Annotated in this window: 96 protein-coding genes (1 of these 96 running past the window's edge); 23 read left to right on the top strand and 73 right to left on the bottom strand. The window is 70.2% G+C overall.

Translation table 11 applies throughout. The features are described from left to right. Positions 1-740 (top strand): MFS transporter (locus tag BLQ63_RS22855; RefSeq protein ID WP_143015052.1); only part of this gene is annotated, 740 nt, incomplete at its 5' end. Between the two features lie 100 nt (positions 741-840). Here the strand turns inward: BLQ63_RS22855 and BLQ63_RS22850 are convergent. Then, positions 841-1089 (bottom strand): DUF397 domain-containing protein, encoded by a 249-nt coding sequence (locus BLQ63_RS22850; protein ID WP_091039840.1) that lies wholly within the window; start codon positions 1087-1089, stop codon positions 841-843. Continuing rightward, the gene (locus BLQ63_RS22845) at positions 1086-1955 is read right to left on the bottom strand and encodes a helix-turn-helix domain-containing protein (protein WP_177155068.1); all 870 of its coding nucleotides are present in this window, start codon (positions 1953-1955) and stop codon (positions 1086-1088) included. Before BLQ63_RS22845 ends, BLQ63_RS22850 begins: the two co-directional genes overlap by 4 nt. A gap of 226 nt (positions 1956-2181) precedes the next feature. Between BLQ63_RS22845 and BLQ63_RS22840 the strand changes: the two genes are divergently transcribed. Further along, positions 2182-2538 (top strand): hypothetical protein, encoded by a 357-nt coding sequence (locus tag BLQ63_RS22840; protein WP_091039838.1) that lies wholly within the window; start codon positions 2182-2184, stop codon positions 2536-2538. Then, the gene (locus BLQ63_RS22835; RefSeq protein ID WP_091039837.1) at positions 2531-2809 is read left to right on the top strand and encodes a hypothetical protein; all 279 of its coding nucleotides are present in this window, start codon (positions 2531-2533) and stop codon (positions 2807-2809) included. The genes BLQ63_RS22840 and BLQ63_RS22835 overlap by 8 nt, the downstream gene beginning before the upstream one ends. A 102-nt stretch (positions 2810-2911) precedes the next feature. On the opposite strand, the gene BLQ63_RS22830 is transcribed toward BLQ63_RS22835, so the two are convergent. From BLQ63_RS22830 to BLQ63_RS22815, 4 genes are all read right to left on the bottom strand, one after another. Then, positions 2912-3808 carry a carbohydrate ABC transporter permease gene (locus BLQ63_RS22830; RefSeq protein WP_091039836.1) on the bottom strand — a complete coding sequence of 299 codons (897 nt, stop codon included), beginning with the start codon at positions 3806-3808 and terminating at the stop codon, positions 2912-2914. A gap of 7 nt (positions 3809-3815) precedes the next feature. Next, positions 3816-4739: a carbohydrate ABC transporter permease gene (locus tag BLQ63_RS22825; protein WP_091039835.1), complete on the bottom strand. Its 924-nt coding sequence runs from the start codon at positions 4737-4739 to the stop codon at positions 3816-3818. A gap of 44 nt (positions 4740-4783) precedes the next feature. Next, positions 4784-6190 carry an N-acetylglucosamine/diacetylchitobiose ABC transporter substrate-binding protein gene (ngcE, locus tag BLQ63_RS22820; RefSeq protein WP_091039834.1) on the bottom strand — a complete coding sequence of 469 codons (1407 nt, stop codon included), beginning with the start codon at positions 6188-6190 and terminating at the stop codon, positions 4784-4786. A gap of 62 nt (positions 6191-6252) precedes the next feature. After that, positions 6253-7185, bottom strand: coding sequence for a MurR/RpiR family transcriptional regulator (locus BLQ63_RS22815; protein WP_091039833.1), 933 nt, complete (start codon positions 7183-7185; stop codon positions 6253-6255). 137 nt (positions 7186-7322) lie between these two features. On the opposite strand from BLQ63_RS22815, the gene BLQ63_RS22810 reads away from it, so the two are divergent. After that, on the top strand, positions 7323-8276 hold the full coding sequence (locus BLQ63_RS22810) for an N-acetylglucosamine kinase (RefSeq protein ID WP_091039832.1): 954 nt from the start codon (positions 7323-7325) through the stop codon (positions 8274-8276). 318 nt (positions 8277-8594) lie between these two features. Here the strand turns inward: BLQ63_RS22810 and murQ are convergent, their stop codons facing one another. Then, the gene (gene murQ / locus BLQ63_RS22805; RefSeq protein WP_245681062.1) at positions 8595-9530 is read right to left on the bottom strand and encodes an N-acetylmuramic acid 6-phosphate etherase; all 936 of its coding nucleotides are present in this window, start codon (positions 9528-9530) and stop codon (positions 8595-8597) included. A gap of 102 nt (positions 9531-9632) precedes the next feature. On the opposite strand from murQ, the gene BLQ63_RS22800 reads away from it, so the two are divergent. After that, positions 9633-10514 carry a MurR/RpiR family transcriptional regulator gene (locus BLQ63_RS22800; RefSeq protein WP_091039850.1) on the top strand — a complete coding sequence of 294 codons (882 nt, stop codon included), beginning with the start codon at positions 9633-9635 and terminating at the stop codon, positions 10512-10514. Positions 10515-10539: 25 nt separating this feature from the next. On the opposite strand, the gene BLQ63_RS22795 is transcribed toward BLQ63_RS22800, so the two are convergent. From BLQ63_RS22795 to BLQ63_RS22620, 36 genes are all read right to left on the bottom strand, one after another. After that, positions 10540-11220: a peptidoglycan recognition protein family protein gene (locus tag BLQ63_RS22795; RefSeq protein WP_091039830.1), complete on the bottom strand. Its 681-nt coding sequence runs from the start codon at positions 11218-11220 to the stop codon at positions 10540-10542. 68 nt (positions 11221-11288) lie between these two features. Then, positions 11289-12002: a GH25 family lysozyme gene (locus BLQ63_RS22790; RefSeq protein ID WP_290428000.1), complete on the bottom strand. Its 714-nt coding sequence runs from the start codon at positions 12000-12002 to the stop codon at positions 11289-11291. A gap of 209 nt (positions 12003-12211) precedes the next feature. Then, on the bottom strand, positions 12212-14026 hold the full coding sequence (locus tag BLQ63_RS22785) for a glycoside hydrolase family 3 protein (RefSeq protein ID WP_177155067.1): 1815 nt from the start codon (positions 14024-14026) through the stop codon (positions 12212-12214). A gap of 147 nt (positions 14027-14173) precedes the next feature. Then, a complete protein-coding gene (gene rplR, locus BLQ63_RS22780; RefSeq protein ID WP_091039828.1) occupies positions 14174-14569 on the bottom strand; it encodes a 50S ribosomal protein L18 in 396 nt (131 codons plus the stop codon). Next, positions 14569-15108, bottom strand: a complete 540-nt coding sequence (gene rplF / locus BLQ63_RS22775) for a 50S ribosomal protein L6 (protein ID WP_091039827.1) — start codon at positions 15106-15108, stop codon at positions 14569-14571. Before rplF ends, rplR begins: the two co-directional genes overlap by 1 nt. Before the next feature lie 15 nt (positions 15109-15123). Continuing rightward, on the bottom strand, positions 15124-15531 hold the full coding sequence (gene rpsH / locus BLQ63_RS22770) for a 30S ribosomal protein S8 (RefSeq protein ID WP_091039826.1): 408 nt from the start codon (positions 15529-15531) through the stop codon (positions 15124-15126). A gap of 120 nt (positions 15532-15651) precedes the next feature. Further along, positions 15652-15837, bottom strand: a complete 186-nt coding sequence (locus BLQ63_RS22765) for a type Z 30S ribosomal protein S14 (RefSeq protein WP_030155111.1) — start codon at positions 15835-15837, stop codon at positions 15652-15654. Further along, a complete protein-coding gene (gene rplE, locus BLQ63_RS22760; RefSeq protein ID WP_091039825.1) occupies positions 15830-16405 on the bottom strand; it encodes a 50S ribosomal protein L5 in 576 nt (191 codons plus the stop codon). Before rplE ends, BLQ63_RS22765 begins: the two co-directional genes overlap by 8 nt. Continuing rightward, positions 16405-16719, bottom strand: coding sequence for a 50S ribosomal protein L24 (gene rplX, locus BLQ63_RS22755; protein ID WP_091039824.1), 315 nt, complete (start codon positions 16717-16719; stop codon positions 16405-16407). Before rplX ends, rplE begins: the two co-directional genes overlap by 1 nt. A gap of 3 nt (positions 16720-16722) precedes the next feature. Beyond that, the gene (gene rplN, locus BLQ63_RS22750; RefSeq protein ID WP_091039823.1) at positions 16723-17088 is read right to left on the bottom strand and encodes a 50S ribosomal protein L14; all 366 of its coding nucleotides are present in this window, start codon (positions 17086-17088) and stop codon (positions 16723-16725) included. Positions 17089-17100: 12 nt separating this feature from the next. Next, complete coding sequence (gene rpsQ, locus BLQ63_RS22745) at positions 17101-17370, bottom strand: 30S ribosomal protein S17 (protein ID WP_091039822.1); 270 nt, start codon at positions 17368-17370, stop codon at positions 17101-17103. Continuing rightward, complete coding sequence (rpmC, locus tag BLQ63_RS22740; RefSeq protein ID WP_091039821.1) at positions 17367-17600, bottom strand: 50S ribosomal protein L29; 234 nt, start codon at positions 17598-17600, stop codon at positions 17367-17369. Before rpmC ends, rpsQ begins: the two co-directional genes overlap by 4 nt. Positions 17601-17602: 2 nt before the next feature. Next, positions 17603-18028 (bottom strand): 50S ribosomal protein L16, encoded by a 426-nt coding sequence (gene rplP / locus BLQ63_RS22735; RefSeq protein ID WP_030155127.1) that lies wholly within the window; start codon positions 18026-18028, stop codon positions 17603-17605. 5 nt (positions 18029-18033) lie between these two features. Continuing rightward, on the bottom strand, positions 18034-18843 hold the full coding sequence (rpsC, locus tag BLQ63_RS22730; protein ID WP_091039820.1) for a 30S ribosomal protein S3: 810 nt from the start codon (positions 18841-18843) through the stop codon (positions 18034-18036). Next, positions 18843-19307: a 50S ribosomal protein L22 gene (gene rplV, locus BLQ63_RS22725; protein WP_091039819.1), complete on the bottom strand. Its 465-nt coding sequence runs from the start codon at positions 19305-19307 to the stop codon at positions 18843-18845. Before rplV ends, rpsC begins: the two co-directional genes overlap by 1 nt. Before the next feature lie 37 nt (positions 19308-19344). Then, positions 19345-19626 (bottom strand): 30S ribosomal protein S19, encoded by a 282-nt coding sequence (gene rpsS / locus BLQ63_RS22720; RefSeq protein WP_091039818.1) that lies wholly within the window; start codon positions 19624-19626, stop codon positions 19345-19347. 3 nt (positions 19627-19629) lie between these two features. Beyond that, a complete protein-coding gene (gene rplB / locus BLQ63_RS22715) occupies positions 19630-20472 on the bottom strand; it encodes a 50S ribosomal protein L2 (RefSeq protein ID WP_091039817.1) in 843 nt (280 codons plus the stop codon). 10 nt (positions 20473-20482) lie between these two features. Further along, positions 20483-20797 carry a 50S ribosomal protein L23 gene (gene rplW / locus BLQ63_RS22710; protein ID WP_091039816.1) on the bottom strand — a complete coding sequence of 105 codons (315 nt, stop codon included), beginning with the start codon at positions 20795-20797 and terminating at the stop codon, positions 20483-20485. Then, positions 20794-21444, bottom strand: a complete 651-nt coding sequence (rplD, locus tag BLQ63_RS22705; RefSeq protein WP_091039815.1) for a 50S ribosomal protein L4 — start codon at positions 21442-21444, stop codon at positions 20794-20796. The genes rplW and rplD overlap by 4 nt, the downstream gene beginning before the upstream one ends. A gap of 2 nt (positions 21445-21446) precedes the next feature. After that, complete coding sequence (gene rplC / locus BLQ63_RS22700) at positions 21447-22094, bottom strand: 50S ribosomal protein L3 (RefSeq protein WP_091039814.1); 648 nt, start codon at positions 22092-22094, stop codon at positions 21447-21449. A gap of 7 nt (positions 22095-22101) precedes the next feature. Continuing rightward, on the bottom strand, positions 22102-22410 hold the full coding sequence (rpsJ, locus tag BLQ63_RS22695) for a 30S ribosomal protein S10 (protein WP_026922761.1): 309 nt from the start codon (positions 22408-22410) through the stop codon (positions 22102-22104). 451 nt (positions 22411-22861) lie between these two features. Then, positions 22862-24055 (bottom strand): elongation factor Tu, encoded by a 1194-nt coding sequence (gene tuf / locus BLQ63_RS22690; RefSeq protein ID WP_091039813.1) that lies wholly within the window; start codon positions 24053-24055, stop codon positions 22862-22864. A 128-nt stretch (positions 24056-24183) separates the two neighbouring features. Beyond that, positions 24184-26238, bottom strand: a complete 2055-nt coding sequence (gene fusA / locus BLQ63_RS22685) for an elongation factor G (protein ID WP_218125447.1) — start codon at positions 26236-26238, stop codon at positions 24184-24186. 72 nt (positions 26239-26310) lie between these two features. Next, a complete protein-coding gene (rpsG, locus tag BLQ63_RS22680) occupies positions 26311-26781 on the bottom strand; it encodes a 30S ribosomal protein S7 (protein ID WP_030155149.1) in 471 nt (156 codons plus the stop codon). 3 nt (positions 26782-26784) lie between these two features. Then, entirely contained in the window at positions 26785-27156 is a 372-nt protein-coding gene (gene rpsL, locus BLQ63_RS22675) for a 30S ribosomal protein S12 (protein ID WP_091039811.1), read from the bottom strand. A gap of 624 nt (positions 27157-27780) precedes the next feature. Then, complete coding sequence (locus BLQ63_RS22670) at positions 27781-28086, bottom strand: hypothetical protein (RefSeq protein WP_091039810.1); 306 nt, start codon at positions 28084-28086, stop codon at positions 27781-27783. A 431-nt stretch (positions 28087-28517) separates the two neighbouring features. After that, complete coding sequence (locus tag BLQ63_RS22665; protein WP_091039809.1) at positions 28518-32402, bottom strand: DNA-directed RNA polymerase subunit beta'; 3885 nt, start codon at positions 32400-32402, stop codon at positions 28518-28520. A 91-nt stretch (positions 32403-32493) separates the two neighbouring features. Continuing rightward, a complete protein-coding gene (gene rpoB / locus BLQ63_RS22660; protein WP_091039808.1) occupies positions 32494-35925 on the bottom strand; it encodes a DNA-directed RNA polymerase subunit beta in 3432 nt (1143 codons plus the stop codon). A gap of 965 nt (positions 35926-36890) precedes the next feature. Next, positions 36891-38147 (bottom strand): hypothetical protein, encoded by a 1257-nt coding sequence (locus tag BLQ63_RS22655; RefSeq protein ID WP_091039807.1) that lies wholly within the window; start codon positions 38145-38147, stop codon positions 36891-36893. Between the two features lie 187 nt (positions 38148-38334). Beyond that, positions 38335-38712: a 50S ribosomal protein L7/L12 gene (gene rplL / locus BLQ63_RS22650; protein ID WP_091039806.1), complete on the bottom strand. Its 378-nt coding sequence runs from the start codon at positions 38710-38712 to the stop codon at positions 38335-38337. 36 nt (positions 38713-38748) lie between these two features. Next, positions 38749-39285, bottom strand: a complete 537-nt coding sequence (rplJ, locus tag BLQ63_RS22645; RefSeq protein WP_091039805.1) for a 50S ribosomal protein L10 — start codon at positions 39283-39285, stop codon at positions 38749-38751. A 272-nt stretch (positions 39286-39557) separates the two neighbouring features. Further along, the gene (gene rplA, locus BLQ63_RS22640; protein WP_091039804.1) at positions 39558-40253 is read right to left on the bottom strand and encodes a 50S ribosomal protein L1; all 696 of its coding nucleotides are present in this window, start codon (positions 40251-40253) and stop codon (positions 39558-39560) included. A gap of 86 nt (positions 40254-40339) precedes the next feature. After that, positions 40340-40771, bottom strand: coding sequence for a 50S ribosomal protein L11 (gene rplK / locus BLQ63_RS22635; protein ID WP_091039803.1), 432 nt, complete (start codon positions 40769-40771; stop codon positions 40340-40342). 264 nt (positions 40772-41035) lie between these two features. Then, complete coding sequence (gene nusG, locus BLQ63_RS22630; protein ID WP_245681060.1) at positions 41036-41770, bottom strand: transcription termination/antitermination protein NusG; 735 nt, start codon at positions 41768-41770, stop codon at positions 41036-41038. A gap of 260 nt (positions 41771-42030) precedes the next feature. Further along, positions 42031-42312 (bottom strand): preprotein translocase subunit SecE, encoded by a 282-nt coding sequence (gene secE / locus BLQ63_RS22625; protein ID WP_218125437.1) that lies wholly within the window; start codon positions 42310-42312, stop codon positions 42031-42033. 56 nt (positions 42313-42368) lie between these two features. Then, positions 42369-42890, bottom strand: a complete 522-nt coding sequence (locus tag BLQ63_RS22620) for a GbsR/MarR family transcriptional regulator (RefSeq protein ID WP_091039800.1) — start codon at positions 42888-42890, stop codon at positions 42369-42371. Between the two features lie 92 nt (positions 42891-42982). Here BLQ63_RS22620 and BLQ63_RS22615 point away from each other — a divergent pair, with 92 nt between their 5' ends. From BLQ63_RS22615 to BLQ63_RS22600, 5 genes are all read left to right on the top strand, one after another. Continuing rightward, positions 42983-43909, top strand: a complete 927-nt coding sequence (locus BLQ63_RS22615; protein ID WP_091039799.1) for an ABC transporter ATP-binding protein — start codon at positions 42983-42985, stop codon at positions 43907-43909. After that, on the top strand, positions 43906-45546 hold the full coding sequence (locus BLQ63_RS28610) for an ABC transporter permease (protein ID WP_177155066.1): 1641 nt from the start codon (positions 43906-43908) through the stop codon (positions 45544-45546). Before BLQ63_RS22615 ends, BLQ63_RS28610 begins: the two co-directional genes overlap by 4 nt. A gap of 116 nt (positions 45547-45662) precedes the next feature. Next, the gene (locus BLQ63_RS22610; RefSeq protein ID WP_177155065.1) at positions 45663-48752 is read left to right on the top strand and encodes an ATP-dependent DNA helicase; all 3090 of its coding nucleotides are present in this window, start codon (positions 45663-45665) and stop codon (positions 48750-48752) included. Further along, entirely contained in the window at positions 48745-51798 is a 3054-nt protein-coding gene (locus BLQ63_RS22605; RefSeq protein ID WP_091039797.1) for an ATP-dependent helicase, read from the top strand. The genes BLQ63_RS22610 and BLQ63_RS22605 overlap by 8 nt, the downstream gene beginning before the upstream one ends. 141 nt (positions 51799-51939) lie before the next feature. Further along, the gene (locus BLQ63_RS22600) at positions 51940-52419 is read left to right on the top strand and encodes a DUF4878 domain-containing protein (protein WP_091039796.1); all 480 of its coding nucleotides are present in this window, start codon (positions 51940-51942) and stop codon (positions 52417-52419) included. A gap of 108 nt (positions 52420-52527) precedes the next feature. Here BLQ63_RS22600 and BLQ63_RS28065 read toward each other — a convergent pair whose 3' ends face one another. From BLQ63_RS28065 to ileS, 3 genes are all read right to left on the bottom strand, one after another. Further along, positions 52528-52914 carry a type II toxin-antitoxin system death-on-curing family toxin gene (locus tag BLQ63_RS28065; RefSeq protein ID WP_143015051.1) on the bottom strand — a complete coding sequence of 129 codons (387 nt, stop codon included), beginning with the start codon at positions 52912-52914 and terminating at the stop codon, positions 52528-52530. Continuing rightward, on the bottom strand, positions 52914-53114 hold the full coding sequence (locus BLQ63_RS28060) for a ribbon-helix-helix protein, CopG family (RefSeq protein WP_143015050.1): 201 nt from the start codon (positions 53112-53114) through the stop codon (positions 52914-52916). The genes BLQ63_RS28065 and BLQ63_RS28060 overlap by 1 nt, the downstream gene beginning before the upstream one ends. Positions 53115-53229: 115 nt before the next feature. Then, positions 53230-56373, bottom strand: coding sequence for an isoleucine--tRNA ligase (gene ileS / locus BLQ63_RS22590; protein ID WP_091039794.1), 3144 nt, complete (start codon positions 56371-56373; stop codon positions 53230-53232). Positions 56374-56874: 501 nt separating this feature from the next. On the opposite strand from ileS, the gene BLQ63_RS22585 reads away from it, so the two are divergent. Then, complete coding sequence (locus tag BLQ63_RS22585; protein ID WP_091039793.1) at positions 56875-59004, top strand: anthranilate synthase component I; 2130 nt, start codon at positions 56875-56877, stop codon at positions 59002-59004. Positions 59005-59127: 123 nt separating this feature from the next. Here BLQ63_RS22585 and BLQ63_RS22580 read toward each other — a convergent pair whose 3' ends face one another. Continuing rightward, positions 59128-59556 (bottom strand): hypothetical protein, encoded by a 429-nt coding sequence (locus tag BLQ63_RS22580; RefSeq protein ID WP_143015049.1) that lies wholly within the window; start codon positions 59554-59556, stop codon positions 59128-59130. Positions 59557-59819: 263 nt separating this feature from the next. Between BLQ63_RS22580 and BLQ63_RS22575 the strand changes: the two genes are divergently transcribed. Beyond that, positions 59820-60395, top strand: coding sequence for a dihydrofolate reductase family protein (locus BLQ63_RS22575; RefSeq protein WP_091039791.1), 576 nt, complete (start codon positions 59820-59822; stop codon positions 60393-60395). A gap of 344 nt (positions 60396-60739) precedes the next feature. On the opposite strand, the gene BLQ63_RS22570 is transcribed toward BLQ63_RS22575, so the two are convergent. Then, complete coding sequence (locus BLQ63_RS22570) at positions 60740-61291, bottom strand: PepSY domain-containing protein (RefSeq protein WP_091039790.1); 552 nt, start codon at positions 61289-61291, stop codon at positions 60740-60742. Between the two features lie 203 nt (positions 61292-61494). On the opposite strand from BLQ63_RS22570, the gene BLQ63_RS22565 reads away from it, so the two are divergent. The 3 genes from BLQ63_RS22565 (at position 61495) to BLQ63_RS22555 (ending at position 64783) form a co-directional block, all read left to right on the top strand. Further along, the gene (locus BLQ63_RS22565; protein WP_091039789.1) at positions 61495-62172 is read left to right on the top strand and encodes a response regulator transcription factor; all 678 of its coding nucleotides are present in this window, start codon (positions 61495-61497) and stop codon (positions 62170-62172) included. A 28-nt stretch (positions 62173-62200) separates the two neighbouring features. Beyond that, on the top strand, positions 62201-63700 hold the full coding sequence (locus BLQ63_RS22560; protein WP_245681059.1) for a sensor histidine kinase: 1500 nt from the start codon (positions 62201-62203) through the stop codon (positions 63698-63700). A 177-nt stretch (positions 63701-63877) separates the two neighbouring features. Beyond that, positions 63878-64783: a 2-hydroxyacid dehydrogenase gene (locus tag BLQ63_RS22555; protein WP_091039788.1), complete on the top strand. Its 906-nt coding sequence runs from the start codon at positions 63878-63880 to the stop codon at positions 64781-64783. A gap of 215 nt (positions 64784-64998) precedes the next feature. On the opposite strand, the gene BLQ63_RS22550 is transcribed toward BLQ63_RS22555, so the two are convergent. From BLQ63_RS22550 to uraD, 12 genes are all read right to left on the bottom strand, one after another. Continuing rightward, positions 64999-65358, bottom strand: a complete 360-nt coding sequence (locus BLQ63_RS22550) for a tRNA-binding protein (RefSeq protein ID WP_091039787.1) — start codon at positions 65356-65358, stop codon at positions 64999-65001. A gap of 15 nt (positions 65359-65373) precedes the next feature. Continuing rightward, positions 65374-66408 carry an allantoicase gene (alc, locus tag BLQ63_RS22545; protein WP_091039786.1) on the bottom strand — a complete coding sequence of 345 codons (1035 nt, stop codon included), beginning with the start codon at positions 66406-66408 and terminating at the stop codon, positions 65374-65376. After that, on the bottom strand, positions 66405-67757 hold the full coding sequence (allB, locus tag BLQ63_RS22540) for an allantoinase AllB (protein WP_245681058.1): 1353 nt from the start codon (positions 67755-67757) through the stop codon (positions 66405-66407). Before allB ends, alc begins: the two co-directional genes overlap by 4 nt. Positions 67758-67997: 240 nt before the next feature. Continuing rightward, positions 67998-68405 carry an allophanate hydrolase-related protein gene (locus BLQ63_RS22535; RefSeq protein ID WP_091039785.1) on the bottom strand — a complete coding sequence of 136 codons (408 nt, stop codon included), beginning with the start codon at positions 68403-68405 and terminating at the stop codon, positions 67998-68000. Between the two features lie 1043 nt (positions 68406-69448). Then, on the bottom strand, positions 69449-70468 hold the full coding sequence (locus tag BLQ63_RS22530; RefSeq protein ID WP_091039784.1) for an XdhC family protein: 1020 nt from the start codon (positions 70466-70468) through the stop codon (positions 69449-69451). Next, positions 70465-72804, bottom strand: coding sequence for a molybdopterin cofactor-binding domain-containing protein (locus BLQ63_RS22525; protein WP_091039783.1), 2340 nt, complete (start codon positions 72802-72804; stop codon positions 70465-70467). Before BLQ63_RS22525 ends, BLQ63_RS22530 begins: the two co-directional genes overlap by 4 nt. After that, positions 72797-74167, bottom strand: coding sequence for an 8-oxoguanine deaminase (locus BLQ63_RS22520; RefSeq protein WP_091039782.1), 1371 nt, complete (start codon positions 74165-74167; stop codon positions 72797-72799). Before BLQ63_RS22520 ends, BLQ63_RS22525 begins: the two co-directional genes overlap by 8 nt. Further along, positions 74164-74733 (bottom strand): (2Fe-2S)-binding protein, encoded by a 570-nt coding sequence (locus BLQ63_RS22515; protein WP_245681057.1) that lies wholly within the window; start codon positions 74731-74733, stop codon positions 74164-74166. Before BLQ63_RS22515 ends, BLQ63_RS22520 begins: the two co-directional genes overlap by 4 nt. Further along, positions 74730-75611 carry an FAD binding domain-containing protein gene (locus BLQ63_RS22510; protein WP_091039780.1) on the bottom strand — a complete coding sequence of 294 codons (882 nt, stop codon included), beginning with the start codon at positions 75609-75611 and terminating at the stop codon, positions 74730-74732. Before BLQ63_RS22510 ends, BLQ63_RS22515 begins: the two co-directional genes overlap by 4 nt. Then, on the bottom strand, positions 75608-76453 hold the full coding sequence (gene pucL, locus BLQ63_RS22505) for a factor-independent urate hydroxylase (RefSeq protein WP_091039779.1): 846 nt from the start codon (positions 76451-76453) through the stop codon (positions 75608-75610). Before pucL ends, BLQ63_RS22510 begins: the two co-directional genes overlap by 4 nt. After that, positions 76454-76777, bottom strand: a complete 324-nt coding sequence (gene uraH, locus BLQ63_RS22500; protein WP_091039778.1) for a hydroxyisourate hydrolase — start codon at positions 76775-76777, stop codon at positions 76454-76456. Continuing rightward, positions 76774-77307: a 2-oxo-4-hydroxy-4-carboxy-5-ureidoimidazoline decarboxylase gene (gene uraD / locus BLQ63_RS22495; protein WP_091039777.1), complete on the bottom strand. Its 534-nt coding sequence runs from the start codon at positions 77305-77307 to the stop codon at positions 76774-76776. The genes uraH and uraD overlap by 4 nt, the downstream gene beginning before the upstream one ends. Positions 77308-77571: 264 nt before the next feature. Here uraD and BLQ63_RS22490 point away from each other — a divergent pair, with 264 nt between their 5' ends. Both BLQ63_RS22490 and BLQ63_RS22485 read left to right on the top strand, forming a co-directional pair. After that, on the top strand, positions 77572-79077 hold the full coding sequence (locus BLQ63_RS22490; protein ID WP_177155064.1) for a PucR family transcriptional regulator: 1506 nt from the start codon (positions 77572-77574) through the stop codon (positions 79075-79077). A gap of 65 nt (positions 79078-79142) precedes the next feature. After that, positions 79143-79748: a nucleotidyltransferase family protein gene (locus tag BLQ63_RS22485; protein ID WP_091039775.1), complete on the top strand. Its 606-nt coding sequence runs from the start codon at positions 79143-79145 to the stop codon at positions 79746-79748. Between the two features lie 77 nt (positions 79749-79825). Here BLQ63_RS22485 and ndk read toward each other — a convergent pair whose 3' ends face one another. Then, the gene (gene ndk / locus BLQ63_RS22480; RefSeq protein WP_091039774.1) at positions 79826-80233 is read right to left on the bottom strand and encodes a nucleoside-diphosphate kinase; all 408 of its coding nucleotides are present in this window, start codon (positions 80231-80233) and stop codon (positions 79826-79828) included. A gap of 126 nt (positions 80234-80359) precedes the next feature. On the opposite strand from ndk, the gene BLQ63_RS22475 reads away from it, so the two are divergent. Both BLQ63_RS22475 and BLQ63_RS22470 read left to right on the top strand, forming a co-directional pair. Next, complete coding sequence (locus BLQ63_RS22475) at positions 80360-82090, top strand: glyoxalase/bleomycin resistance/dioxygenase family protein (protein ID WP_091039773.1); 1731 nt, start codon at positions 80360-80362, stop codon at positions 82088-82090. A 49-nt stretch (positions 82091-82139) separates the two neighbouring features. Then, positions 82140-83162 carry an SCO2521 family protein gene (locus BLQ63_RS22470; RefSeq protein ID WP_091039772.1) on the top strand — a complete coding sequence of 341 codons (1023 nt, stop codon included), beginning with the start codon at positions 82140-82142 and terminating at the stop codon, positions 83160-83162. A 3-nt stretch (positions 83163-83165) separates the two neighbouring features. Here the strand turns inward: BLQ63_RS22470 and BLQ63_RS22465 are convergent, their stop codons facing one another. Genes BLQ63_RS22465 through BLQ63_RS22455 form a run of 3 tightly spaced genes read right to left on the bottom strand, consistent with a single transcriptional unit; the run spans position 83166 to position 86984 of the window. Beyond that, the gene (locus tag BLQ63_RS22465) at positions 83166-84161 is read right to left on the bottom strand and encodes an SCO2522 family protein (RefSeq protein WP_091039771.1); all 996 of its coding nucleotides are present in this window, start codon (positions 84159-84161) and stop codon (positions 83166-83168) included. A gap of 10 nt (positions 84162-84171) precedes the next feature. Continuing rightward, positions 84172-85116: an SCO2523 family variant P-loop protein gene (locus BLQ63_RS22460; RefSeq protein ID WP_091039770.1), complete on the bottom strand. Its 945-nt coding sequence runs from the start codon at positions 85114-85116 to the stop codon at positions 84172-84174. Positions 85117-85118: 2 nt separating this feature from the next. Then, a complete protein-coding gene (locus BLQ63_RS22455; protein WP_143015048.1) occupies positions 85119-86984 on the bottom strand; it encodes an SCO2524 family protein in 1866 nt (621 codons plus the stop codon). A gap of 207 nt (positions 86985-87191) precedes the next feature. Between BLQ63_RS22455 and BLQ63_RS22450 the strand changes: the two genes are divergently transcribed. Further along, complete coding sequence (locus tag BLQ63_RS22450) at positions 87192-87374, top strand: hypothetical protein (RefSeq protein ID WP_091039768.1); 183 nt, start codon at positions 87192-87194, stop codon at positions 87372-87374. A 10-nt stretch (positions 87375-87384) separates the two neighbouring features. On the opposite strand, the gene BLQ63_RS22445 is transcribed toward BLQ63_RS22450, so the two are convergent. The 6 genes from BLQ63_RS22445 to BLQ63_RS22420 form a co-directional block, all read right to left on the bottom strand. Continuing rightward, on the bottom strand, positions 87385-87906 hold the full coding sequence (locus tag BLQ63_RS22445; protein WP_091039767.1) for a GNAT family N-acetyltransferase: 522 nt from the start codon (positions 87904-87906) through the stop codon (positions 87385-87387). After that, complete coding sequence (locus BLQ63_RS22440) at positions 87903-88322, bottom strand: DUF4233 domain-containing protein (RefSeq protein ID WP_218125436.1); 420 nt, start codon at positions 88320-88322, stop codon at positions 87903-87905. Before BLQ63_RS22440 ends, BLQ63_RS22445 begins: the two co-directional genes overlap by 4 nt. Continuing rightward, positions 88315-89652, bottom strand: coding sequence for a bifunctional folylpolyglutamate synthase/dihydrofolate synthase (locus BLQ63_RS22435; protein ID WP_245681056.1), 1338 nt, complete (start codon positions 89650-89652; stop codon positions 88315-88317). The genes BLQ63_RS22440 and BLQ63_RS22435 overlap by 8 nt, the downstream gene beginning before the upstream one ends. 83 nt (positions 89653-89735) lie before the next feature. Beyond that, the gene (locus tag BLQ63_RS22430; RefSeq protein WP_091039766.1) at positions 89736-92354 is read right to left on the bottom strand and encodes a valine--tRNA ligase; all 2619 of its coding nucleotides are present in this window, start codon (positions 92352-92354) and stop codon (positions 89736-89738) included. Between the two features lie 103 nt (positions 92355-92457). After that, positions 92458-93384 (bottom strand): methylmalonyl Co-A mutase-associated GTPase MeaB, encoded by a 927-nt coding sequence (meaB, locus tag BLQ63_RS22425; protein WP_091039765.1) that lies wholly within the window; start codon positions 93382-93384, stop codon positions 92458-92460. Then, on the bottom strand, positions 93384-94541 hold the full coding sequence (locus tag BLQ63_RS22420) for an acetyl-CoA C-acyltransferase (RefSeq protein WP_091039764.1): 1158 nt from the start codon (positions 94539-94541) through the stop codon (positions 93384-93386). Before BLQ63_RS22420 ends, meaB begins: the two co-directional genes overlap by 1 nt. A 33-nt stretch (positions 94542-94574) precedes the next feature. Here BLQ63_RS22420 and mce point away from each other — a divergent pair, with 33 nt between their 5' ends. From mce to BLQ63_RS22405, 3 genes are all read left to right on the top strand, one after another. Next, on the top strand, positions 94575-95003 hold the full coding sequence (gene mce / locus BLQ63_RS22415; protein ID WP_091039763.1) for a methylmalonyl-CoA epimerase: 429 nt from the start codon (positions 94575-94577) through the stop codon (positions 95001-95003). A 228-nt stretch (positions 95004-95231) separates the two neighbouring features. Beyond that, positions 95232-96431, top strand: coding sequence for a coiled-coil domain-containing protein (locus BLQ63_RS22410; RefSeq protein ID WP_091039762.1), 1200 nt, complete (start codon positions 95232-95234; stop codon positions 96429-96431). A gap of 175 nt (positions 96432-96606) precedes the next feature. Beyond that, positions 96607-98403 carry a DivIVA domain-containing protein gene (locus BLQ63_RS22405; protein WP_177155063.1) on the top strand — a complete coding sequence of 599 codons (1797 nt, stop codon included), beginning with the start codon at positions 96607-96609 and terminating at the stop codon, positions 98401-98403. Positions 98404-98707: 304 nt separating this feature from the next. Here BLQ63_RS22405 and mmsB read toward each other — a convergent pair whose 3' ends face one another. From mmsB to chvE, 3 genes are all read right to left on the bottom strand, one after another. Beyond that, positions 98708-100006 carry a multiple monosaccharide ABC transporter permease gene (mmsB, locus tag BLQ63_RS22400; protein WP_091039760.1) on the bottom strand — a complete coding sequence of 433 codons (1299 nt, stop codon included), beginning with the start codon at positions 100004-100006 and terminating at the stop codon, positions 98708-98710. Beyond that, a complete protein-coding gene (gene mmsA / locus BLQ63_RS22395; protein ID WP_091039759.1) occupies positions 100003-101556 on the bottom strand; it encodes a multiple monosaccharide ABC transporter ATP-binding protein in 1554 nt (517 codons plus the stop codon). The genes mmsB and mmsA overlap by 4 nt, the downstream gene beginning before the upstream one ends. Positions 101557-101657: 101 nt before the next feature. Further along, positions 101658-102526, bottom strand: partial view of a multiple monosaccharide ABC transporter substrate-binding protein gene (chvE, locus tag BLQ63_RS22390; RefSeq protein WP_091039758.1) — the 3' portion only. Its footprint extends 217 nt past the window's final position; 869 of the gene's 1086 nt are visible here — the last part of the coding sequence; its start codon lies off the right edge, out of view; it ends in the stop codon at positions 101658-101660.

Genomic DNA, 102526 nt, shown 5'->3' with positions numbered 1-102526 from the left:
CCGCGCTCAACGCCGTCGCCTTCCTCTTGGCGGGCTTCGCCTTCTGGCGGCTGCGCGGCGACTACACCACCGCCCCGGCCAAGACGGACAAGCCCTCCGGCAGCATCCGCGCCGACATCCGCGAAGGCGCCGCGTGGGCGATGCGCCACCGGGTCGTGCGACTGCTCATCGCCCTCAGCGGCATCGCCAGCGTCGCCTACATGATCCCGTTCTCCTACCTCGTCCTCTACGCACAAAAGGAGCTGGGACTCGACGGGACCGGCTACGGCCTGCTCCTCGCCTTCTCCGCCCTGGGAGGACTGCTGGGCAGCTTCATCGCGACCAGGCTGCGCAAGCGGATCGGCTACGGCTGGTCCATCGTCGCCGCACTCGCCACCGGCGCCGTCTCGTTCGCCGTCATCTCGCTGACGACCGACATCGTCGTCGTGGCGATCGCACTCGCCGTCTACATCGCGCACGCGGTCGTCTGGAACATCATGGCCACCACCGTGCGCCAGCGGGCCACCCCCGACGCGATGATGGGACGGGTCGGCTCCCTGGGCGGTTTCGTCGGCCTGATCGGCCTCGCCCTCGGCGCCGGTGCGGGCGGCCTGCTCGCCTCCGCACTCGGCTACCGGACACCGTTCGCGATCGCCGGCGCGGTCTTCGCCGCCGCCGCTATCCTCTGCCTCGTCTCCATCCGCAGCCTCCACGAATGGGAAGACAACGAAGCACACGCGGCGATGTCGCAGGTGAACTAGCTCCGGGGAGGGCCGGAGCCCAGGCCCGCCACCACGCGGCCCGTTTCGCTGCGCGCCTTGACGTAGGGGCTCACCGCCAGGAGGCCGGATTGTCGGCCGATCAGGCGGTGAAGTCGAACTCGCCGTCTTTGGCCCCGGCGAGGAAGGCATCCCACTCGGCGCGGGTGTAGACGATGACCGAGCCTTGGGGGTGATGGGAGTGGCGCACCGCGACCCGGCCCGAGCCGTCTGCCAGCGCCCCGGCCTCAACACAGCTGCCACCGTTACTGCTGCTGCGCGAGCTGATCTTCCAGTGAACCCCGGCCAGCTCTTGGGGTGAGAGCTCCTGCACGGTGCCGGTGATCTTCACTTGGTCTCCTTCAGGATGGTCTTAATGAGCGCAGCCGACCGCTTCGGGTCGAGCGCAGCCTTACTCACATCCTGCCACGCAAATTCGAACCGATCCACATCCGGTGATTCGACAAAGAGTGCCCCTCCGAGCGTTTCGACGTACGCGACATCCGTGAACTGCTCGGGCATCACGAAGAGCTCGAAACTGCCCAGATGTCCGCTGTGCGGTCCGTGCGCTGTCGGCAGGACTCGGACCTCGATGTTCTTCCGCTCGCCAAGGTCCAGCAGATACTTCAGCTGCTCGTCCATCACCGCAGCCCCGCCGATCGGCCTGTGCAGCACAGGCTCCTCGATCACCATCGTGTACCGGAGGGCTCCGTCGCCGGCGAGGATCGCCTGTCTCCCAAGTCGGAGGTCTACCCATCTCTGGATCTGTTCCTCCCCCGCGCCTTCCTCGGCTTTACGGATCACGGTCTCCGCGTAGGCGCGGGTCTGCAACAAGCCATGGATCACCATGTTCTGGTAGGTGCAGAGTCCATCTGTCCGCGATTCCAGCCAGGGCAGGTCGATAAAGTCCTTGGTGACCTCTTTCTTGTATGGGTCCCACCAGCCCTTGCGCCACACGTCCTCGCACAGTTCGAGCAGAGTCTCGCGGGTCTTCTTGTCCTCGACCCCGTAGTAGGTGAGCAGCGCGTACACATCCGCCCGTCGGATCGGGTAGTCGCCGGTCTCGTAGCGCCCCACCACTGAGCGGTCCCGCTGAAGGAACTCGGCCACTTCCACAGTCGAGATGGCTGCGGCTTCCCGAAGACCGCGGAGGCGCTCGCCAAGCCATCGGGATCGGAGGCTACTTCCGGGGCCTTTGGGCCGTCCGCGTCCTGCCATCGCGCTACCTCCATCACTCGTTCGAGTTTCAGCGCCAACTTTTTTAGACGAAATGTGTTTCGAAGCTTGCGCTAGAACCATGGTTATGTCAATCTACCATTGGGCGTGGCGATAGTCACGGATGAAGTGAGTGAGTGTCGGACTCGCGGCCCAGAGAAACCGGCCGGGGCGGTCAGAAGGTTGGTAGCCAGATCCGCCCCGGCCTTGAAACAACGGAGGTAAATCCGTGTCCAGACCCATTGTCGCGCACACGCCCGACAATCCCAACCGCGAAAGCCGCGGAGGCGACCCACTCGTTCGGGGGACCTTCGCGGACCACCACAGCAGCTTCACCGTCCGGGCCTCCAGCGCGAGCGCGCCGGACTCGTTTCAGGTCTCGATCGCCGGCAACCCGGCCGACCTGGTCCTGATCGTCTCGGGCCTGAACACCGGGCACCTGCACGCCACCTGGGGACGGGAATGGCGGGCCTACGCGCCAGACTGGAAGATGTGGTTCGAGGACTCGGCCTTCAAGGTCTTCTACAACGGCCACGCCCTCGACAACCGTCCCCGGCCCGGGTCGGCGAGGCAGTGCGATGGCTGAACTGCACTCGGACGACGACGGCTGGCTCGGCGACTTCCACCGCGGCCCGGCCGTGTTCTCGGTCCATCGCGTACTCGACGGCGCGTATCCGCTCGCACCGACCCAGTACCGCATCGCATGCAACGACGGTGCGGGTCCGCGCGAGATCTGCCGGTTCCTCGGCGAGGCCGACACGGACCCGGAATGGTTCGGCAGATGGCAGGGCGACGAATGGTGCCCCTGGATCCTCGAACGGGCGAACCGGCTCATCGACGCGCCCGAGCGCGGCTGAATCCTCATCTGCCCTGCGGTCCCCCAGGGCCGCAACGAGAGCGAAGGCCGTCTCCTCGATAGAGGAGGCGGCCTTCTCGTACGGCGAACCGAACTCGGCGCGCTACTTGATGGCGCCGGCGGTCAGGCCGGCCTGGATCTGGCGCTGGAAGATCACGTAGGCGACGAAGATCGGGATCATCGCGAGCACGGTGCCGGCGAACAGGGCGCCCGCGTCGCCTTCGTAGCCCTGGCGCAGTGCGAGGTTGGCCAGGCCCTGGGAGATGACCGCGTCCTCGGGGTTGCGGCCGAGCAGGACCAGCGGCAGCAGGAACTGGTTCCACTGGCCGATGATGTTGAAGATGGTGATCGCGATGAGGCCGGGCTTGGCCATCGGGAGCATCACCTGGAAGAACAGCCGGTAGTGCCCCGCACCGTCCACGATCGCCGCCTCCGCGACCCCCGTTGGCAGCGTTTTGAAGAACGCGGTCAGGAAGAACACGGTGAACGGCAGCGAATAGGCGATGTAGACGAGGATGAGCCCCGCGTACGTGTTCAGCAGCGACACGTTCTGGAGCGTTTTGAACAGCGGGAACAGCGCCAGGAACACCGGGAACATCATCCCGGCTGCGAAGCCGAAGTAGACGATGCGGTTCCCGAAGAACTCGTAGCGGGCCAGCACGTACGCGGCCATGGCGCCCAGGAGCATCGTGCCGCTGACGCTGAAGACCATGACCTGGATGGTGTTGAGGAAGTAGTCGCCGATGTTCCCGTTGGTCCAGGCGTTCGCGTAGTTGTCCCAGTTCAGGGCCGCAGGCAGCCCCAGCGGGTCGGAGGCGATCTCGCGGGAGGTCTTGAACGAGGTCACGACGATCCAGGCCACCGGGATGATGACCATGAGCGCCCACAGCCACAGGAAGCCGTGCGAGAAGACGTTGAAGACGGCGCCTTCGCGCCTCGGTGCGGGGTCCCCGCCGCCGCGGGCGGGCGCGCGCTCGGGGGTGGTGGTCTCGGTTGCCATGTCGCTCCTAGTACTCGATGCGCTCGCGGGGACCGAACCGCAGCGAGACGACCGCCAGGGTCAGTGCGGCGAAGAACAGGACCACGCCGATCGCGGAGGCGAAGGCCTGCTCGCCGTCGTTGAACGCGTATTTCCAGATGACGCCGCCGACCACTTCGCTCGCCGCGTCGGGGCCGCCGCGTTCGGGCGTCATCATGTACACCAGGACGAACACGTCCAGGGCCACGATGGACAGGTAGATCCACGCGGTCTGGACCGAGTCCCACAGCAGCGGCAGCGTGATCTTGAAGAACATCTGGAACCGCCCGGCGCCGTCGATGATCCCCGCCTCGTAGAGGTCGCGCGGGATCGACGCCATCGCCGAGGAGAAGAACACCAGGTAGAACCCAACGGCGCTCCATACCAGGACGCCGATCACCGCCGCGAGCACGAAGCGCTTGTCCGCCAGGAACCCGTTGGCGGGCGCGGGAAGCCCGACCGCGGTGAGCGCCCCGGTGATGAGACCGCCGAAGTTCTCGGGCGCGTACACCTGCTTCCACAGGATGCCGATGATCGCCACCGACAGCACCTGCGGGAAGAAGAAGACGATCTTGTGGAAGCGGGAGCCGCGCACGCCCTCGATGCGGCCCTGGCGGCTGCGGCCGCCGAGGTTGAGCATGAACGCGAAGAACAGGCCCAGCGCGATCGTCACGACCGGGAGCACCACGAGGATGATCCCGGTGTGCTGCAAGGCCGGGATGACGAGCCGGTCGTCCTTGAACAGGTTCGCGTAGTTGTCGAACCCGATGTAGTTGAACGTGTTGGTCGAACCCGACCAGTCGGTGAGGGAGATCTGGAAGGCCTGGGCGAATGGCAGGATCACCAGCCAGGCGTAGAGCCCCACCGGCAGTGCCAGGAAACTCAGGATGAACGGGTACCTGCCGTGCTTCACCGCCCAGGCCCTCCTCTCTTGTCGCGGATCGCGGAACGGTACGGCTAGTCCTCGTGCGTGAACTTCTCGATGGTGTCGTCGGCGGCGACCTCGTCCGCGACGCTCTGCATCCGGTCGAGGAATTCCTGAGCGGTGGTCTCGGCGTTGATGAGCTGGCCCAGCGCCGGCCGCATCTCGTCGTCCATCTTCTTGTACCAGTAGCGGAACTGCGGCTGGAACATGTCCTCCGGGTTCTGCACGAGCGCGTCGGTCATCCTCGCGGTCTCGTTCTCCAGCTCGACGCCCTTGACGATGGTGGCGGCCGAGACGGCGTCGCTGAAGATCTGCGAGCCCTCCTGGGAGAGCATGATCCGCAGGTACTCGTATGCGCCCGCGAGGTTGGTCGCGTTCTTGGGCACCACGAACGGCTCGTCGCCGCCCGCGCTGATCAGGCCCGGCTGAACGCTGCCCTCGAGGTAGGGCACGCCCATCGGGGCGTACTCGAAGCCCTCGGGGGCGATGGCCTTCTGCTCGTTGGGCAGCCAGGAGCCACAGGGCAGGAACGCGGCCTCGTTGTTGTTGAAGGCCGTCTGCGACTGGATGTGGTCGATGCCGGCGCTGCCTGAGAGCAGGTAGCCGGAGTCGCCGAGGTTGCGCAGCGCCTCGGCGGCGGCCACGAGGGACGGGTTGCTCCAGGCGTCGGCCACGAGGTTGTCGATGTCCTTGAGGACCTGCACGCCGCCGTGGCGGCCGGCGAGCATGAGGTACATGTCGTAGAGGTACACCGGGTGCTGGCCCGCGTAGGTCCACGGCGCGATCCCGGCCGCCTGGATGGTCGGGCACAGGGCGATCATCTCGTCCCAGGTCGTCGGCGGGGTCCAGCCCTGGTCGCGGAACAGCTTGGCGTCGTACCAGATCGTCCAGGCGTTGAACACGTAGTTCAGCGCGTAGACCTTGCCGTTGAAAGTGCCGGCCTTGAGGACCCCCTCGCGGAGGGTGTCGCCGACGGTGACCTCGGGATCGTCGTAGGAGGGCGCGTCGAGCAGCGGGGTGAGCTCCGCCAGCTCCCCGTCGCTCACCAGAGAGTCCATCGGGAGCTGGCTCGCGCCGGAGTTGTCGAGCACGTCGGCGGGCTTGCCTTCGGCGAAGCGCGGCTGCTGGGTCTCGCCGATCTGCTGGGTCGCGAGGGACGTGATCTCGGCGTCCGGGAAGGCCTCGTTGTACATCGCCTGGTGGGCGACGGCGTACTCCTGGCCGAAGCCGCCGTCGAAGATGACGACGTCCAGGGGCGCGGAGCCGTCGACGCCGAACGGGTTCTCCGCGTCGTCGCCTACGGTGACCTCGTCGGCCTCGTCGTCGCCGCCGCTGGTCGCGCACGCGCCCAGGGAGGTCGCCGCGAGGCCCGCGGCGGTGGCGCCGAAGAGGTTGCGGCGGGTGAAGATGGCCTGCCGGTCGGCGGGTGTGATGGTCATGGTCGCTCCTTCAAAGGGGGTAACAAAGGTTGGGCGGGACCGAGCTGTCGACGGTATGGGGGTCAGCCCGCTCCGGTCCGCACTTCTCGGGTCGGCCGATGGCCGCCCACGGCTCTGGCCCGGGACTCCAGGGCTTCCCGGGCTTCGGGGAAGCGCCGCTGCGCCACGGCGATGTGGACCAGGTCGGCAACGAGCAGCGCGGAGTGCCGGGACGCCAGGAGGTCCGCGCGGTGGCTCGTGCGGCGGGAGGCCGAGCGCAGGCAGACGTCGGCGACCTCGGCCAGTATCGCCTCGGGGCTGGCGGTGAGCGCCACGGTGAACGCGCCGCGGCTGCTGGCCTCGCTGAGCATCTCTATGGTCTCGGCGGTGGTACCCGAATGCGAGACCGCCAGGGCCACATCGCCCTCGCCGAGGAGCGCGGCGCTGGCGAGGGCGTCGTGGACCTCGGTCCAGACCCAGGCGGCGACGCCGGTGCGGTAGAAGCCCATCTGCAGTTCGCGGGCGACGGTGGCGCTGTTGCCGACGCCGTAGACGTCGACGCGGCGGGCCACCGCGACGCGGGCGGCGACGCGTTCGACGGCGTCGAGGTCGAGGGTGCCGACGGTGTCGCGGAGCATCGCGGCGTCGATGGTGATGAGCTGCTTGAGAACTTGCTCCAGCGGGTCGTCGGGGGCGATCTCCTGCCCGATGTTGACGTCCCATCCGGTCTCGTGCCTGGCAGAGGCCCTTCCGGTCTCGGTGGCGATCGCTACGCGCAGGGCCGCGTAACCGTCGTATCCGAGGTGGCGGCAGAATCGGGTGATGGTTCCCGGGGAGGTACCGGAGAGCTCGGCGAGGTCCATGATCGTGGCCCGCGCGGCGGCTTCGGGGTCGGCCAGCACTTGGTCGGCCACTTTGGACATGGCATCGGACAGTTCGTTCGCGCCGTGGCGGATCCGTTCGAGGACTCCGGCCTCGGCGTTCGCTGCGGGCGCGTCGGTCCTGGTGCGGTCCATGGGCGACCCCTTCGGGAGGTGGATGCAAGAAAAACTATTACCTCTGCCACACTCGTGTCAAGTTTGTGAGAATTATTTTTACTGATTTGCACCCAGGACGGATACTGCCGGTAGCGCAAGGAGCGAGGAACCCCTACATGCACGCACGACTCGCCGTCGGTCTCGACGCCGGCGGCACCAGCAGCCGCGCCGTCCTCATCGACGAGACCGGCGCGGTGCTCGGCACCGGCGCCTCCGGCCCGGCCAACCCGGTCGGCGGCGACCGGGAGATCGCGCTGTCCAACATGGCCCTGGCGTTCCAGCGGGCGCTCGGGGGCATCGACCCGACCGAGGTCGGCGCGGTCTGCGTCGGCACCGCCGGCGCGCTGTCGCTCACCGAGGAGGTGCGCCACCTGTCGGCGGACCTCAAACGGCGCTTCGCGACCGCATGCGAGGTCGAGGTGGTCTCGGACGCGGTCATCGCGTTCGCGGCGGGCTCGTCCGCCACGGACGGCACCGTGGTCGTCTCGGGCACCGGCGCCGTCGCCTTCGCGATCAGGGACCGGACCCCGGCCCTGCGCTCGGACGGGTACGGCTGGCTGTTCGGCGACTCGGGCTCGGGATTCTGGCTCGGGCGCGAAGCGGTGCGGGCCGCGCTGCGCCACATCGACGGCAACGGCCCCGGCGGCCGGCTCGTGGAGGCCATCATCGCCGCGATCGCGCCGGACAAGCGGCGCTCGGGAGCGCTGGTGGCGAAGTGCATGGCGGATCCGCCGGTGCGCTTGGCGCGCTTCGCGGCCCTCGTGTGCGAGGCCGCCGACGGCGGCGACCCGGTGGCCGAATCGATCGTGGCCAGGGCCGTGGGGCACCTCGCGGAGTCCGTGTCGTACGTGGTCGACCGGGAGCTGCCGATCGTGATGGCGGGCAGCCTGCTGACGCGGCCCACGCCCATCGCGGCGCTGCTCCAGGAGCGGTTCCGGCTGGTGTACCCGAAGGCGGGCATCAGCAAGGCGACCGACCCGGCGATCGGCGCGGCCTGGATGGCCGCGAGCGAATTCGTGACCGACCCCGAGGCGAAGGCGAGGCTCCACCGCCAACTCGCCTGGCGCTGAGCACGGACGCACGAGCGGCATAGCGCTCAACCACCCCATTCGCCCCCGAATCACCCCGGCTGTCACACCCCCGAGGCACCCTTGATTCGGGGGCGGTTCACGGCCCGAATGCGCGTCAGCGTGCCCGCATTCCGGCGCACGCCGAACCAGGGGCGTTCCGGCGCGCCGCGAGCCCGGCGCCGTGCCCGCCCGCAATCCGGTACTCCCCGAGCCCGGCGCCGCGGCCGCCCGCCAATGTCGTACCCCGGGGGCACTGTTGATTCGGGGGCGGCTCGCAGCCCCGATCCGCTTCAGCGTGCCCGCAGGCCGCCGCCGGCCCTAGGCCGCGGCCTCCGTCAGCGCCCCCGCGAGCCTTCCCTCGGCGCGGCCCAGCCGCTCCTCGGCCTCCTCCGCGCCGACGCCCAGCTCGAGCATCACCACCGCCGTCTTCACCCGGTTGCCCGAGGCCGCGAGCGCGGCCTCGGCCGCCTCCGGCCCGGCCCCGGTGATCTCCCGGATCATCCGCACCGCGCGCACCGCCAGCTTCGAGTTCGCGACCCGCATGTCCACCATGTAGTTCCGGTAGACCTTCCCGAGCCGCACCATGCTGATCGTCGAGATCATGTTGAGCACGAACTTCTGCGCCGTCCCCGACTTCAACCGCGTCGAGCCGGCCACCACCTCGGGCCCCACCGCGACCTCGATCCGGAACTCGGCCGCCTCCGACAGCACCGTCCCGGTGTTGCACGAGAAGCCCACCGTCAGCGCCCCGCGCCGCCGCGCCTCCTCGACCGCGGCCACCACGAACGGCGTCCGCCCGCTCGCCGCCAGCCCGACCACCGCGTCACCCGGGCCGATCCCCTCGGCCGCCATCGCCGCCGCACCCGCGGCCGCGTCGTCCTCGGTGCCCTCCACCGCGCCGCCCTCGGCGGCCTTGCCGCCCGCCAGGACCGCCTTCACCAGCTCGGGGTCGGTCGAGAACGTCGGCGGGCACTCGGCCGCGTCCATCACCGCCATCCGCCCGGCCGTCCCGGCCCCCACGTACCGCAGCCGCCCGCCCTTGACGAGGCGGTCGGCCACCGCGTCGATCGCGGCCGCGACGTCGGGGAGGACCGCCGCCACCGCGGCGGACACGCTCCCGTCGGCCTCGTTCATGGTCCGGGCCAGGTCCAGGGTCGAGAGGCGCTCGATGCCCGCATAGCGGGGATCGGCCTGTTCGGTTGCCAGCATTGCCAGATGGGCGCGCGCCTGCAGGCGCTCGGTCGACTCACTCACAGTTGCGAGCGTAGCGCAATGAAGTAAAATTTCACCCAGCTGATCCCAGGTGAAGAATCGCGCCGCACCGTGGCGGGGCCGCGCCGGGTGTACGGTGTCGTCATGCCTGCCAGCCGCGCCGACACGCCCAATCTCCTGGTGCTCATCAAGTCCGTCCTGCCTTCGCTCTCCAAGGCCGAGACGAAGGTCGCACAAGAGATCATCCGCGAGCCCGAGGACGCCTCGACCCGCACCATCACCGAACTCGCCCGCGCCGCCGGCACCTCCGAGGCCACCGTCGTGCGCTTCTGCCGCTCGCTCGGACTCACCGGCCACCGCGAGCTGCGCATGCGCGCCGCCCAGGCCGTCATCGGCACCGGCGAGGGACCCGACCGCGAGATCGCCGGCGGCGACATCCCCACCGGCGCCGACATGTCTCGCATCATCGCCACCGTCAGCTACGCCGACGTCGGCGCCATCAAGGACACCGCGAACGCGCTCGACACCGCCGCCTGCGAAGCCGCCGTCAACGCCCTCGCCGCGGCCGGCCGCATCGACGTGTTCGGCGTCGAGGCCTCCGGGATCGTCGCCGCCGACCTCGTGAAGAAGCTCCACCGCATCGGCTGCATGGCCTTCTCCTGGCCCGACGTGCACGCCGCGCTCGTGGCCACCGCGCTGGCGGGCCCCAAGGACGTCGCGGTCGCGATCTCGCATTCGGGCGCGACCACCGAGACCGTCGAGTTCCTCGAATCGGCCCGCGACCGGGAGGCGGTGACCATCGCGATCACGAACCACGCCCGGTCGCCGCTGGCGCAGGCCGCGGACCTCGTGCTGACCACCGCGGCCCGCGAGACGACGTTCCGCTCGGGCGCCACCGTCAGCCGCATCGCGCAGCTCATGGTCGTCGACTGCCTGTTCGTCGGCGTCGCGGCCAAGCAGCGCAAGCGCTCGGCGAAGGCCCTCGCGGCGACGGCCGCGGCGGTCTCGGGCCGCCAGCGGGCCTAGCCGCCGCGCGACCCGCCCGTGCGGCTCACCAGTCGCGTGCCGCGCCGACCTCCTCGCGCAGTCGCGGGAGCATGTCGTGGAAGATCCCCGGGCACAGCGTCGAGCTGAAGTCCATGTGCCCGTAGATCTCCGCCGAGTCGATCCCGTACTGCTCGCATGCGAAGGCGCACAGGGTCACCAGGGACTCCCACTGCGGGCCGGTCGGCTCGGCGCCGTCGTGGTAGGACCCCTCGTTCGAGATCCCGAGCGCCTGCGAGTTCTGCCCCGAGGTGTGGATGCCCTGGATGAAGCGCCCGCCGTCGAGCAGCGCCGCCTTGCTTCCGGTGGTGCCCTCGGTGATCCAGCCGCCGCGGCTGACCACGAAGTTGTAGCCCGAGTCGCGCCAGCCGTTGCCGTCCATGTGCAGGTCCTGCACCCACTGCGCGTGGAAGTGCGCCTGCGCGCGCGAGAAGTCCGCGGTGTTCGCCGAGACCGTGTGGTGCACGATGAGCTTGTTCGGGCTGCCCGTGATGACGGGGTTGGTGCCGTTCGGCGGCCGCGCGCCCCACGCGGCGGTCGAGTCGACGTCGGGTTCGACCGCACTGGTCTCGACCGGGTCGGCGTTCGCGGTCGCGCCGAACGCGGCGGCGCCGGCGGCCCCGAGGAGTCCAGTCGCGCCGGTCCCCAGCAGGATCCGGCGGCGGATGCGGTGGTCGTGGTGGTCCATGCCTGCCTCCAGACGCGGCGGTGCGGGGGCCGGGCCGGTCGGGCCCGGCCCCCGCACCGCCGGCCGTGCTAGGTGTTGTTCGCGAGCGCCAGCAATCGGTCGCGCGCGCCGTTGAAGTAGTTGCGGTCGACGTTCCCGGCGATGCCCGAGACCGATCCGGTCGAGGTGTACTGCCAGCACGTCCAGGTGGTGCTGGACCAGCCCGCCGGCAGGTTCGGGGCCGAGACGCCCCAGTGCGCCACCCACAGGGGACTCTTGGAGGCCATACCCGTCCACGAGCCGGTGCACTGGTTCCACCACGACGCGGTCGTGTAGATGACCGGGTCGCGGCCGGTCCTGGACTTGTACGTGTTGTAGAAGTCCGTGATCCAGTTGCGCATCCCGGTGGTCGACAGGCCGTAGCAGGTCGCCCCCGTGGGCGGGCCCTCGATGTCGAGCGCGCCGGGCAGGGTGAGGTTGTCGGCCGACCAGGCGCCGCCGTTGCTGGCGAAGAAGTTCGCCTGCACCGCGCCGCTGGAGGCGTTCGGCCGGGCGAAGTGGTACGCCCCGCGGATCACCCCGGCCGCGTGGGCGGCCGGGTAGTTGACGTTGAACCGGGGGTCCTTATAGGAGGTTCCCTCGGTGGCCTTGATGTAGGCCCACTGGACGCCGGCGTTGCGCACCGAGGTCCAGTTGATCGAGCCCTGGTAGTGCGAGACGTCGATGCCGGCGACGCGCGTCTGCGCCTGCGCCGGGCTCGCGACCGCGAGCCCGGCCGCAGTGAGGACGGTCGCCGCGATCAGGACGACGGCGGCGCGGAAACCGCGCCGTCCGTCTACACGGGGTCGTTTTCGGTGGATGGGGAAGAGATTCACGCGAGACTCCCTGCTTGTCAGGAGATCAGGGGAATGGGGGTGAGTGCGTGGATTTGCACCCTGACCCCAGTATGGAGACAAACTCCACAGAGAGTCAAGCGTGTGAAAATAATTTTCTACATCGGGCGAGTGAACGGCTACGCGTAGTGGAGCCCGTGGCCCAGTGCGTACGCGACCGCGCCGCCCTCGTCCGGGACGTCGACCGGCAGCGCGCCGCTCGGGTCGACCGCACCCGTGATCACCTTGGCCAGGGCCGAAAGCGAGGCCTTGGAGTAGGAGTACGTCGCCAGGCTCGCGCCCACCGCGCCCAGGTGCGCGGCGTCGTAGGGCGTGCCGACCGCGGCGGCGACCACCGGGACGCCGGTTCCCACGAGCGCGGCGACCAGGTCCGCCTGGGGCGAGCCGGCCTCGACGTTGTAGGTGACGGCCACGACGAGGTCGGCGTCGGCGGCGGCCTCGACGGCGGTCTTGATCGCCTCGGCGTCCGGCTCGTCGCCGGTGACCATCGGGCTCGCTTGGAGCCCTTCGGAGGCGAGGGCGCCGGCCAGCCGGGTGGTCGTGTTCTCGCCCCAGCCGGCGACGAGCGCCGTCCCGGCCGTGAACGGCAGCGCGCCGTCGTTGGCGAGCAGGGTGACCGACCGCTCGGCGATCCCGTCGGCGACGGCGAGGTGATCGGAGGTCCCGACCGCGTCCGCGGCGGCGTCCGCGTCGACCGCCGGTCCGTCCACAATGCCGCGATCGTATTTGAGCCGGAGCAGTCGCACCACCGATTGGTCGATGCGCTCTTCGGTCAACTCCCCCGCCGCGACGGCGGCGAGCACGGCCTCGTACGCGGCCGGGAAGTCCGGCGGCATGAGCAGCAGGTCGACCCCGGCCAGGAGTGCGAGCACCGGCACCCGGTCGTCGCCGAACTCGGTGCGGACCCCCTGCATCTCCAGGGAGTCGGTGACGACGACGCCCTCGAAGCCGAGGCGGTCGCGCAGGAGCCCGGTCAGGATCGGCGCCGACAGCGTCGCGGGCGCGAGCGAGTCGTCCAGGGCGGGGAACTGCAGGTGGGCGGACATGACCATGTCCGCGCCGGCCTCGATCGCCGCCCGGAACGGCGGCGCGTCGATCCGCTCCCACTCCTCCACGGTGTGGGTGATGACCGGCAGGCCCACGTGGCTGTCGGTCCCGGTGTCGCCGTGTCCCGGGAAGTGCTTGGCGGACACCGCCACTCCCCCGGACTGGTAGCCGCCGACCTGGGCGGCGGCGAACTCGGCCACGAGATCGGGGTCCGAGCCGAAGGAACGCACCCCGATGACGGGGTTCGCCGGATCCACATTGACATCGACATCGGGGGCGAAGTTCTGATTGAGCCCCATCGCCCGCAATTCGGCGCCCGCGATTTCCGCGGCCCGCCGCGCGGTGTCGGGGTCCCGTGTCGCGCCCAGCGGCATCGCGCCGGGGAACTGCGTGGCGGGCTCGCCGATCCGCACCACCGAGCCGTACTCCTGGTCCGTCGCGATCAGGAGCGGGACGGCGCCGGACGCCTCCTGGAGGCCGTTCGAGAGCCGCGCGACCTGTGCCGGGTCCCGGAGGCCGTTGGCCCAGTCGAAGTAGATGATCCCGCCGGGACGGCGGGCGGCGACGAACGCGGCCCCGTTGTCGGACCCGAGCCGCTCGCGGTTGGAGGCCACGGCGTCGGCCTGGTCGGTGTCGGCGGTCTCGCCGTGCACGTAGACCATGAACAGCTGGCCGACCTTCTCCTCCAGCGACATCGCGGCCAGGGTCCCGTCGATCCAGCGCTGCCGTTCGCCCACCGGGGCCTCCCCCTCGGACGGTCCCTCGGCGGGCTCCTCGCCGCGCCTGGAGGCCGCCTCGGCGATCACCGCGCCCCCGCCGACCACGGCGAAGGCCCCGGCGACGCTGGAGGCGAGCACGGTCTTGCGTGACAGCTTCGGGGAACGCACCCGCCCATACTCGCCCACGCCCCGCGGCGGTGCAAGGCCGACCCCCGGTGATCCGCACTATTCCCTCGAAAGCCGTAAAGCGCCCGATGGGTAGTAAAAAGCCGGAGAGGAGCGATGCTCCCCTCCGGCTCTCCGTCGTCTAGCGGGCTAGAACTTCAGACCGCTGTCGCGGGCGGTGTCGGCCAGGGCCGCGACGCGGCCGTGGTACTTGACACCGCCGCGGTCGAAGACCACGGCCTCGACGCCGGCGGCCTTGGCGCGCTCGGCGATCAGCTTGCCGACTTCCTTGGCCTTGGCGGTCTTGTCGCCCTCGAAGGCGCGCAGACCCGGCTCCACCGTCGACGCGGCGGCCAGCGTGTGGCCCTGCACGTCGTCGATGACCTGGGCCACGATGTGCTTCGAGGACCGGAAGATCGCCAGGCGCGGCTGCGAGGCCGTGCCCGTGATCTTCTTGCGTCCACGGAAGTGACGCCGGTTCTTGCCGATCCGGCGGCGCTCGGAGACCGACCCGGACGGGCGGCGCTGCTCCAGTTTGCTCGCCATTACTTACCTGCCTTCCCGGCCTTGCGGCGGATGCGCTCGTCGACGTACTTGACGCCCTTGCCCTTGTAGGGCTCCGGCGGACGCAGTCGGCGAATGTTCGCCGCGACCTGGCCGACGAGCTGCTTGTCGATACCCTCGACGTGCAGCAGGGTCGGACGCTCGACGGTGAACGAGATGCCTTCCGGCGCGTCCACCTGGATGGTGTGGGAGAAGCCGAGGCTCATCTCCACGCCCTTGCCCTTGGCCTGCGCCCGGTAACCGGTGCCGTTGATCTCGAGGGACTTCTTGTAGCCCTCCGAGACGCCGACGACCATGTTGTTGACGAGGCTGCGGGCCAGGCCGTGCAGGGCCCGGGACTTGCGCTCGTCGTTGGGACGGGTCACATCGAAGGACCCGTCCTCGTTCTTCTCGATGCCGATCGGCTCGGGCAGCTCAGTGCTGAGCTGGCCCTTGGGGCCCTTCACGGTCACCGTCGCGCCGTCGATCTTGACGTCGACGCCGGAGGGCACCAGAATCGGCTGCTTCCCAATGCGGGACATGCTTATACCCTCCTGCTACCAGATGTAGGCGATGACTTCGCCGCCAACGCCGCGTTTGCGAGCCTGACGGTCCGTCAGCAGGCCCTGGGACGTGGACACGATGGCCACACCCAGGCCGCCGAGGACGCGCGGCAGCTCAGTGGACTTGGCGTAGACCCGCAGGCCCGGCTTCGAGACGCGGCGCAGGCCCGCAAGGGACCTCTCGCGGCGCTCGCCGAACTTCAGGTCGATGACCAGGGTCTTGCCGACTTTGCCTTCCTCGGGCTCCTCGGCGCGCCATGAGGCGATGTAGCCCTCCTGCTTGAGGACCTCCGCGATGGAGGCCTTCATCTTGGAGTGCGGCATCGTCAGCGTGTCGTGGTATGCCTGGTTGGCGTTCCGCAGACGGGTGAGCATGTCCGCGATCGGGTCGGTCATTGTCATTAGCGTTGTTTACCTTTCTCACCCCGGTTCCCCGCCTTATGGAGAGCGGCGGGGCCTGTGGCGATCGGAGCTATGGGCCTTGGGGTCACCCAAGAGACCTGATGGTCCAGGTCTCCCGGATTACCAGGAAGCCTTGTGGACGCCCGGGAGTTCACCCGCGTGGGCCATGTCGCGCACGCAGACGCGGCACAGGCCGAACTTGCGGTAGACGGCCTTGGGCCGGCCGCACTTCTGGCAGCGGGTGTAGGCGCGCACGGCGAACTTCGGCTTCCGCTTGGCCTTCGCGATGAGGGCTTTCTTAGCCATTGTCGTTCTCCTTGAACGGGAAGCCGAGCAGCTTCAGGAACGCCCGGCCTTCGTCGTCGGTCTTCGCGGTGGTCACCAGCGTGATGTCCATACCGCGAACCCGGTCGATCTTGTCCTGGTCGATCTCGGGGAACACGCTCTGCTCGGTCAGACCGAAGGTGTAGTTCCCGTTGCCGTCGAACTGCTGGTCCGAAAGACCCCGGAAGTCGCGGATGCGGGGCAGCGCGATCGCCAGGAGGCGGTCGAGGAACTCCCACATGCGGTCGCCGCGAAGGGTGACCTTCGCGCCGATCGCCTGGCCCTCGCGCAGCTTGAACTGCGCGATCGACTTCTTCGCCAGACGCACGAGCGGCTTCTGGCCTGTGATCGTGGTCAGGTCCGCCAGGGCCCCGTTGATGAGCTTGGAGTCGCGAGCGGCTTCGCCCACACCCATGTTCACCACGATCTTCGTCAGACCGGGGATCTGGTGGATGTTGGCGTACTTGAACTGGTCCTGCAGCTGCGGCCGGATCTCGGAGCGGTAAGTCTCCTTCAGGCGCGGCTGGACCTTTTCTGCAACGTCAGTCATTACAGGTCCTTACCCGTCCGCTTCGAAACGCGGACCTTGCGGCCGTCATCGCCGAACCGGTAGCCCACGCGGGTGGGCTGGTTGTCGGCGTCGAGCACCTGCACGTTGGACACGTGGATCGCGGACTCCTGGACGACGATGCCGCCGGTCCTGGAGCCGCGGGCGGTCTGCCCGGCCTTGGTGTGCTTGGTGATGCGGTTGACGCCCTCGACGAGCACTCGCTCGCGGTCGGGGTACGACTCCAGCACCAGTCCTTCGGCGCCCTTGTCCTTGCCCGCGATGACGCGGACTCGGTCGCCCTTCTTGATCTTCATCTCTTACAGCACCTCCGGTGCGAGGGAGATGATCTTCATGAACTGCTTGTCGCGCAGTTCGCGGGCGACCGGCCCGAAGATACGGGTCCCTCGCGGTTCGCCGTCCTTGACGAGGACGGCGGCGTTCTCGTCGAACTTGATGTACGTGCCGTCGGGACGGCGGGTTTCCTTCACCGTCCGCACGATGACGGCCTTCACGACGTCGCCCTTCTTCACCCCGGCACCCGGGGTTGCATCCTTGACGGAGGCCACGATCGTGTCGCCGATACCGGCATAGCGTCGGCCCGAGCCGCCCAGCACCCGGATGCACAGGATCTCCCGCGCACCGGTGTTGTCAGCGACCTTCAGCCGCGACTCTTGCTGAATCACGTCCCGATCTCCCTACTTGGCCTTCTCAAGGATCTCGACGATGCGCCAACGCTTGGTCTTCGACAGGGGACGGGTCTCCATGATGGAGACGCGGTCACCGATGCCGGCCTCGTTGGCCTCGTCGTGGGCCTTGTACTTCTTGTTGGACTTGACGACCTTGCCGTACAGCGCGTGCTTCTTGCGGTCTTCGACCTCGACGACGGCGGTCTTGTCCATCTTGTCGCCGACGACGAAGCCCTCGAGCACCTTGCGCCGTCCGCGAGTCTGAGTTTCCTCGCTCACTTCTCAACCTCCTCCGGCGCGGCGCTGAGGCCCAGCCGGCGCTCGTTCATCACGGTGTAGATCCGCGCGATCTCCTTGCGGACCAGGCCCAGCTGGTGATTGTTCTCCAGCTGACCCGTGGCATTGCGGATCCGCAGGTTGAACAGCTCTTCCTTCTTCTCCAGCAGCTTCGACTGGAGTTCCTTGTCGCTGAGCTCGCGCAGCTCACCGGTGTCGATACCAGTGGTCATGGCTACTCACCTGCCCCTTCACGAGAGACGATGCGGCACTTCATCGGCAGCTTGTGGATCGCACGCTGCAGTGCCTCGTGGGCCGTCTCCTCGCTCGGGTAAGAGAGCTCGAACATGACCCGGCCCGGCTTGACGTTCGCCACCCAGTACTCGGGCGAACCCTTACCGGAACCCTGACGGGTCTCGGCCGGCTTCTTGGTGATCGCACGGTCCGGGAAGATCGTGATCCAGACCTTGCCGCCACGCTTGATGTGGCGGGTCATGGCGATACGAGCGGACTCGATCTGGCGGTTGGTCACGTAGCTGTGCTCCAGCGCCTGGATGCCGTACTCGCCGAAGGAGACCTTCGTGCCGCGAGTGGCCTTGCCCTTGCGCTTCGGAGCGTGAGGCTTCCGGTAACCGCGCGGCGGTTTCCGTGGCATGAGCATGTCGCTTAGCCCTCCTGCTTCTCAGTGGCGGGCGCGGCGGCAGCGGCCTCGGCAGGCTGAGCGGTGGCGGCGCGGCCACCACGGCCACGACCACCGCGAGCGGCGCCGCCGGCACCGCCGCGGCCACCACGGCCGCCGCGGTCGGGACCGGAGTCGCGACGACGCTGCACCTGCTCGGCCTGCTCCTTGAGCGTGGCCTCACCCTTGTAGATCCACACCTTCACGCCGATGCGGCCGAAGGTCGTGGCGGCCTCGAACAGGCCGTAGTCGATGTTCGCGCGCAGCGTGTGCAGCGGGACCTGGCCCTCGCGGTACTGCTCCGAACGGCTCATCTCGGCGCCGCCGAGGCGGCCCGAGCACTGCACCTTGATGCCCTTCACGGTGGGGTTGCGCATGGCCGACTGAATGGCCTTGCGCATCGCCCGACGGAAGTTCACACGGCTGGACAGCTGCTCCGCGACGCCCTGGGCCACGAGCTGAGCATCGACGTCGGGGTTCTTGACCTCGATGATGTTCAGCTGGACCTGCTTGCCCGTCAGCTTCTCCAGGTTGCCGCGCAGGCGATCGGCCTCGGCGCCTTTACGGCCGATGACGATGCCCGGGCGGGCGGTGTGGATGTCGACGCGGACCCGCTCGCGGGTGCGTTCGATCTCCACCTTGGAGATGCCGGCGCGCTCGAGACCCTTGGTCATGAGCTGGCGGATCTTGACGTCCTCGCCGATGTACTCGGCGTACTCCTTGTCGGCGTACCAACGCGAGGTCCAGTCGGCGCTGATGCCGAGGCGGTACCCGTGCGGGTGGATTTTTTGACCCATTAGGCGGTCTCCTCCTTCTCAGCGTTCTCGGACTTCACGTCGGCCTCGACCGGCTTCGGGGCGGCGGCCTTGGGCCGGCGAACCGAGGGAGAGGCGGACTGCTTGGCCTGGACGGACTCGACCACCACGGTGATGTGGCTGGTGCGCTTGTTGATCCGGTAGGCGCGGCCGTGGGCGCGCGGGCGGTACCTGCGCATCGTCGGGCCTTCGTCGACCTTGATCTCGGACACCAGGAGCGACTCCGGGTCCAGACCGAGGTTGTTCTCGGCGTTCGCCTGAGCCGACGCGATGACCTTGTACACGATCTCGGCCGCGCTGAAAGGCGCGAACTCGAGAGTCGTCAAGGCCTCGTCCACGGGCAGACCACGCACGAGGTCGACGACGCGGCGCGCCTTGCGAGGTGCGACGCGGACGTACCGCGCCGACGCGCGCGCCTTCGGAGCCTCCTGCTCCACTGTTGCCATCGTTCTAATTCCTTCGTTCGTATTCAAAGCCCATGGCCTAGCGGCGCCGGCTCTTGCGGTCGTCCTTGTCGTGCCCGCGGAACGTGCGGGTCGGCGCGAACTCGCCGAGCTTGTGCCCGACCATGTTCTCGGTGACGTAGACCGGAACGTGCTTGCGACCGTCGTGCACGCCGAAGGTCAGCCCGATGAAGTCGGGCGTGATCGTCGAGCGGCGCGACCAGGTCTTGATGACGTTCTTGCTCTTGGTCTCGATCGCCGAGTCCACCTTCTTCTGCAGGTGGTCGTCGACGAACGGGCCCTTCTTGAGGCTGCGAGCCATGGCCTACTTCCCCCGCTTCCGGTTGGCGTTGCGACGACGGACGATGAGCCGGTCGTTCGGGTGGTTCCTCTTCCTGGTGCGACCCTCGGGCTTGCCCTGCGGGTTCACCGGGTGACGACCACCGGAAGTACGGCCCTCGCCACCACCGTGCGGGTGGTCGACCGGGTTCATGACGACACCGCGGACGGTCGGGCGCCAGCCCTTCCAGCGCATGCGGCCGGCCTTGCCCCAGTTGATGTTGCCCTGCTCGGCGTTGCCGACCTCGCCGATGGAGGCGCGGCAGGTCACCTGGACCAGGCGGATCTCACCGGAGGGCATGCGCAGGTGCGCGTACTTGCCTTCACGGGCGAGCAGCTGGATCGAGGCGCCGGCCGAGCGGCCCAGAGCGGCGCCGCCGCCGGGCTTGAGCTCCACCGCGTGGACCGTCGTACCGACCGGGATGTGGCGCAGCTCCAGCGAGTTGCCGGGCTTGATGTCCGCTTCCGGTCCGTTCTCGATCACGTCACCCTGCTTGATGCCCTTGGGGGCCAGGATGTAGCGCTTCTCGCCGTCCGCGTAGTGCAGCAGTGCGATGTTCGCGGTGCGGTTCGGGTCGTACTCGATGTGCGCGACCTTCGCCGGCACGCCGTCCTTGTCGTGGCGACGGAAGTCGATCACGCGGTAGCGGCGCTTGTGGCCGCCGCCGCGGTGTCGGGTCGAGATCTTGCCCGAGTTGTTGCGGCCGCCGGTCTTGGAGATCGGGCGCAGCAGCGACTTCTCGGGGGTCGAACGGGTGATCTCGGCGAAGTCGGAGACGCTGGAGCCGCGACGCCCGGGCGTCGTCGGCTTGTACTTGCGAATAGCCATTCTCTAGCTCCTACGAGATCTGTCCGCCGAAGATCTCACCCAGGCGACCGGGGTCGCCTTCCACGGTGACGATCGCGTGCTTGACACTCTTGCGCTGTCCCCAGCCGGTGCGGGTGCGCTTGCGCTTGCCGTCCCGGTTCAGGGTGTTGACGCTCTTGACGTCCACACCGAAGATCTCCTTGACGGCGATCTTGATGTGGCTCTTGTTGGCGCGCGGGTCGACCTCGAAGGTGTACTTGCCCTCGCCGAGGAGGGTGTAGGTCTTCTCCGAGATGACCGGCTTGATGATGATGTCGCGCGGGTCGGCGACGGTCACTTCGCTCACGCCGCGACCTCCTGCTCAGTCCGGTCAGCGATGAACGCCTCGATGGCGGCCTCGCTGAACACGATGTCCTCGTTGTTGAGCACGTCGTAGGTGTTGACCTGACCCCACTGGAGCAGGTGCACCTCGGGCAGGTTCCGCAGGCTCAGGGCCGCGGTCTGCTCGTCGCGCGTGAGGACCACCAGGACCTTGGAGGCCTCGGTGATCGCGGCCAGAGCGGCCTGCGCGGTCTTCGTCTTGGGCGCGTCGCCCTCGATGAAGGCGTCGATGACGTGCACGTTCTCGCCGCGGGCCCGGTCGGTGAGGGCGCCCGCGAGAGCGGCCGCCTTCATCTTCTTGGGGGTCCGCTCGGCGAAAGAGCGCGGCTGCGGGCCGTGGACGACGCCGCCGCCGTTGAACTGCGGGGCGCGGATCGAGCCCTGGCGGGCGCGGCCGGTGCCCTTCTGGCGGTACGGCTTCTTGCCGCCGCCGCGGACTTCGCCGCGGGTCTTGGTCTTGGCCGAACCCGAGCGGGCGGCGGCCAGCTGCGCCGTGACGACCTGGTGCATGAGCGGGATGTTCGGCTCGACGTCGAAGATCGACGCCGGAAGCGCGATGGTCTTCCCGGTCTCCTCACCAGAGGCGTTCTTCACGTTCACTTCAAGGCTCATAATCAGGCCACCTGCTTTACTGCCGTGCGGATGAGCACCAGGCCGTTCTTCGGGCCGGGGATGGCCCCCACGATGAGCAGCAGCCCGCGCTCGGCGTCGACCGCCTGGATGCGCAGGTTCTGCGTCGTGTGGCGGTTGTGCCCCATGCGGCCGGCCATGCGCATGCCCTTGAACACGCGACCGGGCGTGGCGCAGCCGCCGATGGACCCGGGGGCGCGGTGGACCTTGTGCGCGCCGTGGCTGGCGGGGAGACCGCCGAAGCCGTGGCGCTTCATCACACCGGCGAAGCCCTTGCCCTTGGTGGTGCCGGTGACGTCCACGAGCTGACCGGATTCGAAGATGGTGGCTTCGACGGTCTGGCCGAGGTCGTAGTCGGCGGCGTCCGCGGTGCGCAGCTCGACAAGGTGGCGACGCGGGGCGACGCCGGCCTTCTCGAAGTGGCCCTGGATCGGCTTGGTGACGTTCTTGAGTTTGATGTCGCCGAAGCCCAGTTGGACGGCCGAGTAGCCGTCGACGTCGGGCTTGCGGACCTGGGTGACCACGTTCGGGCCGGCCTGCACCACAGTGACGGGAACGGCGCGGCCGTTCTGGTCCCAAACCTGGGTCATGCCGAGCTTGGTGCCCAGGATTCCCTTGATCTGCCTGTCCATTGGTCCCCTACAGCTTGATCTCGATGTCGACACCGGCCGGGAGGTCAAGGCGCATCAACGAGTCGACCGTCTTCGGGGTCGGGTCGAGGATGTCGATGAGGCGCTTGTGCGTGCGCATCTCGAAGTGCTCGCGCGAGTCCTTGTACTTGTGCGGCGACCGGATGACGCAGAAGCGGTTGATCTCGGTCGGCAACGGCACCGGGCCGGAGATGGCAGCACCGGTACGAGTGACCGTCTCCACGATCTTGCGGGCCGAGGAGTCCACGACCTCGTGGTCGTAGGCCTTCAGCCTGATGCGGATCTTTTGTCCCGCCATGATTCCTAACCTAACGTAAATTGGCTGTTCAGACCGCTCCACGCGGTCGGGCGTGTCGCGAGTTCGAGACTGGCTTGGGCACAGTTGTGCCTTCCCCTTGGTCTCTTTGGCTCGCCCGCCTGCCCGCCATGAAACGGTCCCTCTCAGCACAATCGAGTGCCTACTCGGGCCCGCGGGCCGGGCGTGAGCACCGGCGCATGCCATGAAGGCGCGCCGGAGCGTACGCAACCTGAATATTATGCCTGGTACCCGGTGGACCCAGCAAGCTGGGGTCGGGGAACAGTGGGACAGGTTACGCGTATGCGCTTCTCACCGCGTCTCCCCCGCCCTGGGGCGGGGATCGCCGGTCACGGTGCGACAGGCGTGAGACGCGAGTAGACCGGGGTGGCCCACGCTGCGCGAACTGCGAAGCTCGCAGGTTCGCTCCGGCGGGCCACCCCGGTGTGCGGTCTTACTTGAGGACCTTGGTCACTCGACCGGATCCGACGGTGCGGCCGCCCTCGCGGATCGCGAAGAGGAGACCCTCGTCCATCGCGATCGGCTGGATGAGCTCGACCTTCATGTCGGTGTTGTCGCCCGGCATGACCATCTCGGTGCCCTCGGGGAGGGTCACGACGCCGGTCACGTCGGTCGTCCGGAAGTAGAACTGCGGACGGTAGTTGTTGAAGAACGGCGTGTGGCGCCCGCCCTCGTCCTTGGACAGGATGTAGACCTGCGCCTCGAAGTCGGTGTGCGGGGTCGTGGTGCCGGGCTTGACGGCGACCATGCCGCGCTCGACCTCTTCGCGCTTGGTGCCGCGGAGCAGGAGGCCCACGTTCTCACCGGCGCGCGCGTCGTCGAGGGTCTTGCGGAACATCTCGATCGCGGTGACCTTGGTGCGGATGGCGCCCTCGCGGATGCCGACGATCTCGACTTCCTCGTTGGGGAGCAGCACACCGCGCTCGACGCGGCCGGTGATGACCGTGCCGCGGCCGGTGATGGTGAAGACGTCCTCGATCGGCATGAGGAACGGCTTGTCCATCTCGCGCTCGGGCTCCGGGACGGAGTCGTCGACGGCCTGCATCAGCTCGGCGACGGCGTCGACCCACTTCTGCTCGCCTTCGAGGGCGCCCAGGGCCGAGACCTGAACGACCGGGGCGTCGTCGCCCGGGAAGTTCTGGTCGGACAGCAGCTCGCGGACCTCCATCTCGACGAGCTCGAGGATCTCCTCGTCGTCGACCATGTCGGACTTGTTCAGCGCCACGACGATGTACGGGACACCGACCTGGCGGGCGAGGAGGACGTGCTCGCGGGTCTGCGGCATGGGGCCGTCAGCGGCGGACACGACCAGGATCGCGCCGTCCATCTGGGCCGCGCCGGTGATCATGTTCTTGATGTAGTCGGCGTGGCCGGGGCAGTCGACGTGAGCGTAGTGCCGGGCCTCGGTCTGGTACTCGACGTGGGAGATCGAGATCGTGATGCCGCGCTGCTTCTCTTCCGGCGCGTTGTCGATCTCGTCGAACGGCGTGTACGGGTTGATGTCCGGGTACTTGTCGTGCAGCACCTTGGTGATAGCCGCGGTGAGCGTGGTCTTGCCGTGGTCGACGTGACCGAGCGTCCCGATGTTCACGTGCGGCTTGTTACGCTCGAACTTTTCCTTAGCCACTTCGTCCTCCTGTGGACTGGTTAAATCTGGTTTGACTTATCTGACCTATTGCGTCGCGTTGGAACTCAGCGCCTCTGCTGGCAACAGGTGGTCAGCGCCGGGCACCCAGGCTTGGGCGCCCGAAACGCTTACTCGCCTGTCGCCTTGGCGATGATCTCCTTGGCGACGTTCGCCGGGACTTCGGCGTAGGTGTCGAACTGCATCGAGTAGTTCGCGCGTCCGGCGGTCTTCGACCTGAGGTCGCCGACGTAGCCGAACATCTCGGACAGCGGCACGACGGCCTTGACCGTGCGGTCGTTGCCCCGTTCACCCATCTCCTGGACCATGCCACGACGGGAGTTGATGTCGCCGATCACGTCGCCCATGTTGTCCTCGGGGCAGATGACCTCCACGGACATCATCGGCTCGAGGATCACGGGGCGGGCGCGCTTGGCGGCTTCCTTGAGCGCCATGCGGCCGGCGATCTTGAAGGCCATCTCCGAGGAGTCGACCTCGTGGTACTGACCGTCGATCAGTTCCATCTTGACGCCCACCAGCGGGAACCCCGCGAGGACGCCGTCCTCGAGCGCGCTCTCCGCGCCGGCCTTGACCGACGGGATGTACTCGCGCGGGATGCGGCCGCCGGTGATCTTGTCGTCGAACGCGAAGATCGGGTCCTCGTTCGTCTTCATCTCCAGCGGCTCGAGGTTGACGAGCACGCGCGCGAACTGACCGGAACCGCCGGTCTGCTTCTTGTGCAGGTACTCGACCTTCTCGATCCGCCGGGTGACCGTCTCGCGGTAGGCCACCTGCGGCTTGCCGATGTTGGCCTCGACGTTGAACTCCCGCTTCATGCGGTCGACCAGGATGTCGAGGTGCAGCTCGCCCATGCCCGAGATGATCGTCTGGCCGGAGTCCTCGTCGGTCTTGACCCGGAAGGTCGGGTCCTCTTCGGCGAGGCGCTGGATGGCGGTGGCCAGCTTGTCCTGGTCGGCCTTCGACTTCGGCTCGATGGCCACGTCGATGACCGGCTCGGGGAAGATCATCGATTCGAGGATGACCTGCTGACCGGAGTCGCTCAGCGTGTCACCGGTGGTGGTGGCCTTGAGGCCCTGCACCGCGATGATGTCGCCGGCCTGCGCGTCCGAGCGCTCTTCGCGCTTGTTCGCGTGCATCTGGTAGATCTTGCCGACGCGCTCCTTGCGGCCCTTGGTCGAGTTGACGACCTGGGTGCCGGTGGAGACCGTGCCGGAGTAGATCCGGACGTAGGTGAGACGGCCGAGGTGCTTGTCGGTCTGGATCTTGAAGGCCAGACCGGCGAAGGGCTCCTCGACGTCCGCGTGACGCTGGGCGGGGGTCTCGTTGTCGGTGAGGGTCCCCTCGATCGCCGGCACGTCGAGCGGGCTCGGCAGGTAGTCCACGACCGCGTCGAGCAGGGGCTGAACGCCCTTGTTCTTGAACGCGGTGCCGCAGAGGACCGGGTTGATCTGGTTGGCGATCGTGGCCTTGCGGATCGCGGCCTTCACATCGGCGGACGAGATCTCCTCGCCCTCCAGGAAGCGCTCGGCGAACTCGTCGTCGACGTCCGAAAGGGTTTCCAGGAGCTTCTCGCGGTACTCCGCGGCCTGGTCGGCCAGGTCCGCGGGAATCTCCTCGACCGTGTACTCCTCGCCGAGGCCGGTCTCGCCGCGCCACACCTTGGCGTGCATCTCGACCAGGTCGACGACGCCGATGAAGTCGGCCTCGTTCCCGATCGGGAGCTGGATCACCGCGGTGTTGGAGTTGAGCCGGTCCTGCATCATCTCGACGCAGCGGAAGAAGTTCGCACCGGTGCGGTCGAGCTTGTTGACGAAGCACATGCGCGGAACGTCGTACTTGTTCGCCTGGCGCCACACGTTCTCGGTCTGCGGCTCCACGCCCGCGACACCGTCGTAGACGGCGATGGCGGAGTCGAGGACGCGCAGGGAACGCTCCACCTCGACGGTGAAGTCGACGTGGCCGGGCGTGTCGATGATCTGGATGATGTGGTCGTCCCACTCGCACTTGGTAGCGGCGGAGGTGATGGTGATACCACGCTCCTGCTCCTGCTCCATCCAGTCCATCGTGGCGGCGCCGTCGTGGACCTCACCGATCTTGTGCGACACGCCCGTGTAGTACAGGATGCGCTCGGTGGTGGTGGTCTTGCCGGCGTCGATGTGGGCCATGATGCCGATGTTGCGGAGCTTGGCGAGCGCCGCGTTAGCTTTGTTAGCCACGATCTCTCAGTCTCTCTGCGACTACCAGCGGTAGTGCGCGAATGCCTTGTTGGAATCGGCCATCTTGTGCGTGTCCTCACGCTTCTTGACCGCGGCGCCGAGGCCGTTCGAAGCGTCGAGGATCTCGTTCGTCAGACGCTCGACCATGCTCTTCTCGCGGCGGTCACGGGAGTAGCCGACGAGCCAGCGGAGACCGAGGGTGGTGGCGCGCTGCGGGCGGACGTCGACCGGGACCTGGTAGGTCGCGCCGCCGACGCGGCGGGAGCGGACCTCGAGGGTCGGCTTGACGTTGTCGAGCGCGCGCTTGAGGATGACCACGGGGTCCGAGTCGGCCTTCTTGCGGCAGTTCTCGAGCGCTTCGTAGACGATGCGCTCGGCGAGGCGGCGCTTGCCGTCCTTGAGCACCTTGTTGATCAGCTGGGTGACGAGCACCGAGTTGTAGACCGGGTCGGCGGTAAGCGGCCGGCGCGGCGCGGGACCTTTACGCGGCATGGCTTACTTCTCCTTCTTCGCGCCGTAGCGGCTGCGGGCCTGCTTGCGGTCGCGGACACCCTGGGTGTCGAGCGCGCCGCGGATGATCTTGTAGCGGACACCGGGCAGGTCGCGGACACGACCGCCGCGCACGAGCACGATGGAGTGCTCCTGCAGGTTGTGGCCCACACCGGGGATGTAGGCGGTGACCTCGGTGCCGTTCATGAGCCGCACGCGGGCGACCTTGCGCATGGCCGAGTTCGGCTTCTTGGGCGTGGTCGTGTACACACGGGTGCACACGCCGCGCGCCTGCGGGCTGCCCTTCAGCGCGGGCGTCTTGTTCTTGCTGGTCTTGGCCTTGCGGCCTTTGCGGACCAGCTGCTGGATGGTTGGCACTAAGCCGACCCCCCTCAACTCTCGACGGTTGCGTATTCCTGACTGTCGGCGTCACCTGTTCACCCGCACTCGTGAATCGGGCCGTACAACGGCCCAGCTCAGGAGCTTGAGATCCCGTCCCCCGCGTTCGGGCGTGTCGCGTCTCTCCGGACCCATACCGGCCAAGGCGGCAGACGAGGTCCGCCGTCGAGCAGGTTCAGACGCGTTCGTGAACGAATCCCTCGGGACCGGCTATCAGAGCCGATGTTCACGAAGCCCCCAGTGCGAGGGATGCGTGCCGGTGACGCCGGCCGACGGAACCGGAGTTCCGCTGCCTTGCAGGCACGCAACCTGGCCTGGCTCTCACGGGGACCGAGCTGCCGGAGTTGACAGGGCCACCATGCCGCTCAAAGCGGTGTCCAGGCGCAAGGGAGAAGCCTACCTAGCCTAACGAACAGGGTCAAAGCCGTTTTCGTCCCGCAAGGCATCCGTGTTCAGTGTCACGGAGTACGAGGCGAGGGGCGCCGACCTGTTCATTCGGTGCGGTAGACACACCGTGGCCTATATTAGCTCGCGATATGGGACGCTCCCGCGCGGGGAGGCCGGGAGGAGTCCCTGTTCACCAGCAGTTCCCTGGATCGTCGGTTATGAAACGGCGACGTCGCCGCCGTATGACGGATCACCGGCGGCGCGGGCGATCCCGACGACCCAGACCAGGAGCCCCGCGATGACGACGGCGCCGGCGATTGCCAAAGCGGCCCAAGCGGTCCGGCGGATCGAGGGGAGTCGCGAGGCGCCGAGGAGGAAGCCTTCGGACTCGCGGATGTCGGCCTCGGCCTGGCGGGCGAGCATGAGGGCGATGAGCGCCGGTATGGCGCCGCCCACGAAGGGCGAGAGGGCGACCCCCACGCCGGCGAGCAACCGCGCCGCCACGAGCTTGGTCGACTCCACCGGCTCCGGATCCTCCGGATGCCGAACCCCCTGCTGCACCTGAACCACCGGTCCATCCTATTGGGGTTGACCCGGGCCGATCGGCGGGGGAACATCACCGCGTCACAAAACACCTGAGCGAAGAGGAACTCGGCGATCAGTACCAGGCGGCGATGGAGGAGTGGTACGCCTCCGGGGATGCCGCGCTCTGGGAATCCACGATCGGAGACGGCCTCGAAGACGAACCTCCGTGGGGCGCTGTCGCCGAAGAGCCGAAAGAATGAAAGCGGCGGCGCCGAGCGCCGCCGCCGATCACGGGTTCTCGAAGATGTCGTGAGTGCTGCGGGCCCATCTACGTCGGTGAGGCCCCGAAACGCCGGTGGGCCGGTGGCGCTTTCGCGCCACCGGCCCACCGGTTTCTTCATGCCGTCGGGAATCGGCTGTCTCGATGACTAGAAGGAACCCAGGTCGTAGGAGTCCTCGAGGCTGACCGCCGGGCCGCCGCCGTAGGCGAAGGCGTTCGCGGTGGTGTCCTCGTACCCGCCCAGCGAGTACACGGCCGCCTTCGCCTCCTCGGTCGGCTCGACCGAGACGTTGCGGTACTTGGCGATACCGGTACCGGCCGGGATGAGCTTGCCCAGGATCACGTTCTCCTTCAGACCGACCAGCGAGTCGGACTTGCCGGAGATCGCGGCCTCGGTGAGCACCCGGGTGGTCTCCTGGAACGAAGCCGCGGACAGCCACGACTCGGTCGCCAGGGACGCCTTGGTGATACCCATCAGCTGCGGCCGGCCGGAGGCCGGCTCGCCGCCGTCGGCGAGGATCTTGCGGTTCTGCTCCTCGAACTCCAGGCGGTCGACCAGGGAGCCCGGCAGGAACTCCGAGGTGCCCGAGTCGATGATCGTGACCCGCTTGAGCATCTGGCGCACGATGATCTCGATGTGCTTGTCGTGGATCATCACGCCCTGCGAGCGGTACACGTCCTGGACCTGCTCCACCAGGTGGCGCTGGACCTTCCGCGGACCGAGCACGCGCAGCAGCTCGTGCGGGTCGATGGTGCCCTCGACGAGCTTCTCGCCGACCTCGACGTGCTCGCCGTCGCCGAAGCGCAGGCGCAGACGACGCGGCACCTTCTCGACCACGATCTCCTCGGAACCGTCGTCCGGGGTGATGATGATCTTCCGGCTCTTCTCGGCGTCCTCGATGCGCACGGTGCCGCTCGCTTCCGCGATCGGCGCCTTGCCCTTGGGGACACGCGCCTCGAAGACCTCCTGCACACGCGGCAGACCCTGCGTGATGTCGTCGCCCGCCACACCGCCGGTGTGGAAGGTCCGCATCGTCAGCTGGGTGCCCGGCTCACCGATGGACTGGGCCGCGATGATGCCCACGGCCTCGCCCAGGTCGACCTTCTCGCCCGTGGGCATCGAACGGCCGTAGCAGGCCGCGCAGACGCCCTGGCGGGACTCGCAGGTCAGGACCGAGCGGACCTTCACGTTGGTGACGCCCGCGGCGACGAGCTGCGCGACATGGTCGGAGTTCAACGGCGTGTTGCGCTCCATGATGACCTTGCCGTCGACCTCGACGTCGTCGGCGAGGTTCCGCGCGTCGACGCCGGTCTCGGCGATGTCGGACTCGATGAACCGGCCGTCGACCTCGACGGCGACCTGGAAGTCCAGGGCGCGGTCGGTGCCGCAGTCGTCCTCGCGGATGATCACGTCCTGCGACACGTCCACCAGACGACGGGTCAGGTAACCCGAGTCGGCGGTCCGCAGCGCGGTGTCGGCGAGGCCCTTTCGCGAACCGTGGGTCGAGATGAAGTACTCCAGGACCGTCAGGCCCTCGCGCAGCGAGGACTTGATCGGGCGCGGAATGATCTCGCCCTTCGGGTTCGCCACCAGGCCGCGCATGCCGGCGATCTGACGCAGCTGCAGCATGTTGCCTCGCGCGCCCGAGTTGATCATCTGCCACAGCGGGTTCTCCGGCTGCAGCGTCTCGTTCAGGTCGTCCAGCACCTCGGCCGTGGCCTTGGTCCAGATCTCCGTCAGCTCGCCTCGGCGCTCCTCGGCCGTCATCAGACCGCGGATGTACTGCTTGTCGATCTTGGCGGAGTCCGCCTCGTACTTCTCGAGGATCTCGGCCTTGTGCGCCGGCTCCACGACGTCCTCGATGCCGATGGTGACACCGGACCAGCCGGCCCACTTGAAGCCCGCGGACTTCAGCGCGTCCAGGCAGGCGCCCAGCTGCACCTTCGAGTAGTGCTCGGACAGGTCGTGGATGATGTTCGACAGCTGGCCCTTGCGGACTTCGTAGTTCACGAACTCGAAGTCCGGCGGCAGGCACTCGTTGAAGAACACCCGGCCCAGCGTGGTCTCGACCAGCATCGGCTCGCCCGGAGTCCACTCCTCGGGCGCGACCCAGGGCTCGCCCGGGCCGTTGTTGATCGTCGGCACGCCGTCGAGACGGATCCGGATGGGCGCCTGGAGGTCCAGTTCGCCGCGGTCCTTCGCCATCTGCGCCTCGCCGACGTCCGAGAACGCCCGGCCCTCGCCGACGCGGCCTTCGGAGAGGTGCGTCAGGTAGTACAGGCCGATGATCTGGTCCTGCGTGGGCAGGGCCACCGGCTTGCCGTCCGAGGGCTTGAGGATGTTGTTCGACGCCAGCATCAGGATGCGGGCCTCGGCCTGGGCCTCGGCCGACAGCGGGACGTGCACGGCCATCTGGTCGCCGTCGAAGTCGGCGTTGAAGGCGGTGCACACCAGCGGGTGCAGCTGGATGGCCTTGCCCTCGACCAGCTGGGGCTCGAAGGCCTGGATGCCGAGGCGGTGCAGCGTGGGCGCGCGGTTGAGCAGGACCGGGTGCTCGGAGATGACCTCTTCGAGCACGTCCCACACGACCGGGCGCGCGCGCTCGACCATGCGCTTGGCCGACTTGATGTTCTGCGCGTGGTTCAGGTCCACCAGGCGCTTCATCACGAACGGCTTGAACAGTTCGAGCGCCATCTGCTTGGGCAGACCGCACTGGTGCAGCTTCAGGCGCGGGCCGACCACGATGACCGAACGGCCCGAGTAGTCCACGCGCTTGCCGAGCAGGTTCTGGCGGAACCGGCCCTGCTTGCCCTTGAGCATGTCGGACAGCGACTTGAGCGGACGGTTGCCGGGGCCCGTGACCGGGCGGCCGCGGCGGCCGTTGTCGAACAGCGCGTCGACCGACTCCTGCAGCATCCGCTTCTCGTTCGCGACGATGATCTCGGGCGCGCCGAGGTCCATCAGCCGCTTGAGGCGGTTGTTGCGGTTGATGACCCGGCGGTACAGGTCGTTGAGGTCCGAGGTCGCGAACCGGCCGCCGTCGAGCTGCACCATCGGGCGCAGCTCCGGCGGGATCACCGGCACGCAGTCGAGGACCATGCCCAGCGGCGAGTTGCCGGTGGCCTGGAACGCGGCCACGACCTTCAGGCGCTTGAGCGCGCGCAGCTTCTTCTGGCCCTTGCCGGTCGCGATGGTCTCGCGCAGGCTGATCGCCTCGGCGTCCAGGTCCAGGTTCTGCAGCAGGTTCTTGATGGACTCCGCGCCCATGCCGCCCGAGTAGTACTCGCCGAAGCGCTGCTGGAGCTCCCGGTAGAGCATCTCGTCGCCGATGAGCTGGCGCACGTCGAGCTTGCGGAAGGTGTCCATGACCTCGTCGAGGCGGTCGATCTCGCGCTGCGCCTTGTCGCGGATCTGGCGCATCTCGCGCTCGCCGCCGTCCTTGACCTTGCGGCGGACGTCGGCGCGGGCGCCTTCGGCCTCCAGCTCGGCCAGGTCGGCCTCGAGCTTCGAGGCGCGCTCCTCGATCGCGTGGTCGCGCTGCTGCTCCAAGTGGCGCTTCTCGGCGACGATCTCGTTCTCCAGGGTCGGCAGGTCGCGCTGGCGCGCTTCCACATCGACCGCGGTGACGACGTACGCCGCGAAGTAGATGACCTTCTCCAGGTCCTTCGGCGCCAGGTCCAACAGGTAGCCCAGGCGCGAGGGCACGCCCTTGAAGTACCAGATGTGCGTCACCGGGGCGGCGAGCTCGATGTGGCCCATCCGCTCGCGGCGGACCTTCGAGCGGGTCACCTCGACGCCGCAGCGCTCACAGATGATGCCCTTGAACCGGATGCGCTTGTACTTGCCGCAGTAGCACTCCCAGTCCCGGGTCGGGCCGAAGATCTTCTCGCAGAAGAGGCCGTCCTTCTCGGGCTTGAGGGTCCGGTAGTTGATGGTCTCGGGCTTCTTCACCTCGCCGTGAGACCACTGTCGGATGTCCTCCGCGGTGGCGAGGCCGATCTTCAACTTGTCGAAGAAGTTGACGTCGAGCACTGAACTCTTCTTCCCCTTGTGGTTCTTAAGGATTGGATGAGACGTTGGCGAGGGCGGGTCTTGCCGTGGCTGGACCCGCCCTCACTCGACGTCAGGCGCTTTCGAAGTCCACGCTCGAGGGCTCTTCGTGGGACAGGTCGATCCCCAGCTCCTCGGCCGCGCGGAAGACCTCGTCGTCGCTCTCCGTCATCTGGATGGCCTGCCCGTCTGCGGACAGCACCTCCACGTTGAGGCAGAGCGACTGGAGCTCCTTCAGCAGCACCTTGAACGATTCCGGAATGCCCGGTTCGGGCACGTTCTCGCCCTTGACGATGGCCTCGTAGACCTTCACGCGGCCGACCACGTCGTCGGACTTGATCGTCAGCAGCTCCTGCAGCGCGTAAGCGGCGCCGTAGGCCTGCATGGCCCAGCACTCCATCTCACCGAAGCGCTGGCCGCCGAACTGGGCCTTGCCGCCGAGCGGCTGCTGGGTGATCATCGAGTACGGACCGGTCGAACGCGCGTGGATCTTGTCGTCGACCATGTGGTTGAGCTTCAGGATGTACATGTAGCCGACCGAGATCGGGTCCGGGAACGGCTCGCCCGTACGCCCGTCGAACAGACGCGCCTTGCCCGTGGGGGCGACCATGCGCTCGCCGTCGCGGTTGGGGAGCGTGCTCGCGAGAACGCCCTGGACCTCGTCCGGGTGGGCGCCGTCGAACACCGGCGTGCCGACCTTCGAGTCCGCCGGCGCCTCGTCGGCGCCGATGGCCCGCAGGGCCTGCTGCCAGGCCTCGTCGAAGCCCTCCAACTTCCAGCCGGCCTTCGCCGCCCAGCCCAGGTGGACTTCCAGTACCTGGCCGATGTTCATTCGGCCCGGCACGCCCAGCGGGTTGAGCAGGATGTCGATCGGGGTCCCGTCGGGGAGGAACGGCATGTCCTCCTGCGGCACGACCTTCGAGATGACGCCCTTGTTGCCGTGGCGGCCGGCGAGCTTGTCGCCCACGCCGATCTTGCGCTTCTGCGCGATGTAGACGCGGACCAGCTCGTTGACGCCGGGGCTCAGCTCGTCGCCGTCCTCACGCGCGAACGTGCGGACGCCGATGACCGTGCCGGCCTCGCCGTGCGGGACCTTCAGGGACGTGTCGCGGACCTCGCGGGCCTTCTCGCCGAAGATCGCGCGCAGCAGGCGCTCCTCCGGGGTCAGCTCGGTCTCGCCCTTGGGCGTGACCTTCCCGACGAGGATGTCGCCGTCCTCGACCTCGGCACCGATGCGGATGATCCCGCGGTCGTCCAGGTCGGAGAGCATCTCCTCGCCGACGTTCGGGATGTCGCGGGTGATCTCCTCCGGGCCCAGCTTGGTGTCGCGGGCGTCGACCTCGTGCTCGTCGATGTGGATCGAGGTGAGCACGTCCTCTTCGACCAGGCGCGAGGACAGCACGATCGCGTCCTCGAAGTTCTGGCCCTCCCAGGTCGTGAACGCCACGAGCAGGTTCTTGCCCAGGGCCATCTCGCCCTTGTCCGTGGACGGGCCGTCGGCGATCGGCTGCCCGGCCTCGACGCGCTCGCCCTCGGTGACGAGGGGGATCTGGTTGATGCACGAGCCCGCGTTGGAGCGGCGGAACTTGTGCAGCAGGTAGGTCCGGCGCATGCCGTTGTCCTGCGCGATGGTGATGTAGTCCGCGCTGGAGTCCTCGACGGTGCCGTCGGCCTCGGCCACGACCACGTCGCCGGCGTCGACCGCCGCGCGGAACTCCATGCCCGTGCCCACCAGCGGCGAGTCGGTCTTGATCAGCGGCACGGCCTGGCGCTGCATGTTCGCGCCCATGAGGGCGCGGTTCGCGTCGTCGTGCTCCAGGAACGGCACCAGCGCGGTCGCGACCGAGGTCATCTGGCGCGGCGAGACGTCCATGAAGTCGATCTCGTCGGCGGTGAGGAGCTCGGCCTCGCCGCCGCGACCGCGGGCCAGGACCTGCGCGTCCTGGAACGAGCCGTCGGCGTGCAGCAGCTGGTTCGCCTGCGCGATGGTGAAGCGGTCCTCTTCATCGGCCGTCAGGTACTGGATCTCGTCGGTGACCTTCGAGTCGACGACCTTGCGGTACGGCGTCTCGATGAAGCCGAACGGGTTGACGCGGGCGAAGGTCGACATCGCGCCGATGAGGCCGATGTTCGGGCCTTCGGGCGTCTCGATCGGGCACATGCGGCCGTAGTGCGACGGGTGCACGTCGCGGACGTCCATGGCGGCGCGGTCTCGCGAGAGACCGCCCGGGCCCAGCGCCGACAGGCGGCGGCGGTGGGTCAGACCCGCGATGGGGTTGACCTGGTCCATGAACTGCGACAGCTGCGAGGTGCCGAAGAACTCCTTGATCGCGGCCACCACGGGGCGGATGTTGATCAGGGTCTGCGGCGTGATCGCCTCGACGTCCTGCGTCGTCATGCGCTCGCGCACGACGCGCTCCATGCGCGACAGGCCCACCCGGATCTGGTTCTGGATGAGCTCGCCCACGGTGCGCAGGCGGCGGTTGCCGAAGTGGTCGATGTCGTCGGGGCCGTAACCCGGCTCGGCCGAGTGCAGGCGCAGCATGAACTCGATCGTCGCGGCCAGGTCGTCCTCGGTGAGCACGCCGGTCGAGATCGGCGAGTCCAGGCCGAACTTCTTGTTGACCTTGTACCGGCCGACCTTGGCGAGGTCGTAGCGCTTCTTGTTGAAGAACAGGTTCTCCAGCAGCGACTGCGCGTTGTCCTTCGTCGGCGGCTCGCCCGGGCGGAGCTTGCGGTAGATGTCGAGCAGGGCCTCGTCCTGCGAGTTGATGGTGTCCTTCTCGAGGGTCGCCATCATGAGCTCGGACCAGCCGAAGCGCTCGCGGATGCGGTCGTTGTCCCAGCCGATCGCCTTGAGCAGCACGGTCACGGCCTGGCGGCGCTTGCGGTCCACGCGCACGCCGACGGTCTCGCGCTTGTCGATGTCGAACTCGAGCCAGGCGCCGCGGCCGGGAATGACCTTGGCACTGGTCAGGTCGCGGTCGGAGGTCTTGTCGGGCTCCTTGGAGAAGTACACGCCCGGCGAACGCACCAGCTGCGAGACGACCACGCGCTCGGTGCCGTTGATGATGAAGGTGCCCTTCGGGGTCATCATGGGGAAATCGCCCATGAATACCGTCTGGCTCTTGATCTCGCCGGTGGTGTGGTTGATGAACTCCGCCGTGACGAACAGCGGGGCGCAGTAGGTGAGGTCCTTCTCCCGGCACTCCTCGATGGGGGCCTTGACCTCGTCGAAGCGAGGATTGGAGAAGGACAGGCTCATGGTGCCCGAGAAGTCCTCGATCGGGCTGATCTCGTCGAGGATCTCGTCGAGACCGCTCACGGCGTCCTCGGCCACACGGGCGCGGTAGGCCTCGTTGCCGACGAGCCAGTCGAACGAGTCGGTCTGGAGCGCCAGAAGGTTCGGGACTTCGAGTTTCTCTTCGATCCTGCCGAACGAGATACGGCGAGGAGCGTGCTTGCTCTTGCTGGAGCTGGTCTTGCCAGTGCGGGAAGCTGCCAAGATTCGTCCTTCCGAGGACCTGATTGTTACGACGGCCGGCGCATGCCACATCACCGCACCTATGCGGGATAGACGAGAACAGGCGGAAACGGGCACCGAACTGGACGTGCAAGCCGAGCATGGCGTTGAACGTCGGTCGAAAGCCTGGAATCCCCACCGTCCACGACCCTCACCGCGTCAAGAAGGCGTGAAGGAGGCAGCGCAAATTAGAACCTTAGCCTAGACTCCGGCAGACTGTCAACTTCCCCACGGGGTGGTGGGGTACGTCGTGACGACAATCTCTCCCGCTGCCGAAGTTCCTCCTCGTCATCACTGCTCGAGGCGCCAGGGTGGCGCCCGTCGTGCCTCGGCGGGGCCGGTCGCGGCCCCTGCGCCGCGTCCGAAGCGGCGGGACCTGGCCCGGCGCCTCGTCAACGTAGCGCGCGCCACGTAGTGGCGCTTGAGGAACTAGTTTGCAGGATCAAGTCACACTTCGTCAAGTCAGGCGTCTCATTCGCCCGGATGCGCCCCTTCGCACTCGGCGTCGGAACAGGGGCGGTCGCCGGGCCCGGAGGCGGGCCCGGAAGCAGGCGAACCGCAGCACAGCGGGGCTGCGGAGGGCGCCCGAAGGCGGCGGCCGAGGGCGCGCGCAGCGCCCTGGACGGGGGCGCGGAAGTGTCGGAACGGGCACGGGCCCGGGCGTGTCGCCGGGGCGGTTCAGCGGGTGCGGGGCGCCGCCGCGTCGCCCGCGGCGCCGGCCGGAGCCGGGCCGCAGTGCGGCGCCCCGCCCTCGCTCACTCGGCGGCCCCGGTCCCTCTGGCGAGGTGGCGGGGCTGCCTCGCTTGTACAACGACCAGCGGCCGGATAGGTGACGCCTCCGGCCGCGGCCGGAGGACGGCGCGGGGCCGCTGCGGACGCGGAGCGGCCCGGGCCGCGCCCCATCTGCGCGACCCGGGCCTCTTTTCCCCGATAGAGAGGTGGCTCTGTTAGGCGTCCAGGAGTTCCTGGGCCTTGGAGATGGCTTCGTTCATCTGCTCCTGCCAGGCGTAGACGTCCTCTTCGATGGCGGCGTACGCCTCGACGTGGACCGCTTCGTAGGCCTTCTCGGAGGCGTCGGCGTAGCCGGTCTCCTCGCCGCACTCGGAGAAGTCGACGGCCGTCTGGATCTCGTAGGCCTTCCACTCCTCATACGTGGTTCCGGCGGCCTCGGGGATCGGGGGGATCTCGGCGTCGCTGTCGCCGATCATCATCTCCCGCTCCTCCTCCTCGGCGTTCTGGTAGTAGAGCGCGCCGAAGAACTCCCAGATCGGGAGCGAGTTGTACTCGGTGAACTCCCAGCCCTCGTAGCCGCGCTCGGCGATGCAGTCGGTGAACTCGTACTGCAAGTCGGTCATCTGCTCGGCGTACTTCGCCTCGATGTCCTCCCACATGGTCTCGTCGGCCCAGGCGGGGTTCTCGGGGCGGTAGGACCAGTAGGTGTACGTCTCGGTCTCGCCGTCGTACTCCTCGGTCTCCTCGATGAGCTCGGGCTCGCCGTAGAGGGCCTGGATCATCTCGAGCTGGCAGCCGCCGGGCTTGGGCTCGACCCACTCCTCGTCGTCCCCGACGTCGATCGCGCCTTCTTCACCGCCTTCGACGGCCTCTTCCTCGACGATCTCCTCCTCGGCGTACTCGCCCTCGCCGGCCATCATGTCGGCGTACTCCTGGGCGCTGCCGTAGGACTGCACGGCGTACTCCTCGCCCTGGTAGGCGACGTACCAGGCGTACTGGTCCTCAGGGGAGAGCGCGTCCCACTCGGTGGAGTCGGGCTCCTCCCAGGAGTCGTCCTCCTCCGCGTACTTCTCCTCCTGCGACGTCCAGTAGTCCTCGGAGGCGGGGTCGTCCATGCCGTCGGGGCTGTTGGACCACTGGCCGAAGCCCCACTCGGCGGCCTCCTCGGCGTCGAGCAGGAACTCCTCGTGGGGGTAGTACGAGGTGAGGGAGTCCTGCTCGGGCTCCTCGTACGCCATCATGGCCCAGGGCTCGTGGACGGTGAAGCCCTGCTCCTCGAGGCAATTCTGAACGATGCGGAACTCGGCGGCCATGAGCTCGCCGTCGATGCGGCTGCTCTCGTTGAGCATCTCGACGAGGCGGTCCTCATCGGACTGCTCCTCCTCGCCTCCGATGCCGAGCATCCCGCAGCCGGCGGTCAGTGCGAGCACGGCAACCGCGCCGAGCCCGATCGCGCCTTTCTTTGCGGACATCGTCCATCTCCTCGCATGCTTGGGTGTGTCTATTCGCAAAGACGTGGCGATGGTTCGTTTTCGTTGCAGCCCGGGCGGAATCTTCTGAGAAATCTCCGGGAACGCGACAACCGGGGCCGCACCGCTCGCGCGGTGCGACCCCGGTCGCCGTACAGGGGCTGGGAGGCCCCGGAGAGAGCGGCAGGCGCTACTTGAGGGAGACGCCGGCGCCGGCGCCCTCGAGGGCTTCCTTCGCCTTCTCGGCGTCTTCCTTCTTCGCGCCTTCGAGGACGGCCTTGGGGGCGCTCTCGACGAGCTCCTTGGCTTCCTTCAGGCCGAGGCCGGTGAGGGCCCGAACTTCCTTGATGACCTTGATCTTCGACTCGCCGGCGGAGTCGAGGACGACATCGAAGGTGTCCTTCTCGACAGCGGCCTCGGCGGCGGGGCCGGCGGCGGCGGCGACGGCGACCGGAGCGGCAGCCGTGACGTCGAACTCTTCCTCGAACGCCTTGACGAACTCGGAGACCTCGAGGAGGGTCATCTCCTTGAACGCGTCGAGCAGTTCCGTGGTGGACAGCTTGGCCATGGTGTTTCCTTTCTTTAAAGTCTCGGGCCGGCGGCGTTATTCGCCACTGGCCGCTTTCTTGTCCTGCAGCGCCGCACCGAGCCGGGCCACCTGCGATGCAGGGGCGGCGAGCACGGAAGCGGTCTTCTGCGCGGTGGCCTTCAGCGCGCCGGCCAGCTTGGCCAGCAGCACTTCGCGGGATTCGAGGTCGGCGAGCTTGGAGATCTCATCGACGGAGAGGGGCTTGCCCTCCATGTACCCGCCCTTGATGACCAAGGCTTCGTGCGACTTCGCGAAGGCGCGGAGACCCTTCGCGGCTTCCACCGGGTCGCCTTCGATGAAGGTGATCGCGGTGGGGCCGGTGAACAGGTCGTCAAGGCCGGTGACACCGGCCCTGTTGGCGGCGCGCTTGGCGAGCGTGTTCTTGGCGACGCGGTAACGCGTGCCCTCGCCGAGGGATCGCCGCAGCTCGCGAAGCTCCGCAACCGTGAGGCCGCGGTACTCGGTGAGCACCGTGGCGTTCGCGTTGGAGAACTCTTCGGCGAGTTCGACGATGGCGGTCTGCTTACCCGCCGGATATTCCCTGTCAGCCATATTTCCCTCCTTTCTCGGCTGAGCAATCCTCAACCGTCGCGGAGGCGACAAAAAAGGCGCCCCTGCGGGACGCCTCATCATTGGGACCTGAGGCCGTTGCCGGCCCACACCATGGTCGCTTCGAGTAGTCGCCCTACGTTGGTCCCGGGTGGTTTACAACCGCACGAGGCGGTGACCGAACGGTCTTTGGGTTGTCGGGACAAAGTTATCACGCGGCGACGGCGCAGCCCCGGCGCAGGAGTCTGCACCGGGGCTGCGTCACACTCGAGGCGCTACTTGATCTTGACCGCCTGCGGGTCGACGGGGATGCCCGGACCCATGGTGGTCGAGACGGTGACCTTCTTGATGTACACGCCCTTGGAGCTGGAGGGCTTCAAGCGCTGCACCTCTTCGAGGGCCGCGTTGTAGTTCTCGGCCAGCTGCTCCGCGGAGAAGCTGGTCTTGCCGATCGGCAGGTGCAGGTTGGAGTGCTTGTCGACGCGGAAGGCGATCTTGCCGGCCTTGATCTCCGTGACGGCCTTGGCGACGTCCGGCGTGACGGTGCCGGTCTTCGGGTTCGGCATGAGACCGCGCGGGCCCAGGATGCGCGCGATCCGGCCGATCTTGGCCATCTGGTCGGGCGTCGCGACGGCGGCGTCGAAGTCGAGCCAGCCCTCGGAGATCCGCTTGACGAGCTCGTCGGAGCCGACCTCGTCGGCACCGGCGGCGACGGCGGCCTCGGCCCTGTCGCCCTCGGCGAAGACGATCACGCGGACGGTCTTGCCCGTGCCGTGGGGCAGGGAGACGGTGCCGCGGACCAGCTGGTCGGCCTGGCGCGGGTCGACGCCGAGGCGCAGGGCGACCTCGACGGTGGCGTCGAACGACGTCGGGGAGGTCTCCTTGGCGAGGCCGGTGGCCTCGGCGGGAGCGTAGAGCTGCGTCCTGTCGACCTTCTTGGCGAGGTCGGAGTACTTCTTGCTGCGCTTCATGTTCCATCCTTCGGATGTCGTGGTGAGGGCGGGCGCGCGCCCTTCCACTGGGTTGATGCCGGCGTGCCGGCGGTGACGTTGGGCTGTTACGCCTCGACGGTGATGCCCATGGAGCGGGCGGTGCCCGCGACGATGAGCGACGCGGCGTCGAGGTCGTTGGCGTTGAGGTCGGGGAGCTTCTTCTCCGCGATCTCGCGCACCTGGGCCTGGGTCACCTTGCCGACCTTGACGCGGTGGGGCTCGCCAGAGCCCTTCGCGACACCGGCGGCCTTGAGCAGGAGCTTGGCGGCCGGCGGGGTCTTGAGGATGAACGTGAACGAACGGTCCTCGTACACCGTGATCTCAGCGGGGAGGACTTCGCCGCGCTGGGATTCGGTGGCCGCGTTGTAGGCCTTGCAGAACTCCATGATGTTGACGCCGTGCTGGCCGAGGGCGGGACCCACCGGCGGGGCCGGGGTGGCCTGGCCACCCGCGAGCTCCAGCTTGAACGTCACAACGGCCTTTTTGTTGGGAGCCATCGTGTCCTTCTCTTCCTGGGCTGTGCAGGGATTCCCCCTGCCTTACGTGCTCGCACCTGCGACTGTGCCGCCGGCTCGGCCCGCAGGCTTCGCAACGGCGCTGTCGGCTCAGCTCGCAAGCTTCGCTGAGCTGGTGCGCAACCTCTCCAGGGTACCTGCCGTACGGGCGGTGACCTCGGGCGAGGTGTGTGAGCTGCAACAGACGCCACAGACGCCGGGCAGCACGCGGGCGGTGCCGCACGAAGCGGCACCGCCCGGGACGTCCTAGAGCTTGGAGACCTGGTTGAAGTTGAGCTCCACGGGGGTCTCGCGGCCGAAGATGGAGACGAGGACCTTCAGCTTCTGCTGCTCGGCGTTGATCTCGCTGATCGTGGCCGGCATCGAGGCGAACGCGCCGTCGACGACGGTGACGGACTCGCCCTCGGTGAAGTCGACCTTGATGTCGTCGCCGGAGGAGCCGGAGTCCGAGGCGGACTCGTCCTTGGGCTTCTGCTCGGGCGGGAGCAGCCACTGGATGACCTCGTCGAGCGGGAGCGGGCTGGGCCGGTCGGTGCGGTCGACCACGCCGACGAAGCCGGTCACGCCCGGCGTGTTGCGCACGACCGAGTAGGACTCGGGGGTCATCTCCATGCGGACGAGCACGTAGGAGGGGAAGACCTTGGCCTCGACCTTGGAGCGCTTGCCGTTCTTGATCTCCACCTCGGTGTGGGTGGGGACCTCGATCTGGTAGATGTAGTCCTCCATGTCGAAGGACTGGATCCGGTTCTCCAGGTTCGAGCGCACCCGGTTCTCGAAGCCGGCGTACGAGTGCAGCACGTACCACTCGCCGGGGGCGAAGCGCAGTTTGGCGCGCAGCGCCTCGGCCGGGTCGACTTCGGGCTCGCCCGTCTCGGCGACGTCCTCTTCCTCGATCTCCGGCTCCGCGTCGACGTCCGCGGCCTGCGCCGCGGCGGCCTGCGCCTCGACCTCGTTCTTCAGGGCCTCGTCGAACTCAGACACGCTCAACTCTCATTCCGGCTAAGCCCCGCGACAACGGGGCACTGCGACTGGACTCTCTCGCGGCGAGTGTTCTCTCAGCCGCATCGGTCTCCCGGATGCGGCGATCCCCGCCTGTGAAGTCGCGCGCCGGCGGAACCGGCGCGCGTCATACCAACTAGGGTAGCCGCTCCGGACGGCGGCGCGCCTCAGGCACCGGCGAACCGGCGCAGGTCACGCAATCCGCCCAGCCGCTCAGCGTGCGGGGCGAACCGCGGCAGGGGTCAGGAGTCGGCGCCGAAGGCCCGGCTGACGAGGTCGCCGAAGAGCAGGTCGAGGCCGCCGATGTAGGCCATCACGATGCCCACGAAGACCAGGACCACGATGGAGTAGGTGATGAGCTGGCGCCGGGTCGGGTAGACGACCTTGCGGAGCTGCTCCACGACCTCGCGCAGGAAGCGGCCGAGCTTCTTGAAGGGGTTGCGCTCGGCGGTCTTCTCGCCGCGCTTGCGCGTGGGACGTCCCTTGTCAGCGGTCGCATCGGAGCGGCTGGTGTCGTCGGCCACGTCGGCTTCCTCCAGGGTTCGTCTGATCGGGGCAGTCAGGATTGCAGCATACCGGACTAGCCGGAGGCGTCAGAATCGCGGCGGCGCGCTTCGTACGCGGCGCTGATTTCCGCTCGGCGCTCGTTCCAGTGGTCGTGCATCAGGCGCATCTCCACCTTGGCGAACTCCATGAACGCGGCGGTCTGGATGAGCCGGTCGCGGCCGGGGCCGTCGGGGAGGGCCTCGATGCCGATGACCGCGGTGTCGCGGTAGCGGTCGAGGAAGCCGGACCGGTCGAGCATGATCGAGCCCCAGATGTCGGCGTCGTTGAGGCGGTAGACGTCGGCGCGGGTGGACGCGCGGCGGCCCTTGAAGAGCAGTCCGGCGGCGAGGAGCTCGCGGACGGCCCCGGAGACGGCGGCGAGGCTGATGCCCAGGCCCTCGGCGATGTCGGCGGCGGTGTAGGTGTCGTCGTCGTCCACGAGGATGTAGGTGAACACGCGCGCGGCCATGCGCTGCATCCCGCTGGAGGTGAGGATCGCGGCGAACTGCTCCACGTACTCGAGCAGGGCCTTGCGCTCAGCGCTGTGCTCTTCCATCGTTTCCCTTCGCCGCAACCTGACGGATCTTGATATTATCTTGACGCGACATGACTTTCACAAATTCATGAAAACTATGATAACTTGTGTGCATGAACGCAGTGATCCGCACTGAGGACCTGGTCAAGCGCTTCGGTCACGTGACCGCGCTCGACCATCTCAACCTTGAAGTCTCCCAAGGGGAGACCCACGGCTTCCTCGGCCCCAACGGCGCAGGGAAGTCCACCACCATCCGCGTCCTGCTCGGGATGCTCCGCTCCGACGAGGGCCGCGCCGAGCTCTTCGGCGCCGACCCCTGGAAGCACGCCGCCGAACTGCACCGGCGCCTCGCCTACGTGCCCGGCGACGTCGCCCTCTGGCCCGGCCTGTCCGGCGGGGAGACCATCGACCTCCTCGGACGCCTGCGCGGCGGCATCGACAAGGCCAAGCGCGACGAGCTGCTGGAGCGGTTCGACCTCGACCCGCGCAAGAAGGGCCGCTCGTACTCCAAGGGCAACCGGCAGAAGGTCGCCCTCGTGGCCGCGTTCGCCGCCGACGTGGACCTACTCCTGCTCGACGAGCCGACCTCGGGCCTGGACCCGCTCATGGGCGCGGTCTTCAACGAATGCGTGAAGGAGGCCTCGGCCCAGGGCCGCACGGTGCTCCTGTCGAGCCACATCATGAGCGAGGTCGAAGCGCTCTGCGACCGGGTGAGCATCATCCGCAAGGGCGTCATCGCCGAGTCCGGCTCGCTCGCCGAGATGCGGCACTTCTCGCGCTCGCGCCTGCGCGCCACCCTCAAGAACCCCGTGCGGGGCCTGGAGGACCACGACGGCGTCCACGGCCTCAAGACCGACGGCCTCGACGTCGAATGCGACGTCGACACCGCGGCGCTCGACGACGTGCTCGCCCAGCTGGCCGTCGCCGGCGTCGCCGCCCTCACGTGCGAGCCGCCGTCGCTGGAGCAGATCTTCCTGCGCTTCTACGGCGACGAACTCGCCGCCTCGGGCGTCACCAACGGGGAAGGGAACGGATCATGACCACCGCGGCGGCGGAGATCGAAGACGGCCTGGGCACGCTCGCCGGCACCGGCAAGCTCCTGCGGTTCTACCTGCGCCGGACCCGGATCTTCCTGATCGGCTGGCTCGGCGGCATGTTCGCCTTCAGCGCGCTCATGGCGGTCTCCCTGCCAGAGCTCTACCCCGACGCGGCCGCTCGCGCAGAAGGCGCGGCACTGCTCGACACTCCCGCGATGCGGTTCATGACCGGGCCCTCGCAGTACATCGACGCGTACGGCGAATCGGTCGGCGCGATGTTCGCCCACCAGATACTGATGTGGTCGCTCGCCGTCACCGGCGTCATGTTCATCCTGCTCGTCACCAGGCTCACCCGCGCCGACGAGGAGACCTCCCGCTCGGAGGTGGTCCGCTCCCTGCCGGTCGGACGCCGCGCCGACCTGGCCGCGGCGCTCCTGCTGTCGCTCATCGCCGCCGTGGCCCTGGGCGCCTTGATCACGCTGTCGGTCATGGGGCTCGAGGGCACCGAGTCCAGCCAGGCGGTCCTGTACGGATCGACCTTCACGGCCACCGGCATCAGTTTCGCGGCCATCACCGCGGTGTGCTCCCAGCTCGCCGCCTACAGCTCCACGGCCAACGGCCTGGCGTTCGCCGTCCTCGGCTTCGCCTTCCTCATGGCCGGGGCCGGCTACGCCGAGGGGAGCTGGCTCTCCTGGCTCTCCCCGATCGGCTGGCCCGAGCTGACCTACGTCTACACGCCCGAACAGCGCTGGTGGCCGCTCGTCTTCGCCGCCGCGGTCTCGGCGGCGCTGGCGTGGCTCGCCTTCGCGCTGGTCGCCAAGCGCGACTTCGGCGCGGGGATGCTGACGACCAGGCCCGGCCGCGCCTTCGCGAAACCGGGTCTGCGCTCGGCGACGGCCCTGACCTTCCGCCTCACCAAGGGCATGCTCTGGACGGCGGTCATCAGCATGCTGCTGCTGGGCCTCGCCTACGGATCGGTCATCGGCAGCGCCGACCAGTTCCTGGACAGCATGTCGGAAACGCAGCAGGAAGTATTCACCCGAGGCAGCTCCGCGCCTCCCGAGGACTCGTTCGCGGTCACCGTGACCCAGGTGCAGGCGTACATCGCCCTGATCTTCGCGCTGCTGGTCATCGGCCGCGCCCGCAAGGAGGAGACGGGCGGCCGGGGCGAACTGCTCGGCTCCTCGCCCGTCGCCCGCTCCGGCTGGCCCGGTTCGTACTTCGTTGCCGCGATGGTGAACGGCACGGTCGGTACGCTGGTCGGCGGGCTCACGCTGGCGCTGATCGGGGCCGCCTCCCTGGGCTGGGACACGTTCGGGAAGCTCACGCTCGCCTCACTGAACTACCTGCCCGCCGTATGGGTCGTGATCGCGGCCGCGTTCGCCCTGCTCGGCTGGGTGCCGAGATTCGGCGCACTGCGGTGGCTGCTGTGGCTGTACGTGTTCGTCATCGGCTACTTCGGCTCGATCATCGAGGGCATGCCCGAGTGGGTCGGGAAGGGATCGCCGTTCAAGCACGTCGCCGAATACCCGCTGGAGGACATGGACTGGCCGGCGGTCGCCGCACTGACCGCGGTCGCGGCGGGGCTCGCGATCCTCGGCTACGTCGGCATCCGGCGCAGGGACCTCCACTTCAGCTGACACTCAAGGAAACCAGGCGCCGCCGGTCCGACACCCCGGACCGGCGGCGCCGTCCGTTCGCCTCACCGGGGCGGGATTGTCATACCCCCGTGCTTCGCTGTGATTTCATGGGCACCGTGTCAGACCTCCGGTACGAGTTGATCGATCCGCCCGCCGAGGCGTCCGAGTTCGAACTCGACCCCGCGCAGCGGACGGTGGTCGAACACGCCTCCGGGCCGCTCCTGGTTCGCGGCGGGCCGCAGACCGGGAAGACCGAATCGCTCGTGCGGGCCGCGGGAGCGAAGGTCGCGGCCGGGGCCGACCCCGCCTCGATCCTGGTGTTCGGGCTGCGCCGCCAGGACACCGCCCACCTGCGCTGGCGCCTCAACGCCGCCACCGCCCCCTACTCGGCCGCCGAGATCGGCGTGTTCACCTTCCCCGCCTTCGCGTTCGCGATCCTGCGGTCCGCCGCCGCGGCGCAGGGCCGCGACGAGCCGCGGCTGCTCACCGGCCCCGAGGCCGACGCGCTCATCCGCTCCATGCTCGAAGGCGAGGACTTCGACTGGCCCGAGGGCTTCGACGAGGCGGTGCAGACCTACGCGTTCGCGCAGCAGCTGCGCGACCTCGTCCTGCGCTGCGGGGAGCGCGGACTGAGCGGGCCGGGGCTGGCCTCGCTCGGCGCCGAGCACGACCGGCCCGCGTGGTCGGCCGCCGCCCGCTTCTACGACCGGTACGTGACCACGCTCGCGATCCAGTCGATGTCGAGCGCCCTGTACGACTCCGCCGAGATCGTGCGCGCCGCCGTCGCGGCGCTCCGGCGCGACCCGAGCCTGTTCCCCAGGCCCGCTTGGGTGTTCGTCGACGACCTCCAGGACGCCACGCCGGCGCACCTGGCGCTGCTGGACCTCCTCGCGGGCGGCGGCGGGAACCTCGTCGCGGCCGGGACGCCCGACGCGGCCGTGTTCGGCTACCAGGGCGGCGACCCCGAATCGGTGCGCGACTTCCCCAACCGGTTCCTCACCCCCGGCGGCGCGGAGGCGCCCGTCGTGCAGCTGAACGACACCCACACGGTCGCGCTCGCGCCGCTCGAGGCCACCACCGTCCTGTCGCGGCGGCTGCGCGGCACCGACAAGGACCGCCGGCGCGGCACCGCATCGGAGGAGCCGGGCCGCGCCGACGTCGTGTACCTGCCGTCGCCGACGCGCGAGGCGGTCTACCTCGCCGACATCGCTCGCCGCTCGCACCTGCTCGACGGAATCCCCTACGGCGACATGGCCGTCGTCGTCAAGTCGGCCTCGGCGATCCCGCACCTGCGCCGAGCCATGCAGCACGCGGGCGTGCCCACCAGGCAGGCCGCCGACGACGTGCCGCTGCCCGCCCACCCCACGGTGCGCGACCTCCTGCGGGTGGTCCTGGTCGGGCGCCACCCCGAGCGGCTCGACGAGACCACCGCGGCCGGACTCCTGCACTCCCCGTTCGGCGGCGCCGACCCGTTCGCCGAACGGCGCCTGCGCCAGGAGCTGCGGCGCCTCGCCGTCGCCGCCGACGACTTCTCCCCCGGATCCGACCTGCTCGTGGAGTCGCTCGCCGACCCCGACCGGATCGCGGCGCTCCCCGAGGAGGACTGGGCCGAGCCCGCGCGGCGCCTCGACGCGCTCTTCGCGGCCGCGCGGGAGCCCGGCGGGATCACCGAGACGCTGTGGACGGTCTGGGAGGCTTCCGGCCTCGGCGAGCGTCTGCGGCGCCGCGCCCTGTCCTCGGACCGCCGGGCCCAGCGGGCCGACGCCGAACTCGACGCCGTCATCGCCCTGTTCGACCTCGCCGCCGACTACGAGCTCAAGCAGCCCGGCGCGGGCGCCGACGTCTTCTGCGAGCACGTCCTCCACCAGCAGCTGCCCGGCGACTTCCTCTCGGCCCGAGCCGAACTCGGCGACGCCGTCACCCTCACCACGGCCCACGCCGCCCACGGGCGCCGCTGGGACTTCGTCATCGTCGCCGGGGCCCAGGAAGGGTCCTGGCCCAATCTGCGCCCGCGCGGTTCGCTCCTGGGCGCCGAGGCGCTGGTCGACGTCCTCGACGGCCGCGCCGACGTCGACCAGGTCGCCCAGCTCCTCGACGAGGAGCGGCGGCTCTTCTACAACGCCTGCACGCGCGCCCGCGTGCGGCTCCTGGTCACCGCCGTCGACTCCGACGACGCCCAGCCCAGCCGGTTCTGCGGCGAACTGGGGATCGAGCCGGTCGCCGCGCCCCGGCGCGGCAGGCCGCTGAGCCTCGCGTCGCTCACCGCACGGCTGCGCGAGGCCGTCGTGGACTCCGGGCACCTCGAACGCGACGCGGCCGCGGCCGGCCTGCGGCGGCTCGCCGCCGAGGGCGTGCCCGGGGCCGACCCCGCCCGCTGGTGGGGCCTCGCCGAACTCTCCGACGAGCGCGCGCTGGCCCTCGCGGGCGAGACGATCAGGATCTCGCCGTCCCAAGTGGAGATGACCCAGCAGTGCGGGCTGCGGTGGGTGCTGGAGTCCAACGGCGCCGACGCCGGCGACCTCCTCCCCCGCCATCTCGGCACGCTCCTGCACGCCGCCGCCGAGGCCGTCACGGTCGACCCTTCGGCGGATCCGGCCGAGGTCATGGAGCGCGTCGTCGGCGAGCACTTCGACCGGCTGCCGTTCGAAGCGCCCTGGCACGCCGAGCAGCAGCGCCGCCGCGTCGCGGGCGCGGTCGAGCGGTTCACGGCGTGGCTCAGCGCCAACCGCCGGGAGCTGTTGGGCGCGGAGCGCTCGTTCCGCGTGAAGCTGGAGGTCGGCCCGCCCGGGGTCGAGGTCGTCATGTCCGGCCAGATCGACCGGCTCGAACGCGACGCTGACGGACGGCTGTACGTGGTGGACCTCAAGACCGGGAAGCACGCGCCGAGGGCCGACGAGGCGAAGACGCACGCCCAGTTGGGCGCGTACCAGCTCGCCGTCACCGAGGGGGCCTTCGAGGAGGGCAGCGAGGCGGGCGGCGCCGAACTGGTCTACCCGAACATCGACCGGAAGTCGATCCGCGTCGTCGAGCAGGGTCCGCTCGGCGAGGGCGAGAACCCCGACTGGGCGCGCGAGGCGGTGGCGGACGCGGCCGACCGCATGGCGGGGGCCGAGTTCGAGGCTCGGAGCACCAGCAAGTGCTCGACCTGCAAGGTCAGGCAGTGCTGCCCGATCGCGGACGAGGGACGGCAGGTCACCGATGAGTAGTTTCAGTGCGCACGGGCTGGCCAACCGGCTCGGCGGGAACCGTCCGACGCCGGAGCAGGAGGCGGTGATCGAGGCGGGCCGGGACCCGATGCTCGTCATCGCGGGGGCCGGATCGGGCAAGACCACGACCATGGCCGACCGCGTCGTGTGGCTCATCGCGAACCGCGTCGCCCGCCCCGAGCACATCCTCGGCCTCACCTTCACCCGCAAGGCGGCCGCCGAGCTCGCCTCGCGCGTCCGCGACAAGCTCAGGCGGCTCACCGAGTCGCTCCCGGACCTGTCCGAACTCCACGGCGAACCCACCGTCTCGACCTACAACGCGTACGCGGGCAACCTGGTCGGCGAGCACGGGCTGCGCATCGGCATCGAGCCGGGCACGCGGATCATCACCGACACGGGCCGCTGGCAGATCGCGCGGGACCTGGTGTGCGCGTGGGACGGCGAGATGACCGAGTTCGACGTGGGGATCGACGAGGTCACCAAGCGCGTGCTGCAGCTCGCCGGGCAGCTCGCGGAGCACCTTCGCGAGGGGTCGGAGCTGCGGGCCTTCGGCCGCGACCTGTACGAGGAGCTGGAGGAGCGCACCAACGGCAAGCCGCTGAACGGCGAGTTCCGCGGCCTGGCGTCGCTGCGGCGCAAGTACGACCAGCTGCTGCCGCTGGTCGAGGCGTGGGAGCGGCGCAAGCGCGAGCTGGGGGTCATGGACTTCGCCGACCAGCTGTCGCTCGCGGCGCAGCTGGTCACGGGCGCGCCCGAGATCATCAGCGCCGAGCGCGACCGGTGGCGGGTGGTGCTCCTCGACGAGTACCAGGACACGTCGTTCTCCCAGGTGTCGCTGCTGCGGGACCTGTTCGGCGGCGGGCACCCGGTGACGGCCGTGGGCGACCCGAACCAGTCGATCTACTCGTGGCGCGGCGCCTCGGCCGGGACGCTCCAGCGCTTCCCCGTGGAGTTCCGCGCCGCCGGCGGCGAACCCGCGAAGGTCGCGTACCTGACCAAGTCGTGGCGCAACCGCGAGGCGGTCCTCGACGTCGCGAACGCGGTGTCCGCGCCGCTGCGCGTGGGCAACGTCCCGCCGCTGACGGTGGGCGCGAAGTTCGACGACGAGCACGGGCGCGGGGCCGTCGAGGCGTCGATGCACCTCTCGGCCGCCGACGAGGCGGACTGGATCGCGTCCCGGCTGGTCGCAGTGTGGCGGCCCGGCGAGGAGGAGACCGCGGCGGTCCTCATCCGCAAGCGCCGCCAGATCCCGGCCCTCCACCGGGCGCTGACGAACGCGGGCCTGCCGGTGCAGGTGGTCGGCTCGCTCGGGCTGCTGTACTTCCCGGAGGTGGCCGAGACCGTCGCGATGCTGCGGGCCGCCGCCGATCCCACGAACGGCCCCGCGCTCATGCGCCTCCTCGCCGGGAACCGGTGGCGCATCGGCCCCCGGGACATCGCGGCGCTGTGGGCGCGGGCGCACGAGCTGGCGCCGGACTCGCGCGGCTTCGAACCGGACGCCGGGGTGGAGGCGGAGGCGTCGCTCGCCGACGCGCTGTCCGATCCCGGTCCGGCAGAACGGTATTCGACGCTGGGGCTGCTGCGGTTCGCGCAGCTCCACGAGGAGCTGAGCTGGATTCGCGGCCGCCTGGGGCAGAGCCTGCCCGACGTGGTCGGCGACGTCATCACGCATACGGGCCTGGACGTGGAGGTCATGCTCCACCACGGCGACCTGTCGAACCTGGACGAGTTCACGGATGTGGCCGCGGCCTACGAGAACGACACGGCCGGGGCGAGCATCCCCGGCTTCCTCTCGTACCTCGAGACCGCGGCCGAGCAGGAGCGGGGCCTGACCGTGGAGGGCGCCAACCCGGCCGGGGGCGTCGTGCAGCTGCTCACCGTGCACGCCGCGAAGGGCCTGGAGTGGGACGTCGTCGCCGTGCCGGGGCTGTGCGAGGGGATCCTCCCGAGCACGAACCACGACTCGACCTGGGCCACCGACGCTTCGCGCCTGCCGTACCCGCTGCGCGGCGACGCGGACAACCTGCCGGTCCTGAGCCTGGACGAGGCCCGCATCCCCTCGGAGGTCGCGAAGTCCGTCAAGGAGTTCAAGAAGGAGGACCACCAGGCGAACCTCGGCGAGGAGCGCCGCCTGGCGTACGTGGCGCTGACGCGCGCCCGCCGGGCGCTGCTCGCGAGCGGGTACTGGTGGGACGCCGAGAAGCAGGGCAAGCGGGAGCCGGCGCCGTACCTCCAGGAGGCGGGCAGCGCGGGTGCCGAGACCCCGGTCTGGGCCGACCCGGGGCCGTCCAACCCGCTCGAGGACCAGGCGCGCACGGCGCCGTGGCCGAGCAAGGCGCCCTTGGGCTCCCGACAGGCCGCGTTCGCGGAGGCGGCGGGCCTGGTGCTGGAGGCGGCCGAGCCCGACGAGGGAGGGCCGCAGGCGCGCCAGTGGACCGAGGAGGCCGAGCTGCTGCTGGCCGAGCGCGACGAGCGCGAGTCGGGGGTCGTGCGGCTCCCGAGGCCGGTGCGGCTGTCGACCTCCCAGCTGATGGCGATGCGCGCCGACGAGGAGGCCTTCGCGGCGGCGCGGCGGCGCCCGATGCCGCAGCCGCCGCGGCAGGCGACGCAGCGGGGCACGGAGTTCCACGCGTGGGTGGAGGAGTTCTTCGGGGGCGGCACGCTGTTCGACCCCGTGGACCTGCCCGGCGCGGCCGACGCCGTCGCCGACCAGGCCGACCTGGACCGGCTCAAGGCGGACTTCAGGAACTCCGAGTGGGCCCGGCGCGACATCGCGGCCCAGGAGGTCCCGTTCGTGATCGCCTACGAGGGCATGGTCGTGCGCGGGCGCATCGACGCGATCTTCCACCGTGAGGGCGGCGGCTACGACATCGTCGACTGGAAGACCGGGCGCCCGCCAACGGGCGAGGCGGCCGAGCACGCGGCGCTCCAGCTGAAGGTCTACCGGAAGGCGTGGGCGAGGCTCAAGGGCGTCGACGAGTCCGAAGTCCGCGCGGCCTTCCACTACGTCGGCGCGAACCACACGTGGTGGCCGGGCCTCGATTAGTGTGAACGCCTCGCGGCGTTCGGCATGGTTTGGCCGCCGGTTTGCGCGGCGGCGTTACGGTGATGACCGGCCGGTCCCGTTCCGGCCGCGGGCCCCGCTACCCACGGGGCCGTCACCGGATCCCCCATTTGATTGGAACTCATGCACACTCAGACGAAGCTCCGCGCCGCCCGCCGCGTCACCGTCCTCGCCGGCGGCACGTTCGCCCTCGCCCTGACGCTGGCCGCCTGCGGCGCCGGCAACGACACGCCCGACGGCGCGGTGGAGAACTTCCTCGACAACGGCGCCGAGGACATGGTCAACGCCGTCCTCGAGGGCGACAGCGCGGCGGCGAAGGAAGCCGCGGAGGAGCACCTCTGCGCGGACGACGTGTCCGGTGTCGAGGAGGCGGCCACCATGTTCGAAGGCATGTCCGAGGAGGAGCGCCAGGAGGCGATGGACATGGGCGGCGACTCGCTGTCCATGTTCGAGGACATGTCCTACGAGATCGGCGAGGCCACCGAGGACGGCGACACCGCCTCGGTCGACGTCTCGATCACCGCCGACGGCGAGACCACCGACGAGACCTTCGACCTCGTCAAGGAAGACGACGCCTGGAAGATCTGCGGCACGTTCGCCTAAGCGACGCGAAGCGTAGGGCCCGGCGACCGATGGTCGCCGGGCCCCTCTTGCTCGGCGCGCAGGAGTCGAGCACAGCCGAGGTCCGAGCCGCTGCAGCCTGGGCATCGGTCATTCGGAGAGCAGTGTCTGCCACTGCTCGGCGATGTCGCCGACATCGGACAGGCTGCCGGAGGCGACGGCGATGACCAGGTCGTAAGCCTTGTCCTCGATGACGTCGGGGCCGTCCAGCCGCAAGCCGTTGAGTTCGAGGAATGTCGCTGCGGCCAAGAACCCGAGACGCTTGTTCCCATCGACCAGCGGATGGTTCGCGACGATGGAGTGCAGCAACGCCGCAGCCTTCTCCGGGACCGATTCGTATGCCTCGGTTCCGAACACGTTCGTTCGCGGGCGGGCGGCGGCCGACTCCAGCAATCCGATGTCGCGAATGCCGACGTTCGGTCCTGCGGCCACTGCCGCGAGATCGATCAGTTCCTCGGTCGAGAGGTAGCGCGGCACTATTCGCTCAGTCTCGCCATCAGCCCGGCATGCCGCTTCGCGATGCCCTCTGCCGTCGATCGGACATGACTGCGCTGGCGCCGCTCGATCCACTCTGCGATGGCCAATTCGGCGGCGCTGTTCATCGACAGTCCCGCTTCCGCGGCGGCCTCTTGGAATTTGCGCTCCACCTCGTCGGAGAGCCTGAGTGTCCTTGCCATCTAGCCACCTCGATTCTGGTTGCATCGATGATACCACTTGTGCCACCAAGTCGGCAGCGGTGAAGATACGGGAGAGGGCCCGGCGACCATCGGTCGCCGGGCCCTCTCTTGCTTTCTAGCGCTTCTCGACCGCGGCCTTGACCGTGGTCTCCCCGGCTTCGCCTGCGGTGGCGCCGTCGGGGAGGTCGCCGAAGACCAGGTCCAGGGCGAGGGTCTCGGCCTGGACGAAGTCGCGGTGCGTCTCGATCGCGGCGCGGACCTCGCTCCCCGCGTCCACGGTCGCGGTGACGCGGTCGGTGACGTCCAGGTCGGCGTCCTTGCGGGCTTGCTGAATCACGCGGACCACGTCGCGGGCCAGGCCCTCGGCGGCGAGTTCGGGGGTGACCTCGGTGTCGAGCACCAGCACCCCGCCCTCGTTCGGCAGGGCCTCGGTGTGCTCGGCGTCGACCGCGACCATGGCCAGCTCGTACTCGCCGTCCTGCAGGACCACGCCCCCGGCGGTGACGGTGCCGTCGGTGACGGTCCAGTCGCCGGCCTTGACGGCCTTGATGACCCGCTGCACGTCCTTGCCCAGGCGGGGGCCGAGGGCGCGCGGGACCAGCTTGAGGTCCGACCTGCTGTAGGCCTCCACGTCCGAGTCGAACTCGACGGTCTTGACGTTCAGCTCGTCCTTGAGCAGGTCCGCGAACGGCGCGAGGCGCTCGGCGTGGCCGGTCGCCACGGTGACCTTCGCCAGCGGCAGGCGCACGCGCAGCTTGCGGGCCTTGCGCATGAACAGGCCGACCGACGCGATGTCGCGGATGGTGTCCATGGCCTCGACCAGGGCGTGGTCGGCCAGCAGGTCGTCGGCCGCGGGCCAGTCCGCGAGGTGCACGGAGCGGCCGCCGGTGAGGCCCCGCCAGATGTCCTCGGCGACCATCGGCAGCAGCGGCGCGGCCACCTCGGTGGCGGTCTTCAGCGCCGTCGCGAGCGTGGCGAATCCGGCCTCGTCGCCCTCCCAGAACCGGTCGCGCGAGCGGCGCACGTACCAGTTGGTGAGGCTCTCGAGGTAGGAGCGGAACGCGGCGGTCGCGGCGACCAGGTCGTACTCGTCCATCGCGGCGGTCATGGTGTCGACCAGTTCGCGGGTCTTCGCCAGCAGGTACCTGTCGAGCCGGTGCTCCGAGGCCAGCGCGGTGGCGCGGGCCTGGGCGGGGCTCGCCTCGTAGCCGGCGGCCCCGGCGTAGAGCGTGTAGAAGTACCACACGTTCCACAGCGGGAGCACGATCTGGCGCACGGCGTCGCGGAAGCCGGTCTCGGTGACGGGCATGTCGCCGCCGCGCAGGACCGGGGAGGAGACGAGGAACCAGCGCATGGCGTCGGAGCCGTACTGCTCGTAGGACTCGCGCACGTCCGGGTAGTTCTTGAGCGACTTGGACATCTTCTGGCCGTCGGCGCCCAGGAGCGTGCCGTGGACGAGCGCGGTGCGGAACGCGGGCCGGTCGAACAGGGCGGTCGCGAGGACGTGCAGCAGGTAGAACCAGCCGCGGGTCTGCGCGGTGTACTCGACGATGAAGTCGCCCGGGTAGTGGTGCTCGAACCAGTCGGCGTTCTCGAACGGGTAGTGGACCTGTGCGAACGGCATGGACCCGGATTCGAACCAGCAGTCGAGGACTTCGGGGACGCGGCGCATGACGGACTTCCCGGTGGGGTCGTCCGGGTTGGGACGCACCAGGTTGTCGATGCCGGGCCGGTGGAGGTCGGTGACGGGCACGCCGAAGTCGCGTTCGAGGTCGGCGAGCGAGCCGTAGACGTCGGTGCGCGGGTAGGCGGGGTCGTCCGAGACCCATACGGGGATGGGCGAGCCCCAGAAGCGGTTGCGGCTGATGTTCCAGTCGCGGGCGTTGGCGAGCCACTTGCCGAACTGGCCGTCCTTGATGTGGCCCGGGGTCCAGTCGATCTCCTGGTTGAGTTCGACCATGCGGTCGCGGAACTTCGTGACGGCCACGAACCACGCGGACAGGGCCCGCTGGATGAGCGGGGAGCCGCAGCGCCAGCAGTGCGGGTAGTTGTGGTTGTAGGTGTCGTGGCGCAGGAGCCGCTGGGTGGCCTTGAGGTCGTTGATGATGAGCTTGTTGGCCTCGAAGACGTGGACGCCCGCGTAGGGGGGGACCTCGTCGGTGAACTTGCCGGAGCTGTCGACGGGGACGACCGGTTCGATGTCGGCGGCGTCGGTGACGAGCTTGTCCTCCTCGCCGAAGGCGGGGGCGATGTGGACGACGCCGGTGCCGTCTTCGGTGGTGACGTAGTCGGCGGCGAGGACCTGGTGGGCGTTGGTGCGGCCGGCGAAGAAGTCGAACGGCGGGTTGTAGCGCAGCCCGACGAGGTCGGCGCCCTTATGGCGGGACAGGACCGGCGGGTCCTCGCCGAGTTCGCGGGCGTAGGCGCCGAGGCGGGCCTCGGCGAGGAGGTAGCGGCTGCCTTCGGACTCGACGACGACGTAGTCGACGCCGGGGTGGACGGCGGCGGCGAGGTTGGAGGGCAGGGTCCAGGGCGTGGTGGTCCACACCAGGAGCTTGACGCCTTCGAGTTCGCCCTCAGTGGTGACGTCGAGGCCGACGGTGACGGCCGGGTCCTGGCGGTCCCGGTAGGTGTCGTCCATCTTGGTCTCGGTGGCGGCCAGGGGGGTCTCGCAGCGCCAGCAGTACCACAGGACGCGGTAGCCCTCGTAGATGAGGCCCTTGTCGTGGAGGGTCTTGAAGGCCCACATGACGCTCTCCATGTAGGTGAGGTCGAGGGTCTTGTAGTCGTTCTCGAAGTCGACCCAGCGGGCCTGGCGGGTGACGTAGTCGACCCATTCGCCGGTGAACTGGAGGACGGAGGCCTTCGCGGCGGCGTTGAAGCGGTCGACGCCGTAGGCCTCGATGTCGGCCTTGGACTTGAGGCCGAGCTCCTTCTCGGTGGTGACCTCGGCGGGCATGCCGTGGGTGTCCCAGCCGAAGCGGCGTTCGACGCGGCGCCCGCGCATGGTCTGGTACCGGGGGACGATGTCCTTGACGTAGCCGGTGAGGAGGTGCCCGTAGTGGGGCAGGCCGTTGGCGAAGGGGGGCCCGTCGTAGAAGACGAACTCGTTGGCGCCGTTCTCGCCGGCGTCGCGGGCCTCGATGGAGGCGGCGAACGTGTCGTCCTTGGTCCAGAAGTCGAGCACGCGGCGTTCGACTTCGGGGAGGTTCGGGCTCGCGGGTACGCCGCGGTCGGGGTCGTCCAGTGGATATGCCATGGGCTCGGTGTCTCCTCGTCACACACCTTGCTTCGGTGTGCGAGGACGAGCCGTGCCCCCGGTGTTGGGGGCGGACCCGCGGTACCACCTCGCTTGGCGCACTGGGTGCGCCCGCTCGATTCGGCGGCGTGACGTGCCGCGTCCGTCCGGTTCTAGTGGGGCCCGGGTGGGGCCTTTTCTTCCGGAGGCTCGCCGGTGATGGCCGGGTCGACGCTGTTGTGGACCAGTGTAGCGCCACCGGCGGGGCGGGGCGCGAGTGAATTGCGCGGGGCCCGGTGGGGGCGGTGTCGCGCCGAATACCGGTTCCCGTCCCGCTGGTCGGACATGTAGTATTCGCCCTGTGAGAATCCACGCACGCAACTGGTGGTGGCGTCGCTGAGGCGGCGTCCGGCTTTAGCGTGCAAGCGAAGCAAGCGACCGTCTGGCAGGCGGTCGCTTCGTCGTATCCGGGGTCGGCCGCCTCACGGACGGGACTTGTGACCCAGTGAGGAATGAGGCCCCATGACGATCTTCCGTACCCCGTCGGGCGTGTCGGTGGAACGCACTGTCACCGCGCTCGACTCGAACGACCTGACGGACGTGGTGTCGCAGGTCGAGACGCGCCGCGGCGGCGTGCTCTCCAGCGGCATGGAGTATCCGGGGCGCTATTCGCGCTATCACCTGGCGTACGTGGACCCGTCGCTGGAGGTCGTGGCGCGCGGCCGGTCGGTGACGGTGCGCCAGCTGAACGCGCGCGGCTACCTGCTGGTGGACGTGCTCGCGGACGCGCTGACCGAGGCCGGGGTGGGGGCGGTGACCCGGTGCGACCGCGAGGTGCACGTCGAGGTGCCGACTCCGACGGGACGGGTGCCCGAGGAGCTGCGTTCGAAGCAGCCGACGGCGTTCTCGGCGCTGCGGGTGGTGCTCGACGCGCTGCGGTGCGACGACCCGTACCTGGGCCTGTGGGGGGCGTTCGGGTACGACCTGGCCTACCAGTTCGAGCCGATCCCGTTCGCGAAGGAGCGGCCCGAGGACGCGCGCGACCTGGTGCTGCACCTTGCCGACGAGATCTACGTGGTCGACCGCAAGCGCGAGACCGCGCAGGTGCGCCGGTACGAGTTCACGCTCGGGGACCGGTCCACGAAGGGCCTGTCGCGCGAGACCGAGTCGCTCGGCTACGTTCCGGCCGCTTCGGTGCCCGAGGGGCCGGTGCCGGGCGTGTACGCCGACACGGTGCGCCGCGCCAAGCGCGAGTTCAAGGCCGGCAACCTGTTCGAGGTCGTGCCGGGGCACGAGATGTACGCGGCGTGCGATTCGCCGACCGCGTTCTACGAGCGGCTGCGGACCGCCAACCCCGCGCCGTACGAGTTCCTGTTCAACCTCGGCGACCGCGAGTACCTGGTGGGCGCCTCGCCGGAGATGTTCGTGCGGGTCACGGGCGACCGGGTGGAGACGTGCCCGATCTCGGGGACGATCGCGCGCGGGGACGACCCGATGCACGACGCCTCGCAGATCGCCGCGCTCATCGGCTCCGCGAAGGAGGAGTCGGAGCTGACGATGTGCACCGACGTGGACCGCAACGACAAGGCCCGCGTGTGCGTGCCCGGTTCGGTGAAGGTGCTGGGGCGCCGCCAGATCGAGTTGTACTCGCGGCTGATCCACACGGTGGACCACATCGAGGGGCGGCTGCGGCCGGAGATGGACGCGCTGGACGCGTTCCTGACCCACATGTGGGCGGTGACGGTGACCGGCGCACCGAAGACGTGGGCGATGCGGTTCATCGAGGAGCAGGAGACGACGCCGCGGCGCTGGTACGGCGGGGCGGTGGGCTTCGTCGGCTTCGACGGGTCGATGAACACCGGGCTGACGCTGCGCACGGCGCAGATCAGGGACGGGGTCGCGTGCGTGCGCGCGGGCGCGACGCTGCTGTACGACTCCGACCCGGACGCCGAAGAGGCCGAGACGCACCTGAAGGCGCGGGCGCTGCTGGAGACCGCGGCGGGCGGGATCGGGGCCGCGGCGCCGGTGCCCGAGCCGATCGAGATCGCTGGCGGCCCGGCCGGGGTGGGCCGCAGGGTCCTCCTGGTCGACCACGAGGACTCGTTCGTGAACACCCTCGGCGACTACTTCCGCCAGCACGGCTGCGAGGTGACGACGCTGCGGTTCGGGTTCGACGCGGCCGCGACGCTCGATGAACTGGACCCCGACCTGGTGGTGCTCTCGCCGGGGCCGGGGCGGCCGCAGGACTTCGACACGGCGGGCCTGCTCGACGCGATCAGTGCGAAGGGCCTGCCCGCGTTCGGCGTCTGCCTGGGCCTCCAGGCGATGGTCGAGTACACCGGCGGCGAGCTGTCGCTGCTGGAGGAGCCGAGCCACGGCAAGCCCGGGAACGTGAAGGTGACCGGCGGGGGCCTGTTCGACGGGCTGCCCGACGAGGTGACGGCCGCGCGCTACCACTCGCTGTACGCCACGGCGGACCAGGTCCAGGGCGGCTTCGTGCCGACGGCGGCGATCGACGAGGTGGTCATGGCGATCGAGGCGCCCGCGAAGCGCTGGTTCGGGGTGCAGTTCCACCCCGAGTCGATCCTGACCGCGTCCGGGGCCCACGGGCACCGGATCATCGGGAACGCGCTGCGGCTGACCGCGCGCTGACCCGACCGGCGCCGTCCCGCCGCGGGAGCGGCCCGGGCGCAGACGAACAGAGGGCCGGGAGGCGCTGCGGCGCTTCCCGGCCTCGTCGTCCGCGGCTTGTCGCGTGCCGCCGCGGCGGCACGGCTACGAGGTGAACTCCCAGTCCTGGAGGCAGCCCCAGGCGCCGTGGCCCCAGTTGCCGTTCCAGTAGATCTCGAGCCAGTAGGCGCTGGCGACGCCGCACGCGTCGTATTCACCGCCGTCGACCCGCTCGCAGGAGGCCTGCACCCAGGTGCCGGCCGGGATGATCCCGAGGATCTGCGAGCCGGCCTCGGCCCGGAGCCGGTGGTTGAGGCCGTCGGTGAACCGCGCCCGGCAGGTGCGAGGCTCGGCCGCGGTGTCGGGAGCGGCCGTGTTCTCGATCCGGGACTTCACGGGCGTCGGCGCTTCGATGGGCGCCGCCGTGGCCGAAGTGCTGGCGGTCAGCGAGAGCGCGAACGCGGCTGCCGTGACGCCGATGGCAGTGAAGAGCTTCTTCAATACCATGATCACCCCTTTGGTGAACTTGATCATGATCACGCCTTATGGCGCGCTCTCAACCTAATTACGCAACAGGGTGTTTTCTCGACAAAACGGCTAGTGTCGGGAAGCCGACACGACGGCGTCGGCGCGCCGCCGGATGACGGCCCGCCTCGATCTTCGGGGTCGGCGGGCGGTGCGGTCGGCGGCTCGTCGCGGATTGCGGCAGGGGCCGGGCGGTCGGACTCCGCGGCGAGTCCGGGCCCGGTGCCGGGATTCGGGGACGGGTTGTCGGAGGGCCGTGATTGGGTGTCGGGATGGCGAAAACCGTGTACAACACCGCAACCAGTATCGACGGGTTCATCGCGGACCCCGGCAATTCCCTGGAATGGCTGTTCAGCGTTCCCGGCGGCCATCCGGAGGAGGGCGGGGAGGTCGAGAGCCCGCTGGACGAGTTCGGCCAGTTCCTCGCCGGGGTCGGCGCGATCTGCATGGGCTCGACGACCTACGAGTGGATCCTCGAACACGAGCACGTGGTCGAGCACCCGGAGAAGTGGGAGTACGAGCAGCCGGTCTGGGTCTTCACCAGCCGGGACCTTCCGGTGGTACCCGGTGCCGACATCCGTTTCGTGTCAGGCGATGTCACAACGGTCCACGCCGAGATGGCCGCCGTCGCGGGCGACCGCGACCGGTGGATCCTCGGCGGCGGGGAACTGGTCGGCCAGTTCTTCGACGCGGGCCTCCTCGACGAGGTCGTGCTGTCGCTGGCACCGGTCTTCCTCGGCGGCGGCGCGCCGCTGCTCCCCCGCCGCATCCTCGCCGACCGCCTCGAACTCGCCGAGTCCCACACCAGCGGCCAGTTCACCTGCATCACCTACCGCGTGAAGCGGTAACGGCGGCCGGAGAATCGATCGCCTTGCGCGGCAACCGCGTTCGGCGATCGATCGCCCGAACTGGAACAAGGAAGCCGCCTGGCCCGGAACGAGGAAGCGAGGAGAGGGGCCCTCCCCCTCCCCTCCCCCCACCCCCCCCTCGCGCCCTTGCCATGCCTCGTGACAGCCGGTCTCGTGACAGCCGTCAGCGGGATTCGTACCCGGCGATCGGACTGGGCGACTGCGCTTGTCGCCTGCTCCTGGTGACCGCTTCGCTCGCTCCGACCGCTCGACCGCCTGCGGGGCGGTGGATGCCGGTGGCGTGACCGCCCGGCCCTGGCGGGCCGGGCGGCTACCGGGGCCGACTAGTCGTCGTCACCGTCCTGGTCGTCATCGTCGTCGCGGTCGTTGTCGTCCTGGTCGTCGTCATCGAGGTCGTCGTCCGCGTCATCGGCATCGTTGTCGTCGTCGTCCGCGAAGACGTCGGCGATCGAGCCGTCGAGGGCGTTGACCACGACGTCCCATTCGGCGTTGTCGGCGTCGACCACCTCGACCACCCACACCGGGGCGTCGACCGTGCCCTCGAGGTCGGTGTCGTGGACGTCGCCCGCGACTTCGGCCAGGGCCGCCTCGACGGCCGCGTCCTCGCCGATGGCCTCGGCCGGGAGCGCGAAGTCGTCGGCGTCCGTGTCGTACACGTCGTCCGCGTCCTCCGTGCCGGTCTGGCCGCGGCGGTCGTCGGTGGTGCCGGTGGCGTCCGTGCGGGTCTCGTCGGCGTCGGCCGCGAAGGCGGCCGCGGCGCCGCCGCCGAGGAGCAGGGCACCTGCGGTGCCCGCGATGATGAGGGTGCGGTGGCGGCCGGCGAAGCGGCGGGCCTTGGGGGCCTCGGGCTGCTGGGTGTCGTTCGGAGTGTTCATGTCGCGTCCTTTCGTGCTGGCTGATCGGATGTCCGCAACCTTGCGCCCCCGAACCTGAAGCCAAGCTGAAGTCACCTGAAGTCGGCTTCAGGTTCGGGGGCCGAGAGCGCCGCGTACTCGCGTCTCGCCTGGTCGCGGGCGATACGGGACCCGTCAGGGCGACTTCAGGTTGGCTTCAGGTTCGCTGTGTCAAGCTTCGTGACATGCGTTTGCTGATGGTGGAAGACGAGCAGCGGCTGGCCCAGATGGTCGCCGCAGGGCTGACGGCCGAGGGTTACGCGGTCGACCTCGCCCATGACGGCCGGACCGGTCTGTCGATGGCCCGCACCGGCGGCTACGACGCGATCATCCTCGACATCATGCTCCCGGGCATGAACGGATACCAGGTGTGCGCGACCCTCCGAGAGGAGGGGATCGCGTCGCCCATCCTCATGCTCACCGCCAAAGACGGCGAATACGACGAGGCCGAGGGCCTCGACACCGGCGCCGACGACTTCCTGACCAAGCCGTTCTCGTTCGTGGTCCTCCAGGCGCGCCTGCGCGCGATGATGCGCCGGGGCGGGTCCGCGGCGCCCACGGTGTGGCGGTTCGGCGACCTCACCGTCGACCCGGCCACGCGCTCGTGCCGCCGGGCGGGCGCGCCGGTCGATCTCACCTCCAAGGAGTTCTCGGTGCTGGAATACCTGGCGAGCCGCGCCGGCGAGGTCGTGTCCAAGACCGAGATCCTCCACCACGTGTGGGACTTCGCGTACGACGGCGACGTCAACATCGTGGAGGTCTACATCTCCAACCTGCGCCGCAAGATCGACTCGCCGTACGGCAAGACCTCGATCGCCACCGTGCGCGGCGCGGGCTACCGGTTGGCGGCGAACGGTGGATAAGGTGCGGCGCGAGGCGATGCGCGAATCGTTGAAGCATTCCAGGGGGAAGCGCCTCCTGTGGCAGCCCGAGTCGGTGCGGGCGCGCACTACGGTGGGCGCGACGCTCGTCGTCGCCGTCGCGCTCATCGCGGCCGGGTTCCTGATCGTGGCGCTGCTGCGCGACAACCTCTACGGCCGCGCCGAACTCACCGCCGAGGTCAGCTCCCGCTCCATCGCCGGCCAGCTCGCCTCCGGCACCGCGCCGACGGCGCTGGAACTGCCCGATGACGACGAGCTCACACAGGTCGTGGACGCGAACGGCGATGTCGTCGCCGCCAGCGAGGACCTGGTCGGCCTCGCGGCGCTCGGCGATTTCGCGCCGCAGCCCGCGCCGACGGCGAGCGAGCCGAGCACTGACGACGACCAGGACGATGACGATGACGACGAGCCCGGGGACGACGATGACGACGGCGACACCGATTCGCCCGATGCCGACGACGTGACCGCGGAGGGCGGCTCGGTCGGATCGGACATCGCCTACCGCACGCTGGACGTCCCCGACGAGGATGCGCCCTACCGGTTCGCGGCCATCACCGCCACGGCCCCCGACGGCCGGGTCTACTCGGTCTACACCGGGTCCTCGCTCGAGACGCAGGAGGAGGCGGTCGACAGCGTCGAGGCGACGATGCTCTGGGCGCTGGTGCCGGTGCTTGCGGTCGTCGCGCTCGTGACCTGGCTGGTGACCCGCCGCGCACTGCGCCCGGTGGGGGCGATTCAGAAGGAGCTCATCGAGATCACCGGCGGCGACTTGTCGCGGCGGGTGCCGGTGCCCGCGAGCCGCGATGAGATCCACAGCCTCGCGACGACGACCAACATGACGCTGGCGGCGCTCGACGCCGCGGTGTCGCAGCAGCGCCGATTCGTCGCCGACGCCTCCCATGAGCTGCGCAGCCCGCTGGCGATCCTGCGGACGCAGTTGGAGATCGCCCAGGAGCACCCCGAGCTCTTGGACCTGGAGGCGACGCTGGGCGACGTGATGCGCCTGCAGGACCTCGCCGCCGACCTGCTGCTGCTCGCGCGCCTGGACGCCGGGGAGCGGCCGCGGCACGTCGAGGTGCCGTTCACGGAGCTGGTGCGCGAGGAGGTCGCGCGCCGGGCCGCCTCGGACCGGGTGCCCGTCCGACTCGAGGTTGAGGAGGACCTGTCGGTCATGGGCGTGCGGGGCCATCTGGCCCGGGCCGTGGGCAACCTGCTGACGAACGCGCAGCGGCACGCCACCGGGGCGGTGTCGGTGCGGTTGGAGGTCGAGGACGCGGAGTGGCTGCGCCTCGACGTCGCCGACGACGGCAACGGTGTGCCGCCCGGGCAGCGGCGCCGGATCTTCGACCGGTTCGTGAGGCTCGACGAGTCGCGCAGCCGCGACGAGGGCGGCGCGGGCCTCGGCCTGGCGATCGTGCAGGACGTGGCGCTGGAGCACAAGGGCATGGTCAAGGTCCTCGAAGCGCCCGAGGGCGGGGCGCTGTTCCGGATGGTGCTGCGCCGCAGCTGAAGACGATCGGTCAGGTCGGTGGACGGCCTCGGGCGGGGCCGACTGGAGCCGCGGCCGCATGGGCCTTCCGCGCTCTTGCCGGCCGCTGCGCACGGTCTGGGCCGTGGGCGGTGTGACCCGTTCGCACCCGCTGGTCGGCGTGGAACACCGGCAACATGAGCCTCATACGATGGCCTCATGAAAATCTGGATCGCTCACGAAGCGGGCAGGGCGCTGCTCGGTCCGGTGCCCGACGGCGTCGAGGTCGAGGTCTTCGAAGGCGGGGACTACCCTTCCGACCCCGCCGGAGTCAGCCTCTGGGTCCCGCCGTTCCTGGGTCCGAACCCCGCGCAGACGTTCAAGGACATGCCCGAGCTCAAAGTGGTGCAGCTGCTCAGCGCCGGTGTCGAGCAGTGGATTCCGCACGTTCCCGACGGCGTGCTCCTGTGCAACAACCGCGGCGCCCACACCGAGGCGACCGCCGAATGGGTGCTGGCCGCGACGCTGGCCTCGATCCGCGGATTCGATCGCTTCGCGCGCAAGCAGACCGCGCGGGAATGGGCGCCGACGCGGACGGGGTCGCTCTCGGGGGCGACCGCGCTCATGATCGGCGCGGGCTCGATCGGCGAGGCCATCGCGCGCCGGTTCGAGGCCTCGAACGCGACGGTCCGCAAGATCGCCCGCACGGCCAGGCCGGGCGTCGGGACCCTCGCGGACCTGCCCGACCTGCTGCCCGAGGCGGATGTGGTGGTGCTGATCGTGCCGCTGACCCCCGAGACCGAGGGCCTGGCGGACGCGGCGTTCCTGGCGCGCATGAAGGACGGCGCGCTGCTGGTGAACGCCGCTCGCGGCAAGGTCGCCGACACCGACGCGCTGACGGCGGAGGTCGCCTCCGGGCGGCTGCGGTGCGCGCTCGACGTGACCGAACCCGAGCCGCTCCCGGCCGACCACGAGCTGTGGGGCCTGGAGGGCGCGCTCATCACCCCGCACGTCGGCGGGGCGGTCGAGGGCTTCGCGGAGCGGTGCTATCCCCTGGTGGGCGAGCAGGTCCGCCGGCTCGCGGCGGGTGAGCCGCTCGCGAACGTGGCCGAGAACGGCTACTGACGACCAATGTGAACGGAGGGTCCCGGGCAAAACGGACACCCTGGGACCCCCCATTCAAAACTACGCGCCGGGTGCGACGCGCATTCGCGGCATCGTTCGAACAACAGCGGGTTCCCTTGTGCGCGTTACGGGGCGGAACGGCGGCGAGGCGCCGCCGCAAATCCGGCGAGGCGTGCCGCTGAGACCGCCACGAGGTCATGTGACGTCGGCGCGGTTCAGGCGATTCGCGCACCGATCGGGGCCTCGGCGTCCGGGGCCAACAGGATCACTTCACCCGTGCCCTCGACCGGGACGCCCAGGACCAGGACCTCGGACATGAAGTCGGCGATCTGGCGCGGCGGGAAGTTCGTCACCGCCACCACCGTGCGCCCGACCAGCTCCTCAGGCGAGTACCTGGCGGTGATCTGCGCGCTCGACCGCTTCACCCCGAACTCGCCGAAGTCGATCCAGAGTTTGTACGCGGGATGGCGGGCCTTCGCGAAGACCTCCGCGCGCTCGATGCGACCGGTGCGGATCTCGGTGCGGAAGAAGTCGTCCACGGAGCTCAGCTCCGCCGTCTGCGTCGGTTCGGCCATCCGCGGAGGATACCGCTACCGCGCCTCGAACCGCTCGCGCATCCCGGCCAGCGCCGCCGCGGTGAGGCGGCCGTAGAGGCGCACCCGTGCCATGCCGCCGTCCGGAAAGATGTTGAGCCGCACCGAGACCGCGGGACGGTCGTTGTCGAGGACGAAGCGGTGCGGCGTGTCCGGCACGAGCGCGGTGCGCGGCAGGAGCGTGAAGGTCTCGTCGCCGTCGAACGCCTCGATGGAGGCCCAGCCGGGCGCGTTGTGCTTGAGGTGTGTCGTGTCGAGTTCGGCGACGCGCACGACGCCGCGGCCGGCGAGGCCGATGTCGAGCCATTCGTGTCCGGGTTCGCGGCGGCGGGCGGTCTCCCAGCCGTCGGCCTGGCTGGTCGCGAGCCCGGGCGTGATCGCGCCGACCGGGTTGGAGTAGAAGGCGTTCGAGGCGCCGAGGATGCTGCCGCCGTTGACGAGTGCGGCGAGGTCGAGGGGGAGGTCGGCGAATCCGTCCGGGTCGGGGACGGGCGTGCCGTGGACGCGAAGGCGCGCGACGCCGCCGTCGGGGTGGAGGTTGAGGCGCACGTGCGTGACGCGGCCGGGGAAGTCGACGTCGTAGGCGTTCCTGCTGTCGCCCTTGGCGGTCGAGCGCGGGACGAGCGTGTGCCAGTCGGCGGCTTCGAGGTCGGTGAGGGACGGGTGTCCGTCGAGGCGGCAGGCGTCGACGGAGACCTCCGGCGGGTAGTTCCCGGTGAAGTAGGCGGTGTCGACGACGATGCCGCCGACGCGGCCGGGCGCGCCGAGGCGGACGATCGCCCAGTCGTGGCCCGGTTCCCGCCTGCGGCGGGTCTCCCAGCCGTCGTAGAGCTGCCCTCGGTGTCCGAAGGTGGCGCTCTGGTGGAGGACGGGGTAGGGCCGGATGAGGTGCTCCTTCTCGGCGAAGGATTCGTCGTTGGCGGTGAGGACGGCGCCGCCGAGGGCGCGGGCGGCGAGGTCGGGCAGCGGCCAGTGGCCGTTCGGCTCGGTGGTCTCGGTGTGCGGCTCGGTCGCTTGCGGGGGGACGGTCATCGTGGGCTCCTTCGCAGTTGTCGGCCTCGCGGGGGGCCGTGGACGTCGACGGGTTTGCCGCGCAGCCAGGTGGTGGCGACCGCGCCGCGGAGGCGACGGCCGTCGTAGGGCGTGACGGGGTGGCGGTGGTGGAGGTCGGCGGCGCGGACGGTCCACTCGGCGTCGGGGTCGAAGGCGACGAGGTCGGCGTCGGCGCCGGTTGCGATGCGGCCCTTGCGGTCGAGTCCGGCGAGGTCGGCGGGTCCGCTTGCCATCCACCGGGCGAGGTCGGTGAGGGCGAGCCCTCTGGTGCTCGCCTCGGTCCATGTCACGGGAAGGCCGATCTGGAGTGAGGCGATGCCGCCCCAGGAGGTCGCGAAGTCGCCGGTCTTCATGGTGGCGGGGCTGGGCGAGTGGTCGGAGACGACGATGTCGATGCGTCCGTCGATGAGGCCGGCCCACAGGGCTTCCCGGTTGGCCTCGCCGCGGATGGGCGGGCAGCATTTGAACGCGGTGGCGCCGTCGGGGATCTGCTCGGCGGTCAGCGCGAGGTAGTGGGGGCAGGTCTCGGCGGTGATCCGCACGCCGTCGAGCCGGGCCCGGTGGACGAGGTCGAGGGCGTCGGCGGCGGCCAGGTGGAGGAGGTGGACGCGGGCGCCGGTGGCGCGGGCGGCGGCGATGACCTCGCTGACGGCGCTGGTCTCGGCGGTGGCGGGGCGGGAGGCCAGGAACCGGTCGAAGCTCGGCGCGGTGTCCGGTTCGCGGAGGTGCGCGGGGTCTTCGGCGTGGGCGATGAGGAGTGCGCCGAGGGACGCGACGGTGGCGCAGGCGCGGTGCAGCCCGGCGGTGTCGAGGTGCGGGAACTCGTCGACTCCCGATGGGGCCGTGAAGCATTTGAAGCCGAAGACGCCCGCGTCGTGGAGTCTCTTGAGTTCGGCGTCGTTGCCGGGGATCGCGCCGCCCCAGAAGCCGACGTCGATCCAGGTCCGGCCTTTCGCGGCGGCGCGCTTGGCGGCGAGCGCGCCGGTGTCGACGGTGGGCGGGAGGCTGTTGAGCGGCATGTCGATGATGGTGGTGACGCCGCCGGCGGCGGCGGCTTTGGTGGCGCTGGCGAAGCCTTCCCATTCGGTGCGGCCGGGTTCGTTGATGTGGACGTGGGTGTCGACGAGGCCGGGCAGGAGGGCGAGGTCGCCGAGGTCGGTGGTGCGGCGGGCGGCGATGGGTTCGTCGTAGTCGCCGATGACGGCGATGTGCTCGCCGGCGATCGCGACGGCGGCGGGCCGTTCGCCGTCGGGCAGGACGGTGCGGCGGGAGCGGAGTACCAGGTCGTAGACGACTGGAGCGGAAATGTCGTAGGGGTCGGTCATCATGGTGACTCCAGGTTGCCATCCGATTGCAGCGGAGGGAGGTGGGACGGGCCGAGGGCTCCCGGGCTCCGCAGGGCAGGGGCGGCTGCGGAGGGGTTCACGGCGGCGCTGGTGAGGGCGGCGCTGGGTGCACCGGTGGTCGGACTGGCGAGGGCGGATTTGGATGCATCCGCGGCGGCGGGCGGCTCGTTTCCGCTGGCACGGCCGGACGGGACGGCCGGTGGTGAGGCCGCGGCGACGGCCTCAGTCCGATGCGGTGACATCGGGGCCTGATTTCGCGGCGTTGTAGGCGCGCCAGGAGCCGTGGTCGGTGATGTCGACGAGTTCGGGCAGGTCGGCGCAGTCGTCGCGCAGGCGCATGCCGAGGGCTTCGGTGCCGTCGTCCAGCCCGACGACGCCGAGTTCGAGGTCGGCCGGTTCGGCCGGCAGTAGGGAGGTTCGCAGTACGGCGAGGTCGATGTCGTAGAGCTCGCCTTCGATGGAGGCGCCTTCGCCCTCGGGCGCGGCTTGCAGGGCCGGATGGTCGTCGCCGACGGAGTGGAGCCGGTAGAGCGGGAGGGTCTTGGCGGGGCCGACGAAGGGCGCGCCGCCGATGAGGTGGTGGAGGTTGCCGCCTTTCATGCCGCCTCCGTTGAGGAACATGTGGACCATGTCGGGCTCCTTCACTGTTCGGTCCGCTCCGAGCCGGTGTGGTTCGTATCGGGTGGTCTGCTGGTCGGTTCGGTGGTGCGCTCCGCTGGGAGCCATGCGGCCTGCACGGTCCGCGCCGAGCCGGTGCAGTTCAGGCGTCGCGGTCGGCAGTTCAATCGTTGGTTCCGGTTGACCGGTGCAGTCTGCGGTTGGTGCGGTCGTCGGTTCGTGCCGCCCGGGTCGGTGCGGTTCGTAGCGGATGGTGCGGTCGGTTCGGTGGTGCGTTCCGCCAGGCCCGCGCGGTCCGCTCCGGATCGGTGCGGTTCGGGCATCGCGGTCGGCGATTCGGCCGTTGGTTCCGGTGGGCCGGAGCGGCCCGAGCCGGCTGGTGCAGTTCGGCGGTTCGGTCCGCCCGAGTCGGTGCGGCTCATGTCGGGTGGTGCGGTCGGTTCGGTTCGAGTGTCGCGTCGCCAGGCCGGTCGTTGGTTCCGGTGGGCGGTGCCGCTTGCGGAGGCTGGTGCAGTTGGAGGGTTCGGGCCACCCGGGTCGATACGGCCCCGTAGCAGTCAGCGCCATTCGGGTGTTGCGTCGGCGCTCGGTCGACAGTTCCGGTGGGCCGCTGCGGTCTACGGCTGCTGGTGCGACTCGGCAGTGCGACCTGCCTGGGCCGGTGCGGCTCGTATCGGGTGGTTCGGTCGGCGGTTCGCCAGTTCCTTCCTGTGGACGGGTGCGGCTTGCGGTGGCCGGTGCGGTTCGGGTCGCCCGGCCTGGCCGGTGCGGTTCAGGTGTTGCGGTCGGCCGTTCGGTCGTTGGTCCCGGTGGGCTGATGTGGTCTGCGGCTGCTAATGCGATTCGGCGGTCTCACCTGCCCGGGCAGTGGCTTGTAGCGAGTGGTGCGGTCAGCGGTTCTGGTTCCTTTCGGCGGCTTGCGTGGCTTGCGGTGGCCGGTGCGGTTCGGGCCGCCCGGCCTCGCCGGTGCAGCCTGTCTCGGCGGTGCGGTCGCAGTTCGGTTGCTCCTTTCACATGGGCCGGTGCGGATGTTCGGCGGTGCTGCGGTCTTCAGTTCAGTGGTGAAGGGGGCCTTCGGCTCCGGTGAGGAATCCGGCGGCGGCTCGATTGCGGACGGCGATGATCTCGGCGAGGATCGACAGTGCGGTCTCGTCGGCGTTGCGGCCGTTGAGGTCGAGGCCGATCGGCGAGCGGAGCCTGGCGATCGCGGTGTCGTCCACGCCCGCTTCGTGGAGTCGCGCGAGGCGGTCGCGGTGGGTGGCGCGCGAGCCCATGGCCCCGATGTAGCCCGCCTCGGAGACGAGGGCGCGTTCGAGGAGCGGGAGGTCGAACTTCTCGTCATGGGTCAGGACGCACACGGCGGTCTGCGCGTCGGCGGTGATCTGGTCGAAGTGGCGGTGGGGCCAGTCGACGATCACCTCGTCGGCCTCGGGGAAGCGGATGTCGGTGGCGAAGACGGCGCGCGCGTCGCAGACGGTGACGTGGAAGCCGAGCTGCTTGGCGATCCTGACGACCGGCGCCGCGAAGTCGACCGCGCCGTAGACGAGGAGCCGGGGCGGCGGGGTGTGGACCTCGACGGCGAAGCGTCCGGCTCGGCCTGAAGTCGCCGGCAGCGCGGTCCCGTCGAGGTCGAGGCTCCCCGTGAAGCCGTGGCTCGTGATGGCCACGGCCGCACCGAGGTCCGGGCCCTGGACGGCGCGCACGAGCGAGACCGGTTCCCCGGCGATGATCGCGTCGAGGGCGGCGGCGATGGCGGTGTCGCCGGGATCGACCTTGACGATGAGGACGTCCATGGAGCCGCCGCAGGTGAGCCCGATCGCGAAGGCGTCCTGGTCGGTGTAGCCGAAGGATTCGACCACGGGCGCGCCGTCGTCGAGGACTTCCCGGCAGCGGAGGTAGACGGCCGCTTCGACGCAGCCGCCCGAGACGCCGCCGAGGGCCGCGCCCTCGGCGTCGACGGCGAGCGCGGTGCCGAGCGGGCGCGGTGCGGAGCCGGAGACGCCGACCAGCGAGGCCAGCGCGAAGGGCCGTCCTTCGCTCATCCAGGCGCGGAGCGCTGCGGCGATGTCCCTCATGACGGCCTCCCGGTGGTGAGGTGTTCGGGCCTGACCGGCACGCGGGTGAGCGCCAGTCCGGTGGCGTCGCGGATCGCGGCGACGATCGCGGGGGTGGACGAGAGGGTGGGCGGTTCGCCGGCGCCGCGGAGGCCGTAGGGCGCTTCGGGGTCGGCGTTCTCGACGATGTGCAGGCGCATCGGCGGCATGTCGAGGATGGTGGGGATGAGGTAGTCGGTGAAGGAGGCGTTCTTGACCTCGCCGCGGACGGTGACGAGTTCCTCCATGACGGCGAGGCCGAGGCCTTGGGCGGTGCCGCCGTGGATCTGGCCTTCGAGGGCGTTGGGGTTCATGGCCTTGCCGACGTCTTGGACGCAGGTGAGGTCGACGACTTTGACGAGGCCGAGTTCCACGTCGACGTCGACGGTGGCGCGGTGGACGCACAGTGCGAGCTGGACGTGCGAGTCGCCTTGGCCGGTGATGGCGTCCATGGGTTTGGTGGCGCGGTGGCGGAAGACGCGGGTGGCTTCGATCGGGCCGTCGGCGAGATCGCGGTCGGTCCACAGTGCTCTGGCGGCTTCGGCGGCGGCTTTGACGGCGCCGCCGGTCATGTACGACTGGCGGGAGGCGGAGGAGGATCCGGCCGATCCGACCTTCGTGTCGTTGGGCGCCAGGCGGACGCGGTCGACGCCCAGTTCGGTGCGGACGATCTGGGTCTGGAGGTTCCAGTGGCCCTGCCCCACTTCGGCGGCGGCGGTGTGGATGGTGGCGACCGGTTCGCCGTCTTCGAGTTCGAGGCGGATGCGGGCGGTCGAGTAGTCGTCGAAGCCTTCGGAGTAGCAGACGTTCTTGAGGCCGACGCCGTAGCCGACGCCGCGGCGCACGCCTTCGCCGTGCGTGGTGTTGCCGGTGCCGCCGGGGAGGTCGAGGATGTCGCGCGCGGCGGGGATCGCGGGGACGGGGATCTCCCTGATGCGGTCGATCATGTCGGCGAGCGGCGAGAAGGGGCGGGCGTCGGCGCCGGCCGCGCCCGGGGGTGCGGGGCTCGGGGCGGTGCCCGCCTGGGGAACGGCGTCGGAGCCGACGACGGCGGGTGCGGCTGGCGACGGCGCGTCGATGATCTGGCCGTTGATGAGCCTGGAGCCCTGGGCTACGGCGTTGCGGCGGCGGATCTCCAAGGGGTCGAGGCCGAGCGCCTCGGCAAGGGCGTCCATTTGGGACTCGTAGGCGAAGCAGGTCTGGACGCCGCCGAAGCCGCGCATGGCCCCGCACGGCGGGTTGTTGGTGCGCGCGCCCCAGGCGTCGATGGCGACGTGTTCGACCTCGTAGGGCCCCACGGCGAGTGAGGCGGCGTTGCCGACGACCGCGTCGGTGGTGGAGGCGTAGGCGCCGCCGTCGAGGACGATGTGGGCCTTGACGTAGACCAGGCGCCCGTGCTCGTCGGCGCCGTGCTCGTAGCGCATGCGCGCGGGATGGCGGTGGACGTGGCCGAGGAAGGACTCGGCCCGGTCGTACATCATCTTCACCGGCCGGCCGGTGGCGAGCGCGAGCATCGCCATGTGCGCCTGGACGGACAGGTCCTCGCGGGCGCCGAAAGCGCCGCCGATCCCGGCCATGACCATGTGGATGCGGTCGGGTTCCAGGTCGAGGCAGGGGGCGAGCTGCTCCAGGTCGGAGTGGAGCCACTGGGTGGCGACGTGCAGGCGGACGCCGCCGTCGCCGGTGGGAACGGCCGCACCGGATTCGGGGCCGAGGGGCGCCTGGTCCTGCATGCCGACGGTGTACTCGCGGGCGATGATCACGGCCGCTTCGGCGGTGACGGGTTCGCCGAGGCGGACGGGCTGGTACCGGAAGTGGTTCCCGGCGTCGACGGCGGCCTGCGGGTCGCATTGCGGTTCGCGCACTTCGTAGTCGACGCGGATCGCCTCGGCCGCGAGGCGGGCGGTGTCGAGGGTGTCGGCGGCGATGATCGCGACCGGCTCGCCCTGGTAGCGCACTTCGCCTGCGGCGAGGACGGGCTGGTCGGCGTCGATGAGTCCGTAGTGGAGCTTCCCGGGGACGTCGGCGGCGGTGAGGACCGCGTGGACGCCGGGGAGGGCGAGCGCGGGCGCGGTGTCGACGGCGCGGATTCCGGCGCTGGGGTGCGGGCTGCGGAGGGTGTGGCCCCACAACATGCCGTCGAAGTGGAGGTCGGAGGCGTAGTCGAAGGCGCCGTTGACTTTCGCTTCGGCTTCGGGGCGGGCGGGGCTGGTGCCGACGCCGGCGGCGTGCGGGCGCGGCCCGGCCGGGGCGGCCGGGTGGGTCCCGACCCCGCCGGCTGCCCTGCGCGGCGGGGTCGGAGTCGTGGGCTCAGGCACGGGGGGCCTCCCTGAGGTTCGCGCTCGCGGCGGCGAGGCCGCGGGCGAGCGCCGCGGTGTCGGCGGTGCGCAGTTCGCCGTGTTCGACGACGGGCCGTCCGGCGACGGTGAGCAGCCGCAGCGGGGCGGCGGGGCCGAGGACGAGGGCGGTGACGGGGTCGGCGATCCCGGCGTGGCCGAGGCCGGTGAGGTCCCACAGGGCGATGTCGGCCTGCTTGCCGGCTTCGAGGGACCCGAGGTGGTCGTCGCGTCCGAGGATCGTCGCGCCGCCGATGGTGCCCAGGCGCAGTGCGGTGCGCGCGTCCATGGCGTGCGGGCCGTGGAGCTGGCGGGCGGTGTAGAGCGCTTGGCGCAGTTCCTCGCCGAGGTGCCCGGCCTCCTGGCTGGCGGCGCCGTCGACGCCGAGGCCGACGGGGATGCCGGCGGCGAGCATCGCGGGGACGTCGGCGAGGCCGGTGCCGAGGCGGGCGTTGGAGGAGGGGCAGTGGGCGACGCCGGTGCCGGCGGCGCCGAGGCGGCGCTGGGCGTCGGCGTCGAGGTGGACGGCGTGGGCGAGCCACGTGTCGGGGGCGATCCAGCCGACCTTGTCCATGTACTCGACGGGGTCGCAGCCGTGGACGCGGCGGCAGTAGTCGGCCTCGTCGAGGGTCTCGCACAGGTGGGTGTGGAGGCGGACGCCCTTGTCGCGGGCGAGTGCGGCGGCTTCGCGGAGGAGTTCGGTGGAGACCGAGAACGGGGAGCAGGGGGCGACGGCGATCTGGAGCATCGCGCCCGGGGACCGGTCGTGGTGGCGGTCGACGGCGTCGGCGGTCGCATCGAGTGCGGCGTCGAGGTCTTCGACGATGTGGTCGGGCGGCAGGCCGCCGTCGCTCACGCCGCGGTCCATGGAGCCGCGGGCGAGGTGGAGGCGCAGGCCGATTTGGGCGGCGGCCGCGATCTGGACGTCGACGAGGTCGGCGGCCTGGCCGGCGGGGTAGACGTAGTGGTGGTCGGCGACGGTGGTGGCGCCGGAGAGGGCCAGCCATGCGAGCCCGGCCGTGTTGGCGGCCTGGACGTGCTCGGGCCGCAGGCGCGCCCACACGGGGTAGAGGTCGGTGAGCCATTCGAAGAGGGTGTGGTCGGCGGCGTGGCCGCGGGTGGCCCACTGGTAGAGGTGGTGGTGGGTGTTGACCAGGCCGGGCGTGGCGAGGCACCCGGAGCCGTCGATCCTTTGCGCGCGGTCGGGCAGCGCGCCTTCGGGCGCGGGCCCCGGCCCGACGGCGGTGATGAGGCCGTCCTCGATGATGAGGTGGCCGGAGGCGTGCTCGGTGCCGGCGGCGTCGACGGTGGCGATGGCGGTGTTCTCGATCACGATCGCGTTCACGGCGTGTCCTCCCCGGTTTCGGCGTCGCCACGTGGGAAGGTGGTGACATTTATCCACTGGTTGTGGTGAAGGTGGGAACGGGCGGGTACCCGGGGCACCCCGTCTGACATCGCTTCGGCCGCGACGTGCACCGCCTCGATGATCTTCTCGTAACCCGTGCACCGGCACAGGTTCCCCGCGAGCGCCTCGCGGATCAGCGCGTCGTCGGGGTCGGGTTCGCGGTCGAGCAGGTCCGCGACCGACACGAGCAGCCCCGGCGTGCAGAACCCGCACTGGACCGCCCCGCAGGCGACGAACGCGTCGCGCACCGGCCGCGGCACCGCCCCCACCACCGTCTTCACCTCGCGCCCTTCGCATTGCGCGGTCGCGACCAGGCACGCGCACACCGGCAGCCCGTCGAGCAGGACCGTGCACGACCCGCACTCGCCCTGCTCGCAGGCGTTCTTGGAACCGGTCAGCCCGAGCCGGTCGCGCAGACTCGTCAGCAGGCTCTCCCCGGGCCGGTCGACGTCGGCCGCGATCTCGGCCCCGTCGACGCGCATCCGCACCCGCATTCCCTCGCTCATCGCCCGCTCCCCTCGGTGTGCGCCGCCGCCCACACGCGGCGCAGCGCGCGCGCCGCGCACACCGCCAGCGCGTGGCGCCGGTAGTCGGCGGTGCCGCGGACGTCGTCCATCGGCGAGGCCGCGGCGGCGACGCGGCGGCCGAACTCGGCGGCCAGCGCGTCGTCGAAGCGGCGCGGGTCCGCCCACGGCAGGTCGATCCGCTCGGCCTCCCTCGCGCGCAGCGGCACGGGCCCGGCCGAGCCGATGCCGGTGCCGAGGCGGCGGGCGTCGAGGTCGAGGCTGAGGGCGAACGAGCAGACCGCGATCACCATGGCGTTGCGGGTGCCGACTTTCAGGAACTGCTGCGGCCCTGCGGCTTTGGGCACGGTGACGGCCGTGATGAGTTCCCCGGGTTCGAGGACGCTGCGTTTGGGGCCGGTGAAGAACGCGTCGGCGGCGACGGTGCGGGTCCCGGCGGTGGAGGCGATGGTGATCCGCGCGCCGCACGCGAGCAGCGGCGGGTGCCCGTCGCCGGCGGGCGAGGCGGTGGCGAGGTTGCCGCCGAGCGTGCCGCGGTTGCGGATCTGCGGGGATCCGACGGTGCGGGACGCGGCGGCGAGGCCGGGCAGGACGGTGGCGAGTTCGGCGACGATCCGCGCGTAGGGCACACCGGAGCCGATGCGGATCGCGTCGCCCTCGTCGCTCCAGGCGCGCAGTTCGGCGAGGCCGGTGAGGTCGAGCATCGCCTCGGGGCGGGCGCGGCGGTAGTTGACGGCGACCATGAGGTCGGTGCCGCCCGCGATCGGCACGGCGCCGGGGTGCTCGGCGAGGTGGGCGAGCGCGTCGGCGAGGTCGGCGGGCCGGTGGAAGGCGGGTGCGGTCAAGGCGGGCGTCGTCATGTCGCCTCCCTTCGGACCGTGCCTTCGATGAGTCCGTACGGCAGGTCCCCCGCCTGGAAGACCGTGCCGGGGTTGTCGAGGCCGAACGGCTCGAGGTCGTACAGGTAGTGGTGTCGGTTCGGCATTGACAGCCGCACTTCCCCGACCTCGGGAATCGCTTTCAGTATGCGCTCGCCGACGGCGTAGAGGGTCTGTTGCAGCGACAGGGAGTAGGTGTCGGCGAAGGCCGCGAGGAGTGCTTCGCGGGCGTCGTCGAAGGCGGTGTCGTACGAGGCGGGGGCGGCGGTGTAGGTCCAGGTCGCGGTGACGGCGGTGGCGAGGATGCGGTCGTCGGTCTCGGGCAGGGTCGTGTACTCGTCGGTGCGGAAGCCCCGGAACGCCGAGTCGGTGGTGTTGAGCAGGAGGAGGTCCCGGATGCCGGAGGCGACGGCGGCGGTCTGGCCGTCGTAGTGGACGTCGGCGGTGCGCAGTTCGCCGCCTTCGCCGCGGGTGAAGGAGTGCCGGCCGAGGCGGGTCCAGGCGTGTTCTTCGATGCCGACGCGGGCGTCGGTGATGGCGGGGGTGCGGTCGACGAAGTGGCGGGCGAGGCGTTCGGCGAAGGCTTCGGCGGGGCCGATGCCGTCGCGGGCGAACGCGTACACGGTGTTCTTCTGCGTGTCGGTGGGCAGGACGCCGGTGTTGTCGCCGGTGCGGTGCGTGGCGTCGAGGTCGCCGGAGAGCGCGGTGTGGACGGTGAGGTCGCGGATCTCGTGGCGGGCGCTGTCGCGGCCGACGTGGACGAGGCGCACTCCGGATTTGCCGTAGCTGTTGGGGCCCAAGGTGAAGGGACTGTCGTTCGGCATCTAGCTACCTCGATACGTGGTGTAGGCGAAGGGGCTGAGCAGCAGCGGCACGTGGCAGTGGCCGTCGTCGACGGTGAATGCGACCTCGACTTCGGGGTAGAAGGCGGGGGTGTCGCGGGCGGCGAACCAGGCGCCGGTGTCGAAGCGGAGGCGGTGGGCGCCCGGTTCGGTGGGCCAGGCCGGGACGCGGCCGTCGGCGTCGGTCTCGCCCGAGCGGACTTCCCGCATGCGGCCGTCGGCGTCGGCGCGGAGCAGGGTCAGCCGGACTCCGGCGGCGGGGCGGCCCGTGACGGTGTCGAGGACGTGGGAGGACACGGAGCTCACGGCCGCACCTCGGTTCCGGGGGCGGTGGCGGCGGGTCCGGCGCCGAAGGACTTGTCGAGTCGCAGTGCCGTGATCTTGCGCAGTTCGGCGACGGACGCGGCCGCTTCGGCCCGGTCGTCGCCGGCGAGGCGCCGCCTGGCCTCGGCGAGGATCTCCTCGCCGGTCAGACCGGTCGCGCAGATGAGGAAGACCCGCCCGAACCGGTGCTCGTAGGCCGCGTTGACCTCGGCGAGTTCGGCCCGTACCGCTTCGGCGGAGGCCAGCGCCCGGGACTGCTCGCCGCGCGACCAGTCGGCGCCCTCGGCGGGTCGCGGCTTCCCGATGGGCGGGTGGGCGGCGTGGGCGACGGCCAGTTCGGCGTCGTCGAGTTCGTCGAACGCGGCGAGCGCGGCGGCCTTGAGCGAGGCGACCGTGCCGTAGGGGCGGCCGGTGGCGACCTTCTCGGCCCAGGATTGCGAGGCGCAGCAGGCCGTCAGGACTCGGACGGCGTCGGCGGCGTCCATCGCGTTGAACGCCCTCAGCGTCCACATCGGCGCCTCCCGTTCAGGTCTCGTTCGATCCGGCTCCACCTCACCGTCGCACAACCGCGCCGGTCCCGTAAGTGAAGCCCGAACACGAGGCCCGGGCCTATGGTCGGCCGCTATGAAACCTTCGTTTCCCGGCCGTTAAATGCTGGAGGATCGTCCAAACTCGGCGGGGCGGCGGGGCTATGGTGGCCTTACCTACCGCGTCCCGACCCGCCTGAGAAGGCCGGACCCCTGGGGGCCACCTTGCGACTCCGTTCACTGCTGCAGATGCCCGAGCTGGGATTGACCCTGGTCTCGGGAAAGCACCACCTCGACCGGGAGATCCGCTGGGTCGTGCCCACCGACCTGCACGACCCGCGCCGCTACCTCTCGGGCGGGGAGCTGGTGCTCACCGGGATGATGTGGCGCCGGGCCGAAGCGGACTCGGACGCCTACGTGCGCAACCTGATCAAGGCGGGCGTGACGGCGCTCGGCGCGGGCGACCACCCCGAGTTCCACGCGGTGCCCGCCGACTTGGTGGACGCGTGCGCCCTGCACGACCTGCCGCTGTTCGCCGTGGACGCCGAGGTCGCGTTCGCCGAGATCACCGAGCGGATCGTGCAGCGGTTGTCCGTGGGCCGCTCGGGCGACCTCGCCTCGCTCCTGGACCGGCACCGGCGGCTCATCGCGGCCGACGGGATCGGGCAGATCCTCGAGCTCATCCGCGCCGAGCTGGGCATGGAGTGCCTGGTGCTGTCCCCGAGCGGGCGGGCGCTGCGCGGGGGGCTGGACTTGAGCGACGCCGACCGGTCGGCGGTCGTCGCCCGCGCGCACGCCGCCGAACGGCTCCCGGTGAAGGTGACGCTCGACCGCCACCGCTGCTATTCGGTGTTCGGCATCGGCTCGACCATCCACACCGGCCGCTTCCTGGTCACCGACGACGACCACACGCGGTGGCCGCCGGAGCGCCGCCTCGTCGCCGAGCAGCTCTCGGCGCTGCTCATGCTCGAACTCGACGACCCGGCGCAGCGCCCGGCCCCCGACGTGGAGCTCATCGGCGCGCTGCGCGAGGGCCGCGTCGACGAGCACCTGATGCGCTCGGCCGGGCTCCCGGTCGGCGGCGGGTGCACCGTCATCGCCGCGGTCGGCGAGCCCGCTGCGCTGCGCGAGGTCGTGGTCGCCGAGGCCGTCGCCGGCCCCTTCGACAACCTGCTCCAGCCGCCGGCGGCCGTGTGGGCCACGGTCGGGGACGAGACCGTCGCGATCCTCGCGGGCCCGGCCGGGAGCGCCGACGAGCGGCCCCGCCTGCTGGAGTGGGCGCGGCACTGCGCCGCGGTCCTGTCGGGCGCGAACCCGGGCGGGTCGGGCGCCGTCAGCGTCGGCCTGGCCGATCCGGTCCGCTCCCCCGAGGGCCTGCGCGGCGCCCTGGAACAGGCGCGGCACACCGCCGCGCTCGCGCAGCCGCGCGCCGGCGGCGTCGACATCGCCGAACCCGACCACCTCGTCTCGCACCGGATGCTCCTGGCTGCCGTCCCTCCCGACGTCAGCCGCGCCTTCCGCACCCGCGTGCTCGACCCGCTCCTCGAGTACGACGCCCGGCACCGCTCCGACCTGCTGCCGACCCTGCGGCGGTTCCTCGAATGCGACGGCTCGTGGCGCCAGTGCGCGCTGAGCCTGCACCTCCACGTGAACACCGTCCGCTACCGGATGCGGCGCGTGGAGGAGCTCACCGGGCGCGACCTGCGCAACCCCCTCGACCGGATGGATCTCGCGCTGGCGGTCAGCCTCGACTGAACCGGCGGGCCGAACCAGTGCGACCGAGACCCGCCAGGGGGGCGGGTCCACCGAAGGGGGACGACATGAAGAACACCGCGGGGCTGGTGCTCGCCGCGGGCGCCGGAAGGCGCTTCGGGCAGCCGAAGGCCCTGGTCGAATACGACGGGCGGAGCCTGCTGGACCGCGCCGTCGCCACACTGCGCGACGGCGGCTGCCGCCAGGTCCTGGCGGTCCTGGGCGCCGGGGCCGAGCAGGCCCTGTCGGCGGCGGCGGAGGCGTTCACGCCGGTGCTCAACCGCCGCTGGGGGCAGGGGCTGTCGACATCGCTCAAGGCCGGGCTCGCCGCCGTGCCGGAGCGGTACGACGGGGTCGTGGTGACCCTCGTCGACCTGCCGCGCGTCGAGGCCGAGGCGGTCCGGCGGCTCATCACCGCCGCCGAGGAGGGCGTCGCGATCGCGGTCGCCGTCTACGACGGCGTGCGCGGGCATCCGATGTACTTCGCCCGCGAGCATCTGGGGGCCATCGCCGACACCGCGGTCGGGGACCGGGGCGCGCGCGACTTCCTGGCCGCGAACGCGTCCCTGGTCCGCGAGATCCCCTGCCCGGGCGACCCGCTCGACATCGACACCCCGGCCGACCTGGCCGCGCTCACCCGCCCGGGTGCGCCGAGGCTGGCGGGACTCGCCTGAGCGCCGCCGGCGCGTAGGGTCACGGGCCGCGCACTGCTGCCAACGTCGTCAGCGGTGCGCCCATCGCACCCCGTGGTCTAAGCGGCGAACCAGAGGTCGATCTCGCGCTTGGCCGACTCCTCGGCGTCCGAGGCGTGGATCAGGTTCTGCTGGTTGGACACCGACAGGTCGCCGCGGATCGTCCCCGGCTCGGCCTTGCGCCCGTCCGTGGCACCGGCCAGCTTGCGCACCACCGGGATCGCCTCGTCGCCCGAGACGACCAGGCTCACCAGCGGACCCGACGTCATGAACGTCTTCAAGCCCTCGTAGTACTCCCGGCCGACGTGCTCGGCGTAGTGCGCGTCCGCGAGCGGCGCGTCCATCGTCCGCATCCGCAGCTGCTCGATGACCAGCCCCTTGCGCTCCAGACGGGCCAGGACCTCGCCGACGAGCCCGCGCCGTACGGCGTCGGGTTTGATCAACACGAGCGTGCGCTGCTGGGCCACGGAGAACTCCTCGGAAGAGACTGTCGGATTGTGGCTGTCATCCTAAGCGATGTTGTGTCTGTTGCCTCACCCACGTACGATTCACGTTGCAACCCGGTTCTCCCAGTTGTGGATGAGGTGTCCCCGATGGCACGTGGCAGCCAACCCCCACGGCCGGCCCCCCGGCCTTCCAAGGCGCCCGGCAGAGGCGCCGCGAAAGGCGGGGCCGCCCGAGGCGGCGCGAAGGGCACCGCCGCGAAGGGCGGCGCCAAGACCGGCGGCGCCCGCAAGGCCCAGCCGGCCAAGGCGATGCCCAGGGGGGTGCGCCAGCCCGCGGCCCGGGGGGCCACCGCCGAGCAGCTGCGCCAGCAGCGGCTCATGATGGACCAGCAGCGCCGCCAGCGCGAGGCCCGGTGGTGGGCGATCAACCAGCACGCCATGAAGGACCTGCACTCGCGCCAGCACCACGCCGCGGGCGGCGAGGCGATCGGGACGATCCTCAACGCCGACCGCCGGATGCGATGGCGGACCTCGCGCGCGATCGGTGCCATCACTTTACTGATTCTGGCGTTCTTCTTCACCTCGATGGCGATCGGTGCGCAGAGCATGGGCATCGCCGTGCTCGCGTTCGTGTGCCTCGCCGGCTGCATCGCGTTCTTCACCGTGGAGCATTCGGCGCGGCGCTTCCCGCAGCCGGTCCCGGCCCCGCCGCTCATCGGGCAGCACCGGCTCGAGGACCTCATCGTCGAGGACGACCCGCCTCGGCCCGCCGCCGCGAAGGCCCCGGGCACGATGGAGGCGCTCGACGACCTGTTCGAGCCCGCCCCGCAGCCCGAAGCGGAGACGCGGCCCGGACCCGAGCCGGTCAGGCCAGCGGCTTCGGCTGCGCCCGAGGCGAAAGCGCCCGAGGCGAGCATTCCGGAGCCTGTGGCGACTTCCGAGACTGTCGCGCCCGAAGCCGAGTCGCGTGCGGCCGAGGCCGCGCCCGCCGAGCCTGAGAGGGCCGCGCCGGAGGCGATCGCACCGGAGCCGCCGCGACCGGACGAGGTCCCCGCGACGGTGGCCGCGGAGCAGACGGCGCCGCCGCGCCTCACCGAACCGGTGCGCCCCCTCGGGGACACCGACCCCGAGCCCGAACTGGTGCGGCCGTTCACGGCCGTACCCGAGCGGGTGTGGCCGATCGCCGAGCCCGAAACCGAACCCGAGCACGAAGCCGAACCCGGGTCGGAGCCGCCCGCCGCGTCGTCGGCCGTCGCCGAATCGGCGCCGCGCCCCGCCGACCCCCCGGTCGCCGGGGCGTTCACGCTGCCGACCGAGCAGGTCGGCGGCGACGAGGTGACCGTCGCGCCGAAGACCGACGAGACGCCGCCCGCCAAGGGCCCCATCGCCGAAGCCGTCACCCGGCTCAAGTCGCCGACGCCGCCGCGCCCCCGCGACTCGGCCGAAGGCCGCAGCCTCGCCGAGGACCTGGCCGCGCTGCTCCTGTCGGAGCAGCGGCTCGGAGGCACCGACGTCACCGACGTCGCGGCCACCCTGGTCGTCGCCGACCTCCAGCGGTCCGTCGAGTTCTACACGGACGCACTCGGACTCCAGGTCGCCGACCAGACCGACGAAGCGGCCGTGCTCGACGCCGGGTTCGGGAAGATCCTGCTGTGGGAGCGGCCCGACGCGCCCCCGGGCGAGACCGGCGTCATGCACCTGACCTTCGAGGTCGGCGACATCGACGCGACGTTCGCGGAGATGAACGAGGCCGGCGTCGAGTTCCTGCACCTGCCGCGCACCGCCCTGCTGGGCAAGAACTACCAGATGCGCGCCGCGGCGTTCCGCGACCCGGACGGCCACGGACTGGCCATCACCGAGCACCGGGAGCGCGACTAGCTCGAACGCGCGCCGCAGAGCCTTTGGCCCGAAGAGGGAAGTGACGCCCATGCTGATCGTCGGTGAGATCCACACCGGACTGCTGCCGCACTCGCGCCCGCTCACGCCCGAGGAGGCGAAGGCGGCCCTGTCGCTCGCCGTCGGCGAGACCGTCGTGCAGTGGGCCCGCCCCGTCCCGCACACCTCGTCGGCGACGCTCCTGCACGGCGTCGACTGCCGGCTCCCGCTGGGCCCCAAGCCGGGCAACCGGCACACCGATGGGGAGGCCGCCAACGGCACCGTGAGGGCCGTGGGCACCGTCTGCTCGCGGGCGGTCCTGACCGGCGGGCACCTGCTCCAGGGCTCGTCGTGGACCGCGATTTCGCCCCCGCAGCATCCGCGGCGGATGCCCTGGTCGTACTACCTGGCCCGGCCCGGGACCCTGGAGACGATCGGGAACTTCGAGGCCCGGCGCCTCGCCGAGGGGTTCCTCGTCGCCGAAGGCCGCCGCGACCGCGCCGGGCTCCTGGACGCGGCCGCGATCGCGCGCCACTCCATCACCGACGTGCTCTCCCGGTCCGTGCTCGACCAGCGCCCCCCGATCAAGACCGGCTCGACCCGGCTGCGGTGGGCCGCGATCGCCGACCCCGGCTCGGGCAACGCCGTCGCGTTCCGCCTGGTCGGCACCGACCGGCGGCGCATGAGCATGGTGACCGGGCTGATCGAGCCCGAGCACGTGGCCGCGGCGGCCGAGGACCTGGCCGTCCACGACTGGCTGCTCAGCGCCGTCGCGGCCCGGATCGCGCTGGCGAAGATCGGCGAGGAGCCGCGGCACACGCTGCGGACCTTGCGGCCCGTCGTCGACCACCTGCTGCACCTGTGGTCGGCGGGCGCGCGGACCTCGCGGGACCTGGAGTTCATGTGGGACTCGCTGGAGCGGCGCCCGGGCCTGACCAGCCAGTGGCGGTCCATGACCGAGCGGGTGCGCTCGCAGATCGACTACGGCGCGGCCGACATCGCCGCGCAGATGCTCGACATGATGGAGCAGCGCCAGCGCCAGACCGGCGGCGCCGGCGACCCGTACTACCGGTGAGGCCTAAAGGGGCCCTTGGAAGATGTAGGTGAGCCGGTCGACGAGTTCGGCCGGGAGGGTCATGCCCTCGCGTTCGGCGGACTTGCGGATCGACTCGACCGCGCCCGCGTCGGTGCGGACCGCGCCGCAGATGACGCGGACGGCGTGCTCGACCTCAAGGAAGTCCACCGACAGGACCGAGACGGTGCGGTAGGCGGGGAACGGGAACGCCTTCGCGTTCAGCTGGAGGATCGGCGGCATCGCCCCCCACGTCTCGGGGAAGCGGGCCGACAGGGCCCGGTCGGGGTCGTGGCCGTGCTCGACGGGCACGACCGCCTCGACCGGTTCGGGCACGCCGATGCGCCGTCCCCCGTTGCGCAGCACGCCGAGGCGCAGCAGCTGCCAGACCGCGGCGAGCATCGGGCACGACCAGCGGCGGCCCTCCGCGGTGTCGTTCCACAGTTCGACGTCGAGGAACACCGAGTGCTCGCGCCGGGAGTTCTGGCTCGGCGGCACCCACTGGTCGGCGGCGCCCATCGCGACGCGCTTGGGCTTGGGGCTGGGGACGCCGTTGCACAGCCAGCCCGAGCGCGACACCGGCGGGCGCGAGCCGTTGGTGCCCGGCGGCGGTTCGAACACGATCCGGTCGGCCACGAGACCGGCCAGGTCCAGCGGGCCCAGTTGGGCGCACGCGGACTCGCGGGCGAGGTAGTCGATGCGCAGCCCCGCGTCGGCGGCGGCCTCGGTGACGACGCTGATGAGCTTCTCGGGCGAGGGCAGGCCCTCGTGGAAGTAGTCGTCCACGAGGTAGCAGGTGCTCACGCGGGGCGTGCGGCCGCCGAGGCGCTTGGTCAGGGCCTCGGTGGTGCCGTGGACCCAGGCGGCGGCCGAGGCCATCTCCTCTTTGAGGGTGTCGGGCCGGGCGAGGTCGTCGGCGTACAGGTGCCCGACCTCGATCGACAGGTGGGACATGCCGAAGCGCTCGGTGCGCTGCTTGGCGCTGGTCTCCTCGTAGGTCATGCGATCCACCTCATTCGATGCCGCGGGCGATGGCTTCGAGGCCCGGCACGAACAGCTCCTCGGCGGAGCGCACGGCCAGTTCCGAGAAGGCCTTGACGGTCTCCTGGTTGGCGATGTCGAGCGTGACGGTGTCGGCGTCGGTGATGATCTGCTCGCGCCACTGGAGCACGGGGTCGAGCGGGACCGACCCGAGCAGGTTCATGCGCCCGAGTTTGAGGCGCGCGGCCATCTGGTGCAGGTCGGCGTCGATCTTGCGCAGCCAGCGCACCTGCGTGGGCTTGAGGCCGGACAGGTCGGCCCCGTCGGGGTCGACGACGGCCGTGCGCACGTAGCGGATCGAGGCCAGGAGCTTGCGCTGGTAGTCGTCGCCGAGGCCCTTGCTGGTCTCGACCAGGCCCCGCTCGCCGTAGACGAGCGAGTGGGCGGCGAGCACGTGCTGCTTGGTCCAGCGGTGGTAGACGATCCAGCGCCAGGGCAGGTTCGCGAGCTCGGGCCGGGCGGTGGCGGCCATGACCATCTCGGTGGCGTGCGAGCGGCCCGCGCTCAGGTCGACGATGACGAGGTCGAACTCGCGCGAGAGTTCTTGGAGGAGGTCGACGCAGCGGTCGACGGTGGTCTCGTCGCCGGGGAACTCCGAGCCGTCGGCGTCGCCGGGGCACAGGACGAGGTCGCCCGCGCCGTCGGGCCGGGCCTGGAGTTCGACGCGGTCGCTCTCGGCCCACACCGAGTGGCGCTCGGGCTCGGAGGCGAGGTCCTGGAGGTACTCGTGGATGCCGTTGCCGTAGGTGCCGTGGGAGAGGTCGTCGATGGCGAAGATCGCACCGGCCGTGGGCGAGCCGAAGTCGAAGTCCACATAGCACACGTTGCTGCCCTGGAGAGCGCGGCGGTAGGCCAGGTTGCACGAGGAGACCGAGCGCCCCGTGCCCCCCTTGTCCGAGGTCGCGAACAGCAGCATCGTCACACTCCGGTCTCGGCGTCGCGGCCGGCCGCGATGAGCCGGTCGAGGTCGATGAGGGCCTTGACGCCGAGCGAGAAGGCGGTGCCGGGACGCTCGTCGACGACGTCCTTGGCGTGGCGGATGGTCAGGCCCACCGAGCGGATCTCCTGCGCCAGTGCGGGTCCGGCGTTCGCCGAGCCGCGCAGCAGCTCCTGGTCGTAGATGTGCTCGGCCTCGACGAGGAGTTCGTGCGCGAGGTTCTCCAGGTTTCGCGAGCGGGCCGGCTCGGAGGTCGCGAACTGGGCGGCGAGCACCATCGCCTCGACCACGCGGATGGTGAAGTGCCAGGACGGGTCGCCGAACCAGTGGCGCAGCTCCCCGTAGACCTGCTTGGGCTGGTCCCACAGCCGCGAGGCCTCGCCGTCGCGGATGCGCCTGCGCGCCAGGTGGTCCCACACGAGGTCGGCCACTTCGAGCAGTTCGGCGCGGGACTCGATGGTGACCAGCAGGCCCGCGGCGTGGTAGAGGCGCTTGAGCAGCAGGGGTGCGAAGTCGACCATGTTCCAGACCATGGCCGGCCCCTGGAGCTTCTCGATGCCGGCCAGTTCGGCCTTCACGCCCGGGAAGTGCATCTCGATCGCGCGGTCCTCGGTGAGCGGGCGGCGGGTGATGCGCCCGCGGTTGGCGAGTTCGACCAGGACGTCGCCGAGGCGGATGAGGTCGTCGTCGCCGCCGCGGGAGGCGCCGAAGGTGTCGGTGGCGACCGCGCAGACCAGGAGGCTGTAGTAGTCGTACTCCAGGCCGTCGGTGGTGCGCCAGGGGACGTCTTCGAGCGGCCACTTGGAGCCGCCGCCGAAGGAGGCGACCATGGCCCAGTAGCGGCGGGTGACGTCCATGCGCAGCTGGAGGGACTGGCCGAGGCGCTGCTCCTCCTCGGTGAGGAGGTTGCGGCGCATGACCCTCGGGGAGAACAGGGTCGTGATGGCCTCCAGGGCGACCACGGTGAAGTAGAGGTAGGGGGCGTCCTCGGCGCGGCCCGTGCGCTGCGTGGAGGTGTCGGAGACGTCGAGGATGTCGGGGGCCTGCTCCACCACCGACCAGGACCAGCCGATCTCGAACAGCTTCGTGGGCGCCTCGACGCCGGCGGTGCCGCCCGAGCCCACGGTGATGTTGCGCAGCGAGGCGATGATCTCCTCGGACTCCTCGCGGAAGCGGCGCACGATCTTGCGGTCGGGCTGGCCGTCGACGTTGATGAGGGCGATGAGCTGGCGCCCGAAGTCGTCGTCGGCGTCGAAGGTCGACACCGCGAAGGACCGCAGCAGGCCGGTGATGGCGCCGAGGAGGCGCCGGTGCACGATCTGCTCGATCTGGTCCAGTTCCTCGATGAGGTCCTTGCGGCCCATGCGCTTGACCGTGGGGCTGAAGTCGGCGAGGAACGTCAAGGCCGTGAGGCACAGCGGGATCGCGAGCGCGAAGCCCTCGGTGACGTCGATGGCCCGCTGCTCGGGGCTGGCCTCCTGGGACCGGTCGACGCGGTGCATGTTGGAGCCGCCGGAGTAGACGGGCACGCCCTCGTCGTCGACGTGGCGCTCCATGTAGTCCCCGACCACGCGCATGATCCGGATGGGGATCTCGACGGCGTCGCCGAGCCCGGCGAGCGCGTCGAGCACGGGGTCGCTGGTGGCGTCGGGGTCGGCGTAGCGCAGTTCGGGGAGCTCCTGGGCGGGGAAGAGCAGGCACAGCAGCTGCTGGGCGTCGCCGACGGCGTCGGAGTCGTTGCGCCCGCCCCAGTGCCACACCCTGCGCTTGCCGCCGTCCTCGGCGGGTCGCCAGCTGTAGGCGACCTGCGCCTTCCAGATGTCGAGGAGCTGTTGCCGAGGCTGCATCTTCACAAGGGACCACCGCCGAGCGCTCGCAGGACCGAATCGGACATCTTCACTATGGCATGCCCATGCGACACAGACGGACTCGCAGAACGCGTGTTGTCGGCTACCCGACAGACGGCGAACGTCCGGGAGGGGCCCCTCAAGCGTCCTATGAGTAGGGATGGCGAACCGGGCGAACCGGTCCTCCCGAACGCACGAGGAGTCGACATGGTCGAGCTGTTGCTGGCGGGCGTGATCATCGGCGCCGTGGCGACCGCCGCCGCGGTGACCGGCGTCCGGGACCGGCGCCGCCGCCGGGCCGAGCGCACCGGCCCGCGGGACGCGGCGCCGACCTCCGGCGAGCCGATCCCGAGCGGGTGGACGGCGGGCCGCGACGGCGCCGAGCGCTGACCGCCCCCGTTCAGGCCTTCAGTTCGTAGACGCTGCAAGGAACCTCGTGGCCGGGGACGACGGTCACCCGTTCGAGGGTCATGCCGAGCTTCTCGGCCACGCGGATCGAGGCGGCGTTCTCGCTGTGGATGCACGAGACCACGCGGTCGAGACCGAGCTCCCCGAACGCGAAGCCGAGCACGGCCCGCGCCGCCTCGGGCGCGTAGCCGCGGCCCCACCGGTCGCGCTTGACGCGCCAGCCGAGTTCGGTGGCGGGCAGGATCTCCGGCAGGAACGCGGGGGTCGCCAGCGCGGCCCAGCCGACCAGGGCGCCGGTGTCGCGTTCGCTGACGGCGAAGACGCCCCAGCCGTGCGCGTCCCAGTGCGCCTCCGCTTTCGCGGTGCGCGCTTCGGTCTCCTCCGCGGTGAGCGGGCTGCCGCCGCCGATGTAGCGCATGACCTCGGGGTCGGCGTTGATGGCGGCGAGCGCTTCGGCGTCGGCGGCGGCCAAGGGGCGCAATGCGAGCCGTTCGGTCTCCAGGATCGGGCTCATCGCTTGGGCGGCCTTCCCAGTTGCGCTTTCACGTACCAGCAGTAGGCCCAGACCAGGGCGAAGACGACTCCGGCCGTGCCGAGGGACCAGTGGATCGGCCAGCAGGCGATCACCGCGAGCTGGAGCACCGCGCCTGCGGGCCACACCCAGGGCCGCTTGGACATCCCGGCGAGCAGGACGCATGCGGCCGTGAGGATCACGATCACCGCGGTCGCGGTTCCGCTGTCGTCCAGGATCATCCGCATCGGCACGATCGCCAGCAGCAGCGCCAGCGCCTCGAAGCTCAGCGCCATGGCCGCGAGGGTGCGCGCGGCGCGGTCGGGGTCGCGCAGGCCCGAGCGGGACGGGTCCGGCCCGGTCCAGGGCGCCTCGGCCTCTTCGGGCTCCTCGGGGTGCTCGCGCCCGTGCTCAGCCACGGCGGCCCACCAGGATGCGGCGGGCGTCGGCGACGGTGAAGACCGAGCCGGTGACGAGGACGCCGCCGCCGGACTCGTAGACGTCGTCGGCCTCCTCGGCGAGTTCGATGCCGCGGGCGATCGCGTCGGCCATGTGCGGGATGACGACGACCCGGTCCTCGCCGAAGACCTCGCGGGCGAGCTTCGCGAGCGTCGCCGCGGGCATGGCCCGGTCCGAGGAGGACTTGGTGATGACGATCTCCTCGAGGAGCGGCTCCAGGAGTTCGAGCATGTGCTCGGTCTCCTTGTCCGCGAGCATGCCGACGACGCCGACGAGCTTGCGGAAGTTGAACTCCTCCTCGACGGCCTTGGCCATCGCCTCCATGCCGGCGGGGTTGTGGGCGGCGTCGAGGACGACCGTGGGGGCGGTGCGGACGACTTCCAGGCGGCCCGGGGACGTGAAGTCCGCGAAGGCCGCTCCGACGACTTCGGCGTCGAGCGCCTTCGGCTCGCCGGCGCCGAGGAGGACCTCGACGGCCGCGAGCGCGAGGGCCGCGTTGTGCGCCTGGTATTCGCCGTGCAGCGGCAGGAACAGGTCCTGGTAGCGGGCGGCGCGGGTCTCGATGGTGACGAGCTGGCCGCCGACGGCGACCTCGCGGGCGGTGACCTCGAAGCCGCGGCCCTCGGGCACGAGTTTCGCGCCGACGGCGTTGGCGCGGCGCAGCAGCGGCTCCATCGCCGAGCGCTCCTGCACCGAGGTGACGAGGGTCGAGCCCTCGTGGACGATCCCGGCCTTCATGGTCGCGATCTCGGCGAGGGTCTCGCCGAGCCACTTGGTGTGGTCGATGCCGATGGGCGTGATGACCGCGACCTCGGCGTTGAGCACGTTGGTCGAGTCGGTCTCGCCACCGAGGCCGACCTCGATGACGCCGACGTCGATCGGGGTGTCGGCGAAGGCGCCCATGGCGAGCGCGACGGTCATCTCGAAGTAGGTGAGGGCCTCGGGGGCCTCGCGGTCGACGAGGTCGGCGAGCGGCGCGATCTCGTAGTAGGCGGCCGCGAGCCTCTCGGGCGAGATCGGTTCGCCGTCGATGCACACGCGCTCGGTGACGTCGTTGAGGTGCGGCGAGGTGAACATGCCGGTGCGCAGGCCGTGCCCGCGCAGCAGCCGCTCGATCATGCGGGAGGTCGAGGTCTTGCCGTTGGTGCCGGTGATGTGCACGGACCGGAACGACCGCTGCGGGTCGCCCATCATGTCCAGCAGCTGCTTGATGCGGTCGAGCGTGAAGTCCCAGCGCGAGAAGCCGCGCGCTTCGAGCGCGGCCTCGACTTGGGCGAGTTCGGCGTTCAAGGTGGAGTCCCCCGTCTGGTGCTTGCGAGCCGTGCGTGTGGTCGGCGCGGCGGCCGTCCCCGGGGACGGCCGCCGCGCCTTCCCTAGGCCAGTCGGTCGAGCTGCGCGGTGATGCGCGCGATGTCGGCCTCGGCGGTGGCCTTGCGCGCCTTGATCTTGTCGACCACGGCGTCGGGCGCCTTCGCCAGGAACGCCTCGTTGCCGAGCTTCCCGGTCGTGGTGGCCAGCTCCTTCTCGGCGGCCTTGAGGGCCTTGTCGAGCCGGGCCCGCTCGGCCGCGACGTCGATCGTCCCGGACGTGTCGAGCGCGACGTGGACCTGGTCGGACACGGCCAGTTCCGCGGTCGGGGCGAAGCCCTCCCCTTCGGGGTCGAGTTTCGCGAACGCGCGGATGAGACCCTCGATGTCGCCCAGTCCGGCCGCCTCCAGGCCGGTGATGCGGGCCGCCACCCGCTGGCCGGGGTTGACGCCCTGGTCCGAACGGAAGCGGCGGACTTCGGTCACGAGGTGCTGGAGGGCGCCCACGAGGCGTTCGGCCTCGGCGTCCGACCCGGCCGCGGTCGGCCAGGCGGCCACGGTGAGCGAGTCGCCGCGGTCCTCGCCGCCGGTGAGCGTGAGCCACAGCTCCTCGGTCACGAACGGGATCACCGGGTGGAGCAGGCGCAGCAGCTGGTCGAAGACGTGCCCGATCACGCGGCGCGTGTCGTCCGCCTTCGGGCCGCCTTCGGCGAGCACCGGCTTGGTCAGCTCCAGGTACCAGTCGAACACGTCGTCCCACGCGAAGTGGTAGAGCGCGTCCATGGCCTTGGCGAACTCGTAGGTCTCGAAGTGGCCGTCGACCGCTTCGATCGTGTTCGACAGGCGCGAGAGGATCCACCGGTCGATGAGCGACAGGTCGGCGGGCAGGTCGCCCTCCACCGTCGCGCCGCTCATCAGCGCGAACCGGGTCCCGTTCCACAGCTTGTTGCAGAAGTTCCGCGAGATCTCGGCGAGCTCGATCGAGGCGATCGCGTCCGCGCCGGGGTTCGCGTCGCGCGCGAGCATGAACCGCAGCGCGTCCGCACCGTACTGGTCGACCACCTCGAGCGGGTCGATGCCGTTGCCCGAGGACTTCGACATCTTCTTGCCGTTCTTGTCGCGCAGGAGACCGTGCAGGAACACTTCGCCGAAGGGCGCCTTGCCCATCGCGTAGGTCCCGAACATCATCATCCGGACCACCCAGAAGAAGATGATGTCCCAGCCGGTGACCAGCACCGCCGTCGGATAGAACTTCTCGAGCGCCTTCGTCTCCTCCGGCCAGCCGAACGTCGAGAACGGCCACAGGCCCGAGGAGAACCACGTGTCGAGCACGTCCGGGTCCTGCACGTAGCCTTCCGGAGCGGTCTCGCCCGGGCCCACGCACAGCTCTTCGCCGTTCGGCCCGTACCAGATCGGGATGCGGTGGCCCCACCACAGCTGGCGCGAGATGCACCAGTCCAGGAGGTTGTCCACCCACGAGAAGAACCGCTTCTCCATCTCCGGCGGGTGGATCTTCGTCTCACCCGACCGCACCGCGTCGCCGGCGGCCTTCGCGAGGCGCTCCACCTTGACGAACCACTGCTTCGACAACCGCGGCTCCACCGTGGTGTCGCAGCGCTCGCAGTGCCCGACCGCGTGCATGTACGGGCGCTTCTCGGCCACGATCCGGCCATCGGCCCGCAAAGCGGCCGCGATCGCCGAACGCGCCTCGAACCGGTCCAGGCCCTGGAACGGCCCGTGCGCGGTGATCACGCCGCGCTCGTCCATGATCAGGATGGATTCGAGGCCGTGGCGCTGGCCGATCGCGAAGTCGTTCGGGTCATGCGCCGGCGTCACCTTCACCGCGCCGGTCCCGAACTCGGGATCGACGTGCGCGTCGGCCACGATCGGGATGCGCCGCCCGGTGAAGGGCACCTCCACCGTCGTGCCGAGCAGGTGCCGGTAGCGCTCGTCCTCGGGGTGCACGGCCACGGCCGTGTCGCCCAGCATCGTCTCCAGACGCGTCGTCGCCACCACGATCGAGGCCTCGCCCTCGCCGTAGCGCATCGACACCAGCTCGCCCGCGTCCTCCTGGTGCTCCACCTCGATGTCCGACAGGGCGGTCATGCAGCGCGGGCACCAGTTGATGATGCGCTCGGCGCGGTAGATCATGCCGTCGTCGTACATGCGCTTGAACATCGTCTGCACGGCGCTGGAGAGGCCGTCGTCGAGCGTGAACCGCTCGCGGTCCCAGTCGACGCCGTCGCCGATCTTCTTCATCTGCGAGGTGATGCGCTCGTGGTAGACGTCCTTCCACTCCCACACCTTGTCCACGAACGCGTCGCGGCCCAGGTCGTGGCGGGACAGGCCCTCCTTGTCGGCGAGCTGGCGCTCCACCACGTTCTGCGTCGAGATCCCGGCGTGGTCGGTGCCCGGCAGGAACAGGGCCTCCTTGCCCCTCATGCGCTCGCGGCGCACGAGGGAGTCGATGAGGGTGTGGTCGAGCGCGTGGCCCAGGTGCAGCTGGCCGGTCACGTTCGGCGGCGGGATCACGATCGCGTAAGGGTCGCGGTCCGAGTCGTCGGCAGCCTTGAAGCGACCGTCGGCTACCCACTTCGCGTAACGACGAGCCTCTACCTCTACGGGCGCGTACGTCTTCGGCAAGTGGGCGGCCAGGTCTCGATGTTGCTTCGCTGCGTCTGTCACCGTTCCAGTTTACGGAGCCACCTGCGGCGAAGGCGAAGCGGTTTACGGGGTGTCGGCTCGCTCAAGTTCACGGCTCGCCGGGGCCCCCGGCGAACCGTGCGGGCTACGCGTCGCCGTCGCCGCGGAGCACCCTCTCGGCGGCCGAGGCCACGTCCGTCTCGCCGTTCGCGACCGCCTCCGCCAGCTCCTCGGTCACCCGGTAGCGCTCGCGCAGCGCCGCCTCGACGCGGGCGCGGATCTCCGCGGCCGCCCGCCTCCGGCGCTTGAGGGCGAGGTGGTCGCCCCCGGCGAGCCAGTCGCGGTGCTTGCCGATCGCGGCGACGAGCTCGTCGATCCCCTTCGCCTCGGAGGCGACCGTGGTGCACACGGGCTGTCGCCACTCGCCGGGTTCGCGCCGGACGAGGCTCATCATGGCCTTGAGGTCGCGCACGGTGCCGTCGGCGCCGGGCCGGTCGGCCTTGTTGACCACGTAGACGTCGGCGATCTCCACGACCCCGGCCTTGACGGCCTGGATGCCGTCGCCCATGCCGGGGGCGAGCAGCAGGAGCGTCGTGTCGGCGAGGCTCGCGATCTCGACCTCGGCCTGGCCGACGCCGACGGTCTCGACGATCACCACGTCGAAGCCGAGCCCTTCGAGGAGCCGCACGCCCGCGCCGGTGGTCGCCGCGAGGCCGCCGAGGTGGCCGCGGGTGGCGACCGAGCGGATGTACACGCCCTCGTCGAGGGCGTGGTCGGCCATGCGGACGCGGTCGCCGAGGATCGCGCCGCCCGAGAACGGGCTCGACGGGTCCACGGCGAGCACGGCGACGCGCAGTCCCGCCTCGCGCCAGGCCGCGATGAGCGCGGAGACGAGCGTGGACTTGCCCACGCCGGGCGAGCCGGTGATGCCGACGATGAGCGCGTCGCCGCCCAGGACCCGGCGCGCCACCTCGGGAGCGTCGGGCGTCTGGTTCTCCACGGCGGTCAGGAGTCGGGCGGTGGCCCGGCGGTCGCCCGCCCGGGCCGCCGCCACGATGTCGTGCAGGCCCATCAAGCTCCCTTGAGGATGATCGCGTCGCCCTGTCCGCCGCCGCCGCACAGCCCGGCCGCGCCGAGCTGCCCGGGGGCGAGCTGGCGGGCGAGGGTCTGGGCGAGGCGGGCGCCGGAGGCCCCGATCGGGTGGCCGAGGGCGATCGCGCCGCCGTCGGGGTTGACGGCCTCCAGGCTCACGCCGAGGGTCTCGGCCGAGGCGAGGACGACCGCGGCGAACGCCTCGTTCATCTCCACCACGTCGAGGTCGGACACGGCCAGGCCGGCGAGGCCGAGCGCCTTCGCGATCGCGTTCGCAGGCTGGTCGAGCAGGGAGTTGTCGGGTCCGGCGACGGTGGCGTAGGCGAGGATCTCGGCGGTCCAGGCCCAGCCGTTGGCCTCGGCGAGCGACTTGCGGGTCAGCACCAGCGCGGAGGCGCCGTCGGAGATCTGGGACGCGGTGGCGGCGGTGATGGTGCCGTTCTCGGTGAAGGCCGGGCGCAGCTGCCCGAGCTTCTCGGGGGTCGAGTCGCCCCGCACGCCCTCGTCGGCGTCGATGAGGCCCTTGCGGGTCTCGACCGGGGTGATCTCCTCGGCGAGGCGGTCGGCGGCCTTGGCGGCCCGCTGGTGCGAGTCGGCGGCGAACGCGTCCTGCTGCTCGCGGGTGAGCGAGCGGTCCTTGAGGTGGCGCTCGGTGGACTCGCCCATCGAGATGCCGTCGTAGGCGTCGGTGAGCCCGTCGTGGGCGAGGTGGTCGATCAGGACGGCCTCGCCGTACTTGAAGCCGCGGCGCGAGCCCGGCAGCAGGTGCGGGGCGCGGCTCATGGACTCCATGCCCCCGGCGACGATCACGTCGGCGGCGCCGCCGCGCAGGAGCTGGTCGGCCAGGCCGACGGCGGTCAGCCCGGAGAGGCAGACCTTGTTGACCGACAGCGCGGGGACGCGCATCGGCAGCCCGGCGGCCACGGCGGCCTGGCGGGCGGGGTTCTGGCCGCATCCGGCGGACAGGACCTGCCCGAGGATGACCTGGTCCACGTGTTCGGGGCCGATGCCGGCCCGTTCGATCGCGGCTCGGATCGCGGTCCCGGCCAGGTCGGTGGCGGGGATCTCGGCGAGCGCGCCGTTGAAACGCCCGATGGGTGTCCGGGCGGCGGCGAGGATGACGGTGTTGTCGTTCATGGCGGACCTCCGTTGGTCGATACGCTCGATCGTATGACGTTCACTGAGGGAATCGGATTGCGGCGCATCGATCACGTGGGCATCGCGGTCCCGGACCTGGACGCGGCCCTGGAGTGGTACGAGGGCGCGCTGGGCGGCAGGGCGGTGCACCGCGAGGTCAACGAGGCGCAGGGCGTGGTCGAGGTGATGGTCGCGTGGCCCGAGGGCGGCGCGCAGGTGCAGCTGCTCGCGCCGCTGCACGAGGAGTCGCCGATCGCGCACTTCCTCGGCCGGAGGGGGCCGGGGCTGCAGCAGCTGGCGTTCACCGTCGAGGACGTCGAGGCGGCCGCCGCGGCGCTGCGCGAGCGGGGCGCGCACCTGCTCTATGACGAAGCGCGCCAGGGCACCGCGGGCTCCAAGATCAACTTCGTGCATCCGAGGGACGCGGGGGGCGTCCTGGTGGAGCTGGTCGAACCCGCTTAGGGCCCTTGCGGTCGCGGCTCCCGGCCCGGCGCAGGGCGGCGCCGGGAGTGTCGGATTGGTGACGCCCAACGGGTGACGCGTGAACAAATCGGAAACGACGTCCGATACGAGTTCCGTGTTGTTTCAAGGATTTCGCCCGTTTTGCGGCTAGTGTTACGGGTGATTCGGGGCCCATAAACCCCTGACCTTGCTGTCGACAGATCCGGTTGCGTCTGCAAGTATTGGTCCATGTCGCAGCAGCCCTCCAGCAGTACCTTTTTCGACAACGACCAATCGGTGCCGGAATTCCCCGTGCAGTTGCGGGGTTACGACCGGCACCAGGTGGATGACTTCATCCAGAAGAACCTCGCCAAACTGACCCAGACCGAGCAGCAGCGCACCGAGGCCGAGCAGCGGATGACCGACGCCCAGCGTCGTCTGCGCCAGGCCGAGCAGCGGGTCCAGGGACTCGAGCAGCGCCTCGGCGAGCAGCAGAAGCAGCTCGAGGAGAACACCCGCCCGACGCTCTCCGGGCTCGGCACCCGGGTCGAGCAGATCCTGCGGTTGGCCGAGGAGCAGGCGAACGAGCACCGCGCCGAGGCCAAGCGCGAGACCGAGGGCATCCTCTCGGCCGCCCGCCTGGAGTCGCGCGAGATCACCGACGCCGCCCGCGGCGAGGCCGGCAGCCTGAAGCAGAACGCCGAGCGCGAGGCGAACACCCTCCGCACGCAGGTCGAGCGCGAGGTCGCGGAGCTGCGGACCAACGCCCGCCGCGAATGCGAGACCCTCCGCGCCGACGCCGAGCGCGAGACCAAGCAGCTGCGCACCGCCACCGGCCACGAGGTCGCCGAGCTCAAGGCCTCCGTCGAGCGCGAGGTCGCGACCCTGCGCGCCACCGCCGACCGCGAGATCACCCAGCTCCGCGCCAAGGCCGCCCGCGAGGCCGAGGAGAAGCGCGCCGAGGCCGCGAAGCTCTTCGCCGAGGCGAAGGAGAAGCGCGACAAGGACCTTCAGGCCCTCGACCTCGAACTGGCCGAGCGCAAGGAGAAGTCCGAGCGCGAGGAGTCCGAGCGCCACACCCGCGCCGTCGCCGAGACCCAGAAGCTCGTCTCCGACGCCGAGAACCGCGCCCGCGACGCCGAGGAGCGCGCCAAGTCCGCCGAGACGCGCGCCGAGGAGAAGCGCTCCGAGGCCGACAACTACGCCGAGGAGACCACGACCAAGGCCAAGCGCGACGCGCAGAAGCTCGTCTCCGACGCCAAGTCCGAGGCCCAGCGGCTGCTCTCCGACGCCAACGCGGACGCCGAACGCGTCACGCAGGACGCCGAGTCCAAGGTGGCCGACCTCACCGCGAAGCGCGACCAGGTGCAGGAGACCCTGCGCAACCTCAGCGGACTGGTCAGCGGCGCCCTCGGCGGCGCGCTCGGGCAGCAGTCCGACGAGAAGTAGAAAAACCCGACAACAAGTAAACCTGGCGAATCCGCGTTACCGTCGAAACCTACGACAGTGAAGAATGATCGTAGGCGTAGGTCGACGGTGGAGGAACCACAGCTTCGGCCGCGTCCCGTCACATCCGGCTCCCTTGCCGGCGGTGGCGGGACGCGGCTTACGTGAGGATGAGGGTATGGCGCGTGAAGACAGACTGGATGACTCGGAACTGCTGACCGGCTTCGATGAGGCCGGTCCCATCGACCGCGGGTTCGAGACCGCATTGCGGGGCTATGACAAACGGCAGGTCGACCGTTACCTGCAGCAGATGCAGCTCCAGATGGACACGCTGGCCGGAGAGCGGGCCGAGGCGCTCGCGCAGATCGACCGCCTCGTGGTCCAGATCCAGCAGTTGCAGGCGCAGATCCAGGAGCTGCGACGGCGCAGCGCTGCGGGCGACAACGCGTCGTACCGCCACCTCGGCGTGCGCATCGAGCACATGCTGACCCTCGCCGAGGAGCAGGCCGAGGAGATCAAGGCCAACGCCCACAACCAGACGAAGCACCTGCACCAGCACGCCGACCAGCGGCTGCGCGAGGCCGAGGCGCAGATCGAGCAGGCCCGCAAGGACTTCGAGACCACGTTGAAGGCGCGCCGGGCCGCCGCCGAGAAGGCCGAGGCCGACCGGCGCGCGATCATCGACGCCGAGATCAACAAGCGCGCCCGCGAGGCCCAGTCGATGGTGGACCAGGCCAAGGAGCGGGCCGCGTCGCTCATCGCCGAGGCCGAGCAGGACGCCGAGAACAAGCGGGCCGCCGCTGACGAGCAGACCCGGCAGCTGGTCGCTCACGTCGAGCGCCTGAGGACCGAGGCCCAGCAGCTCAAGGACGACGCGACCGTCGCCGCCGACCAGGCGATCGCCGAGGCCCGCGAGAAGGCCGACCGCATCGCGGCCGAGGCCGACGCCGAGGCCGAGCGCAAGCGCGCCGAGCACGAGGCGGAACTGCGGGACCTGCGCACCGAGGCCGTCGAGAACCTCGAGAAGTTCAAGCAGGAGACCGAGACCTTCGCGCAGACCGTGCGGACCGAGGCCGAGAACGAGTCGACCCGCCTGCGCGCCGAGGCCGCCGACAACGCGACCCTCACGCGCACCGAGGCGGTCGACGAGGCCAAGCGGGTCCGCCAGGACGCCCAGCGCCGCCTGGAGGAGGCCGAGGCCGAGGCCGAGCGGCTCACCGCCGAGACCGCGGCGAAGACCGCGAAGCTGGAGGCGGAGGCCGCCGAGGCCGCCCGTCTGGCGCGCGAGAACGCCGAGGCCGCCGCGATGCGCCTCGCCGAGGAGACCGAGCGCGAGACCCGGCGCCTGCGCGAGGAGGCCGCCGACGCGAGCCGCAAGGAGCGCGAGGGCGCCGAGGTCGCCGCCCGCCGCCTCAACGAGGAGACCGCGGTCGAGACGCAGCGGCTGCGCGAGCAGGCCGCCGCCGAGGCCGAGCGCGTGACCGCCGAGGCGGCCGCCGACGCCGCGAGGCTGCGCGAGAGCGCCGACCGGGCCAAGGTCGACGCCGCGGCCGAGGTCGAGAAGGCCCGCGCCGAGCTGGCCGAGATCGAGGCCGAGCGCCAGAAGCTCCTGGCCGACGCCCAGGCCGAGGCCGAGCGGATCCTGGCCGAGGCGGACCTGAAGGCCGAGGAGATCAGGTCCGACCGCGACCAGTACGTGACCGAGGCCGAGAAGAAGGCCGAGAACGCCAAGCGCCGCGCCGAGGAGCTCTCGAAGTCCGCCAAGCAGACCGCGCGGCGCGACTCCGAGGCGATCCTGGCGACCGCGAGGGCCCAGGCCAAGAAACTGGTCGAGGAGGCCCGCGCGAGCCGCGAGGCGGACGCTGAGGCGCCCGCGCAGGACACCGCGGTGAACAAGCCGGCCGCCGCCCGCAAGCGGACCCAGAGCGGCGGCAAGCAGAACAGCGAAGCCGCCGAGAAGGTGTCCTCCTCGTAGGGACGGACCGGCGACAGACGGACGCCGAGGGCCCGGTGCGATCGCACCGGGCCCTCGCTTCGTCCCGGGCCCGCCGCGCATCCGGACCCGCTCCGCCCGGTCCCCTGACCCCGTTCGGGTGACACCGCGGGGGCGGAGCGGCGTTCCTGTCGCACCCGCGCGGGAGGATCGCACCTACCGTTCCCCGGGTGGGTGGGGGGTAGGGACGGTATACGCGGACCCCGGACCCGCCAGGAGACGCTGAAGGGCCCGCAGCACGAGGTGCTGCGGGCCCTTGCCACCGGGGGAGCCTGTGGCTCCGGACCTACTTGGTGCTCGCCGCGGCGGGCTCCTTGTCGGTGTCGCCCTTCGGTTTCTTCGCGTCGCCCGAACCGCCCGGCGTGGTGCCGACGATGGGCGGCATCAGGCCGCCGCCGGTGGAGCGCTTCTTGTTCCACACGTCGAACAGGACGGCCGCGAGCACGACCAGGCCCAGGATGATCTGGACCGTGTCGGTCGCGATGCCCAGGACCTGCATGCCCTGGTTCATGACGCCCATGACCAGACCGCCGATGACGGCGCCGATGATGGTGCCCACGCCGCCGGTGACCGACGCGCCGCCGATGAACGCGGAGGCGATGGCGCTCAGCTCGAACGCGTTGCCGGCGCCCGGCGTGGCCGCGTGCAGGCGGGCGGTGACGATGACGCCGGCCAGGCCGGCCAGCGCGCCCATGATCACGAAGACCCAGAAGGTGGTCTGCTTGGTCTTGACGCCCGAGAGCAGCGCGGCCTTCTCGTTGCCGCCGCCCGCGTAGATGTGGCGGCCGAAGACGGTGCGGTTCGCGATGAACGTGAACAGCAGGACCAGGCCCAGCAGGATCCAGCCGATGATCGGCAGGCCCTTGTAGGAGTAGAACGTGTACGCGGCCAGCAGCACCACGGCGGCGATCGCGACGGTCCTGATCAGCCACGCGACCTGCGAGGAGCCCGCGATGCCGGCCTTGACCTGGCGGGTGCGGCTGCGCACCGAGAAGAACACGAACAGCGCCGCGCCGACGACCCCGACCACGAGGGTCGGCATCTGCAGGTCCACGCCGAGGAAGTGGTAGCCGGAGGCCAGCTCGTTGAACGTGCCGTTGGTGCCCTTGGTCTCCGCGCCCAGGACCTTGAGGGTCAGGCCGCGGAAGATGAGCATGCCGGCCAGCGTCACGATGAACGCCGGGATACGCACGTAGGCGATCCAGAACGCCTGCCAGACGCCGATGAGGGCGCCCAGGCCGACGGCGAACAGCACCGCGGCGTACCAGGGCCAGTTCCAGTCCGAGAGCGCGATGGCGGACATGGCGCCGCAGAACGCGAGCACCGACCCGACGGACAGGTCGATGTGGCCGTTGACGATCACCAGCATCATCCCGATCGCGAGGATCAGGATGTACGAGTTCTGCAGGATCACGTTCGTGATGTTCAGCGGCGTGATGAAGTTCTCGTTCTGGAGGCTCACGTTGAGCACCTGGAACAGGATCATGATCAGCACCAGGGCGATGATCATGCCGTAGGCGCGCAGGTTGATGTTGCGCAGCGCCGAGATCAGGCTCGGGCGAGACTTGGTCGGGACGGTGGTCATTGGCGTTGCTCTTCTCCCCCGCTGGCGGTCTCAAGGGTCATGAGACGCATCAGCTCTTCCTGTGTCGCATTGGCCCGGTCGACCTGACCGGTGATGTGCCCGGCGCTCATCGCGTAGATGCGGTCGCACATGCCGAGCAGCTCGGGCAGTTCGGAGGAGATCATGAGGACCCCCTTGCCCTGGTCCACCAGCTTGTGGATCAGCTCGTAGATCTCGTACTTGGCGCCGACGTCGATGCCTCGGGTCGGCTCGTCGAGGATGAGCAGCTCGGGTTCGGTGAAGACCCACTTCCCGAGCACGATCTTCTGCTGGTTGCCGCCGGAGAGGTTCCCGGCGAGCGAGTAGACGGACGGGGCCTTGACGCCGAACTCCTTGCGCAGGCGCTCGGAGACCGAGTTGACCTTGTCCTGGTCGACGACGCCGCGCTTGGAGACCTTGTGCAGACCGGGCAGGGTGAAGTTCTCCCGCAGGTCGTAGTCGAGGTGCAGGCCGTAGTGCTTGCGGTCCTCGGTGGCGTAGGCGAGGCCGGCCTCGATCGCCTCGGGGACGTTGCGCAGGTGCAGGCGCTTCCCGTCGATCTCGGCGCGGCCGGAGATGTTCGAGCCCCAGCTGCGGCCGAAGACGCTCATGGCGAACTCGGTGCGTCCGGCGCCCATGAGCCCGGCGAGGCCGACGATCTCGCCGCGCGCGACGTTGAGGGCCGCGTTGTTGACGATGACCCGCTCGCGCTGCTCGGGGTGGTGGACGGTCCAGTCCTTGACCTCGAAGAAGACCTTGCCGATCTTCGGCTCGTGCGGCGGGTACAGGTGTTCGAGGTCGCGGCCGACCATCGACTTGATGAGCCGGTCCTCGGTGACGGCGCCGTTGTCGGTCTCGAGCGTCTCGATCGACTGGCCGTCGCGCAGCACGGTGATCCGGTCGGCCACCGACAGGACCTCGCCCAGCTTGTGGGAGATGATGATGCTGGTGACGCCCTCCTCGCGGAGCTGGCGGAGCAGTTCCAGGAGGTTCTCGGAGTCGGTGTCGTTGAGCGCGGCGGTCGGCTCGTCCAGGATCAGGAGCTTGACGCTCTTGGACAGGGCCTTGGCGATCTCGACGAGCTGCTGCTTGCCGACGCCGATCTTCTCGACCAGCGTGGCCGGGTTGTCGTGGAGGCCGACCTTCTGCATGAGGCGGGCGGCCTCGGTGTTGGTGCGGCTCCATGAGATGACGCCGCCGCGCTTGCGCTCGTTGCCGAGGAAGATGTTCTCGGCGATGGAGAGTTCGCCGACGAGGGCGAGCTCCTGGTGGATGATCACGACGCCGGCGGCTTCGGAGTCACGGATGTTGCGGAACTGGGCGGGCTTGCCGTCGAACTCGATCTCGCCGTCGAAGTCGCCGTGGGCGTAGACGCCCGACAGGATCTTCATCAGCGTCGACTTGCCGGCGCCGTTCTCGCCGACGAGTGCGTGGATCGTGGCCCGCTTGACCCCCAATTCGACCCCGGACAGTGCGAGCACGCCCGGGAATCGCTTGGTGATCCCCCGCATTCGGAGGATGTCTTCAGACATGGCTTTGTCCTATTTGAACCGATTGGACTGCTCTGGAGAGAGGTTCGGGGACGCCCATGGCGGGCAGGGCGTCCCCGAGGGAAGGGTCTGACGAACCGTTGCTAGCCGAGGTCGGCGGCGTCGATGTAGCCGGAGTCGATGAGCTCCACCTCGTAGTTGGTCACGTCCACGCTGACCGGCTCCAGGAGGAACGCGGGAATGACGTGGTCGCCGTTGTCGTAGGTGTCCTCGTCGTTGATGTCGGGGGTCTTACCGTCGAGGACCGCCAGGACCATGTCGACCGTGGTGTCGGCGAGCAGGCGGGTGTCCTTGTAGACGGTCATGGCCTGCAGGCCGCTGATGATGTACTTGACCGATTCGAGCTCGGCGTCCTGGCCGGTGATCACGGGCATCGTGGTGTAGCCGGAGCCCTGGAGCGAGGCGATGATGCCGCGGCTGATGCCGTCGAAGGGCGAGAGCACCGCGTCGACGACGGAGCCGTCGTTGTAGAAGTTCGACAGGATGTTGTCCATGCGCTCCTGCGCGATGGCGCCGTCCCAGTTCTCCGTGGCGACCTGCTCCAGCGTGGTCTGGCCGGACTTGACGACCAGCTTGCCCTCGGTGACGAAGGGCTCCAGGACGGCCCAGGCGCCGTTGAAGAAGTACGGGGCGTTGTTATCGGTCAACGCGCCCGCGAAGAGCTCGATGTTGAAGGGACCGGCCTGGTTGGCGAGGTCGAGCGCCTCGACGAGGTAGGTGCCCTGCAGGGTGCCGACCTTGGTGTTGTCGAAGCTGGCGTAGTAGTCGACGTCCGGGGTGTCCAGGATGAGGCGGTCGTACGCGATGACCGTGATGTCCTGGTCCTTGGCCTGGGCCAGGACGCCGCTGAGCGACTTGTTGTCGATCGCGGCGATGACGAGCACGTCCACGTTCTGGCCGACCATGGTCTCGATCTGGCTGACCTGGTCGGCGGCGACGTCGTTCGCGTACT

This window comes from Glycomyces harbinensis, assembly GCF_900101745.1.
GTDB lineage: Bacteria > Actinomycetota > Actinomycetes > Mycobacteriales > Micromonosporaceae > Glycomyces > Glycomyces harbinensis.
This window is presented reverse-complemented; position numbering and strand designations above follow the sequence as displayed.

Excerpts from the sequence above, each read along its gene's own strand:
- BLQ63_RS22845 (WP_177155068.1), bottom strand. The coding sequence starts at position 1,955 with ATGGCAGGACGCGGACGGCCCAAAGGCCCCGGAAGTAGCCTCCGATCC.
- BLQ63_RS22835 (WP_091039837.1), top strand. The coding sequence starts at position 2,531 with ATGGCTGAACTGCACTCGGACGACGACGGCTGGCTCGGCGACTTCCAC.
- BLQ63_RS22830 (WP_091039836.1), bottom strand. The coding sequence starts at position 3,808 with ATGGCAACCGAGACCACCACCCCCGAGCGCGCGCCCGCCCGCGGCGGC.
- ngcE (WP_091039834.1), bottom strand. The coding sequence starts at position 6,190 with ATGACCATCACACCCGCCGACCGGCAGGCCATCTTCACCCGCCGCAAC.
- BLQ63_RS22815 (WP_091039833.1), bottom strand. The coding sequence starts at position 7,185 with ATGGACCGCACCAGGACCGACGCGCCCGCAGCGAACGCCGAGGCCGGA.
- BLQ63_RS22810 (WP_091039832.1), top strand. The coding sequence starts at position 7,323 with ATGCACGCACGACTCGCCGTCGGTCTCGACGCCGGCGGCACCAGCAGC.
- BLQ63_RS22800 (WP_091039850.1), top strand. The coding sequence starts at position 9,633 with ATGCCTGCCAGCCGCGCCGACACGCCCAATCTCCTGGTGCTCATCAAG.
- BLQ63_RS22795 (WP_091039830.1), bottom strand. The coding sequence starts at position 11,220 with ATGGACCACCACGACCACCGCATCCGCCGCCGGATCCTGCTGGGGACC.
- rplR (WP_091039828.1), bottom strand. The coding sequence starts at position 14,569 with ATGGCGAGCAAACTGGAGCAGCGCCGCCCGTCCGGGTCGGTCTCCGAG.
- rplF (WP_091039827.1), bottom strand. The coding sequence starts at position 15,108 with ATGTCCCGCATTGGGAAGCAGCCGATTCTGGTGCCCTCCGGCGTCGAC.
- rpsH (WP_091039826.1), bottom strand. The coding sequence starts at position 15,531 with ATGACAATGACCGACCCGATCGCGGACATGCTCACCCGTCTGCGGAAC.
- BLQ63_RS22765 (WP_030155111.1), bottom strand. The coding sequence starts at position 15,837 with ATGGCTAAGAAAGCCCTCATCGCGAAGGCCAAGCGGAAGCCGAAGTTC.
- rplE (WP_091039825.1), bottom strand. The coding sequence starts at position 16,405 with ATGACTGACGTTGCAGAAAAGGTCCAGCCGCGCCTGAAGGAGACTTAC.
- rplX (WP_091039824.1), bottom strand. The coding sequence starts at position 16,719 with ATGAAGATCAAGAAGGGCGACCGAGTCCGCGTCATCGCGGGCAAGGAC.
- rpmC (WP_091039821.1), bottom strand. The coding sequence starts at position 17,600 with ATGACCACTGGTATCGACACCGGTGAGCTGCGCGAGCTCAGCGACAAG.
- rplP (WP_030155127.1), bottom strand. The coding sequence starts at position 18,028 with ATGCTCATGCCACGGAAACCGCCGCGCGGTTACCGGAAGCCTCACGCT.
- rpsC (WP_091039820.1), bottom strand. The coding sequence starts at position 18,843 with ATGGGTCAAAAAATCCACCCGCACGGGTACCGCCTCGGCATCAGCGCC.
- rplV (WP_091039819.1), bottom strand. The coding sequence starts at position 19,307 with ATGGCAACAGTGGAGCAGGAGGCTCCGAAGGCGCGCGCGTCGGCGCGG.
- rpsS (WP_091039818.1), bottom strand. The coding sequence starts at position 19,626 with ATGGCTCGCAGCCTCAAGAAGGGCCCGTTCGTCGACGACCACCTGCAG.
- rplB (WP_091039817.1), bottom strand. The coding sequence starts at position 20,472 with ATGGCTATTCGCAAGTACAAGCCGACGACGCCCGGGCGTCGCGGCTCC.
- rplD (WP_091039815.1), bottom strand. The coding sequence starts at position 21,444 with ATGAGCCTTGAAGTGAACGTGAAGAACGCCTCTGGTGAGGAGACCGGG.
- rplC (WP_091039814.1), bottom strand. The coding sequence starts at position 22,094 with ATGGACAGGCAGATCAAGGGAATCCTGGGCACCAAGCTCGGCATGACC.
- rpsJ (WP_026922761.1), bottom strand. The coding sequence starts at position 22,410 with ATGGCGGGACAAAAGATCCGCATCAGGCTGAAGGCCTACGACCACGAG.
- fusA (WP_218125447.1), bottom strand. The coding sequence starts at position 26,238 with ATGGCCCACATCGACGCCGGCAAGACCACCACCACCGAGCGCATCCTG.
- rpsG (WP_030155149.1), bottom strand. The coding sequence starts at position 26,781 with ATGCCGCGTAAAGGTCCCGCGCCGCGCCGGCCGCTTACCGCCGACCCG.
- BLQ63_RS22655 (WP_091039807.1), bottom strand. The coding sequence starts at position 38,147 with ATGTCCGCAAAGAAAGGCGCGATCGGGCTCGGCGCGGTTGCCGTGCTC.
- rplL (WP_091039806.1), bottom strand. The coding sequence starts at position 38,712 with ATGGCCAAGCTGTCCACCACGGAACTGCTCGACGCGTTCAAGGAGATG.
- rplJ (WP_091039805.1), bottom strand. The coding sequence starts at position 39,285 with ATGGCTGACAGGGAATATCCGGCGGGTAAGCAGACCGCCATCGTCGAA.
- rplA (WP_091039804.1), bottom strand. The coding sequence starts at position 40,253 with ATGAAGCGCAGCAAGAAGTACTCCGACCTCGCCAAGAAGGTCGACAGG.
- rplK (WP_091039803.1), bottom strand. The coding sequence starts at position 40,771 with ATGGCTCCCAACAAAAAGGCCGTTGTGACGTTCAAGCTGGAGCTCGCG.
- BLQ63_RS22620 (WP_091039800.1), bottom strand. The coding sequence starts at position 42,890 with ATGGAAGAGCACAGCGCTGAGCGCAAGGCCCTGCTCGAGTACGTGGAG.
- BLQ63_RS22615 (WP_091039799.1), top strand. The coding sequence starts at position 42,983 with ATGAACGCAGTGATCCGCACTGAGGACCTGGTCAAGCGCTTCGGTCAC.
- BLQ63_RS28610 (WP_177155066.1), top strand. The coding sequence starts at position 43,906 with ATGACCACCGCGGCGGCGGAGATCGAAGACGGCCTGGGCACGCTCGCC.
- BLQ63_RS22605 (WP_091039797.1), top strand. The coding sequence starts at position 48,745 with ATGAGTAGTTTCAGTGCGCACGGGCTGGCCAACCGGCTCGGCGGGAAC.
- BLQ63_RS22600 (WP_091039796.1), top strand. The coding sequence starts at position 51,940 with ATGCACACTCAGACGAAGCTCCGCGCCGCCCGCCGCGTCACCGTCCTC.
- BLQ63_RS28060 (WP_143015050.1), bottom strand. The coding sequence starts at position 53,114 with ATGGCAAGGACACTCAGGCTCTCCGACGAGGTGGAGCGCAAATTCCAA.
- ileS (WP_091039794.1), bottom strand. The coding sequence starts at position 56,373 with ATGGCATATCCACTGGACGACCCCGACCGCGGCGTACCCGCGAGCCCG.
- BLQ63_RS22585 (WP_091039793.1), top strand. The coding sequence starts at position 56,875 with ATGACGATCTTCCGTACCCCGTCGGGCGTGTCGGTGGAACGCACTGTC.
- BLQ63_RS22580 (WP_143015049.1), bottom strand. The coding sequence starts at position 59,556 with ATGATCAAGTTCACCAAAGGGGTGATCATGGTATTGAAGAAGCTCTTC.
- BLQ63_RS22575 (WP_091039791.1), top strand. The coding sequence starts at position 59,820 with ATGGCGAAAACCGTGTACAACACCGCAACCAGTATCGACGGGTTCATC.
- BLQ63_RS22570 (WP_091039790.1), bottom strand. The coding sequence starts at position 61,291 with ATGAACACTCCGAACGACACCCAGCAGCCCGAGGCCCCCAAGGCCCGC.
- BLQ63_RS22565 (WP_091039789.1), top strand. The coding sequence starts at position 61,495 with ATGCGTTTGCTGATGGTGGAAGACGAGCAGCGGCTGGCCCAGATGGTC.
- BLQ63_RS22555 (WP_091039788.1), top strand. The coding sequence starts at position 63,878 with ATGAAAATCTGGATCGCTCACGAAGCGGGCAGGGCGCTGCTCGGTCCG.
- BLQ63_RS22550 (WP_091039787.1), bottom strand. The coding sequence starts at position 65,358 with ATGGCCGAACCGACGCAGACGGCGGAGCTGAGCTCCGTGGACGACTTC.
- alc (WP_091039786.1), bottom strand. The coding sequence starts at position 66,408 with ATGACCGTCCCCCCGCAAGCGACCGAGCCGCACACCGAGACCACCGAG.
- allB (WP_245681058.1), bottom strand. The coding sequence starts at position 67,757 with ATGATGACCGACCCCTACGACATTTCCGCTCCAGTCGTCTACGACCTG.
- BLQ63_RS22535 (WP_091039785.1), bottom strand. The coding sequence starts at position 68,405 with ATGGTCCACATGTTCCTCAACGGAGGCGGCATGAAAGGCGGCAACCTC.
- BLQ63_RS22530 (WP_091039784.1), bottom strand. The coding sequence starts at position 70,468 with ATGAGGGACATCGCCGCAGCGCTCCGCGCCTGGATGAGCGAAGGACGG.
- BLQ63_RS22515 (WP_245681057.1), bottom strand. The coding sequence starts at position 74,733 with ATGAGCGAGGGAATGCGGGTGCGGATGCGCGTCGACGGGGCCGAGATC.
- BLQ63_RS22510 (WP_091039780.1), bottom strand. The coding sequence starts at position 75,611 with ATGACGACGCCCGCCTTGACCGCACCCGCCTTCCACCGGCCCGCCGAC.
- pucL (WP_091039779.1), bottom strand. The coding sequence starts at position 76,453 with ATGCCGAACGACAGTCCCTTCACCTTGGGCCCCAACAGCTACGGCAAA.
- uraD (WP_091039777.1), bottom strand. The coding sequence starts at position 77,307 with ATGTGGACGCTGAGGGCGTTCAACGCGATGGACGCCGCCGACGCCGTC.
- BLQ63_RS22490 (WP_177155064.1), top strand. The coding sequence starts at position 77,572 with ATGCCCGAGCTGGGATTGACCCTGGTCTCGGGAAAGCACCACCTCGAC.
- BLQ63_RS22485 (WP_091039775.1), top strand. The coding sequence starts at position 79,143 with ATGAAGAACACCGCGGGGCTGGTGCTCGCCGCGGGCGCCGGAAGGCGC.
- BLQ63_RS22475 (WP_091039773.1), top strand. The coding sequence starts at position 80,360 with ATGGCACGTGGCAGCCAACCCCCACGGCCGGCCCCCCGGCCTTCCAAG.
- BLQ63_RS22470 (WP_091039772.1), top strand. The coding sequence starts at position 82,140 with ATGCTGATCGTCGGTGAGATCCACACCGGACTGCTGCCGCACTCGCGC.
- BLQ63_RS22465 (WP_091039771.1), bottom strand. The coding sequence starts at position 84,161 with ATGACCTACGAGGAGACCAGCGCCAAGCAGCGCACCGAGCGCTTCGGC.
- BLQ63_RS22460 (WP_091039770.1), bottom strand. The coding sequence starts at position 85,116 with ATGCTGCTGTTCGCGACCTCGGACAAGGGGGGCACGGGGCGCTCGGTC.
- BLQ63_RS22455 (WP_143015048.1), bottom strand. The coding sequence starts at position 86,984 with ATGCAGCCTCGGCAACAGCTCCTCGACATCTGGAAGGCGCAGGTCGCC.
- BLQ63_RS22450 (WP_091039768.1), top strand. The coding sequence starts at position 87,192 with ATGGTCGAGCTGTTGCTGGCGGGCGTGATCATCGGCGCCGTGGCGACC.
- BLQ63_RS22445 (WP_091039767.1), bottom strand. The coding sequence starts at position 87,906 with ATGAGCCCGATCCTGGAGACCGAACGGCTCGCATTGCGCCCCTTGGCC.
- meaB (WP_091039765.1), bottom strand. The coding sequence starts at position 93,384 with ATGGGCCTGCACGACATCGTGGCGGCGGCCCGGGCGGGCGACCGCCGG.
- BLQ63_RS22420 (WP_091039764.1), bottom strand. The coding sequence starts at position 94,541 with ATGAACGACAACACCGTCATCCTCGCCGCCGCCCGGACACCCATCGGG.
- mce (WP_091039763.1), top strand. The coding sequence starts at position 94,575 with ATGACGTTCACTGAGGGAATCGGATTGCGGCGCATCGATCACGTGGGC.
- BLQ63_RS22410 (WP_091039762.1), top strand. The coding sequence starts at position 95,232 with ATGTCGCAGCAGCCCTCCAGCAGTACCTTTTTCGACAACGACCAATCG.
- BLQ63_RS22405 (WP_177155063.1), top strand. The coding sequence starts at position 96,607 with ATGGCGCGTGAAGACAGACTGGATGACTCGGAACTGCTGACCGGCTTC.
- mmsB (WP_091039760.1), bottom strand. The coding sequence starts at position 100,006 with ATGACCACCGTCCCGACCAAGTCTCGCCCGAGCCTGATCTCGGCGCTG.
- mmsA (WP_091039759.1), bottom strand. The coding sequence starts at position 101,556 with ATGTCTGAAGACATCCTCCGAATGCGGGGGATCACCAAGCGATTCCCG.